Source organism: Saliterribacillus persicus (assembly GCF_003337485.1).
Lineage (GTDB): Bacteria > Bacillota > Bacilli > Bacillales > Amphibacillaceae > Saliterribacillus > Saliterribacillus persicus.
This window is the reverse complement of record NZ_QPJJ01000007.1, coordinates 115,343-225,182: the sequence shown is the minus strand read 5'-3', so window position 1 is coordinate 225,182 and position 109,840 is coordinate 115,343. Positions and strand designations below refer to the sequence as shown.

The following is a 109,840-nucleotide window of genomic DNA, read 5'->3' as shown; positions in this document are numbered from 1 at the left end:
ACGTTATCTCCATGTTTACGTAGATATTCCTTCACGGTTTCTTTTTTTCGATCTTTCAGAATATCCAAGGGTTTCCTTTCAATGGGATCTGCGATAATCGTTTGATATTTTTCTCCCCCTGCATCCCCTTTATATTCATCAATCGCTATAATTTCTGGTAACTGTTTTGTCTCACTTAACATGGAAGAACTTATGTGATCAAAACGACGCATCACCGTGGTTGGAGAGGTTCCAAATCGAGAAGCGACATCCTTAAAGTTCTTCCCGTGGATTAATTCAACTCCCATTGCTTGTTTAAACTCTACAGATTGTCTTTGATAGCGTTCTACCATTGCATTATCTTCATAGAATCGTTTTCTACATGCTTCATTTTCACAAACATATCTACGCTTCCGATAGAATAAAGTGGTTGGTCTCCCAAAAATATATTGGTGTTGAATTTTTTGCACACGATAATCATGGACTTTTTCTGTTCGTTGTTCACAACAGGGACAACGATGAGGTTCTCGCTCCAATTCTACATGAAGTTGATAGGAACCATCTTCCACACATGATTTCGTAACGACAAACGCTTCTAATCCTGGTAAAAAAATGTTAGAATTCACTTACACGCATCTCCTTTTTGTGTTTTGTTTATTGGTCTAAACAAAGTTTATCAAAATTAGGAGATTGCGTGTTTTTATTTGTCTGAATTTTTTCTTTACCCCAACATATATTTTAGAGCCTGCAAAAACAAAAAAGCTCTAGACATTAGCCCAGAGCGCATACAGTACCTGTTAAGTTCTATATGTTCCCTACGCTGGTGCTAACCAGATCAGGTTCTAAGGGTCTCTATCTCACGGATAAAATCTCAACCAGCATCACTGGTCCCCCTACATCACACGATTCAATTGTACAATCTTACTTTGCCATATATTCAGAAAATATTCAAGGTTTATTATTATGATAGCCATTAGTCAAAAAGTGACACAATCAAGATTTTTCTTTAGCGTTGTTTTAACACATCGTTCACTAGTACATCAACTAAAGCAGGATCAAATCGTTTTCCCGCATTATCAAATAAGTATTGAACTGCATCTTCCTTCAATAAACCTTTACGATGTTTTCTTCCGTGAACTACTACGTCATAGGCTTCACATAAACCTATTATCCGAGATTCAAGTGGAATTTGTTCCTCATGTAAGCCTCGCGGATAACCTTTTCCATTATAATATTCATGGTGATATAAAACTACATCTGCGACATCTGCAAATTCAGTCGAGGAATTTAATAAACGATAGCCTACTTCTACATGTTTTTTCAGTGATTCTTTTTCTTGTGGAGTTAATTCTAGATTCTTTTCAAAAAGTTTATAGTCTAATGTAATTTTACCGATATCATGCAATAAACCAGCCGTTTTTAACCGAAGTACTTGGGATTCGCCTAATCCAAGGACCTCTCCCACTTTCATGGCTAATTGACTAACTCTTACACTATGCGCCTGTTCTTGTGGGTGCTTTTCATATAAACTAGCAAGTGCCGCATCAATGATACCTTTTCTATTACTTGAATGATGGAAAAGTTTATTTCGATATAAACGATCCTCTGCCTCTTTAAATACGGTTTCATATGATTCGTCTACAGTCTGTTTCAAGCCATAGCCAAATGCTACAGATAAATACAAATCTTTTAAAGGTATAGATTCACAAGCTTTTTCCAGTTGTTTAACTAGTGCTTTAGCAGATAATTCATCTGTATTAGAAAGTAAAATGATAAATTCATCGCCGCCTATTCTGGCAATCGAGCTTCCTTCAGGTAAATAAGCCTTTATGATATTAACCGCTATAATGATCATTTGATCTCCTGCCTGATGGCCAAATGTATCATTAATTAATTTTAAACCATTTAAATCAGCTAAGATTAATCCCATTGGTAATAAATCATCTTTATTCAGTTTTTCTATTTCTCCATTTAAAAAGTGTCTATTATATACCCCTGTTAACTGATCATGGTAGCTTAAATATTCGATTTGCTTTCTCTGTTCATTTTCTTTCGTCTCATCAATAATAGCTAACCGATAACTAGGTGCACCATCAGACGGTCTTTCTATATAATTGCTATGCAGCTTTACATGCTTTTTCTTAGTTCCAATTAGAATATCAATCTCCGTACTGTGACTTTCTTTCTTTTCCGCCAAGTGTTTTAAATGGAAATAAAACCGGTCTTGACTATCAGGATGGAGATAGGGGTGAATAATGTTACCTTTTATACGGTCTGTCTCAAATAAATGAACAGCATCTACATTATATTTTTCAACCTTAAAATCCTCATCTAAGATTAGATAAGCAATTGGGGCTTCCATGAAAATAGACTCATAATTTTGATGAAGAGAGGTTAACTCCTCATTCATTCTCTTTAATTCATCATTTTGATAACGTAACTCTTCATGGAAAACAGAGATCTGCGTAATAATTTCATCCTTGGTTTTTGAAGAATAATCGAGGGATTCTTCCTTATTCAACAATTCATCAATCAATTTTTCGATGTGCCTCATGTCGACTTCTCCTTCGTATGATTTTTAACTCTTGAGGAAATAATGATAGTGAGAAAATTAGAAGCATATTTTATAATAAAATGATGTAATCTACTTGTTGGAATGTAACATAGTTACGATTCCTGCTAGTTTTACAGGATAATTTTGATCGTCTTTTTCTACTACTTCCCCTTGGTCATGAAACCAAACATAAGATTGATCATTATGGAGCATACGATAGGAAATATTAAAAGATTCTTTCTTTCCTGTTTGGACTAATTCTATTTCATTTGCTACTTTTTCTTTATCATCTTCATGAACGATTTCCAATAATTCTTCTAAACATTTTGGGAAATCTGAGTTTTTGTAGCCTAGCATTTCTGAACGCTTCGGCGCATGCACAAAGTGATTTTCAGGAACATTAAATTCCCACCAAGCAAGCTTACCTTGATCCATAAGCGTACTTAACCTTTTTTCACCACGATTAACTTTAGATTGTTCGTTTTTTAAATTTGTTATTTCCATTAAGGTCACAATAATACCATCAACAGAATTGTACTCTGTACGATATGGTCTTATTTTAGAAAACCAATAACTTCCGTCGGAACTATAAATCTCTTTTTCCATCGATTCTAAGGTATCAAGTACTTTATAAATATCATCCGTTAAGCTTGGATATTGATCCATCACAGTTAAATGCGAGATGGGTCTCCCGATATCAGACTCCCTAATATTAGTTAAACTCGTCATTATCGGAGTAATTCGCCTTATTTGCAATTTATTATCTAAATAGAGTGCTCCTATTTCAGTATTACGTATTAAATTATTTAGATCGTTATTTGATTCGGTAAGTTGATCTATTTTAGCTTGATGTTCTTTATTTACCGTATATAATTCTTCATTTACAGATTGTAGTTCTTGGTTTGTACTTTGCAATTCTTCATTAGAAGCAATTAACTCTTCATTTGAAGACTGTAATTCTTCATTAGAAGTCTCTAATTCTTCCACTGTAGCTTGCAGACCTTCTCTTGCTTGCTGTAATTGTTGCTCTAGATGTTGTACTCGTTCATTTACTTCATCTGACATATCAACTTCAACCAAGGATTCATTTTCTTCTTTATCCGCTTCAATAAAACTAATAAAAAAGAAATCTGTTTTCTGAATTTCTAATAAGTAACCCTTTAAGGTTAAATGCTTTTGGTTGTCACCTAAAAACCCGATTGGTTGCACAATCGAACTAGTTCGATCTGATTTTAATCGTCTCATTAAATTATGAATAAATAGCGCTAATTCTTTTGACATGTTTGAATTGAAATTATTAGAAAATCTACCAGGTTGCGTTTTGATAAATGATGATACATCATTTACCACATGAATAATTTGCTCTTTGCTATCAATCACAATGGAAGGAGGAGAAATTGACTCCAAACCCTGCTGTAAAACCTTCTCAATTCGAATCATTTGGTTCTGGTCATCATTTTGATCAACTCGTTGCGCCCTACGATCTGAATACGTTACATTGGAAATGGTAGCTGGGCGATACCCTGGTTTATATTGATAAATCTTCCACTTACTGTCTACAACTTTATAAGCAACAGACAAGTCACCTATCGACTCGCTGCTTCCAAGAAATAAAAAACCATTTGGATGGAGAGAATGGTAAAACTTTTCTAAGACCTGATGCTGCTTCTCACTTTTCAAATAGATAAAAAGATTTCTACAAACAAGCATGTCTAATCTTGAAAAAGGAGGATCCTTTAAAATATTATGCTTAGCAAATACGATCATTTTCCTAATACTCTCTTTTACTTGAAATCCATCTGTTTTTTTAATGAAATACCGAGTGATTAATTTTGGCTCTACATTTGCTAAAAGGCTATCAGGATAGTATCCTGTACCCGCCATTTCAAGTGCATACTCGTCAACATCTGTAGCAAATATTTTCACCTCAGCTTTACTGTTAATCTGATGCATATGCTCTTGCAACATAATAGCTAAGGAATAAACTTCTTCACCTGTAGAACAACCAGCTGACCACACGCGAATGGTATCCTTCTCAAAATCAATTTGCGGTAATACCTTCTCTTCTAGTTTAGCGAACGCATCCTCATCACGAAAGAAACCTGTTACACCAATAAATAGTTCCCTTCTTAAGATATTTCGTTCTTCTTCCGATTCAGCTAGATAACTTACATATTCTTTAAAGGAATGCAATCTATTAACTTTAATACGTCTATTTATTCTTCTAATCATTGTCGTTTCTTTATAGCTTGAAAAATCTATCCCACAATGATTTCGCATAATCATGCTTGCCCTGGTTAATTCATCTTGACTTTTCTCTGAAGGTTCTTGTGTATCTTGTTCATGAACTACAGGATGTTTTATATAATGTACTAATTCCTCTGCCATGTCTTTTGCGGCGAGAATATAATCTACCAGACCTGTCGATATAGCGCTCCGCGGCATACCGTCAAATTTTGCACTTTTTTGATCTTCTGCAATAACTAGACCACTTTTTTCTTTTATCGCTTTAAGGCCAACTGTCCCATCGCTACCAGTACCAGATAAGATGATACCAACTGCATTTTCCTCTTGATCTGTAGCTAATGATTTGAAAAATGAATCAATTGGCAAAGGGATTTGCTCACGCATAGCTTGTTCTTCTAAAAATAATTTCCCGTGATAAATGGATAAGTTGGTTCTAGGAGGAATTAAATATATATGATTGGGCTCTGTTATCATTCCATCTTTAATAACATCAATAGGCATTTGAGTATGACGCTCTAATAATTCATCCATCATACTCTTGAAATCAGGGGATAAATGTTGAACTACAATGAAAACCATTCCAGTGTCGCTTGGAATTGCTGTAAAAAACTGTTCTAAGGATTCTAACCCTCCGGCTGATGCGCCAATACCTACGTAATATGTATCTTTAATTTCACTTGGCATTTTTTCCCCTCTTTCCCATACATGTAAATACATAAGAAATATAAAGGTTTCTTTCCACTCATTCTAACTGTTTTAAAAAAAGATGTCACTTCCAAACGATTTTTCGGAGTAAGTAGAGCATAAAATTTCATCTGTATTACATGCTCCAAACACACTGGATTTAGCACTTAATTTTTTATTACAAAAAAAAAGAATTGAAAAAGGAGCATATCCTTTTTCAATTCTTGATCATTAACCATGTATTTTTTCTGTTATCTCAACTGTTCGTTTTGCTTGATGCTTTACTGCCGCTTCTACATCTTCTACCATGGAACCGTCTTGGCCTTGTGTCACACTTGTTCCATATGGATTCCCTCCAGATTCAAAGGTAACTGGGTCTGTATATCCTGGCGGAACAATAATAGTACCCCAATGCATCATCGCTGTATATAAATTTAAAATCGTAGCCTCTTGGCCACCATGAGAATTAGACGCCGAAGACATGGCACTAACTACCTTATTGATTGTTTTTCCACTAGCCCATAGGCCACCTTGCATATCAATAAATTGCTTCATTTGTGAAGGTAAAGTTCCAAAACGAGTTGGTGTGCTAAAAATAATGCCATCAGCCCACTCTATGTCATCAGATGATGCTATTTGAACTTCTTTTGTTTCTTCGATATGTTTTTTCCAAGCTGGATTTGAATTGATTGCTGCTTGTGGTGCAGTTTCTTCTGCTCGAACTAATCGAACCTCTGCCCCAGCCTCTTTTACAGCTTCCACTGCCCAATTAGCTAATTGATAATTCGTACCTGTTGAACTATAATAAATTACCGCAATTTTAACCATCTTTTTCATTCTCCTTTTCAATATACTAGTTATTGTTGTTCCCACCCTGTAAATTTTTATACAAGGTATAATATCTCGAATTCAAGATAACTGATTATTAGTTTACAGCACTTTTATCTTGAATTCAAGATAAAAGTGCGAAAAGTTTAGAAAAGTTAAATTATACGTATATGCTGCTCCTTTAAGCGAAGGCATTAGGAGTTTTATTCCCTATGCCTTCATCTTCTAATAACCTAGTGCTTGCCCATCACTGCGTGGATCTGCACCTGCAAATTTCACACCACGACTATCTATTTTAATAATACCTGCATGCCCCATCATATCAGAGAAGGCATCGACCTTTTCAATTTCATGCCCCTTCTCTAATAGACCTTTCAAAGCTGAAGGATTAATTCTGTTTTCTACTTTTAAAGAGTTTGACTCAGCCCCCCATGTTCGACCATATAGCCATCTTGGTGCTTCAATTGCCGCTTGCACATCGTAACCATAATCTACAATTTTTGTTACGAGCGCTGCTTGTGTCTGAGGTTGACCTTCCCCACCCATGGTGCCGTATACGAGATATGGGCGGCCATTCTTAAATAACATCGCAGGGTTCAAGGTGTGAAATGTTCTCTTTCCAGATTTTAAACTATTAATATGGTCCGGGTCTAATGAGAAAAAACAACCGCGGTTTTGTAACAATATACCTGTGTCTTTTGGCACGACGGTAGAACCATACTCATGATAAATACTTTGAATCATCGAAACAGCATTTCCCCATTTATCAACTACACCGAACCAAACTGTATCTCCTTTCGGGTCAAGTTTGGTTTGTAATTTAGTTGCTTTATCCAAACCTATAGATTTTGCTAGTTCTTGAGCATAAGTAGGAGATAACAATTTTTCCGTAGGAGGAATTATTTCATTTTGGTCCGTTACCCATTCATCACGGTCTCGAAATGCAAGTTTAGTAGCTTCTACAATTAAATGGTAATAATCGGGGTCTTGAGCTGACATTTCTGATAAATTAAATTGATTTAGAATATTTAAAATAGAAAGAGATGCTATTCCTTGTGTGTTTGGAGGTAAATTATATGCATCTAATCCTCGGTAGTTTACAGATAAGGGACTTATCCAGTCTGCCCGGTGATTGGAAAAGTCATCTAATTGCAGTACACCGTCTTCCTCATGAAGGGCATTGACCATTTTCTCTGCAAGCTCTCCATGATAAAAAGAATATCCTTTATCTGAAGCAATTTTGCGCAGCGTAGTAGCTAAATCTTTTTGAAAAAATAATGCTCCAATTGCTTTCTTTTTTTCTATTGGACTGAGAAAGATAGAATAAAAATTATTAAAATGCTTTTCACGTAATCTACTAATATATTCTTCATTTAAAAATTGATCTGCCATTTTAATTTGGCTATCGGTAATTGGAAAACCATTCTCTGCATAGTCAATCGCATCTTCAAGTAATTTCTCCCACGAGAAACTTTGATCCATTGCTTCCTCTGCATAATGATATGCTTCTACCCATCCAGATAATGCTCCAGGTACTGTATTCGCAGAAAGACCACCTCTTTCGGGGATTTTCAGAAACCCTCTTTCTTTATAATAAGGAATACTTGCTTTTCCCCCTGCACGACCACTCGCATTTAAGCCTTTTAGCTCTTTTTCATTTTGATTATATATCAGCCAAAAGTTATCTCCACCCAACCCATTCATGTGAGGGTAAACAACACTCAATGTGGAAGCAATTGCGATTGCGGCATGAATAGCGTTTCCACCATTCTGTAATATCTTTATACCAGCTTGAGAAGCTAAATAATGAGGTGACGTCACCGCCCCATTTTTAGCCATTATTGTTGGTCGATGTGCATCCATTTTCATTCTCCTATTCTTCCTTACTAAATTTATATAAAAATCAAAATAATTATCTTTTGTTAATTTATTTTTGATATTATATTAACAATTGTATCATTTTTGTGTTAAAATAACAACAAGAGTTAGCATTTTTCAAAAAGGAGAGACGAAATGACACATCTTCATATTTTTTGGGCTTTTTTTAAGGTTGGTATCTTAGGTTATGGTGGCGGTCCTTCTTCCATTCCTCTCGTTCATAAAGAAGTAGTGGACCATTATAAATGGATGAATAATGATGAATTTGGTGATGTATTAGCTATAGGCAACACTTTACCAGGTCCGATCGCTACCAAAATGGCTGGATACATTGGCTATCAAGTTGCTGGATGGTTAGGTGTTATCAATGCTGTTTTAGCAACGATTGTTCCCTCCATCATTGCCATGATTGTTCTCCTTGTTTCTTTAAGTACCTTTAGCGAACTTAACTGGGTTAATGGCATGACAAGCGCCATTGTTCCTGTGGTCGGGGTAATGCTCGGTATCTTAACGTGGGAGTTCTTTATTAAAGCTAAAAAAGATCTTGGCTGGAAATTTAGCATAGGACTAACAATCGGAAGTTTATTTTTTTTAGAATTACTTGGCTTCCACCCTGCCATTATCATTATTATTTTATTAATCGTCGCATTTCTTACAACGCCAAAACAATCAACTACAACAGAGGAAGTGAAGCAATGATATATTGGGAAATTTTCATGGCCTTCTTCATCCCCGGTATAATTGGTTATGGTGGTGGACCCGCAAGTATTCCACTAATACAAAATGAAGTAGTTAATCGCTATGAATGGTTATCTATTAATGAGTTTGGAGAAGTACTTGCAATCGGCAACGCATTGCCAGGCCCAATTGCAACAAAAATGGCAGGTTATATCGGATATGAACAAGGTGGACTTTTAGGTGCAGTAGTTGGAACTTTTGCAACAGTAGCACCTTCTTTAATTCTAATGATTGTCTTATTAAGTATTTTGTATAAATATAAAAATTCACCTAAAGTAAAAAGAATGACAATGTTCATTCGCCCCACAATAGCGGTGTTGTTAGGTGTCATGACATATCAATTCTTTTTTCAGTCTTATCAAAACGAAGGTTGGATGCAAACTGCATTTTTAGTTGTAGTAAGTTTGTTACTACTCGGAAAATTTAAAGTTCATCCAGCATTTGTTATAATTGGCGCGCTATTTTATGGTGCAATATTTTTGTCTTAGTGGAATTATTTCATTATATTCTTTCCTGTTACCCCTTTTTGTTTATACAATATTAGGGGAACAGGATTTTTAAAATAACTTGTATTTTATAATTTTAATCCTATTCTGCTTTTAAATCGGCGAAGTAATATATGACTTTCTACTCTTGTTATCCCATTTAAACTATACAACTCTTCATTAATAAAGGATTCTAATTTTGTAAAATCCTCTACCAAGACATGCATGTGAAGCGTACTTGGACCTGTCATCTGATAACAGCTCGCAACACTAGGGTTATCAGCTAAGCTTTCAGCAACATTTACTAACGAGGCTGGCTCACAATCCACCTCAAAAAAAGCAGAAACTTTTTTCCCGACTTTTTCAGAATTAATAATTGCACTAAATCCTTCTATTACACCAGCATCAATTAACTGATTCACACGCTCTCGCACCGCTACTCTAGACAACTCCAATTCTTTACCAATATCCACGTAAGACATCCGTCCATTTTGAGCTAGCAACTCCAAAATCTTCTTATCCTTTTGATCTATTTTCATATTCGACATCCTCTCTGGTAAGCACTTACTTATAGAATCCTACCAATAGTACAAAATGTCAAGAAATGCATCATTTTTCTTCCGATACGTAAGTTTTAATATACCACTATCAATTCAAAGTACTTTAACAGAATGAAATCATTATCTTATGCGACATTAGAAAAACTATAGCTTACCGCCAATTCATAATGGAGACAGCCTTCGTTTTGCTTTACTATAGTCCGGTACATTTTACTCTTTCATAAAAAAGAGCACGTCTTATAAAAAGACATGCTCTTACCGTTTATATAACTTTGGTAATTGCTCAGGAAAATAATCCAGTGCGTATTCCCATGATTTCGATAGAATATTATCGACAAAACCAAAATTAGTTCTTGCTTCTTTTAATTGTATTTCATAATCTAATTGTAGCTCTTTTAAACGAGTAGCGGAACACCTAATATCCTCATTATATACAAGATCAATTCCCTCTTTTTTAATCCAAGAACCTTCCATCATAATATCCCGCATGTTTTCTCCATTTTCATAGTAAACAACTTCATCAAAAAATTCAGCCGGTTCTATATCTTGATAATGAAAGGCCAGAAAGCTTGCAGGTTGACCTTCTGCTAGAAATTCTGTAATCCAATCATCTTTGCATAAATTAGTGGGTTTAATCATTTTTTTGAATACATCTTCTGCCCTCAGCCATTCTAACCTATCATCACTGGCAATCCGACTGGTCCTTGCAGCTTGTCGCATGAGTTCAAAAGCATTCAAGGTCCCACAATTAAACCCATCCGTACCCAAAAACCATGGTATATCATATGCTTGATAGCGGTGAATTGGACAGATGCCTGAACCGAGATGAAGATTACTACACGTACAATGAACAATACTAGCACCCTTATCCGCCATTCGTTTCCGGTCACTTTCAGTAGTCCATATTGCATGAGCAAAAACACTCTTTTCATTTAATAAGCCGTGGCGATCTATCCTTTTCACAAGCGACTCTCCTGCTAAATGACTATAAGTCCATTGTGTATGTGATTCTAATAGATGTGAATGCCAACCTATATTAAAATCTTTCATTAAAGCGCTTGTTCTTTCTAATAAATAATCTGAGCACCGCTGGACACCGTCTACTCCAAGTGCAAAAGCGATGTTCTGTTCACTAGCAAAATCCTTCAGGAGTGTTGAGATTAATTTTTCGTACGCTTTTATATTCGCAACATCTTTTATTTCTTCTTTCATTTCACTAAAAGGTAAAGTGGCTAAATAAGGCTTATCCGCAAACATAGGAGCAAGTACACTTTTAAGACCTAACTTACGATATGCATTTATTGCAGATGCTAAACCTTCTATCGATAGACTTGGCCGTTCAGAGAAATGATCAACCGTCATTTGATAGCCGTTTCGAAGCAATTCATACCCGTGTAATAATGTACTGTCATATATTAGCGAGGTAGATCTATTCTGACCATATGCAATCGCTTCTAACATATATAGATCAAGTGGTAGGGCACCTACTGTTCTTTTTAAAATTCCTGTATACGAATGACTATGACCATTAGAAAATGGTGGTGTTAAATATGTGTTACTAGCATCCCAAATAATTACTTTTTGATTCCAATCATCAGTAATTGGGCCGTTCCACACCTGTTTTACTTTTCCATTTTGAATTAATATAGATTTCCTCTTAAATTTTGGTTCGTTATAAGTAGAAGTATAAACAAAAGCATTTTTTATTAATAAGGCCCTATCCTGAAAGTCCATTATTTTACCACCTTAATCCTAAACTGCATAAATATTTTATTTCCCATACATTAAATTGGGAAGGAATAAAGAAACGGAAGGGATATACGTAATTATTGCTAATACGATTAAAGAAATAGCAATAAAAGGTATCATTCCTTTAGATAATTTTAAAAGACTTTGTTTTGATATACCCATCAGTACGAATAAGTTTAACCCAAATGGTGGAGTAAACATACCTATTGCTGAATTGACTGTCATAATTACACCAAGATGAACTGGATCAACGCCATAGGAAATACCAATTGCATAAAATAAAGGCGCAAGAATTACAATCAAAGAAGATCCATCTAAAAACATTCCTGCAACCAATATAATGAGATTGATCAGCAGTAAAATAATAATTTTATTATCGGTTAAACTTGTCATATACTCTGTTATTTGAACGGTAACTTGTTCAACCGTTAAGTACCAAGAAAGAACAGATGCTGAAGCCAAAATCACCATTACAGTAGCAGTGGTTTTACCAGAATTAACCAAAACATTGAATAAGTCCTTCCAACTCATTTCCTTATAGACAAACATTGTAATGAAAAACGCATAGATTACTGCAACACCAGCAGATTCAGTTGGAGTGAAAAAACCTCCATAGATTCCACCGATAATAATGATGGGAATTCCTAAACCAAATAATGCATCCTTTGTTCGAAACATAATTTCATGAATACTCCAAGGTTCATCACTTACAAGGTTATGCTTTTTCCCATAATAGATACAGTAAATGATAAAGACAATCGCAAAAACTACACCTGCACTAAGCCCTGCAATAAATAGTTCACCAACAGAGGTTCCAGTTACAGCACCATAAACAATCATGGTTATACTTGGGGGTATAATAATACCAAGCGATGATGTAGAACCAATTAAACCTGCTGCAAAAGGTTCTGGATAATTTCGTTTAATCATTGCAGGTAACATCATACTACCAATCGCTACCACTGTAGCTGGGCTAGAACCAGAAATCGCGCCAAAGAATAGGCAAGCTAGCACGACAGATACTGACATTCCCCCTGGAACTTTTCCAATTAAAGCATTCGTTAAGGCGATAACACGTTTTGAGATCCCGCCCCGCCCCATTAAGTTTGCAGCTAAAATGAATAAAGGAATAGCCATTAAAGGAAACTGATTTAAACCAGAAAACATACGTTGCACAACTGTCTGTGCTGGAATATCTGAAAATCCTACGAGCATTAATAATACAGATCCTGCTATAGCTATAAACATCGGCATCCCAGTAAAAACTAGGACAAGTAATAATATAAAAAACCAGATCATTCTACTTCTCCTCCTTGAGTTGGTATTTGATGTGTCCGCATCCATTGGATAATATTTACGATAAGACGGACTGACATCATCAAGGAGCTAAGAGGAAAAACAAGATACACCCACCACATCGGAATTTGCATAGCTGGTGAAATTTGTGAAGTCGAATGAAGCGACTCCACAATTTCAATTCCTAATACTGTGATAATTACTGTAAAAGCTAACGATGCTATATTTTGAATCCCATAGACGAGATGAGCAAACCATTTCACATTAGAAGTTTCTAAAAGCGTAACTGCTATATGCTCATTTTTCGTAATAGCTAGGGAAGATCCCAACATTACAATGTAAATAATAATATAGCGAACTGCTTCTTCTGCCCATACAAAACCAGAATCAAAGAAATATCGTAAAACTACATTCACAAAAATGATAACGGAGGTTAGAAATATACCTAGTGCGACAATGGTTTTTTCGATTTTATCAAAAGTTCCTAATATTTTTTGCATGATTTATAACCTCCTTCGTTTTTAATTATTCATTCATATTCTCAATAGTTTCATAGGTTTTCTCTAATAGATCAGCACCAATTTCATCAGCAAATTGATCATGAACTCCTCTAGTCGCCTCTTGAAATTCTGAAATTTGTTCATCAGATAATTCGTAGACTTCAACTCCATAATCTTCAATCGTTTGAATGAATCCTTCTTCCTGCGCAATAGTTTCTTCACGTTCAAATTCAGCAGCTTCTTGACTAGCTTCTAATAAAACTGTTTGAATATCCTCTGGTAAATCTTCAAACCAGTCTTTACTCATTAAGAATGCGTAGGCAAGATAACCATGGTTAGAAATGATGGTATAATCCTGCACCTCATAAAACTTCATTTTTACAATTGAAACCAATGGATTTTCTTGACCGTCTACTACATTTTGTTGCAATGCGTTATACGTTTCAGCAAAAGAGATTGGCACAGGATTAGCATCTAAAGCATTAAATTGTTCAATTACTATTGGACTTTCCATCGTTCTTATTTTCAATCCTTCAAAATCAGATGGGGACTCGATTCTCACGTTGTTTGTAAATTGTTTAAATCCACTTTCCCAAAAAGATGCCCCTGTTAATCCTATGTCATCTAAACCAGCGAGCAATTCTTTTCCAACTTCGCCATCTAAAACCTCATAAGCAGCTTCTCTGCCAGGAAATAAAAATGGTAAGTCTGGTAGCTGCATGCTTGCGTCAAACGTTGAAAGTTTAGCAGTAGGTATTATCCCTGATTCGACACTTCCACTTTGAATTAATTCTGCGACTTCCACATCATCACCCAATTGACCTGAAGGGAATAATTTCACTTCGACTTGACCTTCTGTTTTTTCTTCAACTATTTCCTTGAACTTTTCTGCACCAACGTGTTGCGGACTATCTGCAGCTAAATCATGGTGAAGCTTCATCTCATAAACTTCTTCATTAACTTCTGATGCTGTAGCTGTATTTTCTTCATCCCCGTCTCCACTACAACCAACAATAAATAACATCATCCCTGTAACTATAGATAATTCCTTTAGATATTTTCTCATTTTTTTCTCCCCTTTTAATTAGTTTGAATAACCGTATTAATTAATGGTGAAAAACCTGTTATATGTGCTTCTATCAAATCCCCATCCCTTATTACTGTCGCTCCAGGAGTTCCAGTAAGAATGATATCTCCTGGTAGCAGGGTCATTACTTTTGAATGAAAAGCAATAATAAAGAATGGATTAAACCGCATATTTTCAACTTTATTTTGATGGACTTCTTTTTCGTTTTGCACTGTCTTAACTGTTAAAGCATCGACATTTTCAAATGAGGATGGTGTAATCATTTCAGGTCCAAAGCTAAAAAATGTGTCAAAGCTCTTTGCTCTAGTTAAATAACGATGATTTTCCGCATGGATGTCAGCTTCTGTCATATCTAATGCTGTGGTATAGCCTGCGATCACACTTTTTGCTTGTTCTTCATTAATATCCCTACAAGATTTACCTATAATGATTGCAAGCTCCGCTTCAGCAGTTGTATTCGTCGAAGCTTTAGGTATGTGGATTGCATCATTTGGACCAATTATAGTGGTGTCTGGTTTCATGAAACTTACAGGATCCTGATAAGAAATGTGCTTAAGATCCGTTTTACCTTCTGTGTAATTTAAGCCAACACCCCAAATTTTTCTTGGGCTCCGATATAAGGGAGCAAATTTTATTTTTAATTTATCAACGGCTACACAACGATCAAGCAGCTTCTTCCCTACAGTTTTATACCAATTTTCAATTTCTTCTACTTTGTTTGTTTCTATTAAAGAAAATATATCTGTAGCCCATGACTTATTTTCCATTTCATTTAAGGTTTCGATTAAAAAAACAGAGTCTTCATGAACGATAGCAGCCTTCTCTGTTTTTTCGTGATAGACAGTAGCTAGTTTCATAGATTATTTCACCCCCCGACTAGTTCTTGGTTTACATTACTATTTTGAATAAGTATTTTTTTAACAAATTCAAGTAACTTTACATCTTGATTAGGCCCTGCGATAAGTGAATATCCTATCGGTGCACCTTTATGTTGATGAAGAGGTAAACTTACCTGTGGCAATCCACTTAACCCGGCAATACTTGTCATCATTAATAATTTCTTTCGATGATTTTGCAATGTCTCTCCACTTGTGTTTAATAGAGGGGCAATAGCAGGAGAAGTTGGCAATGCGATAATTGTATCTGTGCTTAACATTTGAATCATGTTCTCTTTTATCTTGTCTCGGACTCTTTTAGCTTGATTGAATTTTTGTTTCTCAATCGTTTGTGTCCATAAAAATCGCTCCATAATTCCAGGGCCAAATCTGGGATTTACTTCGGTGATCCACTTACCATGATTTCTCCAAATTTCATATCCCTGGATGGTTCTAAACGTATCCATCCATTTTTCTAAACCATCAGTTGTTATTTTTCTTTCAGTTGTGGATAAATGGTTAATTAGCAACTGAGATGAAGAATGTAAGCTATCTTTTATTTCTTCATCTATCATCTCCCAGACTTCTGTAGGAAAAATCACATCTTTAAAGGGAGACTTGTTTGTTGACTGTTGTCTGGTTAAAACTTTTGTTACATCAATTAACTTATCAATGCTAGAAGTCATAATTCCAAGGGTGTCAAAGCTTTCAGCTAGAGGAATAACTTCCTCCATATCGATACTGTTATGTGTTGGTCTTAACCCATATACACCACAATAACTTGCAGGTATTCTTACACTGCCCCCTGTGTCGGTTCCAAGTGCAAAATCAACGACTCCTGCACTAACAGCAACTGCTGAACCACTAGAAGAGCCACCAGGTATTCTAGTTGACGCTTTAGGATTAATCGGGGTCCCATAATGATAATTTTCACCATTGAGACTATACATCAATTCATCGGTATGTGTTCTTCCAAACAACTTTGCTCCATTTTCTAATAATGTCTCAATCGATTTGGCGGTTCTCTCAGATGGGAGATGTGTTTTCTCCCAATCAGGATTTCCTGCTGTATTTACTATTCCTTTAATCGAAAAAACATCTTTTACAGTGAAAATATTTTGATCTAATATTCCACTTTTTAAAGGATCCACTGTTGTATATAAATCGTTGAAGGCTTGCCAACGATCTTCCATTTCCTCACCTCCATTTTTTGCTATGTTTGCTTGGTATATATACACTATACTTGGCTTTTAACGATAACGTCAATAAAGTTAACATCTTTTGTTATTTTATATAACTCAACCTAATTTCCTTGTAATCACACACAAAAATAAAGGGTTAAAATTCCATTTTTTATAGATTTTAGTTATTTATTTTATGTTTTTATAATATTAAATAAAAATAATGTTAGAAATTCTTACACATCAATACAAAAAATGTTTTATACCGGTATAGTTTATAGTACAAACAATAAAACAGAAGGAGAAAATGATAATGAATATTAAGATTTCAGAAGCACTCAAAATATATCCTTTCTCAGAGTCAACATTGGTTGCTGGTAAGCATGCGATTGAAAGGTCTATTACCGCAGTGAATATAATGGACGCTCCTGATATATATAATTGGGTTAAAGAAGGAGAATTACTTCTCACTACTGCTTTTATACTTAAAGATGATAAGCACAATGCGGTAGAAATGATAAAAGCATTAGCAAAAAAAAGATGTGCTGGCTTAGCGATTAAATTAGGAAGGTACTGGAAGGAAATACCCGAAGAAATTATAGAAGAAGCTGACAAGTTGCATTTTCCTATTATTGAGTTGCCCTATTCTCATACATTCTCAGATCAAATTCAAGCACTTTACGATGCGCCACATATCGAAAAAGAAAATTGGTTAAAAAATAAACTATCCATCCAAAAAGAATTAATTACTTTCTCCTACGATCAAAAGAATTTAGACGCTTATTTCGCCAAAGTCGCTAAATTTATTCATTATCCTTTTGCACTTATTACTAACCAGGCCGAAGTTCTATATAATAAAACAGATAAGGATGAAACAGAATTAATTCAACACTGGTACGGCATTGAGAAAGGTAAGAATGTGTTTACAGCAACAGATCAGTATATTCAAATTATCTTAAGACAAAAAGAAGAAAAATACGGTTACTTATTTATCATGATGGATAAAAACGTAGGTATCACAAAAGAAGAAGAAGAAATGTTTTTGCAAATTGGTGAAATTCTTTCCAACTTTTTTGCGAACGCTAAATTAGTAAATCCGACTAAGCTATTTGATCAAGCATTTAGTCTTCTTATTGGTCGATATTTAAAAGGTGATATTACGATGAATTATTTATCCAACCAATTAAAAGGTGATAACAAAAGATTAAGCCAATATCCTTATTGGGTGATAATGACTTTAAAAGAACAAAAAAATAGTGAAAATCAATTCCTTTCGCTGCAACAAGAATTTGATATGCACCCGTTTTTCAAAAAATTCATTATTAAACATGTGAAGTATGCCGGAAATATGCTTACAGTACTTTTTGATCCTCATAAGGAAGATACCTTACATTTATCAACAACTAAATTAGTCACACCACTTAAAGAAGTTCTACAAGCTGCTAAGGAAAAAAATAGCTACACAATGGTTGTTAGTCAAAAAAAATCCTCCCTAGAAAGAATAGATGAAGGTAAAAAGGAATGTGTGGAAGCGATCCAAATTGCTGAAGATATGTCATTTGAAACTCCTGTCATTATGTATGAAAATTTAGAGTTTATTAGTTTATTCAGACACATCCCTTTACATTTATTAGAAAACTATTACAAAAACACACTAGAGTCTTTCGTTAATCAAGGATCAACGTATGAAAAAGATATGCTTGATACCCTACAGATGTACGTTGATTGTGATGGAAATGTAAAAGAAGCTGCAGATCAATTATTTGTGCATCGCAACACCGTTGCTTATCGCTTAGATAAAATCTGTAAACTATTAAAAATTGATTTAAAAAATACAAATGATCTATTGCGAATTAAAATTGCCCTTATTTTTCATCAAATGAGAACGATATAACCTTCAACATTTCTCAAACTACAAGAGGATTACAGAGTTAAATACTTAAATAATTTGAAAGATTTTTGTGAGGCATTCGTTGATCTGTTAAGAAAGTTTCAACCTTAACCTAGTGTTTTTATAGCTTTCTCTTATCATATAATTATTTAATGCGTAGACCATAAGTGGCCTACGCATTTTTTCATCTATTACATTCTAATTACATATGATACGCTTAGGTCATCTAGATTCCCGATGATTATTGCTTATTAACCGAGCATAAGGGTAAGGGTTAGTAAAAGTATCGGAGAATGGAGGAATAATAATGCAGTTTAGAGATTTGGTTAAAGAGGTAGGATATGAAATTTCTTTTGAAAGTATTTCTGAGCCAAGAGTAGATGGTGTAACATTAAGTGTTATCGTGAACAGAAGTGAAAATGCAACAGACTTACTCATCTTCCCCCATCCAGAAAGTAAAGTAACCACCTTCCAGATTGATTTTCCGAATTATATTACATATTCGGTAGTGTATGATGATTATACTGTCTGGAAAGATGATGAAATATATGAAGGTGAATCATTTCGCATCTATAAAAAATCTAACTATCTTGATTATGTCAAAAAGTCATTTAGGTTGGACCAGCATATAAATCACTATTCATTAGCTTGTTTTGAACATCACATTGACATAATTTCAACAGATAAACCTATAGTCACCGATATTACCCTGTGAAATCTCTTAATTAGGTAAATGTACTTTATTTGAATAAGCTAGTTATACCAAAATGAAAATTCTGTTAAATTAGGATTTTTACTTTTGCCTTAAATATCAATACTCTACTATTTTAATAATTTTAAAGCTACCTGAATTTCTAAAGTCACTTCAGGATCATCCAAATTCACTTTTAACAATTGTTTTATTTTATCGAGACGATAGACAACTGTATTATAATGCGTAAACAATTGATCCGCTGTCTCCTTTATATTTTTGTTAAGTTGAAAATACGATTCTAACGTTTCAATATATGTGTCTTTTCTTTTATCTCGTAAAAGAGGACCTAACACATCTAGCGGGTACTCTAACACTTCTTCTGTTTGAGGTAATTGATATAACAGGCGATATATTCGCATCTCTTCAAAATATACCCGAATGGTTTTTGTTGGGTAACTATCCATGATCTTCATCACTTCATTTGCTCGAAGGTAGCTTTCTTTTACTCCTTCTTCATTTTCTGAAAGACTACCAATGCACATATTAAAATGAAGGTCTTTTTTCTTATATTTGAAAAACCTCACTAATTCCTCTTCTATATAAATTAGTGTATTATCTATTTTTTCCTCTAACTCATGTCCAACAATAATTACTAGCTGACCGTCATACCAAGTTGTTAGTAATTCAATATCCATCAACCTATTTAAGGTATTTTTTAATAGAGTAATATCTTCTTTTGTAAAATCTTGTTTATACATCTTCAAAATAAACACTTTTATCCATTTATTATGGAGTTTATATTCAAACGGTTGCTTTTCCATTGCCTCTTCAGCTATTAATTCTCCCCTGATGAGGTTTTTAATATATTGATCGATGTATTTCTCTTCCATTTTTGATTTAACATGTAGATGCGTTAACTCCATATGAAGCAACGTACGTATTTTCTCCAGAGTTAAAAAATCGATGTCAGTAAATGAAAAATTCGTCTCTAAGCTGGCTATAAATGGAGTAATTGATAGAGTGGAGTTATCAGAAAGCGGTAAGCCAATAGCTTTAAAGTTCTCTTCACGAATGGAAAAATTTCGAATTCCCGTACCTAGTCTCAATTCTAATTCGCTACTTAGTTTAGTTAGTTCGCTACCTTCTAATATGTTAGAAAGCGTTGGAGCTAAGAGATTCCCGTTTAAATCCAAGACAATAATTGGGTTTCCTATCATTTGTTCGAGCTCGGCCACAACTTCTATAATAGGCGTGCCCATTGCAATTAAATCAGTAAACCTTTGCAATCGATCGTATATAGTCCCTAAATGTTCTGATTCTTGGTAAAAAACTTCTTCCATCGCTACGCGCACGACGTCTGAGAAAATCGTTCCAGGAAGAATTTCAATCAAAGGAAAACCTAATTCCTCTGCCCGTTTTATAACCGCTTCGGGTATTTCATTGATGAATCGCTTCACTTTTATCCCTAAGCCTGCCACCTTTTTTTTATTTAGTTTTTCAATAAAGGGAACCAAATCTTCTGGTGCATCTCGAAAAGGATATCCAGTCGTCATGATTAATTCCTGAGCACGAACAAATTGATCTACTTCTGGTGAACCTACGATATTCACACGATTTATAATTGTACTTTCATTCTTTTTTCCGGCAACTAACTTTGAACCAAGCATTGGTTCTATTGTCAAGAAGTCCGAAAGCTTCAATCCGCGTTCTGACGTTTTATTCATTTTGTCCACTCCAGCCATGAGTTGTCATTTTACTTATTATAAGTTTATTCTTATATGCTGGTCAACACTAGCTCAATAATATGCTAACCATGTTTTTGCATCTATTACAGCTCCAAAATGTCTTTTTATATTGAGTAAGGTTGGTTCATATGCATCCAAAAAGGCTGCGGTTGTTGCATCTTCAATAACAATAACATGATAATCTAAATGATGAGCATCTCTAACAGTAGATTCTACACAAGTGTTTGTATTAATCCCTGTAACTACTAACGTTTCTACCCCCATGGACTGTAATAGCGGGTCTAAAGCTGTATTTATAAAGGCGGTATAGCGGTGTTTTTTTATAATTATATCTTCTTTTTCAGGTCTAATATTACCATAGAAGTCTACGCCCCACGTATTTTCACGACAACTATTTGGATGGTTTTTTGCTTTTCGCCTTTCTTTCCAAGCGCCATTTCCATCATTTTCATCTGTGTGTTCCATCTGAACGAAAATAATTGGTACTTTTACACTTCTTGCTTTTTCAATCATGGTCAAAATAGTAGGTTCTAAAGCTTGGTACCTTGCTACGTCAAAGCCTTGTATTGCAAACACACCTTCATCCGATACGAAGTCATTTTGCATATCAATAATCATTAATGCACTCTTTTTATCAATGCATAGTTTTCTTGGATCATAATTCATTTATTTTCCTCCTCGTATATTTCATATATTAGAAAGTAAAACAAATGATTCATGAGAGAGGTGAAGCTCCCATGAATCATTGCTTTTTATTATTCTGGTAAATATTCGTTTGTGTAATAGCGCTCTAATTCAAATCTTTCCTCAATTAGATCACTAGTTTCCAAAATATCTAGTGTGTTTGTCATATTTTCTTCTGACATCGTACCATATGGCACTCCTTCAAATACGGATATCTCTTCTAATAAATTTAATTGTGCACTTACTGTTTCTTCATCTGTTGCGTCAGGAAATCTCTCTAAGACAATCTCAATTGCCTCTTCTTTATTTTCAAAGGTATACTGAAATGCTTCATCAATAGCAGCCAAGAAACGTTTAACCGTGTTAGGATTTTCTTCTAGAAACTCATTATTACCTATCATGGTTAACCCTGATAAATCATAGTCATAATCAGCTAAATACAGCGGAGTTAGCTCTACCCCTAATTCTTCTTCAAATATTGGATATTCGTTAGTAGCAAAAATAGCAACGGAATCTACTTCTTTATTCAAAAAGACACTGTTTCTTGCAGATGTTTCTACTTGCACCGCTTCTACTTGTGATTCATCCACACCATTTGATTCTAAAAAATTCGGAAAAATGTTTGTGAAGGTAGACGAGATAGACATTGCAATCTTTTTACCTTCTAAATCTTTCGGTGTTTCAACACCCGCATCTGGGTGAGAGGCGATCATAATTGGTGAACGATTCATATAAGAAGCGATCATTTTTATTGGCATCCCTTGTTCGATACCTTGAGACGGCTCAACTGTAGATGTAATGCCGAATTCATCCTGCCCCTGTGACACAGTCTGCATCGTATTTGTTGAACCATTACCTTCTTCTACTGCAACATTTAAACCATATTCTTCAAATATTCCTGTTTCTTGCGCAACAAAGAAAGGCGTAAATTCTCCCTTGAATCTCCAATTCAGACGTAAGGTAAAATCAGTTACCTCAGCTTCCCCAAATTGAGCTTCTCCTTCTGCGCTTTCTTCTCCACTACTTTCAGTTTCTGCAGAACTATCAGTTTCTTCTGGCTCCTGCGCATCTGCGTTATCTTCTTGACAAGCAGCTAGTACCAGCATTCCCATAAACATGATTGACAACATAATCCATTTCATCTTTTTCAATTTCAGTTCCCCCTTTTAAGTTTCCGCTAATATCCCCTGTGATTGGAAAATATCACGGATTTCGTGCACTTTATGATTAAAGACTGGATTAGACCTAGTCTTATTATCCCTTGGTCTAACAAGCTCGATCGGCAACTCTTTTAAAATTGTACCTGGTCTTTCAGACATAACAACCACTCTGTCAGATAGAAATACCGCTTCTTCAATACTGTGCGTAATAAAAACAGTAGTGAACTTATACTTATTTGATAGCTTTAAGAGGTCATACATCATTTGCTCTCTTGTTAAAGCATCTAAAGCTCCAAATGGTTCATCCATTAATAATAATTTTGGATCTTGAATTAATGCCCTGCAAATTGACACTCGTTGCCTCATTCCACCTGACAATTCATGTGGATACTTATCTTCAAACCCTTTTAAGCCAACTGACTCAAGAAGATCGATTGCTTTTTTTCGATTTGTTATGTGATTACCACGATCAAACCAAGTGATACCTTTTAGATCAAGCGGCAATAAAACATTGTCTAAAACAGAACGCCATGCCAGCAGTACATCTTTTTGGAAAACAATCGCAGCACCATCCGCAATCCCAGTTAATTCCTGTTCATTTATTTGTACAGTCCCTGCAGAAGGGGATTCAAGTCCGGCAATAATTCTCATAATGGTGCTTTTCCCGCAACCACTCGGCCCTACGACAGAAAGGAATTCACCAGATTCAATGTCCAGTTCAATATTTTTTAATGCTGTTACATCACCGGTTTTCGTATGGAAGGTTTTATCGATACCCACTAATTTAATGTGCTTTACCATTATTGACCTCCTCCAGCTTTGTTGGCATGATACCAAGGCATTAATATTCGTTCTAACACGTGAACAACTAAAAATAGTGATATACCTAAAATAGCTAACACAACAATGGTGACAAAAACTAACTCAGTATCTAATCGTGCATTTGCAGTTAGTTGCAAGTAGCCAAGTCCTCTTTCAGAGGCAACGAATTCTCCTACAATTGCACCGACAACCGCTAATGTAATCCCCACTTTGAACCCGGCAAACAAATGCGGTAGTGCATTTGGCAATCGAAAGTAAAAGAATATCTTTCTTTCTGAAATCCCCAATGATCTTCCTAAATCATGCATTTCTTTATCTAGAGAATTAAAACCATTTACCGCATTTATTACGACTGGAAAAAAGGAAATTAAACAAGCTAAAATTACTTTTGTAATTAAACCATACCCAAACCAAATGACCAATATTGGCGCTATAGAAACCATAGGTAAACATTGAATGCCGATTATAATAGGATAGATAGAATTAGCTAAATACTTTGAATAAACGATTGTTATAGCTATAGGTATGCCAATAGCTAAGCTAAGTCCAAATCCCAATAGTACTTCTGTTAAGGTAGTCCATGTATGGCCCCAGAGCATGCTCGTTTCCTGAAAAAGTCTTACCCCAATATCAGTAGGCGTGGGTAAAATATAAGCCGGAATAGCTAACACTACCGTCAACAATTCCCACATAACAACTAAGCCAATTAAAGTCACTGCAGCCCAGAACGATTTAGGAATTTTCCATGACTTCATCTGTCTATCTTTCGTTGAAATCATTCTATTTGCTTCCGCTTTTGAATTCATTTTCCTCATCCTTTCATTACTCAGACTGAGACAGCATTAGCAGATAACGGTGCAGGTGCTTCAGCAAGTAATTGGTTATAATCATTTGATGAATAATGAAATTTACTATTTATTTGATTTAAAGCATTTTGAACACGATTATTATTGGGCGCCTGCTGCAACCAATTTATAATTTGTTTAATCTCATCTGCTTCATAAAATCTTCCTACATATGCTAATAGCTGACCATATTGCAGCATATTGCCACTACCTAATGGGTTGAAAAAATCCCTCATGTTATCAGATCCTATTTGAATATTAATCCCTGCACTAGCAAGCTCTTTTACCCTAGTTAGAGCGCGAGTCGCAATAGCTGTCGGACAAGTCGTAATGGTCATACCTGAATTTGCAACAGCTTCAATAGTTTTCTTAGCCTCTTCATCTGTTACAGTTGCTAATGAGCAACAATGAATAGCGTTCATCTTTTCACCTAATTGCTTATTCGATGTTACTTCTGCTAAATAAGGTAAATTAAAATCCTCGGGTTTCCCTGTTTCATCCGTATGGAATTCAATCCAGTCCACATCGCTTTTTTCTGCCAATTTTACAATTTTATCTATATGCGCCTTTCCATCCATATCCATACTTGTATGGCCACCGATTCCATCAACTCCAAGCGTTAAAGCTTCTTTTAATAATACTTCTGTCTCCGGAAAGCGATCAAAGCCTTCTTGATTAAATGCAACTATATCTATGACTACTTTTTCACTCCATTTTTCTTTCAACTCCAAAATAGCTTCAATCGCTCTTAACTCAAATAACGGGTCAACATCTACATTTGTCCTTATATAGGAGGTGCCGTATTGATACATTTTTTCAATGGCTGCATTAGCAGACTGTTTAATTTCTTCTTTTGTTCGAACCATCTTAATATCTCTGGTCCAAGCTGCCCTAACAGGAGCAGCTTCATCCTTATAAATGTGATTGGATGGAAGAAAACCTTTATCTAGATGCGCATGATAATTTTTCCAACCAGAATGTATCATGAGGCCCCACCTTCCTTCACTCTGATAATTGGTGCTATTAAATTAGCACCTTGAGGACCTTGGTGCTCTGAACCTGCAGAGCACAATATTCTTGTTTCTCCTACATAACTTCCAACAACAGCATTTGCTACTGCTTTAGCTACAATTCCAGCATGAGCAGCTAATGCATCGGTATGCATTGTATGTCTTTTATCTCGTATGGTCGGCAATGCATCAGCACCTGCATTTACAAAAATTTGAACGATATCTTCTTTTTCTTCCTCAGATAAATAACTATCATTTTTGATTCCAACGTCTTCAAATGCTTGATACATTCCTTTTAAATCAAGGGCATCCTGCATAACACCAGAACCTATTTTCATATCACTAGCCGATTTTTCACTATTGCCCATTACAATTACTCTTGCAGCAACCTGTTCTTGACCAGCAGATACAGAAGTTTTTAATGAATATAGTTGATGGTCTGAATTAATTGATTCTTCTTGTATCACACTGCGCTCAACTTCCTTTAAAGCTACTGCTGAACCAAGTGCAGAAGCTGCTTTAGATCTAGCACCTCCAATGCCCCAAGGACATTTCACTTCTACACATTTGACGTCCTTTAAACTTTCAATACCAGCGTCTTGAATTGCTTCTTCTACTGCTTTTGCCACTAGATCAACTTGTGTTACTGTTCCAATTTCTTCTGACTTTAGAATCGGCGTAGAAGAAATCCCAAAAGCAAATCGTTTTTCCTTTGTATTATTAGACTTATCTCTTTTAATAAATAACGTATAATGAGGTGTCATTAAACCACCTGTCTTACCAATCATCATCATAGGAATTTGGTCAAAAACATCTTGATGCGTTATCTGTAATTCCTTTGAAAGTAATACTTGGAATGCTAAAGTAGCGTAACCTCTTGAATACCCATCTCCTTCTGTTTGAGCAATGACTGCTTTTATTTCAGAAGCTTTTATTTTTCCTTTAAAAAGTAAGTTTTCTAATTCTGACACATCACCTGGATCTTTCATATCACATCGAATAAGTTGGTAGTCCATTTTAATCCCCCGTTTTTGCTTGCTTTAGTTGATGGTTAAAATTGTAGCACCAGGAGATTCGCAAGTATTTATGATTAGATAACAATTATTAATCACTATTTTTATGGTAATTCGCTAATTTTTTATAGCTATTGTTAGAATTAAAAGGAAAGTTGTTAGAACATATAACAATAAGGAAATTAAAGGAAGGTATTTTCCGGAGAAGTACGCCATAACATACGAAGACCATTTCTTTTGTCATGTGAAAAATTTAGATTACACTGCACTTGATATGCTGACAAGATGATTGAATTGCTGAAGTTCTATTGCATTGAGTAATTATTACTGCAAGCTGTATTTCTAATGAGGATCGTATATGTCTTTAAAATTTTCCAACGCAAAAAAAATCTAGAGCAAATTAATTTGCTCTAGATTTTTTACTCATTTGGCGTTATACCCGCTTCTATATATAGATTATGTCTAATCAGCGCACCAGTTAAATAATAATCAAAACTAACCTCTGTCTTATCCCCATGCAAGACAAGCTTACCATCTGGTTTCATTAAACTCATTGCGATTACAGATTGCTTCTTACCAGACTTTATTTTATCAATTATTTCTGCAATTTCATCCTCGTTTTCAGATTCATATATAACTTCTTCATTAGCATTTATCGTTACTTTACTATAGGTTTGGTTAGGGACAATTATTTCTTCCACTGGTGCAGATAAAAGTGCTATCTCATTCTGTTCGCCGTCACAACCTACTAACATAAAGTTCATATCATTTTCTTCACTATAGGATTCAATTGATGTACAGGTTAAAAGAGTTGGTGATTCACTTGCACCAAAATTATCCTGCGAGGCATCGACAGAAACGAAATAACTATTGGCTCCCTCTCTTTTTACCATTGTAAAGATTGGATCACCTTCTGTTGTATATTGAACCGTTCGAAGTATATCATATTTTTGTTCAAAAAATAAATCAATTAAATAGGTATTATTAAACTCGGTATGCTTAGCTATCACATCATAGTTTTCATCCACTAATCGACTAATTTTAGTTGCCGTGCTTTGCCCTGGATAAGATTCATTTACGGCTCCGTGTTCTATTGCCACCTTTTCACCAATGATTAAAGATGAAACCATACTTTCCTTTATCTCTTCGATATTAAAGTAGATAGCATTGCCTGCCTCTTCATATAAGTTCTCCGGATCTATTTCACTTAGCTGTTCTGTTGGTTTATTTTCTATAAGTAGAATACGGTTATCTTCTACCTTGGCAACATAGCCTGACATGGTAGAATGTTCTTTTTCACCATCAGCATCACCTTGCTGTGAGCCATTTGTATTATTCTGACTTGTACCACACCCAATTAGAATAATGAGCAGTAAAATAAAACTAAATATATTCTTCATGACCTTCTCCTCCTCAATCTTCCCTATTAATTGGTTAGTCGATTGAGCATGTAAAAAGTTACAAAATTATCGTAATAAACTATTTAAACCTTAGATGAAGCTTCCATATTAAAGGTTTGCCAATCTTCCTCCATTATTTTCAAGAATACATCCACACATACTTCATCCCATTGTGTGCCTGCACCTTCTGCAATAATATTAATGGCTTGACTTGGAGGCATGGCATAACGGTATGGACGATTTGAAGTCATCGCATCAAAGGCATCAGCTACAGCAATAATTCTTCCAAAAAGCGGTATTTCCTCTCCCTTTAACTGATCAGGGTAACCCAACCCATCCATTCTCTCATGATGAGACCGAACCCCGGGGAGCATAGCAGCAATTGTAGTTAGTGGTTTCACTTGCTTCAGAATATTCTCACCTAATACCGGGTGCTCTTTTATTCTATTAAACTCTCTTTCGGTCAATTTGCCACTCTTAAGTAAGATATCATCTTCAATACCAATCTTCCCAATGTCATGTAGTAAGGCTGTTTTTCTTAATAAGGATATCTTAGGCTGAGATAATCTCAATTTTTCTCCAATTGCAACTGAAAGATCAGAAACTCTTTTGGAATGTCCCGCCGTATAGGGATCTCTTGCATCTAAAGCAGTTGTAAGAGTTGTGATAAAACTATCCAATAATTGTCTATTTACAGCATCCGTCTGGTTTAACGAGCTAACCATATGATTAAACCCATTCACAAGTTTTGCGAAATCGTCTGGATAATTATCAGAAGCTTCTACGTCAAATTCCCCACCTTGCACAAGTTTCATTTTTTGTTGTAATTCATTAATTGGTACTTGAATAGACTTAGCTATCAATAAAGCTGCAACAACAGAAAACATAATACTGATTAAAATTATTCCAATTGCCCAAATCCAATATGTAGCGGATAACTCGGGTACAAATTCTTCTATTCTAACTTGCGCTGCAATCGTGAAAAGCAATAAAGGTGAAACACTAATAACAATAGCGCTAGATATGAGACTTCTTTTAATTGGAAAGCCTTTTTTTCCAATGCTATTTAAGGTTCTACCATATAATTTATTGGCTTTATTTCTTAAATGAGAAAGCATTGGCTTAATCGCATCTAAAGTCAGATAATATTCAATTAATGCATGCATCAACGCAACCAGTAGCGCTCCAAGAAAAGCAAACATAATATAGCTTGTGCTCACATCTAGCCAACCATTACTAATAAAAATAAATGCTAATAATACTGCTGAACCACTGAATCCAATAAAATGCGGAAGCATTACCCTTCTCACAGCTAATTTCGGTAAACGATGCACTTGTTTATAAGCAATCTTAAGCTCTTCAAATGTCACTAAATCACGATTGGCATTTTTAATAGGTCGTAAATCATACTTAAGGAAGGAAAGATCTAAAATCGCCATTATGAATATAGACATCATCACAATAATAATTAAAAAACCAATCTCTGACGCTTTAATATCTAATGTCGTGAAAATAAAAATACTTCCTACGATGGATACAGCTATCAAAGATACAATGAAATAATTCCATAATATTTTCTTTGCGAATTTTTGATACATAAGTCACACACCGTCTTTCAGATTAACAAACTTTTTCCATAATTATAGCATGTGACTTACTTTATAACTAGTCATTTTGAATTATTTTTCATATTTTTTCCTAGTTTAGTGTGAATATTTGTCAATTCTAAATGATGTTATCATACTTATTTTTGTCCGCATTTAGCATCGCTTAGCTTACCTAATGTTCTATCAATGGCCCTGTCAGATCCATTGTAGATTGAACAATGATTGTTCATACTTCTTTCCTTATAATTGCGGCATATATTCTGTTTTTCATAGCTTTTACTTCATATCATTCACTTCTTTTTCAACTTCAAAATCATTTGAATATTGAGTAATTTCTAAAAGCGCTTTTGCTTCCCCTACTTCATATTGCAACTGCTCTTCATATGCTTCTAGTTCTGAAAGCTTTTTGTCCATTTCTAATTTCTGTTTTTGATTGTCTACTTCCTTAATCCGAATTTGATAGTCTTCTAACCTACCAGATAATGTTTCATAGGTTTGATCCATTTCCTCTAATTGTTCTGCTAATTTAACGTTTTTGTGTTTCAATTTTTTTAGATCTTCTTTGGCTTTTTCTTTAGCAGTTATATGAGTATTTGCCAATTTTAAGTCATTATCTTCCTGTGCTTTTTGAGAATAGCGATCATATTGAATTATATTATCTTTATGTTCGAAAATAGCTCTAGTAAGACGTTCCTTCTGAGCTTTTTTAGCATTCATTTCACTTTGCAGCCTACCTACTGTATTTTTTATTTCTTTTTCCAAAGAGCCATCATTACTTTTTTGTTCACTCTTTAAAATAGACCGAATTCTTTGTACCAAACTCATATTTCCACCACTTTTCACTATAATTATATAATCATTCTACTGTACTTTTTTCTTATACGTTTTTGCCTAGCAAAATGTTTCAAAAATAAATAGACAGAAAAAAACGATATAAATTTATTATATCGCGTATCTAGATTTAATTACTATTTTATTTTTCTAACTATATAATACTTATTTTTAATGTTTCAATTATTTTGCATTATTACATACAAAAATTAATGGTTGAACCATCTAGAATAGTCAATGTTTAAAAGTACATTGAAATAAATTACCAAGTATAATCATTTACTCTCCAGTTTCAGCAAAGTGCTTAATCCGATCGCCAATTTGATCACGAACTCTTTGAAATACTTCCCACTTTTCTTCATCAGTTCCTTCAGCCTTTGCTGGATCATCAAATCCCCAGTGCTCTCTTTTTACATGTGGAGGTGTCATCGGACACTTATCAGCCGCATCACCACAAAGTGTTACCACTAGATCAGCATTATTTAAAATATCGGAATCGATCATATCTGATGTTTGTTCACTAATATCAATTTGCACTTCATTCATTGCTTTAATTGCGTTAGGATTTAGTCCATGTGCTTCTATTCCCGCACTATAAACGTTCCATTCTATCCCTAAGTATTTCTTTCCCCAGCCTTCAGCCATTTGACTTCGGCATGAATTACCAGTACATAAAAAGTAAATTGTTTTTGTCATTTTAAAATTGCTCCTTTTTATAAAATAATTAATGTTAAATACAAACCTAATAATGTAATAAATAGGATTGGAATCGTAAGGACAATCCCTGTTTTAAAATATGTCCCCCACGATATTTTAACTCCTTTTTGGGCAAGTACATGAAGCCATAACAACGTAGCTAAAGAACCAATTGGTGTAATTTTTGGACCTAGGTCAGATCCAATTACATTCGCGTAAATTAATGCTTCCCTCATGACACCACTCGTATCCGTTTCTGCAATTGCTAATGCATCTATCATTACAGTTGGCATATTGTTCATAACAGAAGACAATATCGCGGCAATAAAGCCCATCGCGATTGTTGCGACAAACAGACCTTGGTCTGCACTAGCTTGAATTAATTGAGCTAAAATATCCGTTAATCCTGCATTACGAAGCCCATATACAACGACATACATACCGATTGAGAAAAACACAATTGCCCAAGGCGCCCCTTTTACTACTGCAGTTGTATTAACTGCGGAACTATTTCTAGCCATTATTAAAAAGAAAATAGCAATAATGCCAGCAACAATCGATACTGGTACATTAATAAATTCACTAATAAAATACCCAATTAAAAGAACAGCTAAAACATACCAAGATAAGTGGAACATTTTAATATCTTTTATAGCCTCAGATGGTTTTTTCAAATGAGATAAGTCATACGTTTTTGGAATATCCTTTTTAAAATAAATATATAAAACCAAAATTGTAGCTACTATCGAGAAAAAGTTCGGAATAATCATTCGCGAAGCATATTCCACAAAGCCAATATTAAAGAAATCAGCGGATACAATATTCACTAAGTTACTTACTATAAGTGGAAGTGAGGTAGTATCTGCGATAAACCCACTTGCCATTATAAAGGGAAAAACCATTTTCTCTTCAAACTTTAGGTTACGTACCATTGCTAAAACAATAGGAGTTAGAATTAAGGCTGCTCCGTCATTTGCAAAAAATGCTGCCACTACTGAGCCTAGCAAACTAACATACACAAACATTTTAATCCCATTTCCTTTAGCGACACGTGCCATATGTAGCGCAGCCCACTCAAAGAAACCAATTTCATCTAAAATTAAAGAAATTAAAATGATAGCAACAAATGCTAAAGTTGCGTTCCATACTATTCCTGTTACTTCTATCACATCTCCGAATCCAACTACGCCTGCAATAAGAGCAACAATTGCCCCACCACAGGCAGACCAGCCAATCGATAAACCTTTAGGCTGCCAAATAACTAAAATCAATGTTCCTATAAAAATTATTGATGCTAACAAAACTTCCAACACAATTTTTCCTCCTACTTAACAACAAGTAATTCGTTTGCCATTTTTCTCTAATGCTTCTAACTTATCATCTTGATTTGGAATTTCATCTAAAAGTCGTTCTATGAAGATCGTGAACTCAGATTCCTTATTTAAAGAATAGAAAACCCAAGATCCCTTCCGCTTTTCTTTGACAATTCCGACCTGTTTTAGTTTTTTTAAATGCTGACTTACGGAAGGTTGACTCATATCAAATATTTCAACAAATTCGCAGACACAACAATCATGGTTTTCTAATAGTTTTACCATCGTTAAACGTGTTCTATCTCCAAGTAATTTTAAAATCACAGCTGCCTGATCAACGTCTACCTTCGTTTTTAACAAGTTTTATACCTCCCTCTCTCATTTTCTCTATGACCATTATATAAGCGAACACTTATATAAGCAAGAACTTATATATTAATTTTTTGTAAATGAATTTATGTTAGTAAAATATAAAAGGCACTTCCATAAGGAGTGCCTTTTCGTTTCATTTATTCAGTTAAAGCAATGTCTAATACTTCTAAGTTTCGTTTCATTAAGCTGAAATAATCATCCTCCGCTTCTAAGTCTTCGTCTGTTAAAACGGACAAATTATGAAGCTGAAGTGTTTCAACACCGGTTTCTTGTTGGATTACTTTGGCTACTTTTGGTTCTATATTCTGTTCAAATAGTAAATAGTTGATATCATCTTTTCTTACTCGATCAATAATTGCTTCTAGTTCTTTTTGAGATGGCTCTTCTGATGAGGAAAGTCCTGTAATAGCGATTTGTTCTAAGCCATAGCTTTCTTCCCAATAACCATAGGCTGCATGACTCACTAATATTTCTTTCCTATCACTAGCTTCAATTTTTTCATGAAATTCTTCATCTAATGATTGAAGATCAGTTTTTAATGCTTCAAAATTATTAGTGAACTCCTCTTCTGATGCTGGCTTTAACTCTATTAGTGTTTCTTTAATATTTTCTGCTAACTTTATCGCTCTAATTGGATCAAGCCATGTGTGAGGATCTACATCTCCATGGTCATGTCCATCTTCATTAGTATGTGTTTCTTCCTCATGGTCCTCTTCTTCTTCATCTCCATGTTCTTCCTCGTGGTCAGCTTCCTCTTCATGTCCATGTTCTTCCTCGTGGTCAGCTTCTTCTTCATGTCCATGTTCTTCCTCGTGGTCAGCTTCTTCTTCGTGTCCATGTTCTTCCTCTTGATCAGCTTCTTCTTCGTGTCCATGTTCTTCCTCTTGATCAGCTTCCTCTTCATGACTTTCTTCTTCGTCTTCATGCACATGCTCAGATAAATCTATTCCTGCAGTTGCTTCTAAAATAGTGACATCCTCGCTTGCTAGTGAGCTTTCTATTTTTGCAGCAAAGGATTCTAAATCTGCTCCATTATAGATAAAAGCATCCGCTTCAGCTAAGTCTACCATTGTTTTAGAAGTTGGTTCATAGATATGCGGGTCAGAACCTGCCGGAAGAATCGAATCAACCTCAACATGCTCCCCTCCAATTTTTTCAGCGAAAAATCCTAGTGGATATACAGTTGTATAAATTTCCAGCTTGCTAGATTCCTGATCTTGAGCAGATGTGTCAGTGGTATCAGACGATCCACATGCAGATAGGAATAAAATTAAAATTCCAAGAATAATTAAATTAAAAGCTTTTCTTTGTTTCATAGATAAGTCCCTCTACTTTCTTTATTAATTCGAAATGGTTACGATTTATAATTGAATTATACACATTGCGAATCTATTTGTAAATAGTAATTGTTACGATTTAATGAAAGTAGGGAAAATGAAAAGCACAAGCTAGGAAATTAGCTTGTGCTCAGTTCTCTTAATAGATTTCTTTCCACTCATCAATATTATCTTCATCAAACCGGAATGGTTCACCCAATAGTACTTCTGTTCCGTCTTCACTTTCTGTTACTTCATAAGAACCTAAGTCTCCTGCTTCAAATGTATCTCCTACTTCACCTGAAATTTCACCTTCTACCAATGCGTCTGCAGCATAACCAGCAAGGTAACCTACATCCAGTGGATTCCATAAGTACATCCACGGACTAACACCATTATTAATATACTCCGCCATTTCACTTGGCAATCCCAGACCTGTTACCACTACTTCACCCTGCAGACCTTTATCTGTGATTACTTTAGAAGCTGCTGCAATTCCTACTGTAGTCGGTGATACAATTGCTTTAAGATCCGGATAAGATTGCAGTAGTGCCTCAGTTTCTGAAACACTCTTATCTCGTAAGTCATCTCCATATGCAACTTCAACAAGTTCCATATCTCCATAATCACCTTCCTCTAACTCTGTTTGCATCCATTCAATCCATAAGTTCTGATTGGAAGCCTGTGAAGTAGCGCTTAGTACAGCAAATTGACCTTCATTGTCAATTATTTCTGCTACTGCTTGTATTTGCGTACGTCCGATAGCTTCTGGATCTGCTTGGTTAATATGCACCATGCGACTATCACCATTTACTGCAGAATCAAGTGATAATACTTTAATATCTTGATTCATCGCTTTTGTTAAAACAGGCTGTAACCCATCATAATCATTTCCAACAATTGCTATTGCATCAACCTGTTGTGCAATTAATTCTTCAATTATCTGAATTTGTCCTTCTACCGTTGGTTGATCTGGAGCACGTAAAATTGCTTCTGCTCCTAGTTCATTAATTGCATTTTCAAAGCCTTCCATTTCTTTTTCACCATATGGATTACCAGTATTTTTAAATACGATGGCATACCTATTTTGTTCTCCATCTGTCTCCTCTTGCCCTTCTTCTGTTGTTCCTTCACCTGCTGCATCTCCGCTAGTTTCAGAATCGTCCCCACATGCGACTAAAATCCCAAATACAAACAAAAGTAATACGTATAAAACCCAACGTCTTAACATAAATACTTCCTCCCCTTTTTAAATACGTTATATGCTTCACAGTTTTCACACTGATAAAACCATTAATTAGATGTTTTCTTTTTCAATTTTCCTTTCATTCTCAAGTTCGTGACCGTAACTGAAATAATTAATAGTAGACCAATAATTACCAATAAGGATTGGGCTGGAACATTAATAAGTCCTAAACCATATTGCAAGTATCCAATAACAAAAACTGCTAATATGGCACCAAGCATTTTACCTTTTCCACCCGCAGTACTAATACCACCTAGAGCAACCATTGCTATGACATCTAATTCATACATATTAGCAACATTTGGTCGTGTGCTCCCCATTCTAGAGGTTAAAAATACTGCCGTAATAGCAGCCATTAAACCTGCTAAAGTAAATACAATTAATTTTACTCGATCTACTTTTACACCTGAAAATCGGCTTGCGATTGGATTACTACCAATAGCATAAATATGTCTTCCAAAAATAGTTTTCTGTAAAACTAATACAAAAATTACTGCTAAAAGTAAAAATAATATTAAGATAAAGGGAATCGTTCCAACATATCCCCACCCAAAGAAAGAAAACCACATTGGAAAGCCACCTGATGATTGATTCTCTAAAATCATATAAGCAATACCACGATATAAAATCATCGTTGATAACGTTACAATAACAGCTGAAAGTTCTTTATATTTCACTAATAAAAACCCATTAAATAATCCACACAAAGCACCGACCAAGAGACATATCATTATTGCTAGAACCATTGGTACTCCAGCGTTATATGCTACAGCCATTACTACAGAAGACAGTGCAACGGTAGAGCCTACTGAAATATCTATTTCTCGCATAATCATAATCATGACCATAGGGAATACGATAAATGCTTTATCTAAAAAGGTCATCGTGGCATCAGTAATGCTGATATAGTTTAAAAAATATGGAGAGAGAGAGCTGTTCATTGTAAATATGGCAATAATTAAAAGGATCAACATCCATTCCCATTGAAGAAAAAATCGTTTCCAAGAAAAGTCTTGGATATGATTAATCGTACGTGTCGACATGGTTAGATCTCCCTCCTCAGTAAGTTATTTTTCTCAACAAGCATTTTTACATTGGTATTGAATAAAACCGCTATTAAAATGATCATTCCTTCAATTCCCATCTGCCAAAAAGGTGACACGTTTATTAATGGCAAGCCATTACTTAAGACACCAAGTAAAATTGCTCCCAACAAAACTCCTGTTACTTTTCCGACTCCACCAGCAATACTCACTCCACCCAAAATACAAGCTGCAATTACCGTTAATTCATATCCAGTTGCCGTATCCCCTTGAGCCGATGCGAACTTTGAAACCCATAATACCCCTGCAAGACCGGATAAACCTCCCATTATCGTATAGACTAGAATTAATATTTTGGTTTGATTTATACCACTAACTCTTGCTGAATCCGGATTACTTCCAACAGCATATATTTGTCTACCTGTGATCGTATTATTTACAAAATAATAGAAGAGAAGAAAGATCACGACTGCAATTAGTACGAGGGTGTTTATACCTAAAAAGGAACTCGTCGCTATACTTTTAAATGATGGAGGCATTTGATATGCACTTACCCATTCACCTCCGCCTACCCAAAATGTTAATCCTCTGAAAACATTCATTAATCCTAAAGATGCAATAATGGGTAAAATACCAATTTTTGAAACCAATAATCCTAAAATAACCCCGCAAATAATACCAACCATGATTCCTAGCAAAATGGCTAATAGTGGATGTAAATTTCCATAGGCACTTACTGTTAAAGCAGTGATCATTCCAGATAATGCTAAAGTGGCCCCTATTGATAAATCAATACCTCTTGTAATAAGAACAAGCATCATTCCAAGTGCTAAAATGCTTAATATGGCTGTATTTGTTAATAAATCTCTTAAATTTCCAAATGTTAAAAAAGCAGGATTTAATAATTGTATAATGATAGCTAATAGAATAATAAATCCTAATAAACCAAGCTCTCTAAATTTAGCTATTTTTTCTAAATTCAAGGACTGTAATATATTGTCTTTCATTTTTCTCCCCCTTCCTAGCTTTAATGCACTGCCATCTCTTTTGTCATAGCTGCTTCTAATATCTTTTCTTGCGTAGCTTCTTCATTACCCATTACTTTTGTAAGCCTTCCTTCACACATTACGGCGATACGATCACTTAGCCCTAATACCTCAGGCATTTCAGAGGATACCATAATAATCCCATAGCCAGATGATGCTAGGTCAACAATAATTTGATAGATAGCAGATTTTGCTCCGATATCGACTCCTTTTGTAGGCTCATCAAAAATAATTACTTTCAAATCCGTTGTTAATAGTTTTGCTACCGATACTTTTTGTTGGTTTCCTCCAGATAATGAACTTGCTAAACTAAAGACACTATTTGTTTTTACATCAACCTTTTCTGCCAATTCTTTAGCAATCTCCCTTTCCTTTTTTTCGTTTAACCAGCCATTCTTAGAGTATTGAGCTAAAGATGCTAAGGTTATGTTTTGTTTAATCTCCCACTGAAGAATTAGACTTTGTGCTTGACGATCTTCTGGCAAATAACCAATTCCAAGCTTGATTGCATCTGTAGGATTATCGATGGATATTCGCGTTCCTTCAAAATACATCGCCCCTTCATCATAAGGTTCTATCCCAAACATCGCTTGGCATAATTCACTTCTTCCTGCCCCGACTAACCCAGTAATCCCCAAAATCTCTCCCCTGTGAAGATTTATGGAGATATCTTTAAATCTACCAATCTGACCTAATTTTTCTAACCTTAAAACCTCTTCTTTTATAATATTGGTTTTATCAGGAAACAATTGCTTTATCTCTCGCCCAACCATCGCTACGATCAAATCATCATTGGTTATATCCACTACATTCCAGGTTCCGATATACTGTGAGTCACGAAAAACTGTTACACGATCTGCAAGTCGGTACATATCTTCAAAACGATGTGAAATAAAGATAATAGAAACCCCTTCATCTCGTAACCTTTCTGTAATTTTATATAACTCTTCGCTTTCTCTGTGTGTTAGTGCAGCTGTAGGCTCATCCATAATGATTATTTTAGCGTTACTAGATAAAGCTTTTGCTATTTCTACTATTTGCTGTTGCGCAACACTCAAGACACTCATTTCTGTTTTGGGATCTAATTTTGAGCCTAGACTTTCTAATAATTTTTTAGCATCCTGATGCATTTCTTTCCAATTTATCATTCTAGTTTTCTTATTTATTTTTTCGTGACCCATGTAAATATTTTCTGTAATGCTTAAGTCTGGATAGTTTGTAACATGTTGATAAATTGCAGCGATCCCTTTTGCATTAGCATCTTTTGGACCTTGAAAGGTAATTTCCTCTCCCTCTAACTTTATCCGTCCTTCATTTGGTTGATGGACGCCGGTTATTACTTTGATAAAGGTAGATTTACCAGCTCCATTCTCTCCCATCAAGGCATGAATCTCACCAGTCTTTAATTCAAATTGGACATTATCCAAGGCTTTTACACCAGGAAATTCCTTCGTAATACCATTTAATTCGAGGATGTGCTCAGTCATATCCTCACTCCTTATCAGTTAAGTTTCATTCAGCTATATTGAATGCGCTTACAATTATATTAAGTAAATTGAAGGGTAAATCAAAGGGGAGTTTTTTCAGATTAGGGGGACGTTTCTCAGTCAATTTATGCTTCATGAAAGTTTAAAAATTAGGTGAAGGTAAAAAGACCATGACAATAAAAAAACCGAACTAAAGCAGATAATATTAATCTACCTTAGTTCGGTTATATATTTTAAGTCAGAAAAGTAATTTAGTAAGTCAATTTTTGCATAATTTGGAGATTCACTAAGCAAAAGGAAACATCAATTCATCTCAACTTTATTGTTTCATCATATTTAATTCTAATCTAAATTTAGAAGGGGTATTTCCGTAATGTTTTTTAAACAGTTTTCCAAAGTGTTTTACATCCTGATAACCAACCTTTTCGGCTATTTGTTGCACCTTCCATTCATTTGACAATAATAACGTTTTTGCTAAATTCATCCGTTCTTGGGTTACATAATCGTGAATGGTAACATTTGTTTCATTTTTGAAATATTGACAAAAGTATGTTGGATTCATATAAACTTGCTTTGATATTTTTTCAATAGTAATCGATTTATCTAAATTCATGTCAATCCATTCTTTGGCTATAGTAATTGGATCTGTCTTTTGATTAGCTTTTATCGTTTTTAATGTATTTGATACGTCTTTCATCCATTCACTCACGCCATTTCTTACTTCATGTCTTGCTGCTGATTTTTCAGTTAGTTCAAATACTCTGTGAATATGTTCCCATTCTTCCGCTCCGGTATACTTTAGTAGCACATTCATTACACGGATAGCTAGCAATTGAACTGCTTGATCAATTTCATAGGATGTATTTAATTTTTCGATTTTTTCTAAAAAGGTTTTTAAATCGAAATCAATTTTCGTCAATTCCCAGTTTTCAAGATGGAAAATTAATTGGTCTATATTCTGTTTTATTTGAATAAATAGATTGGAATTTCCCTCTAGATTAATAGGTTCTTTATATTCTGATGTAAATAGCTGATTATCTCCATATAATAATCGATCTTTCATTGCTAGTTGTAATTCTGTTTTTAAAGATGCTATCATCGCTACATTTTCCATAGCATCACTTATAGCTACAGAACAGCTAAGAGGTGTATATTTCTTAATATTTTCTTGTAATTTTGTTGCGAAAAGGTAACCTAAGGTGACACCCTCTAATTCTCTTAGTAAAATCCAAAAGGAAACATTCGATTCATTCCATTTCCAAGTTAGAATATCATAGCTACTATTTCTCTCTTGAACCATTTCTTCTGCGATATTATTTATAGTAAAGAGAAATGCACTCCACTCTTCATTCAATAGTCGTTGCTGCTTTGTTAATATTTGGTCAATTTTCACGTAAAGTAACTTGTATTTGCCATTTGGAAAAGTATCTGTTCGATCAAAAAATGTAATATCTGTTTCCTCTGCATTCAGCATTTCATGTAATTGATGTACTTGTTTTAAATAAGTAGATGATTCCGCTTTTCTCTTTAATAGTTCAAGCTGATGATTCATTCTTTTAGAAGCATCGATATCAGCTGCTATCTTTTTCAATTGCTTTTGAAAATCTTCACGATTAATCGGTTTAATGAGATAATCACTCGCTCCTTCTCTTATAGCTGTTTGCAAGTAGTTAAAATCATCAAATCCACTTATAACTATGGTGTGAAAGGGTTGTTTTTTCTTTAACTCTTTTATTAATGTTAGTCCATCCATTTCTGGCATTTTCACGTCTGTAATTAATAAATCAATCGTTACTTCATTTCTCTCTAAAGCTAATAAACATTCTTTTCCCGTAGCAAAACTTCCTACAACTTTAAATGTCTCTCCTAAATTATCTATTTGTCTTATAATCCCTCTTCGCAGTCGAGCTTCATCATCAACAACTATCGTCCGAATCAAATCATTCATTTTTCTCCCCCTCTTTCACTCTCATCTGCTGGTAAACGAATCATCACAGTGGTTCCTTTTCCTATCACACTTTCTACTTCTAAACCATAGTTTTCACCATAGATTAAAGCTATTCTTGCATGAACATTAATTAATCCAAAATTTTCATCTCTTCTAATCATTGGATTCGACTTAAATGAAAGATTTAATTGACTTAAATCTGCTTCTTTTATTCCCGGGCCATTATCTTCAATTTTTATTATCAGTTTATTATTTTTCCCCTCTTCTATCATGACTTTTATTCTAACCTTATAGTTCGCTTCTAACCCATATTTAATTGCATTTTCAACAATTGGTTGTAATATAAATTTCGGGACATAGTAGCTATCATTTCCAACGATGTCCTTGATTTGAAAATCAATTCTATCCTCGAAACGGAACTGTTGAATGGTTAAGTAGTCTTCTATATGTCCAAGCTCTTGTTTTAGCGGAACAACCTTTTCCTTATTATTTAAAGAATACCTTAACATTCTGCCAAGTAATGCTACCATTCTTGATACAATTTCTTTTTCCTCCTCTTCCACTGCATATCCAATTGTTTCAAGCGTATTGTACATAAAATGCGGATTAATTTGTGATTGCAAAGCGTATAACTCTGCATCCTTTTGTCTTAATTCAATTTGATAGTTCATTTTTATTAAATGCTCAATTTCTTGTATCATAGAATTAAAACTTTTCGCTAACAAACCAATCTCATCTTTTTTATTAATTGGTAAATCAACTTTAAAATCACCTTTTTCCACCCTTTTCATCAGCCGAGCTAGCTTTTGAAGTGGGTGCGACACATTCCAAGCTAAAATAACAGAAATTACACTACTTAATATTACAAATATTAAAAATACCAGAATCGTTCCATTTCGAACTTGGTTTGTCTCTTTCATTAAATCCTCTAACGCGATACGGTGATAAGAATACCAATTCATATTCGGAAATTTATTGGTGCTTATTAATTGATTATCATTAAAATCTGTCGTCCTGAAGCTCCCATTAATTTTCGGATAGTTTCTAAAGCGAGGATCAAGTGTTCCAATTCGGTCTCTTTTAGTATGATAGATAATAACTCCTTCTTCATTTGTTAACCAAATCGTTGGTTTTTGATCTTCATATAAGCTCTCCATCGCTTGCTCAATAAAGGTTAATCGAATAGCAACAAAGATCGTACCTAATGTTTCTTGGTTCTCATAGTCTCTCAATTCTCGCATCATCAGAATGAATGGTGGATCTCCCTGAAATGCTAGATCGCTTTGGTTTGGTAAAATAAATTCCGTCCTTCCTTGCAAATCAAGATTTTCACCATAAGTGGAGGGGAAATTCTCTAATTGGAATCCACTATAATCAGCTTTTGAGCTAGTAAACAAACGGTTTTTACTTAATATAAAAACTCCCAAAATATCATTATTTCCACTATTCATATACATTTTCGATAAGTAATTATTAACTAGAAACTCATCCCTAAATAAATTTGAATTATTTTGATAAGAATCTTTTCTCAAAACCTCTATTACTTGGTTGGCGTTATATAATGAATCTGGTAAAGATCTATATTCATTTAACTGATTATTAATATTGATATTTGCTTGCTCTAGAAGCTTAGGAATATATTCACCAACTTGTTTCTCAATGGATTTTGTATATTGATTGTATGCAACAAACCCTAATACTGAAATAGGTATGACAGTTAGTAGAAAATAAGTAATCATTAGTTTAGACATCAGACGGCTGTTTCTAAGACGGTTAAAAATCATATTGATCGACATTTTCTTTCGTAAAATCAATTGGCTGCCCCATAATCACCATATCATTTTGCATTCTAATTATACCTACCCCTGGAATCTGTTGTTCATCATAGGGATCATTTCCATCCGCCAAATTTTTACTAAGTGAAACAGTGAGATATCCTAACTTCTTGGGACTCCACAGAGTGATGATTTGAGCAATATCTTTCTTTAAATATTCATTCATTGGATTTGGTGAAGAAAGACCAACTACAGCAATCTCTCCTTTTTTTCCAAGTTCATTTACAGCTTCAGCAGCTGCTGGTGGACCGACTGAAGAATTCCCTATGATTCCTTTCAAATTCGGATATGTAGCAATTAGTTCTTTTGCACGAATATAGGCGGTATGCGGATCATCATTTGTTTCTTTAATGGCAACTAAATTCATATTTGGATAAAAATCTTCATATTGTTTTTGAATCCAATATAACCATTCATTTAAGTTAGAAGCATTTCGCGATCCTGTCATGATAGCGAAATCTCCTTTTTCCTCTGTATTCCAAGCAAGAGTATCCATTAAATGTCTACCTAATATTTCTGGATTAACCATGTTCACGAAGAAATCTCTTCCTTCTGGTACAGTATCTGAGTCCCAAGTAATTACTTTTACTCCAGCTTCTCTAGCTTTCTTTAATACGGGGAGTAATGCCTCTGGATCATTTGCAGAAAGTGCAAGAACATCCAGTTTTTCTTTGTCTAATAAATTCTGTATAATTTTTATTTGTTGCTTAGAATCAGCAATATTTGGACCTTCAAAAATAACTCTTACATCTAAATCCTTACCAGCCTCCTTTACTCCCTTTTCTACGGCATTAAAATAAGGTATGTTTACTACTTTAGGCACAACTGCAATCGTATAATCCGCATGAATATTACTACGATTTTGCTCAGCTATGACTTCGCTTTGATAAACAATTTGATAAGGATCCTTGGTTGTACCCTTCATATTGCAACCGCTTACAAATAACCCAATAAAAATTATGATGAATAGGAATATTCTTTTATTTATCATATTTATCCCCCCTGTTCTATAGCAAATAACTTCTGGTTATATTTTTACATAAATGTAGCAATAAAACTAGTTGTTAAGTTACTATGTTTTTAATTTTTAATTATTCAAACGTGGAAACTTAAAATTGATATTAACAGCTTTCCATCATATATGAGAATAATCCTTCCAAAAATAAAAAAGCTCCTTTTTAAAAAGAAGCTTTTTTATTTTTTATGAGGAATATTTATTTTTTTGTTTGGAAGGAACTAAATAACGATTAATAGCAGTTTCTAAATTAGCGACTTTTATTGATTGCCTAAACCAATTGGAAAATTTAATCGTTGTCGCTTGAGCAGGCTTAATCCCACTTATAATAGTTTTTTGCCCTAACAACTGAATCGTTTGAAAAAATTGATCTAACTCAGTTAATCCTTCTTGAGTTATGACATCTACCGCACTAAAATCAAAAAGAATATAACTATAATCGGATTGATTTAAAGCATCTACAATATGCGGTTTTATCAAACGAAGCATATGTTTATCCAAATCACCAAACAAAGGCACAAATACTAATCGTTCACTAAGCGGAAGAAATGGACCAGATAGTTTATTTACCCGGATAAGTGTTTGTTCTAATTCTTCTTTTTTTTCTATTAAATCAAAGTCAGAACTCGTCAATCTTGCACGTAGATCATCTAATTGCTTAGAAAGTTTTTCTAATTGATCTTGAAGTGGTTGGCAAATGATATGACCTGTTTCACCTTCCCACGTTACATAAACATTAAACAAAGAAGTAGGTGCCTCAATTGTATTTAAGACAAGCTCCATTTCAATATCTTTCACTTTTGGTTGTATATATTCTTCAACCTTCTTTTTACTATCATCATCTACTATATTTAAAAAATTATCTCCTACCGCAAATGTCTTTGAAGTTATAGAAGAAATAGACTGAATGTCATAATTCTTATTAATTTCAAAATACGGAAGCGGTAAATGTTTAACTTGCACCATTTACAGAGACCCCTTTCTGATAGTTTTCAAGCCAGCTATTAAAAGAACGCAAGTCTTTTAATACAAAGGTTTGGTCACTTTGATAGTTACTTAAATCAAAGGTTGAAGCTAATCTACCACTAATGATGACTTTTGGTTTGCCTTCTAATTCTTCCAGTGTTTCAATGTATTGTTTTAAGACTGGTAAGCGATAAGCAATGGCTGCAGATAGACCGATTACATCCGGCTTCCACTTGTTTGCACTTGATATAACATACTCTAATGGTAGGTTTGCACCTAATAGTTTAACTTTCCAATTCTTCTCTTGACACAAAGCTGCTGCCATTTTCGTACCAATTGTATGTTGTTCTTCTTCAAGACATAAGAACATAATTTTATGTTTTGCTGTTTCTTCTTCCTTACTCATATGCTTAAACGTATAATGTGAAAGTACATAATCGCACACACTTGTCGCCAGATGTTCGTCTGCAACTGTTATTTGATTCGTTTGCCATAACTCTCCAATATGCTGCATGGCTTTTGTAACAATTTCCATATAGATGGTGAGACTGTCTTCTTTTTCATTTTGTAATAATTCATAAGCTTCTTTATGATTGCCCTCTAATAAAAAAGCTGCAAACTTCTCGTATGTTTGTTGCAATAAAATCATCCTTTTAACGCTTTAACTTAACTCCAATTCGTATATCGCTTTCTTTAAACATTGTTGGTAAAAAACTTGCTGTTCTATCGGCAGCTTGTCCTGTATGGCATCATAAAGCTTCTCAAAATTGAAACGTAAATGTTCACCTTTCATTCCTCTAGTTGTGAGGACATTATTTAACCATAAACTATAATCTAAAAATACTTTTGTTTGTCCAACTTGGTAAGCGGTAAGCAAATGATCAAGATGGTGTTGATTATCTTCTCTACATTTAATTTTACCCGTTTCACCGTAATCTTCTTGCAAACTGGGATAAGCCTTATAGATTTCCTCTACGACTTCATCAAGTACATTTTCTATGGGGTGACTTAATTTCATTTTGCAACCACCTTGTATTTGTGTACTTTTGGAACAATGCCAGCTAGCTCCTTATCTGGATATTTCTTCTCAAGCTCATGTATTTTCTGATATTCATCACTTGTCACCCAGTTAAGATAGCTGTCCTTTGTATCCCAGCATATTTCTACTGTAAGTTCACCGACCTTGCGCTCATTTTGTAAAAGTTTAAAATCAATGAATCCTGGCCATTTATCGACAGAACCAGTTCTATTCTTGTATATATCTATAACCTCATCGGCTTTTTCTTCTGGGACATCAAACACGGAGTGAACGATATACATGTCATTCCTCCTTTTTCCTCAATATAGCGTCTTAATGTTAAAATTTTAACATTTATATACCTAAAATACTAGAATTTGCAATATCTATTGAAAGCTGACTTTACTTCTTAGCTTTTTAAAACGCTAAAAACGAATGAGGATCTTTCCTCATTCGCTAGGTGATTTTTACTCTCTTCCTCTTGTACGCTGATCATGAGCTGCCTGATCATAAGGGTAACTCACAAATAAATCACTCGCCCTGTCAAGACGTGCCATTTGATTATCATTTAAAGACCAGCCAGCAGAACCAAGATTAGCCTCTAATTGTTCTCTGTTACGTGCACCAATAATTGGAGCGGTAACCCCACGTTTGTTTAATAACCAGTTGATTGCTGTTTGTGCTGGTGTTTTATTTACTTCTTTAGCAACCTCAATCAACGTATCGATTAAGTTCCAAGTTGTTTCATTATTATACATATCCCAAGTTTCACTATAGCCTTTTTTATCCGCTTCCGCTATTCTTGTATTTTCAGGTGGCTTTGATAGCTCACGTGTAAATTTCCCGCTTAACCAGCCGCCTCGTAAAGGACTCCAAGGGATAACTCCAAGACCTTCATTTTCACACACATCAATAAGCTCCCATTCAGTTGCTCTTGTGAGTAAATTATATTGAGGCTGCAAGCATACAAACTTTTCCCATCCATTTTTTTCACTCATATCTATCGCCTTTTGCAGCTGCCAACCCTTGTAATTACTAGCACCTATGTAGCGCACTAGACCTTCTCTAACTAAATCATTTAAAGTGCTTAGTGTTTCTTCTAATGGTGTTCGTGGATCCCACGCATGCACTTGATATAAATCAATATAATCTGTCTTTAATCTACGTAAACTTTCTTTCACTCCAGATATTATATGTTTTCGACTTAAGCCAACATCATTGGGCCCCTCTCCCATTGGAAAACGAACTTTTGTAGCAAGGACAAAATCATCACGGTTTTGCTTCTGTAACCATGAGCCAACAATTTCTTCTGAAGCACCTCTAGTATACACATCTGCAGTATCTAAAAAGTTACCACCTTCAGCCTTGTACCTGTCCAGAATCTTCCCGCTATCCGCTTCACTAGTTTCTCTTCCTAGCGTCATAGTACCCAAACATAACTCACTTACCCTTAGTCCAGTTCGACCTAAATAACGATCCTGCATTGACGATAGCACTCCTTTTAAAAATAATTTATAAAACGCTTACATTTAATCTTAAAAAATATGTCCCTTTCGGTGACACTTCTTAAAAATTATTATACCCCGCTTAAATTAGATGATAAAGAAATCGGCTCATGAGCAATAATTAGGGAGGGTTTCAATTATAATTTTTCACCATGTTTAGTAAGGATTTCTTCAATACATTACCAACTTTCTGATAGGTTTTGCAGTCATTTTGCGTAAAAAAAGTGATAGCTATGCATAAAACATAGCTACCACTAGTTTATTATCAACTATTTAATTATTCTTATTGTAAGTGGGATTTCATATCGCTCCCCACCATACGCTTTTATTAACGCAATAATAGTAAAAATCAATGTATACAATCCTACAATTGCTAACAAAACAAATCCAATCAAAATAATTATTAAAATACTACTAATGATTCCATAAATGGTAATTGAAATTAAAAAGTTGAAATACTCTTTTCCATGATAATCGATAAAATCAGAATCATCGCGTTTAATAATCCAAATAATTAAAGGTCCTAGTACTGGGAAAAATATACTTAATAAGTAAATTAACATGGCAAACATCCGTTCATCACTTTGACTCATAAGCTCACCTCTTTTCTTTCATTAATATTTAAAAAAATTATATGTTCCCTGCTATATAATATACGATTTAAATTCTAAAAGGTTTCATTAACAATTAAAGAGCTTTAATGTAGAAAAATTCAACTCAATAACTAAATTATCACTAATCAAAAACAGTTTATTCATGACAAATTGTTCACCTATCTTGTATGCTTTACAATATAAACAGAATTGAGGGGATAATATGAAACTTATTGCAACTGATTTAGACGGTACACTCCTAAATGAGGAACACCAAATAAGTAAAGAAAACGCAAAAGCACTTCAATTAGCTAAGGATCACGGTATTGAAGTTATTGTTGCCACTGGAAGGTCGTATGAAGCTGCTAAAAAACCTTTGGCAGAAGTAAGCTTAAAATGCCCGATTATTTGTTTAAATGGCGCGAAAGTTCATGATTTAAACGAAGAAATACTAAAAACTGCTCCCTTAGAAAAAGAGTCTTGTATGAAGATTAGCCAAATTTGTCATAAGGAAAACATATACATAGAAGTATTTACAAATAAGGGAGGATTTTCAGAAAGTCGAGAAGTTTTTATTAAGGTTATGGTAGATATTGCTTTATCTGCAAACGCTGATGTTGACCCCGAAATCGTAAGAGCACGTGCGATGGAAAGATTTCAAGATGAAGAAATTGAAATTACAAATGATTTAAATGAAGTCTTTGGACGAGAAGATATAGAAGTATACAAAATACTCGCATTTTCTATAGATGATCAACAATTAAAAAGAGTGCATGAACAGTTAAAAGAGGATGAACTTTTAGCGATTACTTCCTCTGGTCACTCGAATTTAGAATTTAATCATCCTGAGGCACAAAAAGGTATTGCCCTAAAATGGTTTGCGAATAAATTAGGCATTGATATGATTGATGTGATGGCTATCGGCGATAACTTAAATGACTTGTCGATGATAGAAATGGCTGGACACGGCGTTGCGATGGGAAATGCTGAGGAACTTATAAAAAATTCAAGTAATTTTATTACGCTATCCAATAAAGAGAATGGAGTCGCTCATGCAATAGAAAATATGATTAAAACCTTGCAAACATAATAAACTAATTATTTCTGTTTATTTTAAATAATGATTTAAGACGATTCTTTTCATTTGTATTCTCTAAAAGAAAGGCGTGAAAATGATGAGTACAAAAATGACAAACACAATCAAGCGGCGTTATAATCGAATTTCTAGTATATTTAATTTGATGGATAATATGATGCCTGAAGGTTGGCGGAAAGAGTTATTAAAGGAAGCTCAAGGGAAAGTTTTAGAAATAGGGGTTGGTACTGGCACTAATCTTCCATACTACCCTGATAATATTGATCTAACTGCCATCGATTTTAGCCCTAAAATGCTAGAGAAGGCAAAAGAAAAAACGCAAAAAAATAATCATGCTGTAGCATTATTAGAAATGGATGCTGAAAATCTAATTTTTGAAGATAACAGCTTCGACACCATTATTTCTACATGTGTGTTTTGTTCTGTTCCTGATCCTGTTCAGGGTCTCAAAGAAATACATCGAGTACTAAAACCGAGTGGTAAAGTGCTAATGCTTGAGCACATGAGAAGTGACCATCCTGTTATTGGAAAGGGTATGGATTTTCTTAACCCTATTGGCCTACACATTGTCGGGGCAAACATAAATCGAAGAACGATGGAAAATATTGAACAATCAGGCTTGAAAGTGGAAAGCCAAGTATTCTTAATGGGATCCGTTATGAGGAAAATTACGTTAACGAAGAAGTGCTAATTTTTCAACTTTTTTACTGAGATTAGTATTCTTTAGATAAAAAGAGCCAGTTAAAGGCATATACCCTTAACTGGCTCTTCGCTTACATCTTATTAAACAACATCATATCCTTGTTCTTCTATAGCTGACTCCATCTCTTCTATCGATACTTTACTTTCATCATAATTAACCATTACTTTATCTTCCTTTAAATCTACTTCGGCAGAATTTACACCCTCTAATTCATTAAGTGCACCTTCCACAGACATTTTACAATGACCACAAGTCATCCCTTTTACCTCTAATGTTTTTTCCATTATTTATTTCTCCTTTCAAAAAGAAATTTTATATTTTTACTCGCTTCAAGCGAAGCGAATTTGACACTACACTCACAGAACTAAATGCCATTGCAGCACCAGCAAACCAAGGAGCTAACAATCCTAATGCTGCGATTGGAATACCAGCAGTATTATAAGCAAAAGCCCAGAATAAATTTTGTCTGATATTTCTAATTGTTGCTTGGCTTAGCTTAATTGCTTTTGGAATTAATAATAGCTCGCCACCAAGGATTGTAACATCAGCAGCTTCTATTGCAACCTCTGTTCCAGTTCCAATGGCAATTCCTATATCAGCGATAACTAAAGCAGGGGCATCATTAATTCCGTCACCTACCATTCCTACCTTTTTACCTTGAAGTTGTACCTCTTTAACTTTATCCGCTTTTTGCTCTGGTAAAACTTCTGCAATAACATTTTCAATTCCTACCTCTTTAGCAATTGCCATAGCAGTTCTTTCGTTATCACCAGTGAGCATGATTACTTCTAAGCCTTGCTCTTTTAATTGAGCAATTGCTTCTACAGCTGTTTCTTTTATTGTATCAGCAACAGCTACCATTCCTCTGTAATTTCCATCAATCGAAATTAACATAGCAGTTTTACCAGCAGTCTCATATTCCTCTAGATTATCAGTATTTTTAAGTTCTACGTCGTGGTCACGCATTAATTTTCTGGTTCCCACTAAAATATCCTTATCTTCAATGCGGGCTTTAATACCATGCCCAGGTATTGCATCAAATGATTCCGGCTTTAATAGATCAATATTATTATTTCTAGCATAGTCTACAATCGCATCTGCTAATGGATGCTCAGAACTTTTTTCAGCACTTGCAAGTAACTGTAGAGTCTCTTCATCGCCGGTAAAATCAGTTACTTCAGGTTTACCTTTTGTAATTGTACCTGTTTTGTCTAAAATAATAGCTTCGAGCTGGTGTGTTCTTTCTAAGTGTTCCCCACCTTTAAACAAAATACCTGATTCCGCAGCTTTTCCTGTACCGACCATTATGGAAGTAGGTGTTGCAAGACCTAAAGCACAGGGACAAGCTATAACTAATACTGCGATTGTAGCAACAAGAGCGGGTTCAATGCTTCCTGGTGTAACAAATGCAATCCATATTATAAAAGTAAGGATGGCGATACCAACTACCACCTGAACAAAATAACCTGAAATCACATCCGCCAACCGTTGAATAGGTGCTTTTGAACCTTGTGCTTCCTCCACCACTTTTATGATGGAAGCAAGAGCAGTGTCTTTTCCAACCTTTGTTGCTTCCATTTCAATCGTACCATTTTTATTAACTGTGGAGCCTATTACAGTAGCATCGATATCCTTCTCGATCGGAATAGATTCACCTGTAAGCATCGATTCATCTACAGATGTTCTTCCGTCAACAACGATACCATCTACCGGTATCTTTTCACCTGGTTTTACGATTATCCTGTCTCCTACTTGCACCTCTTCAATTGGAACCATTATTTCTTCCTGATCTCGAATAATTCTTGCTTTTTTTGCTTGTAGGTTTAATAGTTTAGATAAGGCCATTGTTGTTTTACTTTTTGCCCTCAATTCTAAATATTTACCAAACAAAATAAGCGTAATAATGATCGCACTTGTTTCAAAATACAAATGAGGCATATAATCTGGGTTACCTATTGTCCTCATAGCCTCGTATAAACTATAAAAGTAAGCAGCACTTGTTCCAAGAGCCACAAGCACATCCATATTTGCTGCGCCATTTCTTAAATTTTTATAAGCTCCTACATAAAATTGCCACCCAATGATGAACTGTACTGGAGTTGCTAATAAAAATTGAAACCAAGGATTCATAAATATATCTGGGATATTTAAACCAAATAAATGTACTAACATTGTAATAAGTAGTGGGGCTGAAAGAATTGCTGAGATGATTAACTTTCTCTTCATCTGCTTTCTTTTCGTTTCTTTTCTAGAATCAGCCTCCTCTTTTTCTGCTTTTGGTTTAGCATCGTACCCGAGTTTTTGAATTTTTTTGATTAAATCAGCTTCTGCGATTAGTGCTGGATTATATTCAATTGCAGCACTCTCTGTTGTCAGGTTAACGCTAGCTGTTTTTACTGCAGCATCTTTATTTAGAACCTTTTCAATTCGAGTAGAGCACGCCGCACAGGTCATACCGAACACATCAAAATCTACTTTCTCTGTTTCTACACCATATCCAAGCTTTTCAATCTTCGACGTTATATCATCTAAAGTAGCTTTATCATTTTCAAAAGTTACTCTTGCTTTTTCTGTTGTAAGATTTACTTGAGCCTCTACTCCATCCATTTTATTTAAAACCTTTTCTATCTTACTAGAACATGCTGCACAGGTCATACCGGTGACACCAATAGTTACTTGTTTCTCGTCTGCCACTTTTTCCCCTCCTCTACTTAGAAATTTGTTTCATCACTTCTAATAATTCGTCAATCGTTTCATCACCTTCACCAGATTTAATAGCATCTGTAACACAATGTTTCATATGTCTTTCAGTGACAGAAAAACCAACCTTTTTAAGTGCTGCATTAATGGCACTAATTTGAACTAAAATATCCACACAGTAACGATCTTCATCTACCATCTTCTGTATACCTCGTACTTGACCTTCTATTCGCTTTAGACGATTAACAATAGCTTGTTTCTCATCCTTTGTTCTTGGTTTAACAGGGTGCTCATGAAGAAATTCTTCCATTTTATCACTTCCTTCTTGTTTATAACTATACTATACCCCCCTATTGTATTTTTGTCAAAAACTTTGCTTAATAATTTTAATCAAAACATTTTTCATTGAACATAATCGTCTTAATAATATTATTTTTTCTACGATTGTAATTATTATTGAGATAAATATGGAATTTTATGTTAAAATAAAAAAGATAATGGTACGCTTTTTCTAATACTTTAAAGTTTGTTATTAAAATAAATTAGTGAATTTGGGGAGGCTGTTTAATATGAGGACCATTTTAGAATTATTACGAATTATTTTTATCTTTACAATTCTTGGCGCTGTTAGTTCCTCAATATTACTTAATATTTATAGAATTAGCCCTGTGGCGGAAGCATATGCATGGATTGGTTTTATAGCGATATTTTTATTAATGTTTGCTACATATAGAAATAGATGGCAATTTTCAGGTTGGTATAAGGGAAAAGAAAGGGAAAAACTACCAAAATCTGTTTCCACTATCCTTACTGTCAGTTCCATTATTTTAATTTTCACGCCCTTCATATTGGATTTCTTTCTAGCTTAATCAATAAATTCATTATAATAAGAGCTGATAACTGAGTACATTATAAATAGTTGAGTAACGTACTTTATATATCCATGTTTGCACTTGCTTGTTAGTTCAAACCTCTTCAAAAGCGTTCGACTGTTCTCCATGAATTAATCATTTATAAAAATACCCCCGAAAGGTTAGTTTTTCACGCTAACTTTCGGGGGTATTTTTAAGTATATTACAACTAAAATTCTTTCTTAAAATGGATCGACAACATTATGGCTGCTATTCAGATGGTTTTTCTTAGCATGATTTAAATTTTCTCTAATGAGAAGCTTAGAACTAATACTTAAAATCAAAACAAAGAAAGCTAATAAACCATTAGAGCAGGTGAAATATGAAGGCACCTTGTGAGAATAAACCAAAACCCTTCTTCACTTCTTTATGCTACAAAGAACAATAAATCCAATGTTATTAATGATTTAACTAGAAAAGTCCTATGCCTCAATCTTATATTTTTTGTCTTGTTCATTTACTTGTAAACTTATGTCTAAGGCTTTAACGGAATGCGTTAAAAAACCTAGTGATATAACATCCACACCAGAGTTGCGATATTGAGCTAAGTTATTAAGGGTTATGCCCCCTGATGCTTCTGTTACAATAGAATTTGGAATCATTTTTTTTAATTCCTTTATTTCTTCTGGTGAGCGATTATCAAGCATAATAACATCTGCACCTGCTTCTATCGCTTCCTGAACCTCTTCTTTTGTTTCTGTTTCTACTTCAATTTTCACCATATGTCCTATTTTTCTCCTTGTAATTTCTATAACTTTTGTGATGGAACCAGCAAAAGATATATGATTATCTTTGATCATTACAGCATCATATAAACCCTGTCGGTGGTTTTGACCGCCACCACAAGTTACCGCATATTTATCTAGCATTCGAAGACCTGGAACCGTTTTTCTTGTATCACAAATTTGAATGGAGGGATCATTTAAAGTTTCAATGCAAGTTTCCGTGATCGTTGCTATTCCACTCATACGTTGAAGTAAATTTAAAATTACTCTTTCTCCTTTAAGAAGTGGAATAACAGGACCACTTACTTCTGCAATTTTATTACCAGCTTCCACGCGATCTCCATCCTTAAAAAACAGGCTAACATTAATAGTATTATCCAATAAGCCGTATACTTCTTTTATAAGATCTAATCCTGATACGATTCCATTTTCCTTTGCTATAAACACACCCTTATCATTTTGATCATCAGAAAAAATTGCCTCACTAGTTATATCACCGTCACCTATATCTTCAATTAAAAAAGATTGTAGTAGTGCTTTTAGTTTTACTTCATTCATTTTATAACCCCTTTTATGTACTTATTCAACAAGTGATTATCTTCACAATAAAAAGCAAAAGATAGCTTCACTCGTGAATTTTTGATATATTTCTATTCTTCATTATAAGCGAATATAATTAAAGAATATACATGTGTCTTGTCATATATATTTACACATAATTATCATAATAGCAAGAAATTCTTCACACAAAATAAACAGAAACTGAATCTCACTAGATTCAAAGCTTCTGTTTGTATATTTGAAGTTAAACATAAGAAAAATAGAGTTACGTTCGCTTCGTATATAAGTCAAGAGCTACTTCCGGATAATCCGTAATAATAGCATCTACTCCCGCTTCAATTAATCCCTTCATTTCACTTTTGTCATTAACTGTCCAGACTCGTAGGTGCTCCTGATATTTCTTCCAATATTGTTGATTTTCCAGCACAAGATTTTTATTGACATGAAGTGCCTCTAATTCGAAAGTTTCGAGGTAATCACCGGGATGTGGAATTTCTTGATTAATTAGCCAAGCATTTTTGACATCATGCTTGATATTTTTTAGTCGGATAAGCGTTGGTAAATGGAATGAGGAATAAACAATTTTCCGTTTGCCTCCAAACTCCTCGACTATTTCTAATAATTTTTCTTCTATTCCAGGATATTGAAAAATATAAGTCTTTAATTCAATATTCAGCTCTATATTTGTAGGAGCAAGTAAATCAAATAACTCCTTTAAAGTAGGAATGGTTTCATTATCCCACTCTTTCTCATATGCTTTCATTTTTTTGAATTTTTTCCCTGTGCTTACGCTTTTTAATTCTTTCACAGTATAGTCCTTAATATAACCTTTTCCAGTCGTCGTTCTTTCAAGAGTTTCATCATGAATAATGACAATTTCACCATCTTTGGTCATATGTATATCAATTTCTAATCCATCAACACCACTTTCTATTGATTTTTGAAAGCTGAGAAGCGTATTTTCAGGATAAGTTCCTTTACTGCCTCGATGCCCATATATTTTTGTTCGCATATTTTTCATCCCCTCAAGTTCTATTAGTCGTTATATTCTTTTTATCATCCATAGTGGCAATACCCAAAATGTAATACTTTCATCTAAGTTTATTTCTCATTAATTTAATTTTAACCAATATGTAAAAAATACCACCAGTGAATCGAAAAATCCACTGATGGTGTTATGTGTCCGTGGCCTTTGAATAAATCGGTCATTTATCTACCTTCACAAATCAGCACTTCCTGTTAATACAGATCATTTAAGTTAATCCTTGTTTTATTATTCTCCGCGGGCTTTATTTGCTTTTTCAATAGAGGCGTTTAATTGATCAATTGCAGTTTGATAAGACTCATCTACGTCTCCACCATTATAGACGGTTTCTAAAGCAGTCTCTATAATACGACGCCCTTCTGGAATCATATCCATAATTGCACCTTGAGTGGCAATTGATGATTTAGTAGATTGCAATTGTTCTACTGTAACTTTTAATTGTGGCATTTTTTCATAAGCATCTTGAACTACTTGTTCCTCATACGCTTTAGGGTTAATAGCAAAATATCCAGTTCCAACATGCCATTCTGCTTGAACTTCAGGTGTTTGTAAATACTTCATGAATTCCCATGCAGCTTTTTGCTTTTCTTCTGGTGCACCATTCATCATCCATAGACTTGCACCACCAATAACTACACCCTCGCGCTCAGTAGATTCTGGATATGGAATGAAAGCAACTCCAACTTCAAATGGTGCATTGTCAATCACATCCCTACTACTTGATGAAGATTGCATAAACATGGCCACATCTTCTGCTAAGAAGCCAGAAATCATGTTATCTCCATTTGTACCATAATTCGCAAAAGTGTCATCCTTAATCATATTATCTACCCATTTAAAGATGGATTTTCCTTGTTCGTCTGTAAAACCAATTTCAGTCGGAGTTTCAGATCGACCATTATCATTATTCATCAAATGTGCTCCCTGATTTGCTAATAACTGTTCAAATAACCAACCATAGGCTTGCAGGGCAAAGCCTTTCATTTCTGGATCAGATTCTACGATTGCTTTACTTGCTTCTTCAATTTCCTCATAAGTAGCAGGTGCCTTTTCAGGATCTAATCCTGCCGCTTCAAAGGCATCTTTATTATAATACATCACTGGTGTAGAAGAATTAAAAGGCATCGAATAAAACTGATCATCAATGTTGTAGTAATTAATAATATTCTCTTCTAAACCTGACATATCATATCCGTCGTCGTCGATAAATGTTTGTATAGGCTCAATATGGCCACTATGTATCATCGACATTGTCCCAATTTCGAAAACCTGCATCATAGTAGGAGCACTATCTGTTCCAGCTACACTATGGAATTTTGTTAAAGCTTCATCATAAGTACCTTGGTATTCTGCGTTTACTTGAATTTTATCTTGAGAAGTATTATAGTTATCTACAATTTTTTCCAGAGCTTCTTGTCCAGCTCCACCCATAGAATGCCAAAAAGTAATTTCTGTGGATTCTGAAGCGGCTTCTTCCTCTGCTTCTTCCTCTGCTGGTTCGTTTGTGCTGCTTTCTTCCGTTTCAGTGGTCTCTTCCGTTTCATTTGCATCCGCATCGTTACAAGCTGTTAAAACAATCGCAAATAGAAGCATTAATACCAACCATAAAGTTTTCTTCATACATTCCACACTCCTCAAATTTTTTACATAGTTACTATTGGTCCAGTAGCGCTGATTGTGAATAGGTAGTTATAAATATACCGATTTATTCAAAGGCCACAAAAGCTCTATTTATTTTAATGCACCTTCAGCAAGGCCTTGCTGTAATTTCTTCTGACCTAGAAATAACAATACTAGCGTTGGCAGTACAACAATGATTGCTCCTGCCATTATGATCCCCCATTCGTTCAGTTGTTCTTGTGTTTGCAGTTGTCTTAGTCCAATTTGAACCGTCCTAACTTCATCATTTGTGGTAGCTAAAAGCGGCCACAGGTACATGTTCCATGCCGATAAAAAACCATACACGCCAAGCGTTATTAAGCTGGTCTTGGCCACTGGAAGCACAACAGTAAAATAAAACTTTAAATCTCCAATTCCTGCAATTTCACTAGCTTCCTTCAATTCTTTTGGAATTTGCTTGAAATTCTGTCGTAACAAAAAGGTTCCAAAGGCCATTGCAAAAAATGGAATAGACAATCCCTGGTAGCTATCAATCCAGCCTAAATCACGAATCGTTTGAAAGTTTGGAATGATAGATGCTTCAAAAGGAACCATCATCGTCGCAATAAAAACAAAGAATAACGCGTCCCTCCCTTTAAAATTCAAGAAAACAAAGGCATAGGCTGCTAAACTAGCTAAAATTAGCTGCCCAAACATGATTAGAAAAGATACAATAAAACTATTAATCAAGTAATGAAGTAACGGTGATCGATCAAAAACTTGAATATAATTATCTAAGGTAAGAGAAGTTGGTATGATTTTACCTGTTAATATGTCTTGGCTAGACATAAAACTCATCAGAAATGCGATAATGGCAGGTGCAAAGATTAGAACTGCTGAAATAGTTAAAAGGATATAAAAGATAATCTTTTTTGATAGGGATAGTCTCATTGGTAATGCACCTTCCTCTCGCCTAGTTTAAATTGAATGAAAGTAAGGACTAAAATAATCAAGAACAGTATAATTGCTTGAGCACTAGCTGTTCCAAACTGATAATTCATAAAGGCTTCCTGGTAAATGGAGTATACAATTAGATTGGTTTCATTTTGCGGCCCTCCACGAGTCAGCATATCAACCTGTCCAAATGTTTGAAAAGCGTTTATAAAAGTAACGGTTATCACAAAAAACAACGTTGGGGACAGCATTGGTAGTGTAATTCTACGTAGCTTGTAAAAGTAACCTGCTCCATCGATGTCTGCACTCTCATACAGATAAGAATCAATCGATTGTAATCCGCCTAAAAGAATTAAAAAGGTAAAACCAATATTCATCCAGATAGTAGAGAGGGAAACAGAAAATAATGCCCAGTTGGGATCTGTTAACCAACCTATAGGTTCCAATCCGATAGTGCCAATTAGTTGATTTAACCAACCCATTGTTGGATGAAATAAAAACATCCAAAAAACAGAAGCGGCAGCTACTGAAATTCCCATTGTAGAAGAAAAAATTGTCCGGTAAATCCCGATACCTTTTAATTTTTCATTAGCAATCACTGCCAAAAATAAACTGATGATGATCGCACCTGGAACCGTATATAATACAAATAAAAAAGTAGACACAATACTTTTTTGGAAAATAGGTGAAGCAAAAATACTCGAAAAGTTATCAAACCCAACAAAAACAGTTGGGACTCCGCCGTTATCAGTCAAAAAAAAGCTTAGATAAATCGTACGAATCATCGGATAAAACAAAAATACACTAAACAAAAGTATGGACGGCATCAAAAACATAATACCTTTGATAAAGTTTAAAATACGTTGTTTCTTCTTCACTCGAATGAAATCAATCGATGTAACTGATTCTTGTTCAAGACTTACCTCACTCATATAGCAACCACCTCTTGATTAGTCGGCGTGGAAGCGGCCTTTATTAATTCACCCGTCTCACTATCAAAAAAGCTCATGTTTTTCATGGATATATTTACAGGTACTTTATTTCCAACACTTACTTGCCACTGACCTAACCATTTTGCCGTCCATAATTCTTTTCCAATCTCGAACGTCAATAACGTCTCATTCCCAAGCTGTTCGACATTTACCACTTCAAGTAAATGTGTTGTTTCTTCAGCTTCACCTCTAAAAATGTGTTCTGCTCTCATACCTACTGTTAATCCTTTATTTTTCGTAATTTTTAATAATTCGGTTAAATCTAGTGGGATCTTAAGTTCATTCTCTATCACTAAATGATGATCTTCTATTTTTGCCTGCCCCATATTCATCTTTGGTGAACCTATGAATGAAGCTACAAATAAATTAGCTGGTTCATTGTATAACGTTATTGGGTCTCCAACTTGCTGAATTTTCCCTTCATTGAGTACCATAATTCTGTCACCCATTGTCATCGCTTCTACCTGGTCATGCGTGACGTATACCATAGTTAACCCTAGCCTTTTTTGCAGGCGTCTAATTTCCATTCGCATGTGTGCTCGCAATTTAGCATCCAAGTTGGATAGAGGCTCATCCATCAAACATAGTGGGCACTCACTGACTACAGATCGTGCTAAAGCAACCCTTTGACGTTGGCCACCAGATAATTGTTTAGGTTTTCTTTTTAAAAGGGAGCCAAGGCCCATCATGTCAGCAGTTTCATGCAATCGTTTTTGTTGTTCCTTTTTTGCTACCTTTTTGGCATGTAAGCCAAATAGAATATTTTGTTCAACTGAAAGATGAGGATATAAAGCATAATTTTGAAAAACCATGGAAAGATCTCTGTCTTTTGGAGGTAAATGATTGACCACCTTCTCATTAATTTTTAATACCCCTGAGGTGATATCCTCAAGTCCAGCGATCATTCGTAATAATGTACTTTTACCAGATCCAGATGGACCTACGAGAACGAAAAATTCACCTTCATCAATGGAAAGATTAATTTCATTCAGCACTTCTGTTTGTTTTTCATAGGATTTAGATAGATTGATTAATTCTACTTGCTTCATGTATCTGCTCCCTCCTTATACTTTCTAAAAACATTTAAACATATCAAAATGCTAAATTACCGTTTTTTACCAAGTTTATACAAATACTTAAAAATAGCTTCATATAATTTAAATTCAATTCATCAAATTAATAAATTAATACTCTATATTTGGCTCAAAAACCTTATCTTAATAGTTTTTTAATTGATAAGGAGTGGAAAGGTGTAAGTTTACATTTCTGCTTAAAAGACAAAAAAAAGAGTGAATATGTATTTCTTTATTCTTTTTTTACATATAAATTGGATTTAAAAAACTGTTTGAAGGAATTGGCGAATAAAATTATGAGAAGAAATTTGTAAGAGAGAAAAGGAAAGTTAATTGATAGTATCTAGCAAGATCAACAATTTATTTTATATTAATTAAAAACTCAGAGACTTTACCAAACATATCTTAAGTACCTCTAATAGAATAGAAGCTATCCATTAAACACTTTATTCCTTGGACAAAAAAATAACAGCTGACATTAACTTTAACTGTCAGCTGTTTTTATACTTATTCAGGCATTGCACTATCAATATTAAACTCTTCTCCAGCCCACGCCTTCTTACTAGTCCAAGCTTGTTCTTGTTCTTGCCAAAACTTTGCCTCACTAGATAGACCTAAAGGAAGAAATAACGTGGTGCATAAATATAGGCTCCCCGTCGAGATGTACCCTTCCCCAATAGAAGGTTGATGTCCGTTAAAACCAATCGTTAACCATCCTTTTTCATCAAAAGTACCCGGCATTTCTATCGTTCTTTTTAATACAGCACTTAACGCACTTCTCACTTGTCCTGGAAGTAATTCTGATGGAAGTTTTTCTAAATAGACTTGATTCGATAAGTGGTGAAAAGCACCAAAACGATAAGCTAAAGAGCGACCAATTGGAGGGTACGTTCCCTCAGGAGATATCAGACGTTCTTGCACGGCCGCATATCGCTTTGCTCTTTCCTCAACCTTTTTTTCCATTTCGATCCACTTAGCGTCCTCCTTACCAACTAGCTCAAGCAAATCTACTAACATCGGAAAAATCACAAAACTATTATAATAATCATGATGAAAATGCACACCATCACTATATATACCATCACCTAAGTACCACTGCTCTAATTGATTAAAGGCATAATCTATTCGCATCGCGTCCCAATCTTTTTCACCGATTTTATATAAAAACCCTTCAATGATAGCCGAAAATAACAGCCAATTGGAAAAATGAGGTTTTCTCGATCGAGTCGCTTTAAACCTTGTAACAACATTCTCTTTTACTCGATCATCTAACTTTTCCCAAAGCTCATTTGGTGCTCGCAATAATCCTTGGGCAAAAAAAGCAGTATCAACAATAGGTTGATGTCCTTCATGAAAATTCATATAATCAGCTGAGCTTGGATTTGTAGCATGATCAATACATTTTCTAATACGAGTTGCATATGTAATCCTAAGCTTTTCTTCCTTTTCATCTGTTTTTTTGTGTTCTAACCATGGGGCTATCCCTGCCAATAATCGACCAAATGCTTCTAAATGGGTATATTTTGCTCGATCATCACTATTGTTAGCTTCAACTGGCATCAATATTTTTAATTCTTCTTTTTCAAGTGCTTCGATTACGGGATCTGCAATACGCAACAAACACTTCAGCCAAAATTTTCTAACCGTATTTTCCATCTTTTTCACCTTCTAATTTTCATTATAGTTAATTTTAACGAGCTTACACATGAAATAAAACCACATTTTTTACACATTATAGCATGTATTTTACTCAATAAGGACAGGATGGGAATTATAGAAAAACACCGAATTCTATTCTAATAGAAATCGATGCCGGAAATTCGCTATTTGATTATCTGGATTCTTTTGGTGGTTGACACACGTCACATTTACGCTGATTTTTATTTTTGAATTTTGTAAATGTTTTTTCGAAATTATTACCACATGAACATTTAAAAAGTAATTTTTGAGAAAAACCATGGTACTCTTTCGTAAGCAATGTGCTATCTGAATTTTCCGTCACAAATTTTTCAATCTTATCGATCGTCCATCGTTTATTCATTCTTAACACCTCCAAATTTCATCAATAGGCGGAGGCTTTTCTAGCGTCCGTTTGAATATGAAAAGTCATAATCATCCTAAGCTATTGATTATATCATGAGCTAGCATTCATGCAAATAAATTGTTAAAAGAACTAGGATAAAGTTTCTGTATAAATCGGTATCCTAATCAATAACTACAATCCATAAAAGTTGTTTTAACTTTTACTATCTTAATCAAAGGCTAAGATACCATTTTTCCTTTAATATAAAAAATGCTCTGCATCTCAATCTAGATACAGAGCATTTTTAACCTGTTATGATCCACTATCGTCAAAATCCATCTTTTGAAAAAGTAGTAGTGGCATTTTAAATATATAAGCTGTTGCGATAAAAACCCCAACTGCCATTCCTATGACAACTATCAGACTACTAATGGAAAGACCACCTATACCTGGTATAACGTTCGCTATATTACAACCAGGAGCCATTCGTGATGAAATCCCCATTAGTAAACCTCCACCTACTGCGTATGGCATTCTAGCAAGTTTAGGTTTTCTAATTCTGAAGCTCTTACTAAGAATTGCAGATACAAACGCTCCAACAATCATAAAGATGACTAATGTTTCTTCTGGCCCTAACCCAATAGTTGGAAAGTCAGCGAACATTCCATTTAAATAGGTATTCTGATAAACAAAATCATCTCCAAATACAAAGGATAACAGCACACCTGCAATACGCGTTTCAGGGCCAGTTATACTAATGGAAGACATCACTACGAATTGAATGGTTGCTATAATACCAAGGAGTACAGCAACGAAGCGAATATCCCAATGACTTTTTGTAAAGGGATTGCCTTTAAAATCCTGTAATGAATCCTTCGCACCTTGCCAAACACCACTCCAACCAAACTGTCTAAAAGCAATGAATAGCATTAGCGCAACAATAACCAATGGAATTAATAGAAACGGCAAATTCAATTGAAATAATGTAAAGCCACCTTCTGCTAATTGAAGAGGTTCCATTACATAATCTGAAGCCCACGGATCATAGACAAGTGCAAACAATAGATTTCCTATCATCATACTAGCGATAACAATCCAAAATTGGATATATCCCATTCCAGCACGATATAACGCCCCAGAAGCACAGCTTCCAGCGATTGTCATACCAATACCAAATAAAACACCACCAATTAAATTAGAAAAACCAATAGGCATTGACCAAACTTCACCGACAGTGGCTAATCCTAGTGTTAATACAATTCCCCAGCCAATCATGGCAGTAGCAATTAATACAAGAACTCCCTTACCAATTCGACTATCTCGGACACTTATCCAGTCACGCAAAGAGGCAGTGAAACAAAAGTCTGCTTTTTGCAACAGGAAGCCATAAAGAAAGCCGAATATACCGGCCAAAATAAACATATCCAAGATAAAAAACATGGTATCTATTCCTCTCTATTTATAGCTTCTTCAAGAATATTTTGTATTCTCCTTTTTCCGAAACAATGCCTAATACTTCTGCGATTTTATTCATCTTAACAGCAGCAGGAATGGTTTTCGTAGCGATCGAATGGTCGGTTATTTCCACCACAATTTCACCTGGCTTTGCTTTCTTTAATGCTTTTAATGCGATATTTAAAGTGTGGGGGCAAACTTCACCGATACCATCAACTGTGTGATCTGCTTCTAATGTTGCAAGCTCTTCATTACTTAGTGCCATTTTAAAATCCTCCCTTAGTAAATATCCTTTACATTTTTAATAATGTTTTCTTCACCTTCATTTACGGTTTCATCCCAAGCGAGCATACCACCATCATAATTCTTCACGTTTTCAATTCCATTCATTTTAAAAAACTTTGATGTTTCATGACTTCGTCTACCGCTTCTACATACTAAAACATGCGTACGGTCCTTCTCAAAGTCATCCACTACCTCTGTAATCTCACTCATAGGGATTAAAGGAATACCAGGGATATGCCCCTCTACATATTCTTCATATTCACGAATATCAATAACTGTAGTAGTTGGGTCCTGTAAAGCTTCCTTTAATTCATTCACATCTATTTGTGTTACTCCTTCTTTTTCAAATGCCATTTTTATCACCTAATTCTCAATTTTTGTATCACTAACATTTCCATATTCTGCCCATGAGCCTTCATACGGTTTAACAGAATCATAGCCTAATAGGCGAAGAGTGAAATACGTATGCGCTCCACGTACATTCGTTTGGCAATAAGGGATTACTGTTTTGTCTTTCGTTACTCCCTTATCTTCATACATTTCTGCTAGTGCCTCTGCTGATTTGAATTTTGAAACACCATCTTCATCAGTAATTGCATCGCTCCATTCGATATGAACAGCATCTGGAACGTGTCCGCCTCTTTCAGCACGAACTTCTTCACCTGTATACTCTTCTTCTGAGCGGGTATCTAACACAACAATATTTTCATCGTCAATGGATGCTTGTAAAGTATTTAAATCACATACTTTTTCTTCATTTGCGGTTGCAACAAAGTCCCCAGTTTGTGCTTCATTCGTTTCTGTTGATACGTCTTCTCCATCATTTAACCATGCAGTGAATCCTCCATTATAGATTTTCACATTTTCATGACCGTAGTATTCAAGCGCATAGAATAAACGAGCAGCACTCAAGCTTGAGCCGTCATCATAAATGACAATGGTATCTTCTTGATTTACCCCAATACCTTGCATTTTTTCTGCGAAGGTATCAGCGTCTACTAAAATACCATCGTATTCTGCTGCTTCATCTGACAATTCCCCTGTAGAAAAAGGTATAGCTTCAGGTAGATGGCCACCTTCATATCCTTCTCTTCTTGTATCGATAAAGGTAACTGCATCATCTTCAACATGATTTGCTACCCATTCTGTATCAACTAACAGTTCACTATTTTCATAACTTGATTCGTCAGTATTTGAGCCATTCGATGAACTTGATTCACTTTGACCACAAGCTACTAAAAGAATGGATAAAATGATTGCTATAAATAATAAAGCTTTTCTTTTCACCTTTACTTCCTCCCCCATATATATTATAGTTTTACTGTTCCCAATAATACATTCATTCCGATAAGAATACAAGGGATTAAAATTTGGTATATTTCAAGGGGGAAATCATGCTTTCAAATAAAAGAATTACTTTATTTTTATCCATATTGTTGATAATACTTACAGGCTGTGCCATGATCTCAGAAGAAGAAGCAGCAATGCGTGAAGAAGCAGGCCAGTTAACCAATGTTCAGTTTTATGTACCAAGTGAAGAAGATGATTCGATTTCTATTATTGATATTCCATCTAGTGAAACTGTTGGTTCTATTAATACTGGTGAAAAGCCAACTAATATCGTCTTTGATAGCACGATGCGAAATGCTTATGTAGCAAATCAAGATAGTTCTACAATCGGAATTATTGATACCCAATCATTAGAGCAAATAAATGAAATTGAAGTTGGTCCGCTTCCGCATGGATTGGCTTTATCAACTGACAACCAATATTTATACGTTTCAACAGTTGGCGATCAATTTGTCGACGTCATCAATACAAACGAAGAAGAAGTTGTGGAAAAAATTGATTTAGGGAATCAAGCAAAATCTAATTATTTGATATTAGGTAATGAAAAGTTATTTGTCACCGATCATGAGAATGCAAAAGTGTATGTCATTGATACCTCGAATAACGAAGTAATAGAAACGATCGATACAGGAAATGTCCCACGTGTTGTTAGAGTAAATGAAGAAGCATCAAAAATTTATGTAGCATCAAGTGGATCCAATCAAATAGAAATATATGATGCAAATAGTTATGCAAAGTTGGATGTAATTGAGATGAATGGTGATGCTACAGACGTTATCATAAGCGAAGACGAAAGTACCGCAGTAGTTTCTGAATTAGAGAGTAATCAAGTAGAAGTGGTTGATCTTGCTACAAATGAAATTATTGCAACAATAGACAAGCTTACTGGTGCCAAACATTTATCTTTTAACAGAAAAGAATCAAGAGCATATGTAACTTTAAGTGGAACAAACGAAGTTGCGGTAATTAACATGGAAACCGAAAAAATTGAAGAAAAGATTCAAGTTGGGGATACACCACACGGAATCGAAATTAAAGCTATGCCAGGCATTGGTGGTAGCTGTTAAATTATTAAACCAGTTTGCGTTTTTAAGCAATCTGGTTTTTTCTTTGGAATGATTAAAATGTTCTTCATAATTCTCAGTGGCTATAGTCAATACCCTACACAAAATCGAAGTTATTTATTAATACTGTACTGAACTCTTTTTATCATAAAACGTGTAGTTATTTATAATAGCGTTATTACTGGCGGTTTGAAAATTTAAATAATAGTTATAAAAAGAAAAAGAAAGAATCATGTTTTAGTGCTTCTTATTTCGGTTACATACCTAGTAAGAGAGATTAATTTCTAATAAAGGAGTAGATACAACTTTATGGATATGAATAAAGAAATTAAAAAACTAGAAAGTGTTTATTTAGAAAAACCTCAACGTGTTTTTAGCATGTATTTAAATACCGATCCATCTGATCCAGAACAACAAGGTGGAGAATGGAAAATCCAGTTTAAAAATGGGATGAATAATTTTGAAAAATATCTTCAAGAAGATGGAGATTCAGATGAAAAGCGGAATTTTTGGGCAGTGAAAGAAAAGGTTGAAAATTATGTACGAGAGAATGAACAGAATTTTGCTAAAAGTTTAGTTATTTTTGCAACGGCAGATGATTCCGTATGGTTTGCTGAACGATTTCAAATGCCAGTAAAAACTGAATTCCAATGGGATGATACAGCTAAAGTTTCTCAACTGAAAGAAATGCATCAAAAATTCCCACAAACAGGCATTATTTTAACACAAAAAGAAACGATTAAAATCTTAGATACTGAGCTTGGAACCTTAAAGGAGACAAGTTTTTATGAATTAGATTTAGATACAGAAGATTGGAGACAGCATACTGGACCACATCGAGCGCAAGCAACAGTTGGCTCTGGTGGTAAAAGTACCCAGCAAGAAGAATTTCAAGCACGATTTGATGCAAATCGTCATCGTTGGTATAAAAGTATTGCATCTAAATTGGATAAAGTAGCAAAGAAAAATGAATGGGAGCGTATTTATATTATTGGCGATAAGGAAGAGGCAAAAGATCTTCGTGCCAATATGAATAAAGAAGTAACTGACATCGTTAATAAAAATATGCTAGATCATGAAGAAATGAAAGTAATAAATGAAGTCATTGCTGTTTAACCATTTTATAAAAATTAAAAGCCATTACCCTATCTAGATTATGATAGGGTAATGGCTTTTTTGTTGCTGATTTATATTTTCTCAAAAATTTCAACTCTATCTCTTCCATTACTTTTAGCACGATAAAGTGCACGATCGGCCCTTTGCATCAATTCAGATGGTGAACAATCACTTGACTCAAAGATAGTTGCAACACCCAAGCTTAAAGTTATATATGGCTTTGTATTGGAATAGAGATGTTCATAATTTAATTCCATCATTCCCGTTATAATTTGCTTCGCTATATTCTCAGCCTCAATTTGATCCGTCTTAGGTAAAATAACGACAAATTCTTCCCCACCATACCGGGCGATAAAATCTTCTTTACGTAATAAAGATTGTACTGTATCCGCGACTACCTTTAAGCATTCGTCCCCTTCTATATGACCGTAGTTGTCATTAAATGCTTTAAATTCATCTATATCCATCATGATTAATGAAAGTGGCGTTACTTCCTTTGAAATTTTCTTATGCTCTTCCTCCAAAACGGTATTAAATTTTCTCCGATTTGGAATTAATGTTAACCCATCTACATTCGCAAATTTACGTTGTATTTCTAATTCTTTTCGGTGATTTGTAAGCTGAATTGTGTCTTCTCTCATTTTTTGAAATAGTATGCCAAGTAATCCTCCAAAAACTATAAAGAATAACAATCGAATAATCCAATATAATGTCGTTTGATTAATATTTGATTCTACTTCTAAATACATCAGGGGTCCTGATAATATTCCCGCTGCAAAACCTACTAGTATTCCTCCGCGTTTACTAAAATACCATGCACCTAATATAATTGGAAAATAAAATAGATGAACTGGTACAGTATGTGGTCTTAGCGATAAGACAATTAACCAGATTAGCAGAAGCGAAACTACTAATAATATTAATTGAATCCCCTTCTTTTTATTCATTTAAAAACCCCTTATTACAAAGACTTGGAAAATTTCGATATACTTTCATATGCATAAAGCAAACCTAAAATTGCTGTTATCATTTTATACTCCTTATATGCGCCTAGCTCATACTTTTCCTTATGGTAGTCGCATTCTATAAAGCTTATCATCATTACCTTCAGGGGAACCGCGTCCATCTGTAGCATTACTAATAAAATAGAGTGATGTGTCATCAATTAGCACATCTCGTATTCTACCAAAATCTGACACTACTTCCCTTTGCTCCCCTGTTTCAAGATTAAATTCTAGGATAGCTGTTCCTCTTAGACCAGCAACATATAACTTTCTATTAACAAAATCCATTCCAGATGGTGCCCAAGTGGTTTCATTTCCAGAAGTAAATAATGGTGAGATCATATCTGCGTTTTCTTCCTGTCCTTCAATTACTGGCCATCCATAATTTTTACCAGCTTCTATTTTATTTATCTCATCATTGGCACTGTTGCCGTGCTCACTACTATATAAGGTTTCATCAGATGACCAAGTAATTCCTTGTGGATTCCGATGACCATAACTAAAGACAGGCGAATCTTCAAAGGGATTATCACTTGGAATAGAACCATCTAGATTCATTCTTAAGATTTTACCACCACGAGAATTTATATCTTGAGCAATCTCCGCTTCAGATGCATCTCCTGTTGTCGCATATAGTTTTTCATCAGGCCCTATCGCTAACCTCCCACCATGATGATACGTACCACTTGGGATATCATCAAGCAGTAATTCGTTTTCTTGCCAGGTGTTTTCGTTCAGACGCAGCGTAACAATACGATTAGATTGTTGATTATTTTCTTCATAAGTATAGTAAGCAAAAGCTTTTTTCGATTCCGTAAAATCAGGCGCGAGAACAAATCCTAGTAATCCAGCCTCAGATGCTGTAGAAACCTTCTTTTTAAGTTGAACCTCTTGCCGCTCCATATTTCCATCTTCAATCATCACAATGTTACCAGGTCTTTCTGTTAGATAAAATGTATTATCAAGTTTATCGATTGACCAAGGGACCTCTAAATTCTCTGCAATTACTTCTACTTCTTCATCTGGCTGCACATCAATAGTATTTTCATCTTCCGATTCCAAATTTTGATCCTCTTCAGTCGAACAACCTGTAAAGATTAAAAGTAATATAACAAATAATATAATTATTTGTTTAACTCTCATCACCCCACTATATTAATTGATTCGTTATTTAAACTTATGAAATTTTTGTTCTTTTATCAGAAAACTCAGTTTCTTATATCAAAAACCATTCTACCTTAACTAGAACAGATGGTGCAACAAAGTCAGTATTTAATAAGTAATTTTTTCTTCGAATTTTCAGGAAAGATATTAACCTTCTTACTCAAGTGTAATGAATTTACTACAGATAATAATGAAAATTTAACTTTACTTCCATCAAAGGATTTTGAATAAAAAAAGATCCCAAATCTCATAAGAGATTAAGGATCTTTGGGGTTTGGCACCCAGTGACTCCGATTGGGCTCGAACCAACGACCTCTTGCCTGTCAAGCAAGCGCTCTCCCAGCTGAGCTACGGAATCAAAAAACAAAAATTTGACGTCAAACGTTATCATATCGAGGTTAGTCATAAGTAAAATCACTCGGAAATTCACACGTTTATTTTCGAATTATATCAATAATACCGGCTTCCTGCAAGACTTATAGTTAAGTAAACGTATTATTAACGGAATAAAAATGAAAAGGAAACGAATTTAATGCGACAAATAAAATTTACATTAAATGAACATAGAAAATTATTAGCATATACACAAAAGGAGTCTACGAAATTATGGACAGCTGCGGTTAAATAATTCGGCAACAACAAGTATGACTGGATTCGATTAGCTCACTTACTAACCGTAATGGAAACATTAGAGATAACGGACTGTAACAAAATACTTTCTATAGAAAAAGAATAGATTTCATCCCAAGACTTCACCTGAAATTTTTCGTATAGTCATCTCCACTACAATTCCTTGACCATTGGGGAAGGTTTGCTGATTTTTTCGGTTCAGTTGACGAACTATAATCTTTAACTAAAAGCGAAGAAAGAAAAAAGAAGACGCAATAATTCACGTCTTCTAATACTAATTATAATCCTTCTAATGCGGATTTATATTCGTTGTAATCTTCTTCTGGTAAAGCTCCATTAATCTGTACAAGTACATTCTTATGCTTCATTGTCCAAGAGAATAGCATATCTGCTTCTTCACTCATACTATCATAATATTCTTTCATTTCGTCAAGATCAGATTCATTTTTGTATGTTAATATGCGTCCTCCGTTATCATCTCCTAAGGATGTAATTAAAAACCGAGTACCTTCTTCGGCTTTCATAGGACCCAACCCGTAATCATCCTCAGTCATCTCCCGAGTCTCCCCTATATCTAATCCCGCTTCCGTAAAAGCTTCTACAACCTCCTCGCTTGTTAATCTATTTTCTTCAGAGAATCCACAACCAATAAGTGTTACAGAGATTAAAGAGATGATAATTATTAAAACATATTTTTTCACAGTTAAATTTTCCTCCTTAATTATGATAATTTAAGCATACATTATTTATATTATTTCCAACAATTATTTATCAATATTTTCCAGGATTAAATTCCCCTGTTTCCTTTATCATCATTTCATCCTGCTTTTTTTCCTCACCGTTGGCAGTTATATGCTTTCGTTGACGTTGTTCAGACGGATGGGTTGCTATTTCGTACAATGCCTTTAAACCCAAAGGCACGTCGTCATTTTCTCGTTAAGTTGATTCGCAACTTTCATTAGTTTTTTCGAAATTCTATCCGCAACCATATCGTTGACTTTCGAAATTCGCAACACAACATTCTATAACGGCAAGCGAGTTATAAAACTTGTGTTAAATTCTCGATTAGACTCAATCAGTCTTTTAACTAATCTCATAGTCACTGTTGGAAAGGGTAGCGTTCTGGACTTACGAGTCTTTATGTTTTTCGATTGAATCTTTACAACATTACCTTTAAAATCAACGAAAAAAACGTCAGAACGTTAATTTTATACGTTCTGACGTCTGAGGATACATTCCTATATTCCGAGTTTTTAGTGAACGCCTGTCAAGTAAGTAATGGACCAACTGAGCTACAGCATCAAAAAATAAAAACCGACAAAATTAAATATATGCAATTATTCCTCTTTTATTAATCTAATTTTTAAAGAGCGATTAACAATAAGTTTATTTTAGAACCTATATAATAATAGTTTCATTTTCTTTTTTAAACTTATAAATGGCTTCTCTCTATTTTGACTATTTAATGTAATGTAATTCTTAGAAACATCAATTGAATACTTCAATAATACTTTTACATAATCTCAACGGTTAATGGATAGAGATAGGGTTGATCCGATTCTTCTACTTCCTCCCACTCTGTTATCTCAATGACAGGTAACGGCGTTCCATTATAATCTTTGATTATAATCGTACCTGTTGCTTCTATCCATGTATCTTCTGTCAAAGCTGTTGCATCTTCAAACTCTGATAAGAATCCTAAAATTCCAGCATCAGCTACACAATGTGTAATTACAAATCTGCCAATAACTAATTGGTTAGCAGAAAAGTCATCTTCTCTAAAAACAAACCCTTTTAGTTTAATTTTTTTACCCTCAACTTTATGCATATTAATATTAATCATTTCGTAATACGTAGAATATAGAGATTCTGTCATTTCGATCGTTTCTGTATTGTACATTTCATTTTCTATTTTGGTATATTCTTCTTGTGAAATTGTATTGGAATATAAATTAGGATCTTCTGGATTATCATTAGTTGGTGGTACTTCCTCTGTCATAGCTGATTCGTTATCGGGAAGACTTGATTCATCGCCGATAATAGTCGGATCATCTTCTATCACTTCTAATGGTAGACCCTCTTCTTCACTGCTCATCGCATTATTTGTTATGGCTAACATTCCACCTTTTTTTAGTGCAATAGAAGCGTCTAAAGTAGATGGAGGAAACACAAATCCCGTAAACAAAGGGAGAAGTATGATGGAATATGATATTACCTTCTTAAAATTAAAAGCCGTGTACCCATGATCATGATGATGGTCATCGTGATCTTGACAATTTTCATGCTCGTGATGTGCATGTCCCCATACACGCTGAAGCTGCACAAAAAACAAGATAAGAAAAATTGCTGCACCAAAAAGACTTAAAAGTTCATATTTCGGATTAATAAATTTCAATAAGTCACCTGTGAAATGCAATTTTAAAATAAAGATAACAAACAGTAATAAGATGGCTGCTCGAAAAGCTTGTTGATAATAAAACTTCATCATTTCCCTCCTAATAAAGACCTTGAACAAGAAGTAAAAAGCTAAAGACAATAGTGGTTACAATAAATAGAAAGATAAAAACAAATTTCGTTTTAAATACACTTAGCATCATCATTGTATTTTTCAAATCGATCATAGGACCATAGATGAGAAAACCAAGAATTGCAGTAGTAGGAAATAAGTTTTTGAAAGAAGCTGCAATAAACGCATCCGCTTCTGAACATAAGGATAAAAGGTATGCTAATCCCATCATTACTGCGGTAGATGACGCAATTTTATCCCCACCAATAGCAACTAATGCTCCTGAGGATACATAAGTTTGTACAAATGCAGCAAATAAACAACCGACAATCAAGTATTTCCCCATATCAAAAAATTCATCTACTGAATGTGTAAGTACGTTAAAAATCTTTTTTGAAAATCCTTTAGAGCCTGAATTATGTATGTGATCACTACCTGAAGGAACAAATTGATCTGTCTTCAATTGACTCGTATTGTAAAAAAAGCTGATCAATAAAGCTATTATCATCGCAATGATAAATCCTAATACCATACGTGATATCGCTATATTCAAATTATTCCCAAACGCCATATACGTGGATAAAATAACGATAGGATTAATTAATGGTCCAGTAAGAAGAAAGCCGATCCCTGCATAAATAGGCACGCCTTTTCTTAATAATCTTCTAACAATCGGAACAATTCCACATTCACATGCAGGAAAACATGCACCTACCACACAGCTCATTGTAACTGCCATAAATCTATTTTTCGGTATCCAGCGTTTGATGTGTTCCTCTGTTATGAAGATTTGAATGAGACCGGCTATTACTACACCGATTAAGACAAAAGGAATTGCCTCTATTAATATACTTAAGAATATCGTATTCATATTATAAATAGAAGCAGGTAAATCTATCATCGATTGAATTAATTCACTAGAAGTAATAAGAAGAAAAGCAACGCCTAGTAATAAAATGGCAGTAAAATCTATAAATGTAGACCGATATCGATGACTCATAGCTATCCTCCAACTCTGTTAGATTAATAGATTACTTATTTTAATAGATGTTTTTTTGCTTGAGAAGGTAGATCAAACTCAATTATTAAAATAGTGGATGATTGTTTTAAAATCATTCTATAATTGTAAAAAACATTATACATAAATCGTAATCATTATTATTTACTCTTTATACTTCGTTTACTATACTTGAAAAAATGACGAAACGTCAAGAGTAATTTGTATTAAACTTGGTTAATACTAAGATACTTATCACACATAAATTAATTTAAACCCCTCTCACTAATTAATATTACTATTGTAGTTATTTATTCCAATCTAAGTTTCCGAGTGGTACGATATCCCCATAAGCATTTGACTAAAAAGGAGTTTAGTAATTATGTCACTTCCAATATCCAATATCCCCATTCCTGCAATATTAGAAATTAGAGAAAATGTTATCCAAGATTTAGAAAAAATACTAATAAAGCATCAATTTAAGCGAGTGGGGGTATTATTTGATTCCTTCACTTTTGAGCATTATAAAATTAAAGTAGAGTCAAGCTGTACGTCAGTAAAAATTACTACATATGAAATGCAGGCAGATCTTGATATTCATGCATTGACCGATTTCGCTTTCGACTTAGAGCGGTATGACGCGATTGTAGCGATTGGTGGAGGTGCTATTATTGATTACGGTAAATATATCGCACACATTAGAAGAGTACCCTTTATCAGTATGCCTACTTCAGCTTCCAACGATGGATTTGCAAGTAGTAACTGCTCCTTAATTATTAACGAAAAAAAGACCACTGTACCTGCCAAAATTCCCTATGGGATTATTGCTGATCTATCTATTATTAAAAATGCACCTACCTCCATGTTACTAGCAGGCGTTGGTGATTTAATGTCAAACATTACAGCCTTATATGATTGGGATTTTGAAGAAAAGCATGGGGTGGCTACGGTAAATCACTTTGCAGCAATGCTAAGTAAAAAGGCTGTAAATAGTTTTATCCGAACACCGATGGAAGATTTAACCCGTCCTATTTTCCTTAAAGAGCTTGTTAGTTCCTTAACCATGGGTGGGATCGCAACTGTCATAAGTGGAAACAGTGCTCCTATTAGTGGTTCAGAGCACTTAATATCACACGCTTTAGATAAGCATGCAGAAAAGCCTCAAATGCATGGGCTTCAGGTGGGTATTGCCACTTATATTATGGCAAATGTTCAAAATCATCGTGCGGAAAGAATGATGTAGGTATTTAAACGAACAGGATTTTTTGATTATGCGATGGAATGTTCTTTCAAGAGGCAAGATTTTGAACAAGCGATATCTATTGCACCATCTATTAAACCAAATCGTTACACTTATTTGCATGACTCAAATTACCAAGAGCAAGCAAATGATTTTGTGCAGACAGATACGGTCCTGAGGGAAATCTTGGGTTAAACATGACAAGATGATAACAAATGTCATATTTCAGGTTATATTTGGTGTGGGTGGTCGATCTTGGTCACTGTCTTTTCATTGGTTAAATTTTCTGTCCTTAGTCCTGTAAACACTTTTTATAATTGGAAAATATAGCTTGCTGAAGCTTTATGTTACAACTGCTAACCTATTCCTTAGAAACTATTATTAGGAGGTTAGTTTAATGAAAAATCGTTTTGGATTTATTTTAGGTTTATTTCTCTTAGTTGGTATTTTGATTTCACCCGCAGAAGCTGATGCTTATACAGTAAAATCAGGTGATTCCTTATGGAAAATTGCAGCGTCGAAGAATGTATCTGTCAACAGTCTAAAAAGTCTAAATGGAAATAGTAACCTTATTTATCCAGGTGAGGTATTAACACTTCCTACAGCAATCTCTGAAAATGATAAAGCACTTATCGCTCGTCTTGTACACGCTGAAGCAAAAGGAGAACCATATGCTGGGAAAGTTGCCGTAGCCACCGTTATTTTAAATAGAGTGGATCATGCAGATTTCCCTAATACCGTTCGCGGGGTGGTATATGAAACCTATAACAATGGAGTACATTATGCTTTCAGTCCTGTTAAAAACGGAGAAATTAATCGAAGTGCGAATGCTGAAACGAAGCGAGCAGTCGAGGAAGCTATTGCTTTTAGAGGACAAGGACAAGGGTCCATTTATTTTTACAACCCGAGTACGTCCATTAATGAATGGATTTTTAGCCGCGAGATCACGATCACAATTGGTAATCATCGTTTCGCAAAATAGATTTTAAGAAAAAGGAGCCTAGCATTGCTGTTAGGCTCCTTCCGTTATTTCTTTTGGTAAAGTTATTTCTTGATTACCTGAGACATAAGGAGCAATCTCATATTGTTGAAAGACCAATGTTATGCTGTCTTCCGTAAAAAAGAAAGCCGTATCTTTCGTTAGCCCTATATCTTCTTTTTTTAAATCTGGATAAAAAATCTCAGGGCGATCTAAAGCATATTTCCAGACATAATCAGTAGCCGCTTCTATTTGTTCTTCAGTAGTTAATATATCTGTTAAATAAATTCGCTTGTCATATTTTTCATCATAGTTGAAGGATTCAACGATTGTATTCCCATGTGCTCCTCCACTAAACATATAGTTACTAGTAAGGATACTAAGCTTCCCTTGTTGATTATATTTCACTTCGTATGCCGCCTGGTAATCTGCTGGGAATCCATTCTTCTTTCCTTCTCTTTTATTTTCTTTATAAGAAGTATAGGATGCCTTTGCATAAGTCTTAAAATCTTTATTGATTTTTTTCTCCAGGTCTTTATTTTCCATCTCCGAAACCTGTGGATATGGTAGTTCTTTTTTATCCTTAAACAAGAATTGGGTTACTGTTGCTGTTTGTTTTGAAGAGGTATTTTCTGTTGCAGCTAATTGTATAAATAGCGCGAAAAAAGCTATTAAACCGATCATCGATATGATAAGTCCCTTCACTCTCACCTGATCACTTCCTTTGCTCTTAGTTAAGCGTAGTGTGTCCTACTTTTTCCATATTATTTAAACTATTCAAAATTAAAATGATATAATTTCATTAGAAAAACTCTAGTGCGCTTGTCCTCTAGCAAGTGGTTTAGTTTTTCTTATACTGTACGTTAACTTTCACCTCAGTCGATTAGACTTCTGGGTGAAAAAATTATTTCTTAATGTATAAAAAAAGAAGGTGGATCAATTGGAATGGGAAAAAGAAACATATGTAATTAGTGATGAAAAGGATAAAATCGACTTAGAAAAAGTGCATCAATTATTAAGTCAAACCTATTGGGCAAAGGATAGAACATTGACTACCATTAGAAAAAGCATGAAGCATTCGGTCGTGTTCGGTGTTTATGATAAAAATCAGCAGATTGGCTTCGGCCGCGTGGTGAGTGATTATACTGTCTTTTCATGGCTCTTGGATGTAGTGATCGACCCCAGTTATCAGGGAAAAGAAATAGGCTCTTGGCTTGTAAAATGCATCTTAAACCATCCAGAATTAAAGGAAACTAAATTTGCACTCGCAACAAAGGATGCTCATGCTTTTTATGAAAAATTTAATTTTGAAACAGACACATGTATGCGTCGAAAATAGTAAGCATATTCCACTATACGCGCTTCTAAATTGTGATAAACTATAATGACGAAATTTGTCTATTTATTGGGGTGAATATATGGGGAGAAAAGGTAAAATGGGAGATGCACGAATTAACAGTGATTATCTTCAAGAAGAGGTTGAAATAAAATGGTATTTACCAGAGACCTTTACACCGTTAAAGGATTATTATGTATGTATTATGCAAGATGGAAATGATTATTTACAAATGGGACGAGTCGCAACCTTAAGTGATGAGTTACAAGAAGAAATGCTGATTGAGCCAACTATTTTTGTAGGTATTCATTATCAGAATAAATTTGATCGTCAAGAAAAATATCATCCAAATGGAGAAAAACAAGAGGCCTATATTAAATTTCTTGTCTGTGAAGTTTTACCTTTTTTAGAAGAAGAATTACACATTCAAACATTGCCTGCTCATCGTGCTTTAATGGGTGATTCTTTGGCTGGTACACTTGCTCTTATGGTTGCAATGCGTTATCCGAATACATTTGGCAAAGTAATCATGCAATCGCCATTTGTAAATGAAACCGTAGAACACGCCGTCCATAATTGCGAAGATTTGGATAAATTAACGATCTTTCATAGCATAAACGAAGCAGAAACTGCGGTGACGGTTACATCTGGTGAGACGCTCGATTTTTTAAAACCAAATAGAGAGTTATCCAAGATATTAGCAGAAAAAGTAGATCATTACACGTACAAAGAGTATGCGGGAGAGCACACTTGGAAATATTGGCAACGGGATTTACGAGAAATATTAATTAGTGTGTTCGGGGAGGAATTTTAAGACATGGATATTAAAATCGTTGAAGATAAAAAGCAAATGGATGATGCTTACCACGTTAGATGTACAGTTTTTGTAGAAGAACAAAAGGTTCCACAAGAATTAGAAATTGATGAACTGGAACAGGAGTCCATCCACTTTATCGGCTATGAGGGAGCATTACCTATAGCCGCTTCTAGAATTCGTTTAGTAGAGGATTACGGAAAGCTTGAAAGAGTTTGTGTGTTAAAAACACACCGCGGGAAACAATATGGAAAACAAATCATTCAATTCATGGAAGACTACGCGAGAGAACGTGGTTATCTAAAATCGAAGCTAAATGGACAAACGCACGCAGAGGGCTTTTATCAAAGTCTTGGTTACCATACTATCTCTGAAGAATTTATGGATGCGGGCATTCCACACGTTACCATGATAAAAGACTTATAACTGTTTTTAATGCTATCTAACAAAGGTTAGGTAGCATTATTACTTTTATTAAAATCAAAATAAGTGCATGAATCATATGCTTTTTGTACATGCTTATAAAAGAGCTTGTGCAGGAGGTTCGTTTATTTATGGATAATTTCGGTTCGATATTCATTGAGACTATATTTGGTTTTTCCTTGTTGTTTATACTGACAAAAGTCCTTGGTAAAACTCAAATTAGACAGCTCACAGCTTTTGATTTTATTTCTGCATTAATATTGGGAGAGCTTGTTGGGAATGCATTATATGATGATGAAGTCGGAATTGGCCAAATTGGCTTCGCTATCTTATTATGGGGAATTCTACTTTATATTACAGAAAAAACCACACAAAAATTCAAGCGAACAAGATCTTTCTTAGAGGGTAAACCTGCTATTGTTATACACAAAGGTCAACTAGAACGAGAAGTGATGAAAAAAAATAATCTAGACATGAATCAACTTTTACATTTACTACGATCTAAGGATGTTTTTACTGTACAAGAAGTCGATTACGCTATTTTGGAATCTGATGGTACCGTCTCTGTTCTTAAAAAAACAGAAGCACAGACTATTACGAGAGAAGATATGCAACTTCAACCTGAAGAAGTTAATCTACCATTTATGCTTATCAATGACGGAGAAGTCATCGAAGATAACCTGAAAGAAATTGGTCGAGACATGAATTGGTTAGAAAAAGAATTAAAAAAGCAGTCTGTGTCATCCGTGAAGGATATATTTTACGCGGAATACGAAAGGGAAAATTCACTATACATTCAAAAGTATTAAGTATGCTAGAGCTTCCTTTTTGATCTTCTTTTACCTTTATAGAATAGGTTATAGGAAGATTTGGATCAGTTAGGATGCATATTCACTTTCATCATGTATTAAATACGTAAAAAGATGCCATTTTAGTCGTTATGTAGACTTTTAATGGCATCTTTTTTAATATGTGGGTGTTACACCTCTGCTTTGAAAAATTGGCCTTTTCCAGTTATTTCAGAGAAAACTTTTTCACGCACTGGTTCTAATATATCGGCTTCTTTTTTTATTGCTACATATGATGTAACCTGTCTTTTTTGTTCCGATTCTCTACGATGCTCGTTATCCTGACGATTGTCGGCAACTCTTTCCTCATCGTTATAGGGTTGTTGATGTGGAATAGGGTAAAGACGTTCGATTGGAAATGGGTCACGAGCAGGTTGTGAAACGCGTTGTTGATATTGTTGGTATTGGTAATTTTCTACCGGTATAATATATCCCATTACAATCCCTCCCATTTTCCTTTCTTTTTATTCTATACCCATATATTCGCCATACTAACCCTTTTTCTGTCCGTTTTTTGAAAATTAAAGATTATAACCAAGAAAAAGGACGATGATCTTTATCATCTGATTCATTTTTTCCTTCATGCTTTTCCTTTCGTTCTGACCTTTCTTCGCTTTCTTCTTTTACAGCATGATGATCTCGCTTCCCTCCAAAAAGAGGATCTCTTCGTCCAAGAGTCGATTCCACCCGAACGTTTTCTGCCTTTATAATTAAATCTTTTACATGTATTATTTTCGGTTCTTTTTCAGACATGATGCACTTTCACCCCTTTCTGCATGCAATTTCTTTATAATATATGCGTCTATAGGTAATTGGTGTATTTTAATCACAAACCATAAAGTTTTATATCTTTTATATCGATTTCTTTTATTGGAATGGTTTTAGCTTTATTAGGAGTCTGTAGGACAACAAATTCGTCACTTCTTTTTATTAAATATCCCTTATATATTTTTTCATCGGTAGTAATTTCACAAGGAGGCTTAGGTACGTGAAATGGCATATCAAGAAAATGATTAATTTTCTCTTCAAGACTAAAATCCTTGAATCTTCTTTTTTCAACTTTTTTTGTCGGTGGATCTTCCTCTACCAGCTCTAGATTTTTTTCACTGATTTCGGAACTTTTTGCTTCCTCGCTACTTTCTTTTTTGGTCTTTGGGCGTTTTGTTATTATCCGATCTTTAAAAATGGTCTGCATTTCGGGATCTTGATAAGGTAATCTTGGCTGATCTATATATAATAACGGCTTAGCTTGACGATTAATATCTATGTTCAAAACAACCACTCCTTTCCACTCTTTATAGCAATACTATATGACAGTAAAGAAAAGATGTGCCCATTTTAATAAATTAAATTACTTACCCAAGACAAACGTCCATGCACTATAAAGGTTTCTTCATAAAGTAAAGTGTCAGAGAAATTATTCAAAGGGAGTGTAGTAAATAATGGGAAGAAATCATGAAACAGGTAATGCAGTAGCAGGTTGTAGTGGTGGTAAGTTTACCGATAATTGCGTGTGTGATGTTGTAAGAGCAATCGCAAACGCACAAGACGATGTGGTGGACCAACATTGTGATACGAGTTGTGCACAATCCATTCGCAGTTTAGTATCCCCAATAACAGCGAACAATTTAGATACTGTACCATTTATTTTGTATTCAAAAAATCTTAAACCATTCCAAGCGTATGGTGCAGAAGTTAGCACACAAGGTGGCGGACCAGCTCGATTTGATTGTGTTAGAAGCTTTATCTTCCGTGTAAATGAAATAGGCGAAGACGATTGCTGTGCTGTTTTAGAACTACTAACATTTAATGGTGAAGGTAGCGGATGTGACGATCCTTGTGATCAGATCGATAACGAACAAGTGAACGATCTTGAACGCACTGGTATTTGCATCACTGTAGACCTTTCCTGCTTCTGTGCTATCACATGTTTACCAGCTGTATCTGTATTATAATTTTTCAGAAGAAAGAGCTCTATCTTGTTTAAAACAAGGTAGAGTTTTTTTATTGTCAAAGATTAAAGCAGACAGCAGTGAATAATTAATTCATGCATTAGCCATATTTCCTCTTCGTCATCTCCCCTTAAATGCCTCAAAATAAACCTTTTAGAAGTTGTAATACTAAAGCTTAGCTTGATTTAAACTTCTCTAGGTTGATAAAGCTTTAATGCGTTACTGAACAGTAAATGAACTATACAATATAGCTATTGCGCATTTTTCCTGTTGAACGAGTTGAGTTTAAAGGCTTGATTAAGCAGACTAGCTCTGATAAACTTTTTAACGTTGTCCTAAAATCGCACGTTTCGCCATGTATGTTTTTAGGCAAGTAGGGTATATGTAAATAGTACTTAACAAAAATAGAAAGGATGATTGGATGAATAAGGTAACACGGGTATTTTATATTTCGCTCGCAATCTCGATCTTATTTATTGCCTGGGGTCTTATATCGGAAGATGTATTGCCTGATTGGAATTTAGATGCTGTTACATCTTTAATTCAAGGCTTTTTAGTAACACGTTTTGGATGGTTTTATTTACTCGTAACTACAGGATTTTTAATTTTTGCTATCTTTTTAATTGTATCGAAGTACGGGAATATTGTTTTAGGAAAAGATGGAGACAAGCCTGATTATAACTATTTAACATGGTTTGGTATGTTATTTAGTGCTGGAATGGGTATTGGACTAGTATTCTGGGGGGCAGCTGAACCAATTTGGCACTTATTCGACCCACCATATACCTCTGGATCTGATTCACAAGCAGCTCGAGTAGCAATGCAGTACAGTTTCTTCCACTGGGGCTTTCACCCATGGGCTGTTTATGCAACACTTGCGCTATCTCTAGCGTACTTCCAGTTTAGAAAAGGCGAGCCTGGTCTAATAAGTAGCACTCTGAAACCATTATACGGAAATAAAATGAATGGTGGATTTGGTACAGTAATTAATGTTATAGCAGTATTTGCTACTGTATTTGGGGTTGCTACTTCGCTTGGTCTTGGTGCACAGCAAATTGCTAGTGGGCTAGATTTTATAAGTGGAAGTATTACAAATAATATCGGTACACAATTGGTTATCATTTTAATTGTAACTATATTGTACATGCTTTCTGCCTTAACAGGGTTAAATCGAGGAATTAAATACCTAAGTACAACGAATATTGTACTTGCAATTTTACTAATGTTTTTCTTGTTATTTACAGGACCAACAAATTTCATCATGAATTTCTTCACGACAACACTTGGTAGCTATATTTCTAACTTGCCTGAAATGAGCTTCCGTATGGCTCCTTTCAACGAAAATAATGCTAGTTGGTTACAAGGATGGACAATCTTCTATTGGGCTTGGTGGATTGCATGGGCACCATTCGTAGGTATGTTCATTGCTCGTGTATCACGTGGCCGAACAGTACGTGAATTTGTCGTTGGTGTTTTACTTGTGCCAACACTTTTCGGAGCACTTTGGTTCTCTGTATTTGGTGGATCAGCAATTTCTCTTCAATTAAATGATGGAATAGATATCTATAAGGTGATGAATGAAGCTGGCTCAGAAGCAGCCTTATTTACGGTATTGGAGAATTTCCCACTATCTACTATTATGTCTGTTTTAGCTATACTGTTAATCAGTACATTCTTCATTACATCTGCTGACTCTGCTACATTTGTTTTAGGTATGCAAACTACAAATGGTAGCCTAAATCCAGATATTAAAGTAAAAGTTGTTTGGGGTGTAGTACAGTCTGGAACTGCAGCTGTTTTATTATGGCAAGGTGGATTAACCGCTCTGCAGACAGCTTCGATTATTGCCGCCTTCCCATTTGCGATTATTATGATTATGGTTGTATTCTCGCTTATGAAGGCCTTCAAAGAAGAAGCGAAAATCTATTCTTTAAAACGTCAAAAACGTAATTAATTCTATACTAGTTAAAAAAATGCCACTCTATTTTCAAGGTAGAGTGGCATTTTTTATATTATTAATCCAGAAATCGCTCTTTGTCTTTTGGGTTCGGGAGCATGCAAGTGTCTCTTTTTCCAAACCATTTATATCGATTAGCAGCTATCCATTCATATATTTTATTTCTAATTGGTCGAGGAATAACAATAGCTGCATATAAAAATGCGTATGGTTTTATCAACTCTTTTGAGATTTTCAAGGCTGCAGTCGATTGATAAAATACTTGGTCATCCTTAATCAATACGATACTATCTATATTATTGGAAAGATGATATTTTTCTTTTAAATGCTCTCCAGTACTACTTTGTAAGGAGGCAAATTTAAATTTTCTTTCAGGATCTCGTTTTATAATAAATTGGACACTTTGATTACATAAATTACAAACCCCATCAAATAAAACAATATAAGCCACATCTTCACCTTCTTTAATCATGAATGTTTGCTATAGTATACCACAGCTAAATCAGTGTTAACACAAACTCTACTCTAAGAATAGGCATTCCTCTTTCAATATAAAAAACAAATGCTTACCAACACTTTAGAAAGTGGCTAGAGCGATAGTGTGAATATCATTGTGCATTATTTAATAATCAGAAAAAAACAGCCAAACTCGAAGAATGGCTGTTTTCCTTATATTAAGATAATCCTAATATATTGTATCCTGAGTCGACGTGGATAATTTCACCTGTAACACCACGTGATAAGTCACTTAGTAAGTAATAAGCTGTATCTCCTACTTCTTCCTGTGTTACCGTACGACGTAATGGAGCATCCGCTTCGATTTTTTTCAAAATCGTTGAAAATTCGCCTACCCCTTTAGCAGAAAGTGTACGAATTGGACCAGCTGAAATTGCATTAACACGAATAGCATCTTTTCCAAGATCATTTGCTAAATACTTCATCGTAGCATCTAAGCTAGCTTTGGCTACTCCCATTACGTTATAATTCTTCACCACTCGCTCACCACCAAGGTAAGTTAACGTTACAATTCCTCCACCTTCTGTCATTAATGGAGCAGCGGCTCTTGCAACAGATACGAGGGAATACGCACTAATATTGTGCGCTAGTAAATAACCGTCACGACTAGTATCTACAAATTCTCCTTGTAAATCTTCTTTCTTAGCAAAAGCAATACAATGCGCTAAACCATGAATGGTTCCTACATCATTTTTAATATCTTCAAATGTTTTTGTTACCGCATCATCATCTGTTACATCACATTCGTAAAATAAAGAAGTATCATCTTCTAAAGTATCTGCTAACTCTCTAACTGATTTTTCAAAACGTTCACTTGCATATGTGAAAACTAGACGTGCTCCAGCAGCGTGTAGTGAACGGGCAATCCCCCATGCTATACTACGTTTATTAGCTACTCCCATAACAACATACGTACGACCTTTTAATGAAAAATTCAATAGATAAACCTCCTAAGGTTAAAATCATTTTTTATACCTTGTTCTTAGTACCTGATACTATTTTATATCATATAGACTAAAATCTCAATCTTTTATTAGAAAAACTTGGCTTATTACCAAGTCTTTGTGCAGAACCCTTAGTTTTACTAATATTAGTGTCCGTTAAATTTCCATCTTTGCCTATAGTGATAAAAAACTGCTAGGAATTGTATCCCCTAGCAGCTTTTCATTACACGAATTCAAGTAACGATTGCAACTCATCTACATACTCATGTGATCCTGTCACAATTAAACGATCCCCTAACCGTAATTCCGTATCACCATGAGGAACAATAGAATCCTTTCCACGGAAAATTCTTACCATAATTACATCACCTGTAAATGGAAACTTACGAATGAACATACCATCATAGTGTGCATTGTTCATTTTAATTTCATACAAGGCACTTTCTTGCTGCGTTAAAATATTAATGACATGTGGAGATTCGATTAAAGCTTTTAATAATGTTTTGGTAGATAATAATACCGAAAACACATCTACTCCAAGGGTTTTTAAACGCTGGTCAATCTCCGGACTTTCAATACGGGCTATCACACGGGTAACGCCTATTTTCTTCGCATAGGTTGCAATTTCTTCGTTCTTTTCTTCATTGCCAGTAGAAACCACTACAATATCATTAGCAAATACACCCGCAGCCTTTAATGTAGATAGCTGATAATCGGGCACTTCCCTTATATCAAAAACAGATCGCGTACTCGATTTATCAATATTTTCTTGGGTTGTATGGTAAAGATGTGCTTCAAAATCCTTTGGATCTAATTCACGGACCACAGGAATTGTAGCCTGGTTTGTTCCGATAAAGGAAACAGACTGTTGATAATCCTCTTCTTTTTTGTGCACATATAATTTTTTGAAAAAAGGTGGTGTAATTAAACAAGACAATACTGCGACTAACACGAGTGCACCATGCATATTACTAGTGATGACGCCTATTCGCTCACCAATAGTCGCAGCTGCTATCACTAACGAGAGTGTAGAAGTCAATAGCATACTTGCTGCTAGGGTAGTTTTTTTATCATACCACTTTAGTAATATTGCTACTGGAATTACTTTTGAAATCAGTAAAGCAATAAAAAGAAGCGGTATTAATGTTAGTACCATTGGGTCTTGGAATAAAGACCATAAATCGAGCTCCACTCCTACCATAACGAAAAATATTGGTATTAAGAAGCCATAGCCAAAGCTATCTAACTTTTGGACAAGCTCTTGATTTGGTGAAAGCAACGAGACTAATGCTCCAGCTAAAAAGGCACCTAGAATATTTTCCGCACCCACGGATTCTGAAAGTGCAACTAAAAAAATAATTAACGTAAATACTGCTCGCGTGCCAATCTGAATGGTCCCTTTTGACATTGTTTCAATAAAGGACTGGTTTCTATAATGCTTACCGATGAAATACAAAATGATCCCTGCTGCAAATAGAATTAATAATAACCACATATTCCCTGCTTCTTCCCCGTAAAAGGAGACAAATACAGCAAGTAAAATCATGGTAACTAAATCTGCGATCACTGCAATTAAAAGAATAGTCTGACCAATCGTAGATCGCATGGCATTTGATTCTTTTAATGTAGGTACAACAACTCCTAACGAAATTGTTGAGATGATGAGTGTCATTAAGAACACATTATCAATAAAACCTGTCAACACAAATAAATAGGATAATAAAAAGGATAGTATTAAAATCCCCACAAACACTAAGCTAGCAATAAGCACAGGGCTTGGCATTTTTGTCGTTATCTTTTTACCTTTATTTTTCTTAGAAAATATCGAAAAATCTATTTCTAAACCACTAAGAAACATAAGAAAAATGAAGCCTAGTGTGGATAATGTTTCTAACCAATTGCTTTCATCGACCAAATTAAAACCACTATGCCCTATAATCAGCCCAATAATAATTTCTGCTACGACCACAGGAATCATTTTAAGGCGTAGACGGTGCATAATAATTGGTGTCAAAAAAGCTGCGATAATAACAATAACGAGTGAACTAACTGACTCTGCGTGCTCCATCTTTCTTTCCCCCTTACATTAAATCAAAAAATTCATAAAAGCTGTTGCTAAACCGAAATAAATTAATATCGAGATGATATCATTCAAGGTTGTTATAAACGGTCCAGAAGCTACTGCTGGATCAATTTTTAACCGGTGCATAATAAGAGGGACAAAAGCTCCAGCTGTCGTCGCTACGATTAAAGTAGCCATAATCGACAAACCTACTAAAATACCAAGATAAATATCTTCGTACCAAAAAGCAATAATAAGCGTAATCAAAATCCCACAAATCGTACCTGTTATGAGGCCGGTTTTTGCCTCTTGCTTAATAATAGAAAAGTTACTCCTTTTCCCTGAATCACCAGTAGAAATATTACGAACTGCCACAGCAAGTGCTTGTGTACCGGTATTCCCTGCCATTCCGGCAATTAGTGGAATGAAAACCGCTAAAAGTGCTACTTTATCTAAGGTTTCTTCAAACCTGCCAATAATACTTGCCGTAAACATCCCCAAAAACAATAGAATTACAAGCCATGGTAACCTCTTTTTCGCTGAAGAAAATGCTGTTTCTCCTTCTTTTTCTAACTCTGAGATACCAGCTAATTTGGAGTAGTCATCATTTGCTTCTTCTTCCATAACATCCATAATATCATCAACGGTAATAATACCGAGCAAATGGTTTTGAAAATCAACTACAGGTAACGCCAAGAAATCATAATCACGCATCATTCGAGCTATATCCTCTTGGTCTTCTCCTACAGGAACCGAAACTACACGTTCACTCATGACATCCAAAATAAGAAAATCGCCTTCTGCAATAATTAAATCACGTAAGGATATAACACCTACAAGCTTTTTATCTACATCAATTACATACAAGTAGTAAATCGTTTCTGCTTCTGGTGCTTCTTTTCTCAAATGACGCATTGCTTCTTTTACAGTCATCGTTTCTTGAATGACAACAAACTCTGTCGTCATAATACTACCAGCAGTCTTTTCTTCATAATGAAGTAATTCTTTAATTTCTTCCGCTTCTTCTTTTTCCATTATTGTTAAAAAACTTGCAACTTTATTCTTGTCTAATTCGTTTAATATATCGACAGCATCATCCGTTGACATGTCTTCTAAAACTTTTGCTGCATATGCAGGAACCATTTCTGTAATGAACGTAGAAACAAGTTCAAAGTCAACATTTTCCATAACTTCTGCCATCTCTTCAGGTGATAAATACGTATAAATAAGAAAGCGGATCTCTTCGTCTTGTTCTTCAAATATTTTCGCTTGATCATAGGGATGCATTTCTAAAAATTCAGCTCTAAATTGATCTATTTGCTCATTTACTAAGGCGGTTTGGATTTTCTTCCATTCTTCCAGTCGTTGCTTTTCATTTAAATGTTCCATACCAGACGCCTCCTGTCTTTCTATAATTTATAATAAGCTTTCATACAACTGGACTAATTCGCTTTAATAAGTTGTATGTCCAGCTAGAAATTTGATATAAGAATATTAGCTGATTATTTATTTTAACTGGAAACTAAAAAATAGTACAATATTTTCATTTCTAAATTGGTCACTAATACTCTATACTAGGAATAGTGAAATTTTTATCGAAAATGATAGCCTTATAGCTTTCCATACATTTATCATACAACTATCAACCAGTAAAAAACAGAAAGGTATGCTTATGTCTCAAAAAAATACAAATCCGACCATTGATTATACATTAATATTAATTATTATTACGCTGGCGATCATTAGTATCTTTACTCTATTTACACTTGATCCTTATTTAAAACAGTCCTATTCACAAACCTTTTATATTCAACAACTCGTTTGGTATATTGGAGGTTCTATTTTAATCGTCTTTATCATGCTTGTTGATTATGACCGGTTACGTCAAATTTCCTGGCTTCTATACGGAGTAGGTATGGTTATGCTTATTTTGCTGTTTTTCCACCTCCCTCCTGGTATTGCTATAAAAGTTAATGGAGCTTGGGGATGGTTTAGTTTTCCAGTAATTGGAACGCTTCAACCAGCAGAGTTCATGAAAATATTCTTAATTGTGTTTCTTGCTCACCTAATTGTTGCACATAATGAAAAGTATCCAGATCATACAATAAAATTGGATTTATGGCTTTTAACAAAAATAGCGGTTTTTTCTCTTCCTCCAATCTTTTTTATAGGAAATCAACCAGACCTTGGTGGTGTATTAGTTTTAACAGCAATTACAGCTTGTTTAATATTAATATCGGGAATTAAATGGCGAATCATTTTCTCTCTGGTGCTGATGGCGATTTTAGGTGTCATAATGGTAGTTTTTCTTTACATTTCTTTTCCTGAACAAGTTGATACTTTTGTAGAGGCTACAGGTTTTGATCACGTAGAAAGCAGGTTTCAAGGATGGCTTTCCACTGAAGAATTTGGTCAAAGTGGCGGTTACCAGCTAATTCGTGCCATGCTTGCCATCGGTTCAGGTCAACTAAACGGAAAAGGAATTGGACAGGTGGAAATTGCTCAAACTATTCCCCATTACCATACGGATATGATTTTTACAGCTATTGCTGAATCCTTTGGTTTTTTTGGTACTAGTTTTGTTATCACCATCTATTTCTTATTGATTTATCGACTCATTCACATCGCGCTACAAAGTAATGATCCTTTTGGAAGCTATATCGTGACAGGAATTGTAGGTATGTTCACGTTCCAGGTATTCCAAAATATCGGGATGTCGATAAAGCTTTTACCAATCACTGGGTTACCACTTCCGTTTATCAGTTATGGAGGAAGTTCTACTTTAACCTACTTAATTGCCATTGGTATTGTCTTAAATATTCATTACAGAACAAAGACATATATGTTTGAATCTGATAAATAATATCGTAAAAGAGTGGAACTCTAAAGATTCCACTCTTTTCTGTACACAGGAGGTCAAATAATGAAGGTAGATATTATTGGAGATGTCCACGGTTGTTACGATGAATTACTTGAGCTTTTTACAAAGCTTGGTTATGAATGGCAAAATAATACTTTGGCACATCCAAATAATCGAATACCAGTATTTGTAGGAGATATCACCGATCGTGGGCCAAAGTCTATTGCAATGATAGATTTCGTTTATAAACTAGTGATCGAAAGCAACGCTGCTTATTATGTTCCGGGTAATCACTGCAATAAGGTTTATCGATATTTCCTAGGCAATAAAGTAAAAGAGCAGCATGGTTTAGAAACAACTGTAAAAGAATTTCTTGCATTATCTAAAAAGGAAAGAAAAGCGATCAAAGATAAATTCCTTGAATTATATGAAGAAGCTCCACTCTACCTTGAATTATCTGAAGTTAATGCTGTCATAGCACATGCAGGGATAAAGAAAGAATATATTGGTCAGGAATCCAAGGCAGTAAAAACATTTGTATTGTATGGTGATATTACAGGGGAAAAACATGAAGATGGACGCCCAGTTAGACGAGATTGGGCAAAGCATTACACAGGTGAAAAGTGGATCATTTATGGTCATACACCTGTTCTAGAACCACGCTTTATTAATAAAACAGTAAATATTGATACAGGTTGTGTATTTGGAAATAAGTTAACTTCTTTTTCACTACCTGAAGAAAAAATAACACAAGTAAGCTCAAAGCAACCTTTTGTAAAAGAAAAATTCAATCCAATCACATAAAAAACTGGAGCTACTAACACCTTGCTCCAGTTTTTTACATGAATTTTACCACTTTTTTCATATCCTCTGGTAATTCAATTTGAAATTCTAATCGTTCTCCTGTTAAAGGGTGATGAAAAGCTAGTGATTTACAATGTAAAGCCTGCCTTTTCATAATATGATGATCCCCTCCATATAGGTCATCACCCAATAGTGGATGACCTATATAGGCAAAATGAACACGAATTTGATGCGTTCTTCCCGTCTCTAAACGAATTTCAAGTAACGACCCAATATGTCCTTCTTTTTCAACCTTATAATGGGTAACGGCATGTTGACCGTGCTGAGCAACTATTCTTTCTACAATAGAATTAGGATTTCTGGCAATCGGTAATTCAATGGAATCAGAATCATTCTTTAATTTCCCACTAATGATCGCTTCATATAAACGGTTTATTTTTCCAAGCTTTTGCTCTTCAGAAAGGATTGAATGGCTATAACGATGTTTCGCAATTAATAATAAGCCAGATGTATCTCGATCTAGACGAGTTACCACATGAATCGTATATGGTAACTGCTGTTTATCATAATGTGCAATCACACCGTTAGCTAACGTTCCTTTCTGATGATGATGAGATGGAATAGTTGCAATATCAGGCTCCTTATTTAATACTAGTACGTCATCATCCTCAAAAATGATATTTAATGGAATATCTTCTGGTTCTAAAAAAGAACCTCTATTTTCTTTTGGAAAAATAATCTGAATACAGTCTCCACTTTCCAATGTTCTATTCACACTAGTTAACTCATCATTAACTAATATTTGACCTTGATCATATTTAAGTACTCTTAAAGTTCTTCGTGAGATTTTTTTCACTTTATTCAAATAATCTCGTAGAAGCCATTTATGATAGGCTTCTTCTACTTCCCATTTCATATTGATTAGCCCCTTTATCATTATTGCTCGAAAAAAATCATCCTTTAGAAAGGATGATTATCGGTCATCTGATATAAAAGAATCATGCACTCTTTTCCAAAAAGGAAAAGATCGGAATCTTGCAAATCGTATTTTTTGATCTGCTACTCGGCATTCGATTGATTTAATATTATTATACGTATTTGTACGATGGTCAATCGTGATTAAGAAGTTTTTCTCTACTCTTGTTGGTTTTAGCTCACAAACATGATGCTTCGGTAATATTAATGGTGATCCAATTGTACGGAAGACCCGGTTATTAATCGAAGCCATTTCTGTTAGCTGATAGGATTCAAGAGACGGATGAAGAATCGCTCCACCCAAGGCTTTGTTATACGCGGTACTTCCTGATGGAGTTGAGATACATAACCCATCACCTCTAAACCTCTCAAAATGAGAGCCTTTAATATGTACATCTAACACCACTGTACCATCGGTTGATTTAACAGATGCTTCATTTAAAGCTAAAAATTGCTGATAGTCATCTCCTTCCACTGGATGTATTTTAATATCAAGAAGAGGATATTCTACCACCTCGAATGGATTTTTTGCCACCTCAATAATTAATTTTTCAATTTCTTCAGGTAACCAATCAGCATAAAAGCCTAAATGCCCTGTATGCACCCCAATAAATGCTGTTTCCGCTAATCGATGATTATAAGTATGAAATGCTTCTAAAAATGTACCATCGCCTCCGACTGAGATAACGATATCTGGAGTTTTTTTATCATAGACCATATTAAAATCTTTTAAATATTGAACCATCCGTGCTTTTAAAGCATCTGACTTATGATCTCCTTTAGAAGTAATTGCAAATTTCTTCGTCATCTAGATGTTCCTTTCCCACGCTTATTTTTATTAGAAAGATAAATTCTTTGCGCTTCCTGTACTTCATCTTTTATTTTAGACATTTCTTCATCTAGTTTAAAAGCAGCTTCTGCCGCCCGTTCTAAACGTATTTTTATATTTTCAGGAATTTGACCATCATATTTATAATTTAAGGAATGTTCATTTGTAGCCCAAAAATTCATGGCTAATGTTCTAATTTGTATCTCTGCAATTACTCTCTTTTCTCCATGGATCGTTTCCACAGGATATTCAATAATCATATGATACGAACGGTAGCCACTTTCTTTCTTTTGAATGACGTAGTCCCTTTCTTCAATTACCACAAAATCATTCCTTGATTGTAATCGATCGACAATGTAGTATATATCCTCCACAAATTGACACACTACACGAAGACCAGCAATATCTTGAAGCTCTTCTTCTAGATTATCAAAATCTATTTCTTTTCGCCTTACCTTCTCCATGATACTTGAAAGAGGCTTCACACGTCCTGTTACAAATTCAATCGGGGAATGATTGGATTCATATTCAAATTGCGTGCGCATCCCTTTTAATTTTACTTTTAGCTCGTCAACCACCTGTTGATAAGGTGCTAAAAATATTTCCCAATCCATCTTACGCACCGTCCTTGCTTTGCAGTATTCTACTGTTAGTTTATCATAAATACTAGATTATCGCTTTTGATACACGCTTTGTTTAGTCGATTAATTTATTATTATTTTAGATTTATATCCAAAACTGTTTTTCTTTGCATTTTTGTTTTAATTAACCGAAAATGGAAATAGTACGAGGGGTAAAGTGAGGGGGAAATAAATGAGTCAGGAAATTGAAATTGAATTTAAAAACTTATTATCGTTAGATGAATATAATAAAATATATGATTATTTTAATTTGAAAAACGAAATCATCTTAACCCAAACAAATCATTATTTCGAAACAGCTAACTTTTCACTAAAGAATAAAGGGGCAGCTTTACGTATTAGAGAAAAAAACGGGAAGTGGAATCTTACATTAAAAGAACCCAATCCAAATGGTGATGGACTTCTCGAAACACATGCAGCACTAGAACCTAATGAAGCGGAAAGCTATATCCATGGGGGAATTATTCAACAAGAAGAAATTATTAATCGACTAAATGATTTATCCATTTCTGTTCAAAATCTTCAATATGGGGGCGCATTAAAAACAAAACGGATTGAATTTCCTTATAAGGATACATTAATCGTCTTAGATCATAGTGTATATAATGGTAAGGAAGATTATGAATTAGAGGTAGAAACACACATCTTCGAATATGGAAAAGAGATTTTTGAAGGAATATTAAGAAATTTGTCGATAAATAAAAGAAATACACCTAATAAAATACAGCGTTATTATGAAACACTAACTTAACCCCTAAAAAAATAAAGCTGTTCAATAACAGATAAAGGCTTTAGAATCAACTTTTTAATACTTTTAATCAGAAAAGTTGCTCAACAAATCCAAACACTGTTACAATAAAGAAAACTTAGATGGTACCAAGCTGTTAGGCGATGGTAACTTCTTAGTTGCCCTTATACTTTTTGTATTAATTGGAAGTATTTAAAAAAAGTAAGAAGACTAAAAGAACATTTAGATTAAAACTATTATTACATTCACTTATTTTGAGTTTAGTTACTTAAAGTATAAATAACTAATAGACATGATGAAAGGTATGGAATTAATGACAGAAGCCCAATCAATTTATGAGGCAATTGGTGGAGACGATGCAATCGATGCTTTAGTTGAAGCTTTTTATGATAGAGTATCAAAGCATCCAGATTTAATACCAATTTTTCCGGATGATTTTACAGAAGTAGCTCGTAAACAAAAACAATTTCTTACACAGTTTTTTGGAGGTCCCCCACTTTATATAATGGAGCACGGACATCCAATGATGCGAAAAAGACACCTTAGATTCCAAATCACGCCAACACGAAGAAACGCATGGCTAGCATGTATGGAGGGTGCTCTTGAGGAAGCAAAAATTGAAGAGCCTTATCGCAGCGCAATATTCGATCGGCTTATTTTGACAGCCAATCACATGATGAACACACCTGAGGAAGAGAAAGGAGAATCATTGTGAATTGGAATTCAACTGGGAGAACAGGTCAACAGGAGCAAAATACTACAACCACTTATAGCTTTATTGATTTATTAAAGAAGCCTATAGAAATATATGTATTTGTAGATCCACTTTGTCCAGAATGTTGGTCTTTAGAACCCTATTTGAAAAAATTAACCATTGAGTATGGTCGTTTCTTTACAATCCGCCTTGTTTTAACAGGACAACTTACTAACTTGAATAAAGATAAATTTGATAAACCTAAGAAATTAAAAGATATTTGGGAAAAAACCGCAAATAGAACTGGTATGAGTTGTGATGGTGACCTATGGATTGAAAATCCTATTCATTATCCATGGTTGTCTTCCTTAGCAATTAAAGCAGCAGAATTACAAGGGAAAAAAGCAGGGAAAAAATTCTTGCGAAAAATTCAAGAATTGGTTTTTCTCGACAAAAAAGATATTTCAAATGAAGATGTATTGCTAGAGTGTGCACAGGATGTAAACTTAGATGTCGCAGAGTTTAAAAATGATCTTTACTCTGCATCCTCAAGAAAAGCATTGCAATGCGATGTTAAAATCACCAAAGAGATGGATGTTGAGTATATTCCAGCAATGGTATTCTTTAATGAATCTGCTGATGATGCGGGACTAAAATTATCGGGGATGTACCCATATGAAATATACACGAAGGTTCTAAATCAGATGTTAGAGCGGGAAGTCCTCCCTGCGAAAAAACCAACGTTAACTGAATTTATTTCTTATTATGATTATGTAGGTACAAAAGAAGTTGCGGTTGTTTACGATTGGACATTAGAAAAAGCAGAGAAAGAAATGAAAAAGCAGAGAAAGAAATGAAAAAGCTACAACTAAAACAAATCGTAGAAAAAGTACCAGTCAAATTCGGTTACTTTTGGAAGTATATTGGCTAAATGCTTTAACCACTTGTGAAATTTCACAAGTGGTTTTATTTTTGAAAATAAAAAAGATATGCCTAATGACATATCTTTTTACCTAGTCTATATCTAGACAAGGGGGGATGGGAGAAAGTTTCAGGTCAAACAAAGGGGTTTTGTTTGTTTTACATCTCACATTTATAATATAACAAGTGGACTATAAATCTGCAATACTTTTGTGATATGTTTCACAAAAATGTCACACTTCTACTTTATGATATGTATTCATATCTATATTAGTGAGGGAGGTTATCTGCATGTTACTACTTATTTTAGCGTTATTATTAAGTGCGATCACACTAAACTTATTTGGTCTCATGCATTTTATACCAATGTATGTTACTATTCCTGTGCTTTTTATTGCAAGTTATTTAACTATATGTGGATTGTTTTATAAACAACGTTCAAAGCTAATAAAATTTAGATAACATCTTCATATTAGATATCATTTGGTAAGCAAGAAGTAAAAATTCTTATTTTTCATCATACTAAGCTGTGCTCGTATATCTGATTCCTTCTAAGAATTGGCACAAAAAAACTAAAGGCACCTAGTCCAGATGACTAGGTGCCTTTACACATTACATTTTTTCTAACAACTCTTCCATTTCTGTTAATTTAGCTTCAAATACATCTAGAGCTTGTAAAACAGCGGTTTTTTCTGTCATGTCAACTCCAGCATGTTTTAAAACTTCAATTGGATAATCACTGCTACCTGCTTTTAAGAATTCTTTGTAGCGATTAACAGCTGTATCTTTTTCTTCTAAAATCTGATTTGCTAAAGACTGCGCAGCTGCATACCCCGTTGCATATTGATAAACATAGTAATTGTAATAGAAATGAGGAATTCTTGCCCATTCAAGTCCTATTTCTTCATCAACTATTAAGTCATCTCCAAAGTATTTTTTATTTAACTCATAATAGAGATTCGTGAAACTTTCTGCTGTTAGAGCTTCTCCTTCTTGAGCTAAAATATGAATTTTATGCTCGAATTCCGCAAACATGGTTTGACGGAAAACCGTTCCTCTAAAGCCTTCTAGGAAATGATTTAATAAATATAATTTTTCTTTATCATCAGTAGTGTTTTGTAATAAATATTCATTCAATAGAGCTTCATTACAAGTCGATGCAACCTCGGCTACGAAAATCGAATAATTGCCATAGCGAAAAGGTTGGTTTTTATGTGTATAGTAACTGTGCAGTGAGTGCCCTAACTCATGTGCTAATGTAAATAAATTATTTAAGTTATCTTGCCAGTTCATTAAGATATATGGATTGGTACCATATGCACCAGAAGAATATGCACCACTTCTTTTACCTTTATTCTCTTCTACGTCAATCCAGCGGTTTTTAAAGCCTTCTTTTACAATTCCTAAGTATTCCTCACCCAAAGGCTTTAAACCTTCTAGTATGGCTTCTTGTGCTTCTTCATAGCTATATTTCATTTCAACATCTTTAACAAGAGGCGTATATAAATCATACATATGCAATTCATTTAGCTTCATTACTTTTTTACGGACAGCTACATAGCGCTGTAACAAAGGTAATCTTTCATGGATCGCTTCAATTAAATTATCATATACCGATTCTGGGATGTTATTACTGTCCAGTGCTGCATGTCTTGCAGAATTATAATTACGAATTTTCGCATTAAAGTTATCCTTTTTAACAGTCCCAGATAAGGTTGAAGCAAATGTGTTTTTAAAGCTGCCAAACGTATCATACATAGCTTTAAAGGCATCTCTTCTAACACGCCCATCCTTCGATTCCAAGAAATTAATATAACGACCATGAGTGAGGTCCACTTCATTACCCTCTTCATCTTTTACCGATGGAAAAGTAAGGTCAGCATTATTTAACATGCCAAAAGTTTGCGCTGCATTATCCGTTACTTCTGAAACCTCTGCAAGTAATGCTTCTTCCTTTTCGGATAACACATGTGGGCGTTGACGATTTATTTCATCAAGCGTATGTCGATAGGCTTGTAACCCTTTATTTTCTTCTATAAATTTAGTAAGTTTATCTTCTGGAATAGTTAAAATTTCAGGCACAATAAAACTCATGGCACTAGAGGCTTGTGTAATAACCATTTCAGCTTTTTGATTCATTGCTTGATAGAATGTATTTGTTGTATCTTGATCATAGCGCATGTGTGCGTATGTGTATAATTTACTTAGTTTCTCAGAAACCTCATCCTGTAATACAAGAATTCCCTTTAGTTTGTCTGACGACTCAGCCAGACTACCTTGATACTCCTCAAAAGCAGGGATCTCTTGTTTCACTTCCGTCAAAGCTTCTTCCCACGCATTGTCCGTTTCATAAATATCTTCCAATTTCCATGTTAAATTCTCTGGAATTTCTTCTCTTTTCGGTAGTGCTTTTGCCATTTAAATTCCTCCTAACAAATTCATCCATCTTTTTATTATAACGTATTTTACACTTCTTCATGCACTCTTATGCCTTTTATCTTATTCGCAAGGTTCTCGTCAGCTAAAATCGCTTCATTTACGGATTTAAACTTTCTAAAACCATCTTTTAGTCGGATTTCACCTAAGCCTGTAATTTCTACAATAGCAAGCTTTTCAAGTATATTCAAATATTCTTCTATTGGATTTTTAGTTGATTTAATTAACGGAAAGTTTAATGGAGAAAGAAAATGGGATGATAATTTTCCAACAAGTTGACTTATTGTTACTCCGCGTTGATGAATTAGTTCAAAAAGAAGATAGCTTTGCCACTGATGAGGGTTGATATTGATTAGGAACTGATGTGTAACTGGCATACCTATCCACTCAGGTAGGTTGCATGGGTGTAATTCTTTTGAATATAACCATTTGCGAAAGGCTACTTCTTTCTTTTGAAAGGCGGGGACGGGTTGATTTCGAAACTTCCATTTTTCTTTTAAAAAGCTATTAGCTAAATCATTTTTATTGATATAGTTTTTTTCGAATAATTGCATGAATTTGCAACGAGCAAGTGATTGAATATGAAGGTTTCCTATTGATAGATTTTGTTTTAAGAAATGAAGATCTTGAAATAAAATGAGGGTTTTCGAAGTGGAGCAATAAAAATATAAAGTTAGCGGAAAGTTTTCATCATATTGATGGATAAACATACGTTCAAAGCTACTAAGTGTTAATTGATTAGTATTCTTACGCTTACACCAATTTCCACCTAGAATCCAAATCGGAGTAATATTCTCTTGTTGATAGCCTTCATTCCTTTTTAAAAATTCGATTTCAGAGATCCGAGCACATTGATATTCTATTACAATTTTCTTTTTTCCTATTTCTAAATAAATATCTGGCCGCTGTGAAATCTCTGACAGGTAATATTCTAGTTTCACCTCTAAATCTTGTTTTTTCAACCAACTGAACAACTGCCATTTCCCCTGTTCATGATAGGCCCCCTCTCCTTGTTGTGCGCAGTCATGTTGTTTCACATGCGCAAAGTGTGCAATCATTTTTGTGCCTGCTTTTATAATTACCTTTTCTTTACATGTAGGACAATAAAACTGATTCCCCTTTAATTTTTCTATTTCTTTCCTTCTGAAACTAGCTAGGATAAAGCTTTTTTCGTTCTCATCAATTGCTTTTAACAAATAAAATTCACCTCCATGTCTGTATATAAATTCGACATGCAGATGAATTTTCCTGCTAAGTATAAACCACTATAGTTCATTCACATTTTTAGGTATAGAGTTTTTAATAAAGAAGGCTAAAATGAAACCAATTAATGCAATAATACCCGCCACAATAAAGGATACATTAACACCATGCAATAAGCCTTCTACCCCTTCGTTCGGTATTGCTTGCGTGGTCATAATAGAAACAAGCAAGGCAGTACCAACAGCACCAGACATTTGACGCATGGTATTGTTCATCGCTGTTCCGTGCGGCATTAAACGATCGGGCAACTGATTTAAACCAGCTGTAGTAACAGGCATCATTACCATCGCAATACCAAACATTCTTGCTGCGTTAACAATTGCAAGATACATAAAGGTAGTTTCAGGCGTTAAAAAGGAAAACATGAAGGATGTAGTAGTTATTAGAAAAAGTCCTAGTACTGCTAACCATTTCCCTCCAAAACGGTCAAAGAGTCTGCCCGTTATAGGATTCATTGCCCCCATTAATACTGCGCCAGGTAATAGCATTAAACCAGATTCAAGTGCAGTAAACCCTAACATGTCTTGCATCATAATTGGTAAAATAATTGCACCACCAATCATAGCAAGAAAAGAAACCATGCCAATAATGGTTGTTAAAGTGAATATTTTATATTTGAAAATACGAAATTCTAGAATAGGTGTTTCAAGTTTTAATTGACGTCGAATAAATAGAAATAATGTAATCCCACCAATTAATACGGGTAGTAATACGGACCAACTAATCCATCCTGTTTCTACTGATCCAGCTATACTAAAAGCATATAATAGTCCACCAAAGCCTAGTGTTGATAATACAATAGATACCATATCAACTTTAGGAAAGGTTTGCTTTGTTACATTTACTAATATTTTATAAGCGACAATCAAATCAATGATTGCTATTGGAAGCACAACTAAGAAAAGACTTCTCCAAGGAAAATGCTCTAATAACCAACCCGAGAGAGTCGGACCAATAGCAGGTGCAAAAGCAATAACAAGTCCAAACATCCCCATCGCTGTTCCTCTCTTTTCAATAGGAAAAACTAAAAAAAGAATGGTTTGCATTAATGGCATCATAATCCCTGCTCCAGCAGCCTGTAATACTCTTCCCACCAACAATATACTGAAAGTAGGAGAAATCGCACAGATTAAAGTACCTATCGCAAAGCTACCCATCGCAGATAAAAATAGGCCCCTTGTGGTAAAACGTTCGATTAGAAAAGCAGTAATAGGAATCATAATCCCATTTACTAACATAAAAATCGACTGCAGCCATTGAGCGGTAGGTGCGTCAATTTTTAAATCACTCATAATATGAGGTAAGGCAGTACCCAAAAGAGTTTGATTTAAAATAGCTACAAAAGCACCAGAGATTAAAACAATCATCAAAGGTACACGGTTTATTTCAGAACGGTCAAACTCTTTTTCTTGAGTTGCCATCATATTACCTTCCTTCTAAAAATCTGTTAAGTCTTTATAATAGCATATTTTATTTCGCTTTTCGAAATAAAATATTTATCAAGTAATTTGTTAAAATAGGGCGTAGTTGTAAAATTTTTTTAAACAAAAAAATAACGTATTCAATTAAGAATACGCTACTTATTATATAGCAAAATGCGTTTTTATTTGAGCTAATGCATTATTTTCAAAAATAACTTTTCCATACTCTTGAATTCTATATATCGTAACATTTGTTTCAATGCCATATTCTAAGAGCTGACTGATTAAATCTTCTTGCTGATCATCATCCAACAATTCCTCTTCAAATTGGACAACCAACATATATCTATCTTCAAAATAATAAAGTGCTTCGTTCATACCTTCCACACGATCAAAGACATGGCTTAATTGAATAACATCTTCTAAATCTTCAAAACCAACCACAATGGTAAAGTCTTTTTCTAATGTTAATTCAATTTCTTCCTCTTCTTCTTTTGCTGGTCCAAATTTTTCTTCAAGTAAAGATTCTATTTTATCATCTACTGGCATATCGATGGTTTTTCCTGATTCAGTAGGAAGTTGAAGATTTTGTCCATCCTTAGACAATTGAGCTTTTGTCACAACGATTTCTAGACCTTTTTCTAAGGCTTGCACTTGAATCCACAAAGGTCCATCAATTTGAAACTCATCTTCATTATAGTTCACTTCATCCATAACCTGCCAAAAAAGCTGTTCACTTTTTTCGCGGTTATACCAAATCTCTTCACGGTCAAAACCACGATCTTCAATATCTAAATATGAAATATAAAATTTTATCGTATTCTCATTGATTCTCTCTATCTCCATCTTCAACTCTCCCTTCTAATATTGGATGGGCTGGAAGGGATAAAAAAGTTAATTACTTAACCCTTATTATAAAACTACCCGAATATTACCATTTCCAATCTCACAATTAAATTTATGTGCTTGCTCCTATTGTATGATAAAACCATGCAATTTGAAAACAGAAAATACAAATATTTTTAAAATAGGTTTATACACGAGAAATTTTGAGGAGCTAGTATGGCATTATCTATAAATTGTAGCTCATTCTATATAATTTGTCACGAATAGTGCATACAATTAGATGCTATTTACTTAGATGGAAAAAACGCAGATCTCAAGAAAAAGATCTGCGTTTTTTTAATTAACCATACGTTGTGCTTCACGTAATTGGAAAGTTCGAACAGTTCTTGGAAGGAACCTTCTAATCTCGTCTTCATTGTAACCAACCTGTAGTCTTTTCTCATCTAGAATAATCGGACGGCGTAAAAGACCTGGATTGTCTTGAATCAATTGGAATAAATCCTTTAAAGGTAATTGATCCAAATTAACATTCAACTTTTGAAAAACCTTAGATCTTGTTGAAATAATTTCATCCGTGCCATCTTCCGTCATTCTCAGTATCTCTTTAATTTCATCAAGAGAAAGTGGTTCTGAGAAAATATTTCTTTCTTGAAACTCAATGTTATGTTCCTCTAACCATGCTTTTGCTTTACGACAAGATGTACAACTAGGCGAGGTATAAAGTGTTACCATGTAACATCACTCCTCAAAATTTATTTATATTAAATTCTCGTTTACATAATTTATTAGATTAAAATTAATCTAATTTAGGTGACTATGTATAAAGTATACTACATCTAGTTGTTGAATGATAGAGCCTATCGTGAATTTATTCACTTTTTACACATTTTCCTGTACGCTTTTATCATTCCCCATCTAGTAAGAGCTAAACCTTTTTTTAAAAACTTTTTAAATAATTCGAAAACAAGCTCATCCTTATGGCTGTTGTCTTTTTAAAGCTTTATAACGTACCTCAATAAAAAAATAAAAAAATTATTTGTTTGAATCTTTTCTTTTTTTCTCTAATGCCTCAAAAATATTTCTTGTATTTCTGTCATTTTCATAAGTTAAAACTTCATCTACAGGTTGATATGACTTCCCGTAAAGTTGTTCATCTTTGTACGTATGAATATCTTCATACATTCTTCTCATTTGTTCATAAATTGCTTCTTCATTGTCATGTTCCGGAGACCAAAAAAGAATTTCTAATGTATTAGCCTCATTCGTAGCAAGTGATTTACGAGTATAACCAATTGATAAGGCATGAGTAAATCCTTCTCTTTGGTAAAAATGTAATCTCTTTTTTGAATCTGTATCTTCATAATCAAACGGTTCTACTTCAAGGATGATTGGTTTTTTTCTATCTTTTAATTTTTGTATTAGTTTATGACCCAGTCCCTGTCCTCTTGACTCTTTTGAGACATATACATAATCAATAAATATAAAAGTTGGAAATTCAGCATACATTAGAACGTGATGTGGCCCTTCATCCTTGTGATACACATCACCTTTTTCCTTTAATAATAAATCCATATGTTCTTTTGATTTCATTTCTTCAATCGGAAAATATTGCTTTAACTTTTCATACCAATTCATAAAAATCCCCCTTTTTCACTCACCATAAGACATTATAACGGAAAGAATGTTCGATGTTAAATCACTTTTTTTCATTCTTAATGATATATTCCCTCAAAAAACTCAATTTAATCCATTGTGAGCATGATTTTCTATGAATTAATTTAAGATACTCTCTAAAAATCGAAAAACCTCACGATCGTGAGGTTAATCAAGTGGTGTGTAATCAACACCTTCTGTATAAGTATTACCAGCGTTCCATAGTAAAAACTCATTCACACCTGCTTCATTAATAGCTTTAATTTGAGCCTCAACCTCATTTTTCCCATATTGGAAAGTAGCTCCACTATATAACCATGGTGCTTCAAAATCCTGAATCCAAGGTCTTGAGGTTGGAGAATCTTCTAAAGCGCCAAGCACTTTATTTTCGACTTTCATATATTCTTGAACTAACTTATATGGTTCGGTATCTGGTTTATCAATCCCAAAGTATGGGGTCCAATGACTTGGATAAATCATCGATGAAATAACATCAACGTTATCCGATATTTTAGAGAAATTTTGTCCTATACCCGGAGCTTCTTCGATTGTCGCTGCATAACCAAAAATATCTACGGAAACATCGACATCATACGAAGATAACTCTTCACGCGCATATTTAACAAAATCCGTGACAGCTTCTACACGTTTTTTTATTCCTGACATATCAGATTCCTCGTAATCACCCAAAGAATATTCTAGATCTTCATCACGTTTTTCAAATCCTTCTGGAAACCTTACATAATCAAATTGGATTTCTTGAAAACCTAATTCAGCTGCCATTTTAGCAATTTCTAAATTATATTCCCAGACTTCTTTTTGAAATGGACTAACAAAAGATTCTCCCTTTCCATTTTTCCAAACCTTTCCATTTTCTTTAAAAGAAAGCTCTGGTCTTGCTTTTGCTAATTCATTATCTTTAAATACAACCACACGAGCAATTGGATAAATTTCTTTTTCTTCTAGTACTTCTAATACTTCGCGGGGATTACTCATGTAATTCTTTGAAATACTTGCGTAGGGAGAATCATCATCGACTTTGAAGGTTAGATAACCATGATCTTCTTTCACATCGATAACCATCGCATTTAAATCTGTACTTTCGGTTAAATTCAATAATGTTTCGAATCTACTGCCTCCTGCAGAGTTACCCGTAACATACATTCCTTTAACACCATCTTCTGGATAGTTAAACGTTAATCCAGAATCAAAACCAAACCGTTTTATTTTTTCTGGTAAAGTATAGCTAAGTTCGGAAAATTGTTTTATTTCATGTAACTTCGCCGTTCTAGTATTATTATCAGACTCTTCCTCTGCCGCTACTTGAATAACTAATATATTCATGCTCAATAAGATAAGAATTGTTGCCATTGCTACTTTTATGTATTTTCTCATTCCCATCAATCTCCTAATCATTTTATCTCTATTCTCTTATTATATAGAAAAATACTCTACTTTTGTTGAAAAAAATTAAAATACTTGAATATTTTTCTAAATTAGTTAAAAAGCCCTTATCTAATAATAGATAAGGACCATTTATTTAAATTGCAATTAAAATGAGAATCTGTTTCATCATACTCGTATCAAGATTTAATTTCTTTATATTGTTCAAATTCCTTTGTAGTGCATAACACCCAATGGCCTGATGTTACTTCACGAAATTCTGGTGTTTCACTTTGATCGTGCATTGATGGATCATATTCCACCCGTTTACGATTACGTTCGTAATCAGGATCTGGTAATGGAATAGCGGATAATAATGATTTTGTATATGGATGTAGGGGATTCTTATATAATTCATCACTATCTGCTAATTCAACTACTTTACCAAAATACATAACCGCTATTCGGTCGCTAATATACTTAACCATGGATAAGTCATGCGCAATGAAAAGATAGGTTAAACCACGCTCTTCTTGTAATTCCTTAAGTAAATTAACCACTTGCGCTTGAATAGACACATCTAATGCAGATATCGGTTCATCTGCAATAATAAACTCGGGTTCCACTGCCAATGCGCGTGCTATTCCAATTCTTTGCCTTTGCCCACCACTAAATTCATGTGGGTATCTTGAAGCATGTTCTTTATTCAATCCAACCGTTTCAAGAAGATCTTGTACTCGTTCCGTTCTCTCTATATCCGTTTTAACTAAACCATGAATATCTAAACCTTCAGAAATAATTTCTTTAACAGTCATTCTAGGATTAAGTGAAGCATAAGGATCTTGAAAAATCATTTGCATTTTCCGATTAAACTCTTTTAGAACAGCTTTTGATTTTTTACCATGAACGTCTACACCATTAAATTTAACTTCTCCACTAGTAGCATCATACAACCGAATAATTGTGCGCCCAGTTGTGGACTTCCCACAGCCTGATTCGCCTACTAATCCAAAAGTTTCACCACGGTATATATCAAAACTAATATCATTCACTGCTCTTACTTCATCTTTTCTATCAACATTGAAATATTGCTTCAAATTTTTTATTTCTAGTAATTTATCTCCACTCATCTCTTCTCACCTTCTTCAGTAGGACCATGATCACTTGCGAAGCCTTGCATTCGTCGCTTTACTGCTGCTGGTGGTTCAATTTTTGGTGCATTTTCATGCAATAACCATGTCGCAGCATAATGTGTATCAGAAACTTGAAACATTGGTGGTTCTTTTTCAAGATCAATCTTCATCACATTAGGATTACGCGGTGCAAAGGCATCTCCTTTAGGTGGGTGCATCAAGTCAGGTGGTGTCCCTGGAATAGCAACCAACTGATCTTCATCATTATCCAATGTCGGCATGGATCCTAATAAGCCCCAAGTATACGGATGTTTTGGATTATAAAAAATATCATCTACTGTGCCTATTTCTACAATTTTACCTGCATACATTACTGCAACGCGGTCTGCAACATTGGCAACCACACCCAAGTCATGCGTAATAAATACAATAGAGGTTTGTGTTTTTTCTTGAATATCTTTCATTAATTCTAATATCTGAGCTTGGATCGTTACATCTAGTGCAGTCGTTGGCTCATCTGCAAGTAATATTTGAGGATTACAGGCTAAGGCGATAGCGATAACCACACGTTGTCGCATCCCACCAGAAAATTGGTGTGGATACTGATTAATGCGTTCCTCAGGCTCAGGAATCCCAACAAGTCTTAATAATTCAATAGCGCGAGTACGCGCTTCTTTTTTTGAAAGCTTTTGGTGTTGAATTAAACCTTCCATGATTTGTTTACTAATCTTCATGGTCGGATTTAAAGAAGTCATCGGATCCTGGAAGATCATAGAAATGTCTCGGCCACGAATTTGTTGCATCTGTTTATCATTCAATTTTGCTAGGTCTTTTCCTCCAAAAAGAATTTCTCCTTTGGGGATTTTACCAGCTGGTTTAGGGATTAATCCCATTAGTGCTTTTGTAGTTACCGATTTCCCTGACCCAGACTCACCTACAATAGCTAAAGTTTCACCCTTTTTTAAATTAAAATTAACACCACGAACAGCTTGTACTGTACCGCCATAAGTGTCAAAAGTAACGTGTAAGTCTTTTACTTCTAATATATTTTCCATGCCTTTCACCTCCGTTCTATTTTCTCATTTTCGGATCTAGCGCATCCCGAAGTCCATCTGCAAGTATGTTAAATCCGATCATTAATAATGAAATAATAATCGCTGGAAATACTAGCATATACGGATAAACACGGTACGAATCAAATGCAGTATCTATTAATGTACCTAAAGATGCGTATGGCGCTTGTAAACCTAACCCAATGAAGCTTAAGAAGGCTTCAAAGAAAATTGCACTTGGAATGGTAAACATCGTATTAATTATGATCATTCCAGTTACATTTGGGATAAGGTGTTTCATCAAAATTCTTTTATCTGAGGAACCAAGTGTCCTTGCAGCAAGCACAAATTCCTGGTTCTTTAATTTCAATGTCTGTCCACGAACTATCCGCGCCATTCCAATCCAACCGGTAATGGTAAGCGCAATAGTAATCGCTATTAGCCCTGGTTTTAATACAATAATCATTAAAATAACCACAACAAGATTAGGAATTCCAGATAAAATTTCTATGATCCGTTGCATGTAGTTATCAACGCGTCCACCATAGTAGCCTGATATACCACCATACAGGACACCAATAACCATATCAATTAAGGCGGCTAACAACCCAATATAGAGTGAAATCTGTGTTCCTTCCCAAATTCTTGTCCAGAGATCTCGTCCCATACTATCAGTGCCAAACCAGAAGTATTCATCTTCAAACCCTTTAGCAGAATAAATATCTACCTCAATATCAACTGCATAATAATTATCATTTTCTTCACTTGGTTGTTCCACTACTTCTGAACCAAGTAGATACTGTTCTTCCACTTCATACCCTTCTAAACCTCGTTGGATGGCTTCTTCAGGGGTTTCACCCTGTACTGTATAAACTTGATGCCCATCAAATCCAGCCCACTCGAGTCCAGCTACTTTAGGCGGTAAGTAGGCAGCGTCATAATTAGCCGCATCAAAATCATGGTCGTTAAAGAATGGACCAACTAGAGAAATTAAGATAATGAATACTAATACAATTAATCCCATAATGGCGCCTTTATTTTTACAAAGACGAATCCACGCATCCTGCCAGTAGGAAAGTTCTGGACGGGTTAATTCTTCACTTTTGTCTTCAGCTAAATCAACCGGTTGAAACTGTTCTGGTGATAGCTTTTCTTTTTCCTTGTCCATTACTTCTTCCCTCCTGTCAAGCGAATCCGAGGATCAATAATTCCATATAACAAGTCCACAATTAATATTACTCCAATAAATAAGATTGAGAATAATAGAGTTGTACCCATTATCATTGGATAGTCATTCACACTAATAGAACGTACAAACTGTTCTCCTAAACCTGGAACCGCAAATATTTGCTCAATAACTAATGTACCAGTCATTAAACTTAGAGTCATAGGACCAATAACGGTAATAACTGGAATTAATGCATTACGTAACGCATGTTTAAACATAATTTTATTATTAGAAACACCTTTTGCTCGTGCCAATTCAATATAATCAGACCCTAATACTTCCATCATTTCTGTACGCATAAACCTTGCACAAATTGCCATAGGGAATATCATTAAAGCAATTGTTGGTAATACGGTGTATTCTGGTCCATCCCAAAATGATGGTGGGAAAATTCTCCATTGGACAGCAAAATAGTATTGTAGTAGACCGGCAAAAACAAATGACGGGATTGAGATACCAATTACTGCAAGAACGTTTGATGTATAATCAACCCAGCTATTATGCCTTATAGCAGCAACCATTCCTAGAATAACACCTAGTATTGAACCAATGACCATCGCTTGCGCACCCAAATGTGCAGAAGGACCAATACGAGTCATGATTAAGTCTGTAACTGCGCGATTATTATATTGAAATGACACGCCTAAATCACCTTGTATTAAGCCACCAATATACTTCAAATATTGAACTGGAACAGGATCATTTAATCCATATCTGTCTAGCAAGATCTCCATTTGAGCATCTGATAGCTTTGCTGCTACTTGGTTAAAAGGAGAACCTGGTAATAGTTTCATCAGAAAGAAAGTCGCTGTTGCTATAATAAATAAAGTAATAATCATATAGATAATACGTTGTGCAATATACTTTGCCATAGTCCCACCTCCTATATGCTAAATATTTTGATTCGATTTAATATTCAAACTATTCTCAAAACATGGCAAAAGAGAGTATATGACCTCATTCTATGGCATATACTCTCTTTTTGTCCACTTAAAAAAACTTACAGTTTTATAGACAACTTACTTATCAAGTTCAACGTACTTAAAGCTATAATCGTTACCAAACGGGTTTAGCTCATCCATACCATTCACATAGTTTTTAGCAAGTACAGATGTTTTACGTTGCATGATTGGAGCAATTGCAGCTTCTTCTAAAGCGATTTTTTCTGCTTCTTGCATTGCTTCAAAACGTTCAACTGGCTCTAATGCCAAATCACCTTTTGCAGATTTTACAAGTGCATCATATTCTTCATTAGAATAACTAATATCATTGTTTGCTCCATCGGTTACCCATAAGTCAACAAATGAAATTGCATCACCATAGTCAGGACCCCAACCAGATACAGCTAATTCATACGTTTGTTCCTTCATGATATCTAATTGCTCGCCCCAAGGTACGTTCACTGTTTCAATTGTAAGACCTTCAAGGTTTGTTTCTAATTCTGTTTTCATAAACTCACTGATTGCCTTAGACACATCAGTATCACCACTTAGGAAACTTAAAGTGATTTCTTCAAAACCTAATTCTTCTTTTGCAGTTGCCCAAAATTCCTGTGCAGCTTCTACATCATGTGCAAGCACATCGCTACCAGTTTGGAAATCTTCTCCTGTTTCTGGATGCTCTACAAAGTTTTCAGGTACGAAGAAATTTACAGGGTTAGAATCATTACCATAAACAACATCTACATAAGCTTGTTTATCAAAAGCTTTTGCTAGTGCTTTACGGAAGTTAACATTTTGCATTTCTTCTCCAGCACTTTCAGAGCCTTGGTTAAACTTCATCCAAAAAACAGAAGTTTCAGATAAAGATTTGAATTCAGGATTAGTTTTATTATCATTTACTTGTGTACCAGATAAACCTACACGATCCAATTCTCCAACTTCATAATTAGAAAGAGCAGTGTCAGCGTCTTTTATTACTTTTACAGAGATACCATCTAGGGCTACATTTTCAGCATCCCAATACGTATCGTTTTTCTCAAGTTCCCAACCAGCTTCAGCTTCCCAGCTAGTCATGGTGAACGGTCCGTTAGAAAGAACTGCATCAGCAGAAAGTGCATAATCTTCACCTTGTTCTTCCACAAACGCTTGGTTTGCTGGTAAGAATGTTGGGAATGCAGCAAAAGAATCAAAATATGGAACTGGAGTTACTAATTCTACTACTAATGTATAGTCATCTTCTGCAGTT

The 109,840-nt window shown here is 34.6% G+C and carries 103 protein-coding genes, 1 tRNA gene, 2 pseudogenes and 1 riboswitch (1 of these 107 only partly in view); of the genes and pseudogenes, 22 read left to right on the top strand and 84 right to left on the bottom strand.

Features of this window, described 5'->3' with window-relative positions; all coding sequences use genetic code 11:
- From DFR57_RS10210 to ggt, 5 genes are all read right to left on the bottom strand, one after another.
- Positions 1-605, bottom strand: a 605-nt coding sequence (locus tag DFR57_RS10210) for a transposase family protein (protein WP_147269784.1), incomplete at its 3' end; no start/stop codon positions are given.
- A 169-nt stretch (positions 606-774) separates the two neighbouring features.
- Positions 775-884, bottom strand: a riboswitch (TPP riboswitch).
- 101 nt (positions 885-985) lie between these two features.
- Positions 986-2,533, bottom strand: coding sequence for an HD domain-containing phosphohydrolase (locus tag DFR57_RS10205; RefSeq protein WP_114353048.1), 1,548 nt, complete (start codon positions 2,531-2,533; stop codon positions 986-988).
- Between the two features lie 90 nt (positions 2,534-2,623).
- A complete protein-coding gene (locus DFR57_RS10200; RefSeq protein WP_114353047.1) occupies positions 2,624-5,464 on the bottom strand; it encodes a CheR family methyltransferase in 2,841 nt (946 codons plus the stop codon).
- 231 nt (positions 5,465-5,695) lie between these two features.
- Complete coding sequence (gene wrbA, locus DFR57_RS10195) at positions 5,696-6,292, bottom strand: NAD(P)H:quinone oxidoreductase (RefSeq protein WP_114353046.1); 597 nt, start codon at positions 6,290-6,292, stop codon at positions 5,696-5,698.
- A gap of 225 nt (positions 6,293-6,517) precedes the next feature.
- Positions 6,518-8,161, bottom strand: coding sequence for a gamma-glutamyltransferase (gene ggt, locus DFR57_RS10190; protein ID WP_245937439.1), 1,644 nt, complete (start codon positions 8,159-8,161; stop codon positions 6,518-6,520).
- 144 nt (positions 8,162-8,305) lie between these two features.
- Here ggt and DFR57_RS10185 point away from each other — a divergent pair, with 144 nt between their 5' ends.
- Positions 8,306-8,869 (top strand): chromate transporter, encoded by a 564-nt coding sequence (locus tag DFR57_RS10185; RefSeq protein WP_114353044.1) that lies wholly within the window; start codon positions 8,306-8,308, stop codon positions 8,867-8,869.
- On the top strand, positions 8,866-9,396 hold the full coding sequence (locus DFR57_RS10180; protein WP_114353043.1) for a chromate transporter: 531 nt from the start codon (positions 8,866-8,868) through the stop codon (positions 9,394-9,396). The genes DFR57_RS10185 and DFR57_RS10180 overlap by 4 nt, the downstream gene beginning before the upstream one ends.
- 86 nt (positions 9,397-9,482) lie before the next feature.
- On the opposite strand, the gene DFR57_RS10175 is transcribed toward DFR57_RS10180, so the two are convergent.
- The 7 genes from DFR57_RS10175 to DFR57_RS10145 all read right to left on the bottom strand — a co-directional run bounded on the left by DFR57_RS10175 (position 9,483) and on the right by DFR57_RS10145 (position 16,653).
- A complete protein-coding gene (locus DFR57_RS10175) occupies positions 9,483-9,932 on the bottom strand; it encodes an Lrp/AsnC family transcriptional regulator (RefSeq protein ID WP_114353042.1) in 450 nt (149 codons plus the stop codon).
- A 276-nt stretch (positions 9,933-10,208) separates the two neighbouring features.
- Complete coding sequence (locus tag DFR57_RS10170; RefSeq protein ID WP_114353041.1) at positions 10,209-11,687, bottom strand: amidohydrolase family protein; 1,479 nt, start codon at positions 11,685-11,687, stop codon at positions 10,209-10,211.
- Between the two features lie 36 nt (positions 11,688-11,723).
- Positions 11,724-13,001 carry a TRAP transporter large permease gene (locus DFR57_RS10165; RefSeq protein ID WP_114353040.1) on the bottom strand — a complete coding sequence of 426 codons (1,278 nt, stop codon included), beginning with the start codon at positions 12,999-13,001 and terminating at the stop codon, positions 11,724-11,726.
- Positions 12,998-13,498, bottom strand: coding sequence for a TRAP transporter small permease (locus DFR57_RS10160; protein ID WP_114353039.1), 501 nt, complete (start codon positions 13,496-13,498; stop codon positions 12,998-13,000). The genes DFR57_RS10165 and DFR57_RS10160 overlap by 4 nt, the downstream gene beginning before the upstream one ends.
- Positions 13,499-13,523: 25 nt before the next feature.
- Positions 13,524-14,564: a TRAP transporter substrate-binding protein gene (locus DFR57_RS10155; RefSeq protein WP_211315361.1), complete on the bottom strand. Its 1,041-nt coding sequence runs from the start codon at positions 14,562-14,564 to the stop codon at positions 13,524-13,526.
- Between the two features lie 14 nt (positions 14,565-14,578).
- On the bottom strand, positions 14,579-15,442 hold the full coding sequence (locus DFR57_RS10150) for a fumarylacetoacetate hydrolase family protein (protein WP_114353038.1): 864 nt from the start codon (positions 15,440-15,442) through the stop codon (positions 14,579-14,581).
- A gap of 8 nt (positions 15,443-15,450) precedes the next feature.
- Positions 15,451-16,653 carry an amidase gene (locus DFR57_RS10145; protein WP_114353037.1) on the bottom strand — a complete coding sequence of 401 codons (1,203 nt, stop codon included), beginning with the start codon at positions 16,651-16,653 and terminating at the stop codon, positions 15,451-15,453.
- 301 nt (positions 16,654-16,954) lie between these two features.
- Between DFR57_RS10145 and DFR57_RS10140 the strand changes: the two genes are divergently transcribed.
- Together DFR57_RS10140 and DFR57_RS10135 are read left to right on the top strand one after the other, a co-directional pair.
- A complete protein-coding gene (locus DFR57_RS10140) occupies positions 16,955-18,535 on the top strand; it encodes a PucR family transcriptional regulator (protein ID WP_170132962.1) in 1,581 nt (526 codons plus the stop codon).
- A 304-nt stretch (positions 18,536-18,839) separates the two neighbouring features.
- Entirely contained in the window at positions 18,840-19,247 is a 408-nt protein-coding gene (locus tag DFR57_RS10135; protein ID WP_114353035.1) for a hypothetical protein, read from the top strand.
- Positions 19,248-19,354: 107 nt separating this feature from the next.
- On the opposite strand, the gene DFR57_RS10130 is transcribed toward DFR57_RS10135, so the two are convergent.
- From DFR57_RS10130 to DFR57_RS10000, 27 genes are all read right to left on the bottom strand, one after another.
- Positions 19,355-20,950, bottom strand: coding sequence for a PucR family transcriptional regulator (locus DFR57_RS10130; RefSeq protein WP_170132961.1), 1,596 nt, complete (start codon positions 20,948-20,950; stop codon positions 19,355-19,357).
- 72 nt (positions 20,951-21,022) lie between these two features.
- Positions 21,023-21,637, bottom strand: a complete 615-nt coding sequence (locus tag DFR57_RS10125; protein WP_114353033.1) for a cysteine hydrolase family protein — start codon at positions 21,635-21,637, stop codon at positions 21,023-21,025.
- 89 nt (positions 21,638-21,726) lie between these two features.
- Positions 21,727-22,797 (bottom strand): ABC transporter substrate-binding protein, encoded by a 1,071-nt coding sequence (locus DFR57_RS10120; RefSeq protein ID WP_114353059.1) that lies wholly within the window; start codon positions 22,795-22,797, stop codon positions 21,727-21,729.
- 24 nt (positions 22,798-22,821) lie between these two features.
- Positions 22,822-23,616 (bottom strand): ABC transporter ATP-binding protein, encoded by a 795-nt coding sequence (locus tag DFR57_RS10115; RefSeq protein WP_114353032.1) that lies wholly within the window; start codon positions 23,614-23,616, stop codon positions 22,822-22,824.
- Positions 23,616-24,443, bottom strand: a complete 828-nt coding sequence (locus DFR57_RS10110) for an ABC transporter permease (RefSeq protein WP_245937438.1) — start codon at positions 24,441-24,443, stop codon at positions 23,616-23,618. The genes DFR57_RS10115 and DFR57_RS10110 overlap by 1 nt, the downstream gene beginning before the upstream one ends.
- Before the next feature lie 20 nt (positions 24,444-24,463).
- Complete coding sequence (locus tag DFR57_RS10105) at positions 24,464-25,468, bottom strand: amidohydrolase family protein (protein WP_114353031.1); 1,005 nt, start codon at positions 25,466-25,468, stop codon at positions 24,464-24,466.
- Complete coding sequence (locus tag DFR57_RS10100) at positions 25,465-26,508, bottom strand: ring-opening amidohydrolase (RefSeq protein ID WP_114353030.1); 1,044 nt, start codon at positions 26,506-26,508, stop codon at positions 25,465-25,467. Before DFR57_RS10100 ends, DFR57_RS10105 begins: the two co-directional genes overlap by 4 nt.
- A 416-nt stretch (positions 26,509-26,924) precedes the next feature.
- Positions 26,925-27,905 (bottom strand): DUF3221 domain-containing protein, encoded by a 981-nt coding sequence (locus DFR57_RS10095; RefSeq protein WP_114353029.1) that lies wholly within the window; start codon positions 27,903-27,905, stop codon positions 26,925-26,927.
- 83 nt (positions 27,906-27,988) lie between these two features.
- On the bottom strand, positions 27,989-29,503 hold the full coding sequence (locus tag DFR57_RS10090; RefSeq protein WP_114353028.1) for an HD domain-containing phosphohydrolase: 1,515 nt from the start codon (positions 29,501-29,503) through the stop codon (positions 27,989-27,991).
- 285 nt (positions 29,504-29,788) lie between these two features.
- Positions 29,789-30,274, bottom strand: a complete 486-nt coding sequence (locus DFR57_RS10085) for a hypothetical protein (protein ID WP_170132960.1) — start codon at positions 30,272-30,274, stop codon at positions 29,789-29,791.
- 348 nt (positions 30,275-30,622) lie between these two features.
- Positions 30,623-31,039, bottom strand: coding sequence for an arsenate reductase (thioredoxin) (gene arsC / locus DFR57_RS10080; protein ID WP_114353026.1), 417 nt, complete (start codon positions 31,037-31,039; stop codon positions 30,623-30,625).
- A 17-nt stretch (positions 31,040-31,056) separates the two neighbouring features.
- Positions 31,057-32,352 (bottom strand): arsenic transporter, encoded by a 1,296-nt coding sequence (locus DFR57_RS10075; RefSeq protein WP_114353025.1) that lies wholly within the window; start codon positions 32,350-32,352, stop codon positions 31,057-31,059.
- A gap of 15 nt (positions 32,353-32,367) precedes the next feature.
- The gene (locus DFR57_RS10070; RefSeq protein WP_114353024.1) at positions 32,368-32,712 is read right to left on the bottom strand and encodes an ArsR/SmtB family transcription factor; all 345 of its coding nucleotides are present in this window, start codon (positions 32,710-32,712) and stop codon (positions 32,368-32,370) included.
- A 149-nt stretch (positions 32,713-32,861) separates the two neighbouring features.
- Entirely contained in the window at positions 32,862-34,040 is a 1,179-nt protein-coding gene (locus tag DFR57_RS10065; RefSeq protein ID WP_114353023.1) for a metal ABC transporter solute-binding protein, Zn/Mn family, read from the bottom strand.
- A 160-nt stretch (positions 34,041-34,200) separates the two neighbouring features.
- On the bottom strand, positions 34,201-35,271 hold the full coding sequence (gene rhaS, locus DFR57_RS10060; protein ID WP_114353022.1) for a rhamnose ABC transporter substrate-binding protein: 1,071 nt from the start codon (positions 35,269-35,271) through the stop codon (positions 34,201-34,203).
- Between the two features lie 62 nt (positions 35,272-35,333).
- Positions 35,334-36,329 carry an ABC transporter permease gene (locus DFR57_RS10055; RefSeq protein ID WP_114353021.1) on the bottom strand — a complete coding sequence of 332 codons (996 nt, stop codon included), beginning with the start codon at positions 36,327-36,329 and terminating at the stop codon, positions 35,334-35,336.
- A 2-nt stretch (positions 36,330-36,331) separates the two neighbouring features.
- Positions 36,332-37,336 carry an ABC transporter permease gene (locus DFR57_RS10050; protein WP_114353020.1) on the bottom strand — a complete coding sequence of 335 codons (1,005 nt, stop codon included), beginning with the start codon at positions 37,334-37,336 and terminating at the stop codon, positions 36,332-36,334.
- Positions 37,337-37,356: 20 nt separating this feature from the next.
- Entirely contained in the window at positions 37,357-38,862 is a 1,506-nt protein-coding gene (locus tag DFR57_RS10045) for a sugar ABC transporter ATP-binding protein (protein ID WP_114353019.1), read from the bottom strand.
- Between the two features lie 319 nt (positions 38,863-39,181).
- The gene (locus DFR57_RS10040; RefSeq protein ID WP_114353018.1) at positions 39,182-40,810 is read right to left on the bottom strand and encodes a response regulator transcription factor; all 1,629 of its coding nucleotides are present in this window, start codon (positions 40,808-40,810) and stop codon (positions 39,182-39,184) included.
- Positions 40,807-42,624, bottom strand: a complete 1,818-nt coding sequence (locus DFR57_RS10035; RefSeq protein WP_114353017.1) for a cache domain-containing sensor histidine kinase — start codon at positions 42,622-42,624, stop codon at positions 40,807-40,809. The genes DFR57_RS10040 and DFR57_RS10035 overlap by 4 nt, the downstream gene beginning before the upstream one ends.
- A complete protein-coding gene (locus tag DFR57_RS10030; RefSeq protein WP_114353016.1) occupies positions 42,584-43,636 on the bottom strand; it encodes an autoinducer 2 ABC transporter substrate-binding protein in 1,053 nt (350 codons plus the stop codon). Before DFR57_RS10030 ends, DFR57_RS10035 begins: the two co-directional genes overlap by 41 nt.
- A 210-nt stretch (positions 43,637-43,846) precedes the next feature.
- Entirely contained in the window at positions 43,847-44,626 is a 780-nt protein-coding gene (locus DFR57_RS10025; RefSeq protein ID WP_114353015.1) for an STAS domain-containing protein, read from the bottom strand.
- A complete protein-coding gene (locus tag DFR57_RS10020) occupies positions 44,613-45,266 on the bottom strand; it encodes a cobalamin B12-binding domain-containing protein (protein WP_170132959.1) in 654 nt (217 codons plus the stop codon). Before DFR57_RS10020 ends, DFR57_RS10025 begins: the two co-directional genes overlap by 14 nt.
- A 21-nt stretch (positions 45,267-45,287) precedes the next feature.
- Positions 45,288-45,644 carry a hypothetical protein gene (locus DFR57_RS10015; protein WP_114353013.1) on the bottom strand — a complete coding sequence of 119 codons (357 nt, stop codon included), beginning with the start codon at positions 45,642-45,644 and terminating at the stop codon, positions 45,288-45,290.
- The gene (locus tag DFR57_RS10010) at positions 45,641-45,946 is read right to left on the bottom strand and encodes an antibiotic biosynthesis monooxygenase family protein (RefSeq protein WP_114353012.1); all 306 of its coding nucleotides are present in this window, start codon (positions 45,944-45,946) and stop codon (positions 45,641-45,643) included. Before DFR57_RS10010 ends, DFR57_RS10015 begins: the two co-directional genes overlap by 4 nt.
- 165 nt (positions 45,947-46,111) lie before the next feature.
- Complete coding sequence (locus DFR57_RS10005; protein WP_114353011.1) at positions 46,112-47,128, bottom strand: aldo/keto reductase; 1,017 nt, start codon at positions 47,126-47,128, stop codon at positions 46,112-46,114.
- 290 nt (positions 47,129-47,418) lie between these two features.
- Positions 47,419-47,742, bottom strand: a complete 324-nt coding sequence (locus tag DFR57_RS10000) for a DUF4870 domain-containing protein (protein WP_114353010.1) — start codon at positions 47,740-47,742, stop codon at positions 47,419-47,421.
- Positions 47,743-47,965: 223 nt separating this feature from the next.
- On the opposite strand from DFR57_RS10000, the gene DFR57_RS09995 reads away from it, so the two are divergent.
- Entirely contained in the window at positions 47,966-48,832 is an 867-nt protein-coding gene (locus tag DFR57_RS09995) for a Cof-type HAD-IIB family hydrolase (RefSeq protein ID WP_114353009.1), read from the top strand.
- 85 nt (positions 48,833-48,917) lie between these two features.
- Positions 48,918-49,529: a class I SAM-dependent methyltransferase gene (locus DFR57_RS09990; protein ID WP_114353057.1), complete on the top strand. Its 612-nt coding sequence runs from the start codon at positions 48,918-48,920 to the stop codon at positions 49,527-49,529.
- A gap of 92 nt (positions 49,530-49,621) precedes the next feature.
- Here the strand turns inward: DFR57_RS09990 and copZ are convergent, their stop codons facing one another.
- From copZ to DFR57_RS09975, 3 genes are read right to left on the bottom strand one after another with little or no spacing between them, the layout of a single operon-like run.
- Positions 49,622-49,825 (bottom strand): copper chaperone CopZ, encoded by a 204-nt coding sequence (gene copZ / locus DFR57_RS09985; protein WP_114353008.1) that lies wholly within the window; start codon positions 49,823-49,825, stop codon positions 49,622-49,624.
- 28 nt (positions 49,826-49,853) lie between these two features.
- Positions 49,854-52,235: a heavy metal translocating P-type ATPase gene (locus DFR57_RS09980; RefSeq protein WP_114353007.1), complete on the bottom strand. Its 2,382-nt coding sequence runs from the start codon at positions 52,233-52,235 to the stop codon at positions 49,854-49,856.
- A 13-nt stretch (positions 52,236-52,248) separates the two neighbouring features.
- A complete protein-coding gene (locus DFR57_RS09975) occupies positions 52,249-52,551 on the bottom strand; it encodes a metal-sensing transcriptional repressor (RefSeq protein WP_114353006.1) in 303 nt (100 codons plus the stop codon).
- Between the two features lie 259 nt (positions 52,552-52,810).
- Here DFR57_RS09975 and DFR57_RS09970 point away from each other — a divergent pair, with 259 nt between their 5' ends.
- Positions 52,811-53,110, top strand: a complete 300-nt coding sequence (locus DFR57_RS09970) for a hypothetical protein (RefSeq protein WP_114353005.1) — start codon at positions 52,811-52,813, stop codon at positions 53,108-53,110.
- Positions 53,111-53,574: 464 nt separating this feature from the next.
- Here the strand turns inward: DFR57_RS09970 and nadC are convergent, their stop codons facing one another.
- From nadC to DFR57_RS09910, 12 genes are all read right to left on the bottom strand, one after another.
- Positions 53,575-54,435, bottom strand: a complete 861-nt coding sequence (gene nadC / locus DFR57_RS09965) for a carboxylating nicotinate-nucleotide diphosphorylase (RefSeq protein WP_114353004.1) — start codon at positions 54,433-54,435, stop codon at positions 53,575-53,577.
- Positions 54,436-54,703: 268 nt separating this feature from the next.
- Positions 54,704-55,450: a glycerophosphodiester phosphodiesterase gene (locus tag DFR57_RS09960; protein WP_245937437.1), complete on the bottom strand. Its 747-nt coding sequence runs from the start codon at positions 55,448-55,450 to the stop codon at positions 54,704-54,706.
- A 261-nt stretch (positions 55,451-55,711) separates the two neighbouring features.
- Complete coding sequence (locus tag DFR57_RS09955) at positions 55,712-57,103, bottom strand: ABC transporter substrate-binding protein (RefSeq protein WP_114353002.1); 1,392 nt, start codon at positions 57,101-57,103, stop codon at positions 55,712-55,714.
- A 111-nt stretch (positions 57,104-57,214) separates the two neighbouring features.
- Complete coding sequence (locus tag DFR57_RS09950; protein WP_114353001.1) at positions 57,215-58,033, bottom strand: carbohydrate ABC transporter permease; 819 nt, start codon at positions 58,031-58,033, stop codon at positions 57,215-57,217.
- A complete protein-coding gene (locus tag DFR57_RS09945) occupies positions 58,030-58,968 on the bottom strand; it encodes a carbohydrate ABC transporter permease (RefSeq protein WP_114353000.1) in 939 nt (312 codons plus the stop codon). Before DFR57_RS09945 ends, DFR57_RS09950 begins: the two co-directional genes overlap by 4 nt.
- Complete coding sequence (locus tag DFR57_RS09940) at positions 58,965-60,077, bottom strand: ABC transporter ATP-binding protein (RefSeq protein ID WP_114352999.1); 1,113 nt, start codon at positions 60,075-60,077, stop codon at positions 58,965-58,967. Before DFR57_RS09940 ends, DFR57_RS09945 begins: the two co-directional genes overlap by 4 nt.
- Positions 60,078-60,608: 531 nt before the next feature.
- Complete coding sequence (locus DFR57_RS09935; RefSeq protein ID WP_114352998.1) at positions 60,609-61,757, bottom strand: DUF2264 domain-containing protein; 1,149 nt, start codon at positions 61,755-61,757, stop codon at positions 60,609-60,611.
- A 175-nt stretch (positions 61,758-61,932) separates the two neighbouring features.
- A complete protein-coding gene (locus DFR57_RS09930) occupies positions 61,933-62,142 on the bottom strand; it encodes a hypothetical protein (protein ID WP_114352997.1) in 210 nt (69 codons plus the stop codon).
- 294 nt (positions 62,143-62,436) lie between these two features.
- On the bottom strand, positions 62,437-63,564 hold the full coding sequence (locus DFR57_RS09925) for a YeeE/YedE family protein (protein ID WP_114352996.1): 1,128 nt from the start codon (positions 63,562-63,564) through the stop codon (positions 62,437-62,439).
- Positions 63,565-63,583: 19 nt separating this feature from the next.
- Positions 63,584-63,844, bottom strand: coding sequence for a sulfurtransferase TusA family protein (locus DFR57_RS09920; RefSeq protein ID WP_114352995.1), 261 nt, complete (start codon positions 63,842-63,844; stop codon positions 63,584-63,586).
- A 14-nt stretch (positions 63,845-63,858) separates the two neighbouring features.
- On the bottom strand, positions 63,859-64,218 hold the full coding sequence (locus DFR57_RS09915) for a rhodanese-like domain-containing protein (protein WP_114352994.1): 360 nt from the start codon (positions 64,216-64,218) through the stop codon (positions 63,859-63,861).
- A 9-nt stretch (positions 64,219-64,227) separates the two neighbouring features.
- Complete coding sequence (locus DFR57_RS09910; RefSeq protein WP_170132958.1) at positions 64,228-65,151, bottom strand: sulfurtransferase; 924 nt, start codon at positions 65,149-65,151, stop codon at positions 64,228-64,230.
- Positions 65,152-65,258: 107 nt separating this feature from the next.
- Here DFR57_RS09910 and DFR57_RS09905 point away from each other — a divergent pair, with 107 nt between their 5' ends.
- Positions 65,259-66,281, top strand: coding sequence for a YncE family protein (locus DFR57_RS09905; RefSeq protein ID WP_114352992.1), 1,023 nt, complete (start codon positions 65,259-65,261; stop codon positions 66,279-66,281).
- Between the two features lie 306 nt (positions 66,282-66,587).
- Positions 66,588-67,394, top strand: coding sequence for a VLRF1 family aeRF1-type release factor (locus DFR57_RS09900; protein ID WP_114352991.1), 807 nt, complete (start codon positions 66,588-66,590; stop codon positions 67,392-67,394).
- A gap of 71 nt (positions 67,395-67,465) precedes the next feature.
- On the opposite strand, the gene DFR57_RS09895 is transcribed toward DFR57_RS09900, so the two are convergent.
- From DFR57_RS09895 to DFR57_RS09870, 7 genes are all read right to left on the bottom strand, one after another.
- Entirely contained in the window at positions 67,466-68,341 is an 876-nt protein-coding gene (locus DFR57_RS09895) for a GGDEF domain-containing protein (RefSeq protein WP_114352990.1), read from the bottom strand.
- A 120-nt stretch (positions 68,342-68,461) separates the two neighbouring features.
- The gene (locus DFR57_RS09890; RefSeq protein WP_114352989.1) at positions 68,462-69,541 is read right to left on the bottom strand and encodes a PQQ-dependent sugar dehydrogenase; all 1,080 of its coding nucleotides are present in this window, start codon (positions 69,539-69,541) and stop codon (positions 68,462-68,464) included.
- Between the two features lie 306 nt (positions 69,542-69,847).
- Positions 69,848-69,920 (bottom strand) — tRNA-Val (locus tag DFR57_RS09885).
- Between the two features lie 550 nt (positions 69,921-70,470).
- Positions 70,471-70,893 carry a hypothetical protein gene (locus DFR57_RS09880; protein ID WP_114352988.1) on the bottom strand — a complete coding sequence of 141 codons (423 nt, stop codon included), beginning with the start codon at positions 70,891-70,893 and terminating at the stop codon, positions 70,471-70,473.
- A 70-nt stretch (positions 70,894-70,963) separates the two neighbouring features.
- Complete coding sequence (locus DFR57_RS18575) at positions 70,964-71,092, bottom strand: hypothetical protein (RefSeq protein ID WP_281270481.1); 129 nt, start codon at positions 71,090-71,092, stop codon at positions 70,964-70,966.
- Positions 71,093-71,705: 613 nt separating this feature from the next.
- Positions 71,706-72,677, bottom strand: a complete 972-nt coding sequence (locus DFR57_RS09875) for a TIGR03943 family putative permease subunit (protein ID WP_170132957.1) — start codon at positions 72,675-72,677, stop codon at positions 71,706-71,708.
- A 10-nt stretch (positions 72,678-72,687) separates the two neighbouring features.
- Entirely contained in the window at positions 72,688-73,698 is a 1,011-nt protein-coding gene (locus tag DFR57_RS09870) for a permease (protein ID WP_114352986.1), read from the bottom strand.
- A gap of 379 nt (positions 73,699-74,077) precedes the next feature.
- On the opposite strand from DFR57_RS09870, the pseudogene DFR57_RS09865 reads away from it, so the two are divergent.
- A pseudogene (locus DFR57_RS09865) lies at positions 74,078-75,130 on the top strand (iron-containing alcohol dehydrogenase family protein).
- 202 nt (positions 75,131-75,332) lie between these two features.
- Complete coding sequence (locus tag DFR57_RS09860) at positions 75,333-75,917, top strand: cell wall hydrolase (RefSeq protein ID WP_114352985.1); 585 nt, start codon at positions 75,333-75,335, stop codon at positions 75,915-75,917.
- A 30-nt stretch (positions 75,918-75,947) separates the two neighbouring features.
- On the opposite strand, the gene DFR57_RS09855 is transcribed toward DFR57_RS09860, so the two are convergent.
- On the bottom strand, positions 75,948-76,625 hold the full coding sequence (locus tag DFR57_RS09855; RefSeq protein WP_245937436.1) for a DUF3298 and DUF4163 domain-containing protein: 678 nt from the start codon (positions 76,623-76,625) through the stop codon (positions 75,948-75,950).
- A 220-nt stretch (positions 76,626-76,845) separates the two neighbouring features.
- On the opposite strand from DFR57_RS09855, the gene DFR57_RS09850 reads away from it, so the two are divergent.
- From DFR57_RS09850 to DFR57_RS09835, 4 genes are all read left to right on the top strand, one after another.
- The gene (locus DFR57_RS09850; RefSeq protein WP_425450964.1) at positions 76,846-77,253 is read left to right on the top strand and encodes a GNAT family N-acetyltransferase; all 408 of its coding nucleotides are present in this window, start codon (positions 76,846-76,848) and stop codon (positions 77,251-77,253) included.
- A gap of 79 nt (positions 77,254-77,332) precedes the next feature.
- Complete coding sequence (locus DFR57_RS09845; RefSeq protein ID WP_114352983.1) at positions 77,333-78,064, top strand: alpha/beta hydrolase; 732 nt, start codon at positions 77,333-77,335, stop codon at positions 78,062-78,064.
- A gap of 3 nt (positions 78,065-78,067) precedes the next feature.
- Complete coding sequence (locus DFR57_RS09840) at positions 78,068-78,490, top strand: GNAT family N-acetyltransferase (RefSeq protein ID WP_114352982.1); 423 nt, start codon at positions 78,068-78,070, stop codon at positions 78,488-78,490.
- Positions 78,491-78,618: 128 nt separating this feature from the next.
- On the top strand, positions 78,619-79,296 hold the full coding sequence (locus DFR57_RS09835; RefSeq protein ID WP_114352981.1) for a YetF domain-containing protein: 678 nt from the start codon (positions 78,619-78,621) through the stop codon (positions 79,294-79,296).
- Between the two features lie 170 nt (positions 79,297-79,466).
- On the opposite strand, the gene DFR57_RS09830 is transcribed toward DFR57_RS09835, so the two are convergent.
- The 3 genes from DFR57_RS09830 to DFR57_RS09820 form a co-directional block, all read right to left on the bottom strand.
- The gene (locus tag DFR57_RS09830) at positions 79,467-79,772 is read right to left on the bottom strand and encodes a hypothetical protein (protein WP_114352980.1); all 306 of its coding nucleotides are present in this window, start codon (positions 79,770-79,772) and stop codon (positions 79,467-79,469) included.
- 91 nt (positions 79,773-79,863) lie between these two features.
- Complete coding sequence (locus tag DFR57_RS09825; protein WP_114352979.1) at positions 79,864-80,088, bottom strand: hypothetical protein; 225 nt, start codon at positions 80,086-80,088, stop codon at positions 79,864-79,866.
- Positions 80,089-80,161: 73 nt separating this feature from the next.
- Positions 80,162-80,608, bottom strand: a complete 447-nt coding sequence (locus DFR57_RS09820) for a CotO family spore coat protein (RefSeq protein ID WP_114352978.1) — start codon at positions 80,606-80,608, stop codon at positions 80,162-80,164.
- 169 nt (positions 80,609-80,777) lie between these two features.
- Here DFR57_RS09820 and DFR57_RS09815 point away from each other — a divergent pair, with 169 nt between their 5' ends.
- Positions 80,778-81,290, top strand: coding sequence for a CotY/CotZ family spore coat protein (locus DFR57_RS09815; RefSeq protein WP_114352977.1), 513 nt, complete (start codon positions 80,778-80,780; stop codon positions 81,288-81,290).
- Between the two features lie 418 nt (positions 81,291-81,708).
- Positions 81,709-83,241, top strand: coding sequence for a glycine betaine uptake BCCT transporter (locus tag DFR57_RS09810; protein WP_114352976.1), 1,533 nt, complete (start codon positions 81,709-81,711; stop codon positions 83,239-83,241).
- 61 nt (positions 83,242-83,302) lie between these two features.
- On the opposite strand, the gene DFR57_RS09805 is transcribed toward DFR57_RS09810, so the two are convergent.
- From DFR57_RS09805 to mgtE, 4 genes are all read right to left on the bottom strand, one after another.
- The gene (locus tag DFR57_RS09805) at positions 83,303-83,695 is read right to left on the bottom strand and encodes a thiol-disulfide oxidoreductase DCC family protein (protein WP_114352975.1); all 393 of its coding nucleotides are present in this window, start codon (positions 83,693-83,695) and stop codon (positions 83,303-83,305) included.
- A 223-nt stretch (positions 83,696-83,918) separates the two neighbouring features.
- Positions 83,919-84,698 (bottom strand): enoyl-ACP reductase FabI, encoded by a 780-nt coding sequence (gene fabI / locus DFR57_RS09800; RefSeq protein WP_114352974.1) that lies wholly within the window; start codon positions 84,696-84,698, stop codon positions 83,919-83,921.
- Positions 84,699-84,927: 229 nt separating this feature from the next.
- Positions 84,928-86,772, bottom strand: coding sequence for a monovalent cation:proton antiporter family protein (locus tag DFR57_RS09795; protein ID WP_114352973.1), 1,845 nt, complete (start codon positions 86,770-86,772; stop codon positions 84,928-84,930).
- A gap of 18 nt (positions 86,773-86,790) precedes the next feature.
- Entirely contained in the window at positions 86,791-88,155 is a 1,365-nt protein-coding gene (mgtE, locus tag DFR57_RS09790) for a magnesium transporter (RefSeq protein ID WP_114352972.1), read from the bottom strand.
- Positions 88,156-88,438: 283 nt separating this feature from the next.
- On the opposite strand from mgtE, the gene DFR57_RS09785 reads away from it, so the two are divergent.
- Together DFR57_RS09785 and prpE are read left to right on the top strand one after the other, a co-directional pair.
- Positions 88,439-89,629, top strand: coding sequence for an FtsW/RodA/SpoVE family cell cycle protein (locus DFR57_RS09785; protein ID WP_114352971.1), 1,191 nt, complete (start codon positions 88,439-88,441; stop codon positions 89,627-89,629).
- Between the two features lie 60 nt (positions 89,630-89,689).
- Complete coding sequence (gene prpE, locus DFR57_RS09780; protein WP_114352970.1) at positions 89,690-90,430, top strand: bis(5'-nucleosyl)-tetraphosphatase PrpE; 741 nt, start codon at positions 89,690-89,692, stop codon at positions 90,428-90,430.
- A gap of 34 nt (positions 90,431-90,464) precedes the next feature.
- Here prpE and DFR57_RS09775 read toward each other — a convergent pair whose 3' ends face one another.
- The 3 genes from DFR57_RS09775 to yjbM are packed head-to-tail and all read right to left on the bottom strand — an operon-like array spanning position 90,465 to position 92,848.
- Complete coding sequence (locus DFR57_RS09775) at positions 90,465-91,346, bottom strand: RluA family pseudouridine synthase (protein WP_114352969.1); 882 nt, start codon at positions 91,344-91,346, stop codon at positions 90,465-90,467.
- 57 nt (positions 91,347-91,403) lie between these two features.
- The gene (locus DFR57_RS09770) at positions 91,404-92,213 is read right to left on the bottom strand and encodes an NAD kinase (protein ID WP_114352968.1); all 810 of its coding nucleotides are present in this window, start codon (positions 92,211-92,213) and stop codon (positions 91,404-91,406) included.
- Positions 92,210-92,848 (bottom strand): GTP diphosphokinase, encoded by a 639-nt coding sequence (gene yjbM, locus DFR57_RS09765; RefSeq protein ID WP_114352967.1) that lies wholly within the window; start codon positions 92,846-92,848, stop codon positions 92,210-92,212. The genes DFR57_RS09770 and yjbM overlap by 4 nt, the downstream gene beginning before the upstream one ends.
- Positions 92,849-93,047: 199 nt before the next feature.
- Between yjbM and DFR57_RS09760 the strand changes: the two genes are divergently transcribed.
- The 3 genes and pseudogenes from DFR57_RS09760 to DFR57_RS09750 all read left to right on the top strand — a co-directional run bounded on the left by DFR57_RS09760 (position 93,048) and on the right by DFR57_RS09750 (position 95,248).
- Positions 93,048-93,626, top strand: coding sequence for a CYTH domain-containing protein (locus tag DFR57_RS09760; RefSeq protein ID WP_114352966.1), 579 nt, complete (start codon positions 93,048-93,050; stop codon positions 93,624-93,626).
- A 310-nt stretch (positions 93,627-93,936) separates the two neighbouring features.
- A complete protein-coding gene (locus DFR57_RS09755) occupies positions 93,937-94,338 on the top strand; it encodes a globin domain-containing protein (RefSeq protein ID WP_114353055.1) in 402 nt (133 codons plus the stop codon).
- Positions 94,335-95,248: pseudogene (locus DFR57_RS09750) on the top strand (ClpXP adapter SpxH family protein). Before DFR57_RS09755 ends, DFR57_RS09750 begins: the two are co-directional and overlap by 4 nt.
- Before the next feature lie 602 nt (positions 95,249-95,850).
- On the opposite strand, the gene pepF reads toward DFR57_RS09750, so the two are convergent.
- From pepF to DFR57_RS09690, 12 genes are all read right to left on the bottom strand, one after another.
- Complete coding sequence (pepF, locus tag DFR57_RS09745; protein WP_114352965.1) at positions 95,851-97,656, bottom strand: oligoendopeptidase F; 1,806 nt, start codon at positions 97,654-97,656, stop codon at positions 95,851-95,853.
- A gap of 47 nt (positions 97,657-97,703) precedes the next feature.
- Positions 97,704-98,870: a competence protein CoiA gene (locus DFR57_RS09740; protein ID WP_170132955.1), complete on the bottom strand. Its 1,167-nt coding sequence runs from the start codon at positions 98,868-98,870 to the stop codon at positions 97,704-97,706.
- A 69-nt stretch (positions 98,871-98,939) separates the two neighbouring features.
- Positions 98,940-100,361 (bottom strand): MDR family MFS transporter, encoded by a 1,422-nt coding sequence (locus tag DFR57_RS09735; RefSeq protein WP_425450963.1) that lies wholly within the window; start codon positions 100,359-100,361, stop codon positions 98,940-98,942.
- A gap of 159 nt (positions 100,362-100,520) precedes the next feature.
- Entirely contained in the window at positions 100,521-101,204 is a 684-nt protein-coding gene (mecA, locus tag DFR57_RS09730) for an adaptor protein MecA (protein WP_114352962.1), read from the bottom strand.
- A 336-nt stretch (positions 101,205-101,540) separates the two neighbouring features.
- Positions 101,541-101,936, bottom strand: coding sequence for a transcriptional regulator SpxA (spxA, locus tag DFR57_RS09725; RefSeq protein ID WP_114352961.1), 396 nt, complete (start codon positions 101,934-101,936; stop codon positions 101,541-101,543).
- A gap of 300 nt (positions 101,937-102,236) precedes the next feature.
- On the bottom strand, positions 102,237-102,839 hold the full coding sequence (locus tag DFR57_RS09720; RefSeq protein WP_114352960.1) for a GNAT family N-acetyltransferase: 603 nt from the start codon (positions 102,837-102,839) through the stop codon (positions 102,237-102,239).
- Between the two features lie 186 nt (positions 102,840-103,025).
- Positions 103,026-104,252: a putative glycoside hydrolase gene (locus DFR57_RS09715; protein ID WP_114352959.1), complete on the bottom strand. Its 1,227-nt coding sequence runs from the start codon at positions 104,250-104,252 to the stop codon at positions 103,026-103,028.
- Positions 104,253-104,440: 188 nt separating this feature from the next.
- The gene (locus tag DFR57_RS09710; RefSeq protein WP_114352958.1) at positions 104,441-105,370 is read right to left on the bottom strand and encodes an ABC transporter ATP-binding protein; all 930 of its coding nucleotides are present in this window, start codon (positions 105,368-105,370) and stop codon (positions 104,441-104,443) included.
- Positions 105,367-106,428, bottom strand: a complete 1,062-nt coding sequence (locus DFR57_RS09705) for an ABC transporter ATP-binding protein (protein WP_114352957.1) — start codon at positions 106,426-106,428, stop codon at positions 105,367-105,369. The genes DFR57_RS09710 and DFR57_RS09705 overlap by 4 nt, the downstream gene beginning before the upstream one ends.
- Before the next feature lie 16 nt (positions 106,429-106,444).
- The gene (gene opp3C, locus DFR57_RS09700) at positions 106,445-107,593 is read right to left on the bottom strand and encodes an oligopeptide ABC transporter permease (protein WP_114352956.1); all 1,149 of its coding nucleotides are present in this window, start codon (positions 107,591-107,593) and stop codon (positions 106,445-106,447) included.
- Positions 107,593-108,525 carry an oligopeptide ABC transporter permease gene (opp3b, locus tag DFR57_RS09695; protein ID WP_114352955.1) on the bottom strand — a complete coding sequence of 311 codons (933 nt, stop codon included), beginning with the start codon at positions 108,523-108,525 and terminating at the stop codon, positions 107,593-107,595. Before opp3b ends, opp3C begins: the two co-directional genes overlap by 1 nt.
- 147 nt (positions 108,526-108,672) lie before the next feature.
- A protein-coding gene (locus DFR57_RS09690; RefSeq protein WP_114352954.1) for a peptide ABC transporter substrate-binding protein crosses the window boundary here: on the bottom strand, positions 108,673-109,840 show its 3' portion. 554 nt of this gene lie beyond the right edge of the window; only the last 1,168 of its 1,722 coding nucleotides appear in the window; the start codon falls outside the window, past its right edge; it ends in the stop codon at positions 108,673-108,675.

Bases quoted from the DNA above. Each gene is read 5' to 3' on its own strand.
- DFR57_RS10160 (WP_114353039.1), bottom strand. From the start codon at position 13,498: ATGCAAAAAATATTAGGAACTTTTGATAAAATCGAAAAAACCATTGTC.
- DFR57_RS10200 (WP_114353047.1), bottom strand. From the start codon at position 5,464: ATGCCAAGTGAAATTAAAGATACATATTACGTAGGTATTGGCGCATCA.
- opp3C (WP_114352956.1), bottom strand. From the start codon at position 107,593: ATGGACAAGGAAAAAGAAAAGCTATCACCAGAACAGTTTCAACCGGTT.
- DFR57_RS09735 (WP_425450963.1), bottom strand. From the start codon at position 100,361: ATGATGGCAACTCAAGAAAAAGAGTTTGACCGTTCTGAAATAAACCGT.
- DFR57_RS10135 (WP_114353035.1), top strand. From the start codon at position 18,840: ATGCAGTTTAGAGATTTGGTTAAAGAGGTAGGATATGAAATTTCTTTT.
- DFR57_RS09770 (WP_114352968.1), bottom strand. From the start codon at position 92,213: ATGACGAAGAAATTTGCAATTACTTCTAAAGGAGATCATAAGTCAGAT.
- DFR57_RS09905 (WP_114352992.1), top strand. From the start codon at position 65,259: ATGCTTTCAAATAAAAGAATTACTTTATTTTTATCCATATTGTTGATA.
- rhaS (WP_114353022.1), bottom strand. From the start codon at position 35,271: ATGTTAAGACGTTGGGTTTTATACGTATTACTTTTGTTTGTATTTGGG.
- copZ (WP_114353008.1), bottom strand. From the start codon at position 49,825: ATGGAAAAAACATTAGAGGTAAAAGGGATGACTTGTGGTCATTGTAAA.
- DFR57_RS10140 (WP_170132962.1), top strand. From the start codon at position 16,955: ATGAATATTAAGATTTCAGAAGCACTCAAAATATATCCTTTCTCAGAG.
- mgtE (WP_114352972.1), bottom strand. From the start codon at position 88,155: ATGGAACATTTAAATGAAAAGCAACGACTGGAAGAATGGAAGAAAATC.
- DFR57_RS10165 (WP_114353040.1), bottom strand. From the start codon at position 13,001: ATGATCTGGTTTTTTATATTATTACTTGTCCTAGTTTTTACTGGGATG.
- DFR57_RS10030 (WP_114353016.1), bottom strand. From the start codon at position 43,636: ATGATAAATAAAAGAATATTCCTATTCATCATAATTTTTATTGGGTTA.
- DFR57_RS09775 (WP_114352969.1), bottom strand. From the start codon at position 91,346: ATGAAATGGGAAGTAGAAGAAGCCTATCATAAATGGCTTCTACGAGAT.
- DFR57_RS09945 (WP_114353000.1), bottom strand. From the start codon at position 58,968: ATGAGTGAGGTAAGTCTTGAACAAGAATCAGTTACATCGATTGATTTC.
- DFR57_RS09990 (WP_114353057.1), top strand. From the start codon at position 48,918: ATGAGTACAAAAATGACAAACACAATCAAGCGGCGTTATAATCGAATT.
- DFR57_RS10015 (WP_114353013.1), bottom strand. From the start codon at position 45,644: ATGAAATTAAGTCACCCCATAGAAAATGTACTTGATGAAGTCGTAGAG.
- DFR57_RS09925 (WP_114352996.1), bottom strand. From the start codon at position 63,564: ATGTTTTTTATCTTGGATATGTTTATTTTGGCCGGTATATTCGGCTTT.
- DFR57_RS09895 (WP_114352990.1), bottom strand. From the start codon at position 68,341: ATGAATAAAAAGAAGGGGATTCAATTAATATTATTAGTAGTTTCGCTT.
- spxA (WP_114352961.1), bottom strand. From the start codon at position 101,936: ATGGTAACACTTTATACCTCGCCTAGTTGTACATCTTGTCGTAAAGCA.
- DFR57_RS10025 (WP_114353015.1), bottom strand. From the start codon at position 44,626: ATGGTGCAAGTTAAACATTTACCGCTTCCGTATTTTGAAATTAATAAG.
- DFR57_RS09875 (WP_170132957.1), bottom strand. From the start codon at position 72,677: ATGAAGTTTTATTATCAACAAGCTTTTCGAGCAGCCATCTTATTACTG.
- DFR57_RS10110 (WP_245937438.1), bottom strand. From the start codon at position 24,443: ATGAATTCAAAAGCGGAAGCAAATAGAATGATTTCAACGAAAGATAGA.
- DFR57_RS09845 (WP_114352983.1), top strand. From the start codon at position 77,333: ATGGGGAGAAAAGGTAAAATGGGAGATGCACGAATTAACAGTGATTAT.
- DFR57_RS10105 (WP_114353031.1), bottom strand. From the start codon at position 25,468: ATGATACATTCTGGTTGGAAAAATTATCATGCGCATCTAGATAAAGGT.
- DFR57_RS09995 (WP_114353009.1), top strand. From the start codon at position 47,966: ATGAAACTTATTGCAACTGATTTAGACGGTACACTCCTAAATGAGGAA.
- DFR57_RS10100 (WP_114353030.1), bottom strand. From the start codon at position 26,508: ATGGACTACCAACTTATTCGATGTGATATGAAAGATCCAGGTGATGTG.
- DFR57_RS09715 (WP_114352959.1), bottom strand. From the start codon at position 104,252: ATGAGAAAATACATAAAAGTAGCAATGGCAACAATTCTTATCTTATTG.
- DFR57_RS09815 (WP_114352977.1), top strand. From the start codon at position 80,778: ATGGGAAGAAATCATGAAACAGGTAATGCAGTAGCAGGTTGTAGTGGT.
- DFR57_RS09930 (WP_114352997.1), bottom strand. From the start codon at position 62,142: ATGAATAAACGATGGACGATCGATAAGATTGAAAAATTTGTGACGGAA.
- DFR57_RS10065 (WP_114353023.1), bottom strand. From the start codon at position 34,040: ATGAAACAAAGAAAAGCTTTTAATTTAATTATTCTTGGAATTTTAATT.
- DFR57_RS09830 (WP_114352980.1), bottom strand. From the start codon at position 79,772: ATGGGATATATTATACCGGTAGAAAATTACCAATACCAACAATATCAA.
- DFR57_RS10145 (WP_114353037.1), bottom strand. From the start codon at position 16,653: ATGGAAGATCGTTGGCAAGCCTTCAACGATTTATATACAACAGTGGAT.
- DFR57_RS09940 (WP_114352999.1), bottom strand. From the start codon at position 60,077: ATGAAGCAAGTAGAATTAATCAATCTATCTAAATCCTATGAAAAACAA.
- DFR57_RS09955 (WP_114353002.1), bottom strand. From the start codon at position 57,103: ATGAAGAAAACTTTATGGTTGGTATTAATGCTTCTATTTGCGATTGTT.
- DFR57_RS10130 (WP_170132961.1), bottom strand. From the start codon at position 20,950: ATGAATAAAACGTCAGAACGCGGATTGAAGCTTTCGGACTTCTTGACA.
- DFR57_RS10010 (WP_114353012.1), bottom strand. From the start codon at position 45,946: ATGTATATCGTTCACTCCGTGTTTGATGTCCCAGAAGAAAAAGCCGAT.
- DFR57_RS09950 (WP_114353001.1), bottom strand. From the start codon at position 58,033: ATGAGACTATCCCTATCAAAAAAGATTATCTTTTATATCCTTTTAACT.
- DFR57_RS09760 (WP_114352966.1), top strand. From the start codon at position 93,048: ATGAGTCAGGAAATTGAAATTGAATTTAAAAACTTATTATCGTTAGAT.
- arsC (WP_114353026.1), bottom strand. From the start codon at position 31,039: ATGACAAAAACAATTTACTTTTTATGTACTGGTAATTCATGCCGAAGT.
- DFR57_RS09870 (WP_114352986.1), bottom strand. From the start codon at position 73,698: ATGAGTCATCGATATCGGTCTACATTTATAGATTTTACTGCCATTTTA.
- DFR57_RS09795 (WP_114352973.1), bottom strand. From the start codon at position 86,772: ATGGAGCACGCAGAGTCAGTTAGTTCACTCGTTATTGTTATTATCGCA.
- DFR57_RS09860 (WP_114352985.1), top strand. From the start codon at position 75,333: ATGAAAAATCGTTTTGGATTTATTTTAGGTTTATTTCTCTTAGTTGGT.
- DFR57_RS09710 (WP_114352958.1), bottom strand. From the start codon at position 105,370: ATGAGTGGAGATAAATTACTAGAAATAAAAAATTTGAAGCAATATTTC.
- DFR57_RS10115 (WP_114353032.1), bottom strand. From the start codon at position 23,616: ATGGTAAAGCACATTAAATTAGTGGGTATCGATAAAACCTTCCATACG.
- DFR57_RS09970 (WP_114353005.1), top strand. From the start codon at position 52,811: ATGAGGACCATTTTAGAATTATTACGAATTATTTTTATCTTTACAATT.
- DFR57_RS09755 (WP_114353055.1), top strand. From the start codon at position 93,937: ATGACAGAAGCCCAATCAATTTATGAGGCAATTGGTGGAGACGATGCA.
- DFR57_RS09935 (WP_114352998.1), bottom strand. From the start codon at position 61,757: ATGGAAAATACGGTTAGAAAATTTTGGCTGAAGTGTTTGTTGCGTATT.
- DFR57_RS10050 (WP_114353020.1), bottom strand. From the start codon at position 37,336: ATGAAAGACAATATATTACAGTCCTTGAATTTAGAAAAAATAGCTAAA.
- DFR57_RS09835 (WP_114352981.1), top strand. From the start codon at position 78,619: ATGGATAATTTCGGTTCGATATTCATTGAGACTATATTTGGTTTTTCC.
- yjbM (WP_114352967.1), bottom strand. From the start codon at position 92,848: ATGGATTGGGAAATATTTTTAGCACCTTATCAACAGGTGGTTGACGAG.
- opp3b (WP_114352955.1), bottom strand. From the start codon at position 108,525: ATGGCAAAGTATATTGCACAACGTATTATCTATATGATTATTACTTTA.
- nadC (WP_114353004.1), bottom strand. From the start codon at position 54,435: ATGAATGAAGTAAAACTAAAAGCACTACTACAATCTTTTTTAATTGAA.
- DFR57_RS09785 (WP_114352971.1), top strand. From the start codon at position 88,439: ATGTCTCAAAAAAATACAAATCCGACCATTGATTATACATTAATATTA.
- DFR57_RS10005 (WP_114353011.1), bottom strand. From the start codon at position 47,128: ATGCAGGATCGTTATTTAGGTCGAACTGGACTAAGGGTAAGTGAGTTA.
- DFR57_RS10205 (WP_114353048.1), bottom strand. From the start codon at position 2,533: ATGAGGCACATCGAAAAATTGATTGATGAATTGTTGAATAAGGAAGAA.
- DFR57_RS10125 (WP_114353033.1), bottom strand. From the start codon at position 21,637: ATGAATTATGATCCAAGAAAACTATGCATTGATAAAAAGAGTGCATTA.
- mecA (WP_114352962.1), bottom strand. From the start codon at position 101,204: ATGGAGATAGAGAGAATCAATGAGAATACGATAAAATTTTATATTTCA.
- DFR57_RS09840 (WP_114352982.1), top strand. From the start codon at position 78,068: ATGGATATTAAAATCGTTGAAGATAAAAAGCAAATGGATGATGCTTAC.
- DFR57_RS09720 (WP_114352960.1), bottom strand. From the start codon at position 102,839: ATGAATTGGTATGAAAAGTTAAAGCAATATTTTCCGATTGAAGAAATG.
- DFR57_RS10000 (WP_114353010.1), bottom strand. From the start codon at position 47,742: ATGAGTCAAAGTGATGAACGGATGTTTGCCATGTTAATTTACTTATTA.
- wrbA (WP_114353046.1), bottom strand. From the start codon at position 6,292: ATGGTTAAAATTGCGGTAATTTATTATAGTTCAACAGGTACGAATTAT.
- DFR57_RS10180 (WP_114353043.1), top strand. From the start codon at position 8,866: ATGATATATTGGGAAATTTTCATGGCCTTCTTCATCCCCGGTATAATT.
- prpE (WP_114352970.1), top strand. From the start codon at position 89,690: ATGAAGGTAGATATTATTGGAGATGTCCACGGTTGTTACGATGAATTA.
- DFR57_RS10040 (WP_114353018.1), bottom strand. From the start codon at position 40,810: ATGAATGATTTGATTCGGACGATAGTTGTTGATGATGAAGCTCGACTG.
- pepF (WP_114352965.1), bottom strand. From the start codon at position 97,656: ATGGCAAAAGCACTACCGAAAAGAGAAGAAATTCCAGAGAATTTAACA.
- DFR57_RS09915 (WP_114352994.1), bottom strand. From the start codon at position 64,218: ATGGCATTTGAAAAAGAAGGAGTAACACAAATAGATGTGAATGAATTA.
- ggt (WP_245937439.1), bottom strand. From the start codon at position 8,161: ATGAAAATGGATGCACATCGACCAACAATAATGGCTAAAAATGGGGCG.
- DFR57_RS10170 (WP_114353041.1), bottom strand. From the start codon at position 11,687: ATGGACTTTCAGGATAGGGCCTTATTAATAAAAAATGCTTTTGTTTAT.
- DFR57_RS09920 (WP_114352995.1), bottom strand. From the start codon at position 63,844: ATGGCACTAAGTAATGAAGAGCTTGCAACATTAGAAGCAGATCACACA.
- DFR57_RS10120 (WP_114353059.1), bottom strand. From the start codon at position 22,797: ATGAAATGGATTATGTTGTCAATCATGTTTATGGGAATGCTGGTACTA.
- DFR57_RS09975 (WP_114353006.1), bottom strand. From the start codon at position 52,551: ATGGAAGAATTTCTTCATGAGCACCCTGTTAAACCAAGAACAAAGGAT.
- DFR57_RS09890 (WP_114352989.1), bottom strand. From the start codon at position 69,541: ATGAGAGTTAAACAAATAATTATATTATTTGTTATATTACTTTTAATC.
- DFR57_RS10095 (WP_114353029.1), bottom strand. From the start codon at position 27,905: ATGAAGAATATATTTAGTTTTATTTTACTGCTCATTATTCTAATTGGG.
- DFR57_RS10150 (WP_114353038.1), bottom strand. From the start codon at position 15,442: ATGAAACTAGCTACTGTCTATCACGAAAAAACAGAGAAGGCTGCTATC.
- DFR57_RS09705 (WP_114352957.1), bottom strand. From the start codon at position 106,428: ATGGAAAATATATTAGAAGTAAAAGACTTACACGTTACTTTTGACACT.
- DFR57_RS10155 (WP_211315361.1), bottom strand. From the start codon at position 14,564: ATGAGAAAATATCTAAAGGAATTATCTATAGTTACAGGGATGATGTTA.
- DFR57_RS10055 (WP_114353021.1), bottom strand. From the start codon at position 36,329: ATGTCGACACGTACGATTAATCATATCCAAGACTTTTCTTGGAAACGA.
- DFR57_RS09960 (WP_245937437.1), bottom strand. From the start codon at position 55,450: ATGCGAACAAAAATATATGGGCATCGAGGCAGTAAAGGAACTTATCCT.
- DFR57_RS10045 (WP_114353019.1), bottom strand. From the start codon at position 38,862: ATGACTGAGCACATCCTCGAATTAAATGGTATTACGAAGGAATTTCCT.
- DFR57_RS10090 (WP_114353028.1), bottom strand. From the start codon at position 29,503: ATGTATCAAAAATTCGCAAAGAAAATATTATGGAATTATTTCATTGTA.
- DFR57_RS09825 (WP_114352979.1), bottom strand. From the start codon at position 80,088: ATGTCTGAAAAAGAACCGAAAATAATACATGTAAAAGATTTAATTATA.
- DFR57_RS09900 (WP_114352991.1), top strand. From the start codon at position 66,588: ATGGATATGAATAAAGAAATTAAAAAACTAGAAAGTGTTTATTTAGAA.
- DFR57_RS10185 (WP_114353044.1), top strand. From the start codon at position 8,306: ATGACACATCTTCATATTTTTTGGGCTTTTTTTAAGGTTGGTATCTTA.
- DFR57_RS10175 (WP_114353042.1), bottom strand. From the start codon at position 9,932: ATGAAAATAGATCAAAAGGATAAGAAGATTTTGGAGTTGCTAGCTCAA.
- DFR57_RS09810 (WP_114352976.1), top strand. From the start codon at position 81,709: ATGAATAAGGTAACACGGGTATTTTATATTTCGCTCGCAATCTCGATC.